The organism is Sphaerisporangium sp. NPDC049457 (assembly GCF_055586705.1).
Window position 1 is genome coordinate 191,158 of record NZ_JBVJHR010000012.1, and the last position, 110,462, is coordinate 301,619.

102 protein-coding genes and 2 pseudogenes are annotated in these 110,462 nt (G+C 71.7%); 56 read left to right on the top strand and 48 right to left on the bottom strand.

The genetic code is table 11. The features are described from left to right. The coding region (locus ACZ6QO_RS20300) for a carbohydrate-binding protein (protein WP_465852727.1) at nt 1-333 on the bottom strand (333 nt) is incomplete at its 3' end. Nucleotides 334-652: 319 nt separating this feature from the next. Here ACZ6QO_RS20300 and ACZ6QO_RS20305 point away from each other — a divergent pair. Continuing rightward, nucleotides 653-1,435, top strand: a complete 783-nt coding sequence (locus tag ACZ6QO_RS20305; protein WP_465852729.1) for a maleylpyruvate isomerase family mycothiol-dependent enzyme — start codon at nt 653-655, stop codon at nt 1,433-1,435. A gap of 112 nt (nt 1,436-1,547) precedes the next feature. On the opposite strand, the gene ACZ6QO_RS20310 is transcribed toward ACZ6QO_RS20305, so the two are convergent. The 5 genes and pseudogenes from ACZ6QO_RS20310 to ACZ6QO_RS20330 all read right to left on the bottom strand — a co-directional run bounded on the left by ACZ6QO_RS20310 (nt 1,548) and on the right by ACZ6QO_RS20330 (nt 4,742). Next, entirely contained in the window at nt 1,548-2,570 is a 1,023-nt protein-coding gene (locus ACZ6QO_RS20310; RefSeq protein ID WP_465852731.1) for a hypothetical protein, read from the bottom strand. Nucleotides 2,571-2,672: 102 nt separating this feature from the next. Next, on the bottom strand, nt 2,673-3,101 hold the full coding sequence (locus ACZ6QO_RS20315) for a NucA/NucB deoxyribonuclease domain-containing protein (protein WP_465852732.1): 429 nt from the start codon (nt 3,099-3,101) through the stop codon (nt 2,673-2,675). Then, nucleotides 3,081-3,281, bottom strand: a pseudogene (locus tag ACZ6QO_RS20320) (hypothetical protein); the annotation flags it as partial. The pseudogene ACZ6QO_RS20320 and the gene ACZ6QO_RS20315, both read right to left, overlap by 21 nt. Nucleotides 3,282-3,364: 83 nt before the next feature. Beyond that, nucleotides 3,365-3,835 carry an Rv0361 family membrane protein gene (locus tag ACZ6QO_RS20325; RefSeq protein WP_465852734.1) on the bottom strand — a complete coding sequence of 157 codons (471 nt, stop codon included), beginning with the start codon at nt 3,833-3,835 and terminating at the stop codon, nt 3,365-3,367. A gap of 4 nt (nt 3,836-3,839) precedes the next feature. Next, nucleotides 3,840-4,742 (bottom strand): hypothetical protein, encoded by a 903-nt coding sequence (locus ACZ6QO_RS20330; protein ID WP_465852736.1) that lies wholly within the window; start codon nt 4,740-4,742, stop codon nt 3,840-3,842. Between the two features lie 244 nt (nt 4,743-4,986). Here ACZ6QO_RS20330 and ACZ6QO_RS20335 point away from each other — a divergent pair, with 244 nt between their 5' ends. Next, nucleotides 4,987-5,859: an alpha/beta fold hydrolase gene (locus tag ACZ6QO_RS20335; RefSeq protein ID WP_465852738.1), complete on the top strand. Its 873-nt coding sequence runs from the start codon at nt 4,987-4,989 to the stop codon at nt 5,857-5,859. Here the strand turns inward: ACZ6QO_RS20335 and rbsD are convergent. The 14 genes from rbsD to ACZ6QO_RS20405 all read right to left on the bottom strand — a co-directional run bounded on the left by rbsD (nt 5,820) and on the right by ACZ6QO_RS20405 (nt 19,660). Then, the gene (rbsD, locus tag ACZ6QO_RS20340; RefSeq protein WP_465852740.1) at nt 5,820-6,209 is read right to left on the bottom strand and encodes a D-ribose pyranase; all 390 of its coding nucleotides are present in this window, start codon (nt 6,207-6,209) and stop codon (nt 5,820-5,822) included. The two genes, ACZ6QO_RS20335 and rbsD, sit on opposite strands and share 40 nt — an antisense overlap. Continuing rightward, a complete protein-coding gene (locus ACZ6QO_RS20345) occupies nt 6,206-7,294 on the bottom strand; it encodes a ribokinase (RefSeq protein WP_465852742.1) in 1,089 nt (362 codons plus the stop codon). Before ACZ6QO_RS20345 ends, rbsD begins: the two co-directional genes overlap by 4 nt. 5 nt (nt 7,295-7,299) lie before the next feature. After that, nucleotides 7,300-8,253, bottom strand: a complete 954-nt coding sequence (locus ACZ6QO_RS20350; RefSeq protein WP_465852744.1) for a D-ribose ABC transporter substrate-binding protein — start codon at nt 8,251-8,253, stop codon at nt 7,300-7,302. 74 nt (nt 8,254-8,327) lie between these two features. Further along, on the bottom strand, nt 8,328-9,296 hold the full coding sequence (locus ACZ6QO_RS20355) for an ABC transporter permease (protein WP_465852747.1): 969 nt from the start codon (nt 9,294-9,296) through the stop codon (nt 8,328-8,330). Then, the gene (locus ACZ6QO_RS20360; protein WP_465852749.1) at nt 9,280-10,830 is read right to left on the bottom strand and encodes a sugar ABC transporter ATP-binding protein; all 1,551 of its coding nucleotides are present in this window, start codon (nt 10,828-10,830) and stop codon (nt 9,280-9,282) included. The genes ACZ6QO_RS20355 and ACZ6QO_RS20360 overlap by 17 nt, the downstream gene beginning before the upstream one ends. Further along, entirely contained in the window at nt 10,827-11,867 is a 1,041-nt protein-coding gene (locus tag ACZ6QO_RS20365) for a LacI family DNA-binding transcriptional regulator (protein WP_465852751.1), read from the bottom strand. Before ACZ6QO_RS20365 ends, ACZ6QO_RS20360 begins: the two co-directional genes overlap by 4 nt. A 188-nt stretch (nt 11,868-12,055) precedes the next feature. Beyond that, nucleotides 12,056-12,955 (bottom strand): hypothetical protein, encoded by a 900-nt coding sequence (locus ACZ6QO_RS20370; protein ID WP_465852753.1) that lies wholly within the window; start codon nt 12,953-12,955, stop codon nt 12,056-12,058. Between the two features lie 69 nt (nt 12,956-13,024). Beyond that, complete coding sequence (locus tag ACZ6QO_RS20375) at nt 13,025-13,645, bottom strand: hypothetical protein (RefSeq protein WP_465852754.1); 621 nt, start codon at nt 13,643-13,645, stop codon at nt 13,025-13,027. A 95-nt stretch (nt 13,646-13,740) separates the two neighbouring features. Then, nucleotides 13,741-15,033 (bottom strand): hypothetical protein, encoded by a 1,293-nt coding sequence (locus ACZ6QO_RS20380; RefSeq protein WP_465852755.1) that lies wholly within the window; start codon nt 15,031-15,033, stop codon nt 13,741-13,743. Beyond that, nucleotides 15,023-15,445, bottom strand: a complete 423-nt coding sequence (locus ACZ6QO_RS20385) for a hypothetical protein (protein WP_465852756.1) — start codon at nt 15,443-15,445, stop codon at nt 15,023-15,025. The genes ACZ6QO_RS20380 and ACZ6QO_RS20385 overlap by 11 nt, the downstream gene beginning before the upstream one ends. Before the next feature lie 456 nt (nt 15,446-15,901). Then, nucleotides 15,902-16,546 carry a restriction endonuclease gene (locus tag ACZ6QO_RS20390; RefSeq protein ID WP_465852758.1) on the bottom strand — a complete coding sequence of 215 codons (645 nt, stop codon included), beginning with the start codon at nt 16,544-16,546 and terminating at the stop codon, nt 15,902-15,904. A gap of 374 nt (nt 16,547-16,920) precedes the next feature. After that, nucleotides 16,921-17,673: a maleylpyruvate isomerase N-terminal domain-containing protein gene (locus tag ACZ6QO_RS20395; RefSeq protein WP_465852759.1), complete on the bottom strand. Its 753-nt coding sequence runs from the start codon at nt 17,671-17,673 to the stop codon at nt 16,921-16,923. Between the two features lie 82 nt (nt 17,674-17,755). Beyond that, nucleotides 17,756-18,130: an MmcQ/YjbR family DNA-binding protein gene (locus ACZ6QO_RS20400; RefSeq protein WP_465852761.1), complete on the bottom strand. Its 375-nt coding sequence runs from the start codon at nt 18,128-18,130 to the stop codon at nt 17,756-17,758. A gap of 162 nt (nt 18,131-18,292) precedes the next feature. Further along, nucleotides 18,293-19,660 carry a lectin gene (locus ACZ6QO_RS20405; protein ID WP_465852763.1) on the bottom strand — a complete coding sequence of 456 codons (1,368 nt, stop codon included), beginning with the start codon at nt 19,658-19,660 and terminating at the stop codon, nt 18,293-18,295. A gap of 635 nt (nt 19,661-20,295) precedes the next feature. On the opposite strand from ACZ6QO_RS20405, the gene ACZ6QO_RS20410 reads away from it, so the two are divergent. The 3 genes from ACZ6QO_RS20410 to ACZ6QO_RS20420 are packed head-to-tail and all read left to right on the top strand — an operon-like array spanning nt 20,296 to nt 23,233. Next, nucleotides 20,296-21,696, top strand: a complete 1,401-nt coding sequence (locus ACZ6QO_RS20410; RefSeq protein WP_465852765.1) for an ATP-binding cassette domain-containing protein — start codon at nt 20,296-20,298, stop codon at nt 21,694-21,696. Next, complete coding sequence (locus tag ACZ6QO_RS20415) at nt 21,693-22,481, top strand: ABC transporter permease (protein ID WP_465852767.1); 789 nt, start codon at nt 21,693-21,695, stop codon at nt 22,479-22,481. The genes ACZ6QO_RS20410 and ACZ6QO_RS20415 overlap by 4 nt, the downstream gene beginning before the upstream one ends. Beyond that, entirely contained in the window at nt 22,478-23,233 is a 756-nt protein-coding gene (locus tag ACZ6QO_RS20420) for an ABC transporter (protein ID WP_465852769.1), read from the top strand. The genes ACZ6QO_RS20415 and ACZ6QO_RS20420 overlap by 4 nt, the downstream gene beginning before the upstream one ends. 159 nt (nt 23,234-23,392) lie before the next feature. Here ACZ6QO_RS20420 and ACZ6QO_RS20425 read toward each other — a convergent pair whose 3' ends face one another. From ACZ6QO_RS20425 to ACZ6QO_RS20435, 3 genes are all read right to left on the bottom strand, one after another. Next, nucleotides 23,393-23,581 carry a hypothetical protein gene (locus ACZ6QO_RS20425; RefSeq protein ID WP_465852771.1) on the bottom strand — a complete coding sequence of 63 codons (189 nt, stop codon included), beginning with the start codon at nt 23,579-23,581 and terminating at the stop codon, nt 23,393-23,395. 57 nt (nt 23,582-23,638) lie between these two features. Then, the gene (locus tag ACZ6QO_RS20430; protein ID WP_465852774.1) at nt 23,639-25,015 is read right to left on the bottom strand and encodes a helix-turn-helix domain-containing protein; all 1,377 of its coding nucleotides are present in this window, start codon (nt 25,013-25,015) and stop codon (nt 23,639-23,641) included. Nucleotides 25,016-25,164: 149 nt separating this feature from the next. Then, nucleotides 25,165-25,554: a hypothetical protein gene (locus tag ACZ6QO_RS20435; protein ID WP_465852777.1), complete on the bottom strand. Its 390-nt coding sequence runs from the start codon at nt 25,552-25,554 to the stop codon at nt 25,165-25,167. Between the two features lie 29 nt (nt 25,555-25,583). On the opposite strand from ACZ6QO_RS20435, the gene ACZ6QO_RS20440 reads away from it, so the two are divergent. Together ACZ6QO_RS20440 and ACZ6QO_RS20445 are read left to right on the top strand one after the other, a co-directional pair. After that, the gene (locus tag ACZ6QO_RS20440; RefSeq protein WP_465852779.1) at nt 25,584-25,823 is read left to right on the top strand and encodes a glycine-rich domain-containing protein; all 240 of its coding nucleotides are present in this window, start codon (nt 25,584-25,586) and stop codon (nt 25,821-25,823) included. Between the two features lie 34 nt (nt 25,824-25,857). Beyond that, nucleotides 25,858-26,685 carry a phosphotransferase gene (locus ACZ6QO_RS20445; protein WP_465852781.1) on the top strand — a complete coding sequence of 276 codons (828 nt, stop codon included), beginning with the start codon at nt 25,858-25,860 and terminating at the stop codon, nt 26,683-26,685. A 455-nt stretch (nt 26,686-27,140) separates the two neighbouring features. Here the strand turns inward: ACZ6QO_RS20445 and ACZ6QO_RS20450 are convergent, their stop codons facing one another. Further along, nucleotides 27,141-28,757 (bottom strand): PP2C family protein-serine/threonine phosphatase, encoded by a 1,617-nt coding sequence (locus ACZ6QO_RS20450; protein ID WP_465852782.1) that lies wholly within the window; start codon nt 28,755-28,757, stop codon nt 27,141-27,143. A 589-nt stretch (nt 28,758-29,346) separates the two neighbouring features. On the opposite strand from ACZ6QO_RS20450, the gene ACZ6QO_RS20455 reads away from it, so the two are divergent. From ACZ6QO_RS20455 to ACZ6QO_RS20465, 3 genes are all read left to right on the top strand, one after another. Then, nucleotides 29,347-30,342, top strand: a complete 996-nt coding sequence (locus ACZ6QO_RS20455; protein ID WP_465852783.1) for a methionine ABC transporter ATP-binding protein — start codon at nt 29,347-29,349, stop codon at nt 30,340-30,342. After that, a complete protein-coding gene (locus tag ACZ6QO_RS20460; RefSeq protein WP_465852784.1) occupies nt 30,339-30,995 on the top strand; it encodes a methionine ABC transporter permease in 657 nt (218 codons plus the stop codon). The genes ACZ6QO_RS20455 and ACZ6QO_RS20460 overlap by 4 nt, the downstream gene beginning before the upstream one ends. Before the next feature lie 118 nt (nt 30,996-31,113). After that, nucleotides 31,114-31,941, top strand: a complete 828-nt coding sequence (locus ACZ6QO_RS20465) for a MetQ/NlpA family ABC transporter substrate-binding protein (RefSeq protein ID WP_465852785.1) — start codon at nt 31,114-31,116, stop codon at nt 31,939-31,941. Between the two features lie 150 nt (nt 31,942-32,091). Here ACZ6QO_RS20465 and ACZ6QO_RS20470 read toward each other — a convergent pair whose 3' ends face one another. Together ACZ6QO_RS20470 and paaK are read right to left on the bottom strand one after the other, a co-directional pair. Beyond that, entirely contained in the window at nt 32,092-32,733 is a 642-nt protein-coding gene (locus ACZ6QO_RS20470) for a TetR/AcrR family transcriptional regulator (RefSeq protein WP_465852786.1), read from the bottom strand. Between the two features lie 165 nt (nt 32,734-32,898). Next, nucleotides 32,899-34,259, bottom strand: a pseudogene (paaK, locus tag ACZ6QO_RS20475) (phenylacetate--CoA ligase PaaK). Nucleotides 34,260-34,556: 297 nt separating this feature from the next. Between paaK and paaZ the strand changes: the two are divergent. The 8 genes from paaZ to ACZ6QO_RS20515 all read left to right on the top strand — a co-directional run bounded on the left by paaZ (nt 34,557) and on the right by ACZ6QO_RS20515 (nt 43,703). Then, nucleotides 34,557-36,590 carry a phenylacetic acid degradation bifunctional protein PaaZ gene (gene paaZ / locus ACZ6QO_RS20480; RefSeq protein WP_465852788.1) on the top strand — a complete coding sequence of 678 codons (2,034 nt, stop codon included), beginning with the start codon at nt 34,557-34,559 and terminating at the stop codon, nt 36,588-36,590. Nucleotides 36,591-36,709: 119 nt separating this feature from the next. After that, a complete protein-coding gene (gene paaA / locus ACZ6QO_RS20485; protein ID WP_465852789.1) occupies nt 36,710-37,729 on the top strand; it encodes a 1,2-phenylacetyl-CoA epoxidase subunit PaaA in 1,020 nt (339 codons plus the stop codon). Continuing rightward, nucleotides 37,726-38,007, top strand: a complete 282-nt coding sequence (gene paaB / locus ACZ6QO_RS20490) for a 1,2-phenylacetyl-CoA epoxidase subunit PaaB (RefSeq protein ID WP_380839911.1) — start codon at nt 37,726-37,728, stop codon at nt 38,005-38,007. Before paaA ends, paaB begins: the two co-directional genes overlap by 4 nt. A 313-nt stretch (nt 38,008-38,320) precedes the next feature. Beyond that, the gene (gene paaC / locus ACZ6QO_RS20495; RefSeq protein WP_465852904.1) at nt 38,321-39,178 is read left to right on the top strand and encodes a 1,2-phenylacetyl-CoA epoxidase subunit PaaC; all 858 of its coding nucleotides are present in this window, start codon (nt 38,321-38,323) and stop codon (nt 39,176-39,178) included. Continuing rightward, on the top strand, nt 39,172-39,753 hold the full coding sequence (gene paaD / locus ACZ6QO_RS20500) for a 1,2-phenylacetyl-CoA epoxidase subunit PaaD (protein ID WP_465852790.1): 582 nt from the start codon (nt 39,172-39,174) through the stop codon (nt 39,751-39,753). The genes paaC and paaD overlap by 7 nt, the downstream gene beginning before the upstream one ends. 1 nt (nt 39,754) lies before the next feature. After that, entirely contained in the window at nt 39,755-40,852 is a 1,098-nt protein-coding gene (paaE, locus tag ACZ6QO_RS20505) for a 1,2-phenylacetyl-CoA epoxidase subunit PaaE (protein ID WP_465852792.1), read from the top strand. Nucleotides 40,853-41,172: 320 nt separating this feature from the next. Further along, the gene (locus tag ACZ6QO_RS20510; protein ID WP_465852793.1) at nt 41,173-43,005 is read left to right on the top strand and encodes a glycoside hydrolase family 15 protein; all 1,833 of its coding nucleotides are present in this window, start codon (nt 41,173-41,175) and stop codon (nt 43,003-43,005) included. Nucleotides 43,006-43,067: 62 nt separating this feature from the next. Continuing rightward, a complete protein-coding gene (locus tag ACZ6QO_RS20515) occupies nt 43,068-43,703 on the top strand; it encodes a nucleotidyltransferase domain-containing protein (RefSeq protein WP_465852795.1) in 636 nt (211 codons plus the stop codon). Nucleotides 43,704-43,787: 84 nt separating this feature from the next. On the opposite strand, the gene ACZ6QO_RS20520 is transcribed toward ACZ6QO_RS20515, so the two are convergent. From ACZ6QO_RS20520 to ACZ6QO_RS20530, 3 genes are all read right to left on the bottom strand, one after another. Next, nucleotides 43,788-44,846, bottom strand: a complete 1,059-nt coding sequence (locus ACZ6QO_RS20520) for a cation diffusion facilitator family transporter (protein ID WP_465852796.1) — start codon at nt 44,844-44,846, stop codon at nt 43,788-43,790. Next, nucleotides 44,839-45,243 (bottom strand): ArsR/SmtB family transcription factor, encoded by a 405-nt coding sequence (locus ACZ6QO_RS20525; protein ID WP_465852797.1) that lies wholly within the window; start codon nt 45,241-45,243, stop codon nt 44,839-44,841. Before ACZ6QO_RS20525 ends, ACZ6QO_RS20520 begins: the two co-directional genes overlap by 8 nt. Nucleotides 45,244-45,454: 211 nt before the next feature. Further along, on the bottom strand, nt 45,455-46,039 hold the full coding sequence (locus ACZ6QO_RS20530) for a carbonic anhydrase (protein ID WP_465852799.1): 585 nt from the start codon (nt 46,037-46,039) through the stop codon (nt 45,455-45,457). Nucleotides 46,040-46,770: 731 nt separating this feature from the next. Between ACZ6QO_RS20530 and ACZ6QO_RS20535 the strand changes: the two genes are divergently transcribed. Then, on the top strand, nt 46,771-48,015 hold the full coding sequence (locus ACZ6QO_RS20535; protein ID WP_465852800.1) for an esterase-like activity of phytase family protein: 1,245 nt from the start codon (nt 46,771-46,773) through the stop codon (nt 48,013-48,015). A gap of 97 nt (nt 48,016-48,112) precedes the next feature. On the opposite strand, the gene ACZ6QO_RS20540 is transcribed toward ACZ6QO_RS20535, so the two are convergent. Continuing rightward, nucleotides 48,113-49,228: a lytic polysaccharide monooxygenase gene (locus ACZ6QO_RS20540; protein ID WP_465852802.1), complete on the bottom strand. Its 1,116-nt coding sequence runs from the start codon at nt 49,226-49,228 to the stop codon at nt 48,113-48,115. Nucleotides 49,229-49,630: 402 nt separating this feature from the next. Between ACZ6QO_RS20540 and ACZ6QO_RS20545 the strand changes: the two genes are divergently transcribed. Beyond that, complete coding sequence (locus ACZ6QO_RS20545) at nt 49,631-50,266, top strand: nucleoside/nucleotide kinase family protein (protein ID WP_465852804.1); 636 nt, start codon at nt 49,631-49,633, stop codon at nt 50,264-50,266. A 139-nt stretch (nt 50,267-50,405) separates the two neighbouring features. Beyond that, nucleotides 50,406-52,262 carry an asparagine synthase (glutamine-hydrolyzing) gene (asnB, locus tag ACZ6QO_RS20550; RefSeq protein ID WP_465852806.1) on the top strand — a complete coding sequence of 619 codons (1,857 nt, stop codon included), beginning with the start codon at nt 50,406-50,408 and terminating at the stop codon, nt 52,260-52,262. 140 nt (nt 52,263-52,402) lie between these two features. Here asnB and ACZ6QO_RS20555 read toward each other — a convergent pair whose 3' ends face one another. Then, on the bottom strand, nt 52,403-52,864 hold the full coding sequence (locus tag ACZ6QO_RS20555) for a Fur family transcriptional regulator (RefSeq protein ID WP_465852807.1): 462 nt from the start codon (nt 52,862-52,864) through the stop codon (nt 52,403-52,405). 211 nt (nt 52,865-53,075) lie between these two features. Here ACZ6QO_RS20555 and ACZ6QO_RS20560 point away from each other — a divergent pair, with 211 nt between their 5' ends. Continuing rightward, the gene (locus ACZ6QO_RS20560; RefSeq protein WP_465852809.1) at nt 53,076-53,561 is read left to right on the top strand and encodes a hypothetical protein; all 486 of its coding nucleotides are present in this window, start codon (nt 53,076-53,078) and stop codon (nt 53,559-53,561) included. Between the two features lie 99 nt (nt 53,562-53,660). Here the strand turns inward: ACZ6QO_RS20560 and ACZ6QO_RS20565 are convergent, their stop codons facing one another. Continuing rightward, entirely contained in the window at nt 53,661-54,245 is a 585-nt protein-coding gene (locus ACZ6QO_RS20565) for a DUF6461 domain-containing protein (protein ID WP_465852811.1), read from the bottom strand. Between the two features lie 147 nt (nt 54,246-54,392). Here ACZ6QO_RS20565 and lysS point away from each other — a divergent pair, with 147 nt between their 5' ends. The 10 genes from lysS to ACZ6QO_RS20615 all read left to right on the top strand — a co-directional run bounded on the left by lysS (nt 54,393) and on the right by ACZ6QO_RS20615 (nt 65,824). Continuing rightward, a complete protein-coding gene (lysS, locus tag ACZ6QO_RS20570) occupies nt 54,393-56,126 on the top strand; it encodes a lysine--tRNA ligase (protein ID WP_465852813.1) in 1,734 nt (577 codons plus the stop codon). 160 nt (nt 56,127-56,286) lie between these two features. Then, nucleotides 56,287-57,093 carry an SAM-dependent methyltransferase gene (locus tag ACZ6QO_RS20575; RefSeq protein ID WP_465852814.1) on the top strand — a complete coding sequence of 269 codons (807 nt, stop codon included), beginning with the start codon at nt 56,287-56,289 and terminating at the stop codon, nt 57,091-57,093. A gap of 227 nt (nt 57,094-57,320) precedes the next feature. Beyond that, nucleotides 57,321-59,114 (top strand): ABC transporter substrate-binding protein, encoded by a 1,794-nt coding sequence (locus tag ACZ6QO_RS20580; protein WP_465852815.1) that lies wholly within the window; start codon nt 57,321-57,323, stop codon nt 59,112-59,114. 42 nt (nt 59,115-59,156) lie between these two features. Beyond that, complete coding sequence (locus tag ACZ6QO_RS20585) at nt 59,157-60,152, top strand: ABC transporter permease (protein ID WP_465852816.1); 996 nt, start codon at nt 59,157-59,159, stop codon at nt 60,150-60,152. After that, the gene (locus tag ACZ6QO_RS20590; RefSeq protein ID WP_465852818.1) at nt 60,149-61,057 is read left to right on the top strand and encodes an ABC transporter permease; all 909 of its coding nucleotides are present in this window, start codon (nt 60,149-60,151) and stop codon (nt 61,055-61,057) included. The genes ACZ6QO_RS20585 and ACZ6QO_RS20590 overlap by 4 nt, the downstream gene beginning before the upstream one ends. Before the next feature lie 3 nt (nt 61,058-61,060). Then, nucleotides 61,061-62,146, top strand: a complete 1,086-nt coding sequence (locus tag ACZ6QO_RS20595) for an ABC transporter ATP-binding protein (RefSeq protein ID WP_465852819.1) — start codon at nt 61,061-61,063, stop codon at nt 62,144-62,146. Then, nucleotides 62,143-63,150 (top strand): ABC transporter ATP-binding protein, encoded by a 1,008-nt coding sequence (locus tag ACZ6QO_RS20600; RefSeq protein WP_465852820.1) that lies wholly within the window; start codon nt 62,143-62,145, stop codon nt 63,148-63,150. Before ACZ6QO_RS20595 ends, ACZ6QO_RS20600 begins: the two co-directional genes overlap by 4 nt. After that, entirely contained in the window at nt 63,147-64,124 is a 978-nt protein-coding gene (locus ACZ6QO_RS20605) for a GNAT family N-acetyltransferase (RefSeq protein ID WP_465852821.1), read from the top strand. The genes ACZ6QO_RS20600 and ACZ6QO_RS20605 overlap by 4 nt, the downstream gene beginning before the upstream one ends. A 72-nt stretch (nt 64,125-64,196) precedes the next feature. Then, nucleotides 64,197-65,102, top strand: coding sequence for an N-acetylmuramic acid 6-phosphate etherase (gene murQ, locus ACZ6QO_RS20610; RefSeq protein WP_465852823.1), 906 nt, complete (start codon nt 64,197-64,199; stop codon nt 65,100-65,102). A gap of 47 nt (nt 65,103-65,149) precedes the next feature. Beyond that, nucleotides 65,150-65,824: a GNAT family N-acetyltransferase gene (locus tag ACZ6QO_RS20615; protein ID WP_465852825.1), complete on the top strand. Its 675-nt coding sequence runs from the start codon at nt 65,150-65,152 to the stop codon at nt 65,822-65,824. Between the two features lie 273 nt (nt 65,825-66,097). Here the strand turns inward: ACZ6QO_RS20615 and ACZ6QO_RS20620 are convergent, their stop codons facing one another. Further along, nucleotides 66,098-66,547 carry a DUF4383 domain-containing protein gene (locus ACZ6QO_RS20620; protein WP_465852827.1) on the bottom strand — a complete coding sequence of 150 codons (450 nt, stop codon included), beginning with the start codon at nt 66,545-66,547 and terminating at the stop codon, nt 66,098-66,100. A 93-nt stretch (nt 66,548-66,640) separates the two neighbouring features. Here ACZ6QO_RS20620 and ACZ6QO_RS20625 point away from each other — a divergent pair, with 93 nt between their 5' ends. From ACZ6QO_RS20625 to ACZ6QO_RS20640, 4 genes are all read left to right on the top strand, one after another. Continuing rightward, nucleotides 66,641-66,790 carry a hypothetical protein gene (locus ACZ6QO_RS20625; protein ID WP_465852829.1) on the top strand — a complete coding sequence of 50 codons (150 nt, stop codon included), beginning with the start codon at nt 66,641-66,643 and terminating at the stop codon, nt 66,788-66,790. A 71-nt stretch (nt 66,791-66,861) separates the two neighbouring features. Next, complete coding sequence (locus tag ACZ6QO_RS20630) at nt 66,862-67,308, top strand: DUF2795 domain-containing protein (protein WP_465852831.1); 447 nt, start codon at nt 66,862-66,864, stop codon at nt 67,306-67,308. 192 nt (nt 67,309-67,500) lie between these two features. Continuing rightward, the gene (locus ACZ6QO_RS20635) at nt 67,501-68,070 is read left to right on the top strand and encodes a hemerythrin domain-containing protein (RefSeq protein WP_465852833.1); all 570 of its coding nucleotides are present in this window, start codon (nt 67,501-67,503) and stop codon (nt 68,068-68,070) included. 88 nt (nt 68,071-68,158) lie between these two features. Next, a complete protein-coding gene (locus ACZ6QO_RS20640; protein ID WP_465852835.1) occupies nt 68,159-69,229 on the top strand; it encodes an NAD-dependent epimerase/dehydratase family protein in 1,071 nt (356 codons plus the stop codon). Nucleotides 69,230-69,304: 75 nt separating this feature from the next. On the opposite strand, the gene ACZ6QO_RS20645 is transcribed toward ACZ6QO_RS20640, so the two are convergent. The 3 genes from ACZ6QO_RS20645 to ACZ6QO_RS20655 all read right to left on the bottom strand — a co-directional run bounded on the left by ACZ6QO_RS20645 (nt 69,305) and on the right by ACZ6QO_RS20655 (nt 71,745). Next, nucleotides 69,305-70,297 carry a YbgA family protein gene (locus ACZ6QO_RS20645; protein WP_465852837.1) on the bottom strand — a complete coding sequence of 331 codons (993 nt, stop codon included), beginning with the start codon at nt 70,295-70,297 and terminating at the stop codon, nt 69,305-69,307. 153 nt (nt 70,298-70,450) lie between these two features. Next, nucleotides 70,451-71,317 carry an alpha/beta fold hydrolase gene (locus ACZ6QO_RS20650; protein ID WP_465852839.1) on the bottom strand — a complete coding sequence of 289 codons (867 nt, stop codon included), beginning with the start codon at nt 71,315-71,317 and terminating at the stop codon, nt 70,451-70,453. Continuing rightward, nucleotides 71,314-71,745 carry a helix-turn-helix domain-containing protein gene (locus ACZ6QO_RS20655; RefSeq protein ID WP_465852841.1) on the bottom strand — a complete coding sequence of 144 codons (432 nt, stop codon included), beginning with the start codon at nt 71,743-71,745 and terminating at the stop codon, nt 71,314-71,316. Before ACZ6QO_RS20655 ends, ACZ6QO_RS20650 begins: the two co-directional genes overlap by 4 nt. A gap of 344 nt (nt 71,746-72,089) precedes the next feature. Here ACZ6QO_RS20655 and ACZ6QO_RS20660 point away from each other — a divergent pair, with 344 nt between their 5' ends. The 3 genes from ACZ6QO_RS20660 to ACZ6QO_RS20670 all read left to right on the top strand — a co-directional run bounded on the left by ACZ6QO_RS20660 (nt 72,090) and on the right by ACZ6QO_RS20670 (nt 79,000). Next, on the top strand, nt 72,090-73,523 hold the full coding sequence (locus tag ACZ6QO_RS20660) for an RICIN domain-containing protein (RefSeq protein WP_465852843.1): 1,434 nt from the start codon (nt 72,090-72,092) through the stop codon (nt 73,521-73,523). A 256-nt stretch (nt 73,524-73,779) separates the two neighbouring features. Beyond that, nucleotides 73,780-78,027 (top strand): caspase, EACC1-associated type, encoded by a 4,248-nt coding sequence (locus ACZ6QO_RS20665; protein ID WP_465852844.1) that lies wholly within the window; start codon nt 73,780-73,782, stop codon nt 78,025-78,027. Between the two features lie 25 nt (nt 78,028-78,052). Then, nucleotides 78,053-79,000 (top strand): hypothetical protein, encoded by a 948-nt coding sequence (locus ACZ6QO_RS20670; RefSeq protein ID WP_465852846.1) that lies wholly within the window; start codon nt 78,053-78,055, stop codon nt 78,998-79,000. A gap of 106 nt (nt 79,001-79,106) precedes the next feature. Here the strand turns inward: ACZ6QO_RS20670 and ACZ6QO_RS20675 are convergent, their stop codons facing one another. Then, entirely contained in the window at nt 79,107-80,381 is a 1,275-nt protein-coding gene (locus ACZ6QO_RS20675; RefSeq protein WP_465852848.1) for a glycosyltransferase, read from the bottom strand. After that, a complete protein-coding gene (locus ACZ6QO_RS20680) occupies nt 80,378-82,618 on the bottom strand; it encodes a glycoside hydrolase domain-containing protein (protein WP_465852906.1) in 2,241 nt (746 codons plus the stop codon). The genes ACZ6QO_RS20675 and ACZ6QO_RS20680 overlap by 4 nt, the downstream gene beginning before the upstream one ends. Nucleotides 82,619-82,992: 374 nt before the next feature. On the opposite strand from ACZ6QO_RS20680, the gene ACZ6QO_RS20685 reads away from it, so the two are divergent. The 4 genes from ACZ6QO_RS20685 to ACZ6QO_RS20700 all read left to right on the top strand — a co-directional run bounded on the left by ACZ6QO_RS20685 (nt 82,993) and on the right by ACZ6QO_RS20700 (nt 86,294). Further along, on the top strand, nt 82,993-83,934 hold the full coding sequence (locus tag ACZ6QO_RS20685) for a copper resistance CopC family protein (RefSeq protein WP_465852850.1): 942 nt from the start codon (nt 82,993-82,995) through the stop codon (nt 83,932-83,934). A gap of 53 nt (nt 83,935-83,987) precedes the next feature. Continuing rightward, a complete protein-coding gene (locus tag ACZ6QO_RS20690) occupies nt 83,988-84,365 on the top strand; it encodes a cupredoxin domain-containing protein (RefSeq protein ID WP_465852852.1) in 378 nt (125 codons plus the stop codon). A 10-nt stretch (nt 84,366-84,375) separates the two neighbouring features. Then, nucleotides 84,376-85,695, top strand: a complete 1,320-nt coding sequence (locus ACZ6QO_RS20695) for a hypothetical protein (RefSeq protein WP_465852854.1) — start codon at nt 84,376-84,378, stop codon at nt 85,693-85,695. A gap of 158 nt (nt 85,696-85,853) precedes the next feature. Next, entirely contained in the window at nt 85,854-86,294 is a 441-nt protein-coding gene (locus ACZ6QO_RS20700; protein WP_465852856.1) for a cupin domain-containing protein, read from the top strand. A 94-nt stretch (nt 86,295-86,388) separates the two neighbouring features. Here ACZ6QO_RS20700 and ACZ6QO_RS20705 read toward each other — a convergent pair whose 3' ends face one another. Continuing rightward, a complete protein-coding gene (locus ACZ6QO_RS20705; protein WP_465852858.1) occupies nt 86,389-87,144 on the bottom strand; it encodes an SDR family oxidoreductase in 756 nt (251 codons plus the stop codon). Nucleotides 87,145-87,261: 117 nt separating this feature from the next. Then, nucleotides 87,262-88,017, bottom strand: a complete 756-nt coding sequence (locus ACZ6QO_RS20710; protein ID WP_465852861.1) for an SDR family oxidoreductase — start codon at nt 88,015-88,017, stop codon at nt 87,262-87,264. A 274-nt stretch (nt 88,018-88,291) separates the two neighbouring features. On the opposite strand from ACZ6QO_RS20710, the gene ACZ6QO_RS20715 reads away from it, so the two are divergent. Next, nucleotides 88,292-88,813, top strand: a complete 522-nt coding sequence (locus tag ACZ6QO_RS20715) for a TrmH family RNA methyltransferase (RefSeq protein ID WP_465852863.1) — start codon at nt 88,292-88,294, stop codon at nt 88,811-88,813. Between the two features lie 20 nt (nt 88,814-88,833). On the opposite strand, the gene ACZ6QO_RS20720 is transcribed toward ACZ6QO_RS20715, so the two are convergent. Together ACZ6QO_RS20720 and ACZ6QO_RS20725 are read right to left on the bottom strand one after the other, a co-directional pair. Then, the gene (locus tag ACZ6QO_RS20720) at nt 88,834-89,370 is read right to left on the bottom strand and encodes an RICIN domain-containing protein (protein WP_465852864.1); all 537 of its coding nucleotides are present in this window, start codon (nt 89,368-89,370) and stop codon (nt 88,834-88,836) included. A gap of 22 nt (nt 89,371-89,392) precedes the next feature. After that, on the bottom strand, nt 89,393-90,490 hold the full coding sequence (locus tag ACZ6QO_RS20725; RefSeq protein ID WP_465852866.1) for a phosphotransferase family protein: 1,098 nt from the start codon (nt 90,488-90,490) through the stop codon (nt 89,393-89,395). 65 nt (nt 90,491-90,555) lie between these two features. Here ACZ6QO_RS20725 and ACZ6QO_RS20730 point away from each other — a divergent pair, with 65 nt between their 5' ends. The 4 genes from ACZ6QO_RS20730 (at nt 90,556) to ACZ6QO_RS20745 (ending at nt 98,416) form a co-directional block, all read left to right on the top strand. Then, nucleotides 90,556-93,090 carry a LuxR C-terminal-related transcriptional regulator gene (locus ACZ6QO_RS20730; protein WP_465852868.1) on the top strand — a complete coding sequence of 845 codons (2,535 nt, stop codon included), beginning with the start codon at nt 90,556-90,558 and terminating at the stop codon, nt 93,088-93,090. Between the two features lie 227 nt (nt 93,091-93,317). Then, a complete protein-coding gene (locus ACZ6QO_RS20735; RefSeq protein WP_465852869.1) occupies nt 93,318-94,646 on the top strand; it encodes an SWIM zinc finger family protein in 1,329 nt (442 codons plus the stop codon). Next, nucleotides 94,643-97,837, top strand: a complete 3,195-nt coding sequence (locus ACZ6QO_RS20740; protein WP_465852871.1) for a DUF7824 domain-containing protein — start codon at nt 94,643-94,645, stop codon at nt 97,835-97,837. The genes ACZ6QO_RS20735 and ACZ6QO_RS20740 overlap by 4 nt, the downstream gene beginning before the upstream one ends. 135 nt (nt 97,838-97,972) lie before the next feature. After that, nucleotides 97,973-98,416, top strand: coding sequence for a hypothetical protein (locus ACZ6QO_RS20745; RefSeq protein ID WP_465852872.1), 444 nt, complete (start codon nt 97,973-97,975; stop codon nt 98,414-98,416). Between the two features lie 341 nt (nt 98,417-98,757). Here the strand turns inward: ACZ6QO_RS20745 and ACZ6QO_RS20750 are convergent, their stop codons facing one another. From ACZ6QO_RS20750 to ACZ6QO_RS20770, 5 genes are all read right to left on the bottom strand, one after another. Continuing rightward, the gene (locus tag ACZ6QO_RS20750) at nt 98,758-99,282 is read right to left on the bottom strand and encodes a methyltransferase family protein (protein WP_465852874.1); all 525 of its coding nucleotides are present in this window, start codon (nt 99,280-99,282) and stop codon (nt 98,758-98,760) included. Between the two features lie 286 nt (nt 99,283-99,568). Next, entirely contained in the window at nt 99,569-99,769 is a 201-nt protein-coding gene (locus tag ACZ6QO_RS20755) for a hypothetical protein (protein ID WP_465852875.1), read from the bottom strand. A gap of 139 nt (nt 99,770-99,908) precedes the next feature. Then, nucleotides 99,909-100,214, bottom strand: a complete 306-nt coding sequence (locus tag ACZ6QO_RS20760; RefSeq protein WP_465852876.1) for a hypothetical protein — start codon at nt 100,212-100,214, stop codon at nt 99,909-99,911. A gap of 114 nt (nt 100,215-100,328) precedes the next feature. After that, entirely contained in the window at nt 100,329-101,276 is a 948-nt protein-coding gene (locus tag ACZ6QO_RS20765; RefSeq protein ID WP_465852878.1) for a sigma-70 family RNA polymerase sigma factor, read from the bottom strand. Next, entirely contained in the window at nt 101,273-102,694 is a 1,422-nt protein-coding gene (locus ACZ6QO_RS20770; protein WP_465852879.1) for a DHA2 family efflux MFS transporter permease subunit, read from the bottom strand. The genes ACZ6QO_RS20765 and ACZ6QO_RS20770 overlap by 4 nt, the downstream gene beginning before the upstream one ends. A gap of 128 nt (nt 102,695-102,822) precedes the next feature. Here ACZ6QO_RS20770 and ACZ6QO_RS20775 point away from each other — a divergent pair, with 128 nt between their 5' ends. The 7 genes from ACZ6QO_RS20775 to ACZ6QO_RS20805 all read left to right on the top strand — a co-directional run bounded on the left by ACZ6QO_RS20775 (nt 102,823) and on the right by ACZ6QO_RS20805 (nt 108,412). Then, nucleotides 102,823-103,125, top strand: coding sequence for a hypothetical protein (locus ACZ6QO_RS20775; protein WP_465852881.1), 303 nt, complete (start codon nt 102,823-102,825; stop codon nt 103,123-103,125). 283 nt (nt 103,126-103,408) lie between these two features. Continuing rightward, a complete protein-coding gene (locus tag ACZ6QO_RS20780; RefSeq protein WP_465852883.1) occupies nt 103,409-103,915 on the top strand; it encodes a toxin-antitoxin system HicB family antitoxin in 507 nt (168 codons plus the stop codon). After that, nucleotides 103,915-104,817: a DUF4097 family beta strand repeat-containing protein gene (locus ACZ6QO_RS20785; RefSeq protein ID WP_465852884.1), complete on the top strand. Its 903-nt coding sequence runs from the start codon at nt 103,915-103,917 to the stop codon at nt 104,815-104,817. The genes ACZ6QO_RS20780 and ACZ6QO_RS20785 overlap by 1 nt, the downstream gene beginning before the upstream one ends. An 11-nt stretch (nt 104,818-104,828) precedes the next feature. Continuing rightward, the gene (locus ACZ6QO_RS20790; protein ID WP_465852886.1) at nt 104,829-105,794 is read left to right on the top strand and encodes an ATP-binding cassette domain-containing protein; all 966 of its coding nucleotides are present in this window, start codon (nt 104,829-104,831) and stop codon (nt 105,792-105,794) included. Further along, nucleotides 105,791-106,594 (top strand): ABC transporter permease, encoded by an 804-nt coding sequence (locus ACZ6QO_RS20795; protein ID WP_465852888.1) that lies wholly within the window; start codon nt 105,791-105,793, stop codon nt 106,592-106,594. The genes ACZ6QO_RS20790 and ACZ6QO_RS20795 overlap by 4 nt, the downstream gene beginning before the upstream one ends. Continuing rightward, nucleotides 106,591-107,103: a DUF1707 SHOCT-like domain-containing protein gene (locus ACZ6QO_RS20800; RefSeq protein ID WP_465852890.1), complete on the top strand. Its 513-nt coding sequence runs from the start codon at nt 106,591-106,593 to the stop codon at nt 107,101-107,103. The genes ACZ6QO_RS20795 and ACZ6QO_RS20800 overlap by 4 nt, the downstream gene beginning before the upstream one ends. 79 nt (nt 107,104-107,182) lie before the next feature. After that, nucleotides 107,183-108,412, top strand: a complete 1,230-nt coding sequence (locus ACZ6QO_RS20805; RefSeq protein ID WP_465852891.1) for a low temperature requirement protein A — start codon at nt 107,183-107,185, stop codon at nt 108,410-108,412. 365 nt (nt 108,413-108,777) lie between these two features. Here ACZ6QO_RS20805 and ACZ6QO_RS20810 read toward each other — a convergent pair whose 3' ends face one another. Beyond that, nucleotides 108,778-109,368 (bottom strand): NADPH-dependent F420 reductase, encoded by a 591-nt coding sequence (locus ACZ6QO_RS20810; protein WP_465852893.1) that lies wholly within the window; start codon nt 109,366-109,368, stop codon nt 108,778-108,780. Here ACZ6QO_RS20810 and ACZ6QO_RS20815 point away from each other — a divergent pair. Beyond that, nucleotides 109,367-109,813 (top strand): hypothetical protein, encoded by a 447-nt coding sequence (locus ACZ6QO_RS20815; protein ID WP_465852894.1) that lies wholly within the window; start codon nt 109,367-109,369, stop codon nt 109,811-109,813. The genes ACZ6QO_RS20810 and ACZ6QO_RS20815 overlap by 2 nt on opposite strands. The last annotated feature ends 649 nt before the right edge of the window (nt 109,814-110,462 follow it).

A 110,462-nucleotide genomic window follows, 5' to 3' on the forward strand; every position in this document is an offset into this window, starting at 1 on the left:
GGAGGTGGTCGCCGTGGACCGCAGGCTCCCGGGGGCGCTCGGCGCGGTGGTGTCGCCGCCGCCTCCCGTGACCGGCGTCCACAGGGCGGGGACGATCGGCGGCTCCCAGCCGACCAGCGAGGTGTGGCTCTGGACGCAGCGGTAGTCGACGCCGTTGTAGGTCACCACGGTGCCGGCGGTGTAGGCCGTGTTGGGCGCCCACGCGGCGGCCATGGCGGCGCGGCTCGCGACGGTGACCGTGGCCGACGCGCCCGGCCCGAACGCGACCGCCGTTCCGAGTGGCAGGAGCATCGCCCCCGTCGCTAGCAGGATCTTGGCGAACTTGTGTCTCATATGTGCTCCACGTCCATCGGCGGATGCGAATGGGGGGTCGATCAGGACGTACGTACGGCGGCGGCGCGCGGCCGGTGAACCCGGCCGACGATCGCGCCTGCCGCTCGCCTGGCGTTCCAGGGCGGCGGGGCGGTACGGAGCGGCGAGAGGGACGGCGGGGACCGCGGCATGGCGGCGACCTTCCTGCCTCGGCATTACAACGGAAACTCTTAAGAAGCTTTCCTTATAATTAGCAGCGAACCTACCCCGCCGTTGACTCTCCCGTCAATGTCCTGTCACGCTCGCTTCGACACGCCGCGCCGGTCTACGCTCACAGGTCATGAACGGGCTTCACCAGGGACCCTGGACGCACGAGGACCACTGTTCGGCGCTTGAGGCGGAGGTGGCGCGGTTCGCGAAGGTGGCGGAGGGCGCCGCCCCCGGGGCGGAGGTGCCGACCTGCCCGGGCTGGACGATCGCCAGGCTGCTCAAACACGTCGGCATCACGCACCGCTGGGCCGAGCACATCGTCCGCCGCCGGGTGCAGCAGCCCCTCAGATCCCGGGAGGTGCCCGTCACGCTGCCGGAGGACGACGCGGGCTATCCCGGCTGGCTGGCCGAAGGCGCGGCCGTCCTGCTCGCCACGCTGCGCGCCGCGGGGGGCGAGGAGCCCGTGTGGTCGTGGGGGGCCGAGCGGACGTCGGGGTTCTGGGCGCGGCGGATGCTGCACGAGTCCACGGTGCACCGGGCGGACGCCGAGATCGCGCTCGGGCGCGAGCCGCGCATCGAGGTTCCGGTCGCGGTGGACGGGGCCGAGGAGTTCCTGGACAACCTGCGGGCCGCCGCCTGGCTCGCCGAGGGCCTCGCGGAACTGCCCGGCGGCGGCGAGCGGCTGCACTTCCACGCCACCGACGCCGGAGAGGCGGGCGAGTGGACGGTCACGCTGGCCCCCGGCGGCTTCACCTGGGAGCGAGGCCACGGCAAGGGCGACGTGGCCGTCCGCGCCACCGCCGCCGACCTCCTACTCCTCCTCTACGGCCGCCGCAAACCGGCAGACCACCACTACGACCTCTTCGGAAACCAGCCACTCCTCGACCAATGGCTGACCAAAACCGCCTTCTGAAACCCCGGGCGACCAACCGGAAACGGTGATCCGGCCAACGGCCCATCTCTCACATCGTGCGTCTGCGGTCAGGAGACGGCGCGGGCCAATGGTGGCCACTAAGGTGGCTGGATCACGTGGTGGGAATGGTCAGGATATCCTCCCGCAGGTTTTCCCACGCATCGTAGAGGGCGTTGCGGGCGGTCAGCAGTGATTCGAGGTTCTGCGCGCCCGCGTCGAGAGACCGTAACGCATGCCGGATGGCGATCGCCGCCTGCCGGCGCAGCCATTCGGGGGCGGCGTCCGCGGGGTTGCCGAACCACTCGTCTTGTGCCAGATACATCGTTTCGATGGCAAGGTCGTACCACTCGCTGGGCGTGGGATGGTTTCCGCCGCGAACTTGGTCGAGGATGGATGTCACCTCAGGAATGTGCAGGTTGTAGCGTTCGGCGAGCAGCTCGGCCAGGTGGATGAGGAACAGACGCCGGTCAGCGGGAGACGCGTTGCGAAGATGTGCGGCGAGTTCCGGTTCGGCTGATGCGAATGCGCTCGGAGGAGCCGCGCCGGACGGTATCGGTCGATCGACGGCGATTATCGTTTGCAGCGAGTCCAGCCATTCCAGGTCAAGCCGAAATCCACCATGCAACTCCATGATCGCCAATGCGGCGGCATTCCTGTCCGCCCGGGTGTACTGACGCATTACATCCAGCTCGTGTCGTGCTGCGGCGACGTCGGCGCCGTAGGGCCTGTCTGTGTCGAAGAAGTCACCCAGCCCAAAGATAATTTCGCCGTTCTCGGCGCATACCAGCCGCTCTCCTCCCGTGGTATGCCAGGAAGCAGACCAGATTCGACGTCCCGCGCTCATCCACCTGTAGAAATCCGGGTCATTAGTGTGTATCAACCCCGGTTCGATGAGGTTGACGCGGGATCCCGACCTCACCGGGACGACGATATTTATGTCGCGAAGGTGATCGCAGGCCATTCTCGGAGTCTCCTCCCACATCTCAGGAGGAGCGCCACCCGACAGAGCGGTCGCGATGTCGTAGAACTCGACGGCTTCGCCGCCGCCGATCACGACGGTCCAAGCGATGCCTTCCCCCATCCACGTCTGGCCGAGCAGATCGCGGTAATGCCCGACCGCCGCGTCAACACGCATCGACGAAGCCCCTCTCAGATCTTCGCGTTGAACGGTTCCAGGTGGGGGTGCGGCTTTAGTGCGGCAGCCCCCACGTGGAAGGTTGGTGGCATTCTACTCCTGTTAGTTATGTCCAGGAATAGTTGCCATGCATTCCTCTGGATTGTCTAACGCGGTTTCGAACTTGATGAAATAGGGGTCACCGATTAGAAGCCGCTCTTTCCCGTAGAAGCTGCCGAGGAGATTCCCGGTCCGGCCGTTTTCTCCTCCGGGTATGGGACATAGCGAGAATCCCGCATTGGTGACAATGGCTCCTGCATACTTGGGGTTCCATCTCTCCCAGGTTTTAGCGAACGGGAATTCGTCGCACTGATTGCCGCTGCTGCCATCGGTAGAAGTCCCCCAGAGCCACGTGCAATAGGGTTCGGTCAAGCTCTTCCGGTTGCTATCACCTATTGTCGGCTGGATTCGGTGTAGATAGTTGTTTTTCATCTGCTTGTCTGGATCAAGGCAGCCGGGAATTGATTTCCCGGTGCGCAGCAGTCTCTGCATCGCCTCCGGCCCGCGATGCCCGGCCTGCTCGGCCAGGTTCCAGCAGTTCTTACGCTCGACGCCCGACAGCAGACCGCTGACATAAGCACGGACCGTCCTGCGGGGCTCGACCCGGCCGAACCGGGACGCTTCATGAGGATCTCTTCTGTCGGTTTCAGCCTGTTCGGCTCGTCGACGCAGCTCGGTTCTGGTCTCCTGTGGCGCCTCGTGGTCCGCACGCGGTTGGTCGGTGGGGTGAGCGCATCTATCGGTGGCGTCGACGGTCAGCGTCTGTAGCGCTCGGGGTCGCAGAGCTTCCAGGTGCCGTGCTCCTTGCGGAGGAACAGTGTCGCGGGTTGCTGTCGCGGCCGGGTGACCCGTACTTCCGCGATGTCCCCGTTGATCCGGACGTCGTCGACGGTGATCGGGATCAGCTCGGCCTGCGGGTCGCCGTGGTCGTCCGGGGAATCGATGTCGTACATGACCCCCGCGGCCTCCTGCGGGCAGAGCATCGACAGGACGGTGGCGTTGTCGTTGCGGTCGACCGCGGCGGCGAAGTCCACGACCGTCTTGCGGATCACGTCCTGCTCCCCGCCGCCACCGCCTGCGCCGCCACCGCCCGCGCCGGAGCGGGACGTGGCGAGGTATCCGGCGATCACGGCGGCGATCAGGACGACGGGCAGCGCGATGACCCAGACGAGGTTCCGCCGGAACGCGGAGGGGCGCGGCGGCGGTCGCTGGGGGAAGGGGTCCATCGGTTCAGCCCTTCTGGGTCTTGAGGAGTGCGTCGATGAGGGCCTGGACCTCCCGCATCGCCTTCTCCCTGAGCCGCGCCTGTTCCTGGCGCCATTTGGGGTCGGCGCCGGAGATGAAGTACGAGCTGCCCGACAACTTCGAGCCGTTGGCCGTCCTGGACAGCCATTGGGTGTTCGTCGGGGAGTTGGCGACCAGCCACATGTTCTCCGGCGTCAGCTTGATGAAGTTCCGCATGGTCACCAGGCGCCGCAGAGGGATGATGTGGTCGTAGGCCACGCCCGTGACCTTCCGTCCGTCGGTGTACGCGGGATCGAGCGCGCCGCGTCTGAGGGGTAGCTTGCCCTGCAGGATCAAGGTCAGGGGGGCCTGCGTCTTCCGGTCCGGCCGGGTGAGGTCGAGTGCCTCGTAGACGGCCCTGACCCGCGGCGGGAGCTCCACCTGCGGGATTCTGTCTACTCGGACGGTCATCCCCTTCTTGCCTCGCCCGTAGTTGAGGAAGTCGTATTGCTCAGGGTTCCAGCGGGTGACCGCCCGCTTCTCCGCCTCGGTCAGGTGCCTGACCGCGTCCGAGACCTTGCGGATCTGTTCGGGCTTCGGCTTGGGGAACTTCGACAGCGGGTGGCTTCGCAGCACCTTGGAGAACGCGCTGACGCACTGCCGCACCCGGGAGATGGCCCGGCTCATCTGGGCGTTGAGCGACCGCGCCTCGGCGTTGTAGGCGGTGACGTAGGCGCGGTCCGTACTTATCCTCGGCTTGGCGTTGTGGACCTTGATCAGCCTCTGGACGTGTTTCGCGTCGGCGATCGGCCCGGCGCACAGGTCGTCGATGTCGCCGGCGGCCGCAGAGGACGCAGGGGCCGCAGGGGCGGTAAGGAGTGTGAGGGAAGTGACCAGGGCAACAGACATCACTGCGATTTTTACAGTGGGAGTCACGATCACATTGTGAAACGCCGAGCGCGCATTCCGCCAGAGCCCCGGCGTCGGTTCGCCTCGTACGCGCCGATGGGACGGCCGCCGTCCGTTCGGCGCGGCGACGGGGTCGCGTGCGCTGCACTTGTATGAGAGCGGTGCTCTTGACGGTGTCGAGGGATCTCGTGTTCACTGGTCTCACACGAGAGCGATGCTCTCGATCGGCGAGAGGGGATCAGCGATGGCGACCAGGTACCTGGAGAAGGCCGGCGGGCGCGTCGCCTACGACTTGGCGGGACCCGAGGACGGGCGGCCGATGATCCTCCTGCACGGGATGGGGGACACGCGGGCGACCTTCCGCTTCCTGGCGCCGCGCCTGGCGGAGGCCGGGTACCGGGTGGCGGCGATGGACGTGCGCGGGTACGGGGAGTCGAGCACCGGCTGGCCGGGTTACGACGTCGCGTCGATCGGGGAGGACGTGCTGGCGCTCGCCCGCGCACTCGGCGGCGGCCCGGCCATCGTGGTCGGGCACTCCATCGGCTGCGCCTCTGCGGTGTGGGCGGCGGTCAGGGCGCCCAGGGAGATCGGCGAGTTGGTGCTGATCGGCTCCTTCTCCGGAGACACGCCGGTCAAGTCGTGGATGAAGCTCGCCTCGCGGGCGGTGGCACGCAGCCCGTACCTGTGGGGGATGTTCCTGCGCTCGTCCTATCCGACCGCACGGCCCGCCGATTTCGACGACTACCTGCGCGCGATCAAGGCCAACCTGCGCGAGCCGGGACGGTCGGCCGCGCTGTGCGCCCAGATCGAGGTGTCCCTGGCGGGTGTGGCGACCCGCTATCGGGAGGTGCGCTGTCCGGCGCTGGTGGTCATGGGCACCATGGATCGCGACTTCGCCGACCCGGCGGCCGAGGCGCGGCTGATCGCCGGCAAGCTGGGCGGCCAGGCCGAGGTGCTGCTCGTCGGGGGCGCCGGGCACTACCCGCACGCCGAGATGCCGGAGGAGACCGCGAAGGCCGTCCTCGCCGCCCTTCGCCTCAGCGGCGGGGACGCCGCCGGTCGTGAGGGCTCGACCGGTCAGAAGGGGACGCCGCAGCGGAGGATGACGTTGGCGTAGGGGTGGGCCTCGCCGGTGCGGATGATGAGCTTGCAGGCGCCGGTCAGGTGTTTGAGCCGCTCGTGCGGCACGTACGACAGGCGGGGGAGCCGCTCCTTGAGCAGGGCGGCGCACTCGGGGTTGGCCGTCCGGACCTCCTGGGCGGCGATGGCGCCCTCGATGACGATCTCGGCGAGCACGCCGTCCAGCACGTCGGCGAACGCGGGAATCCCCGGCAGGAACGCCAGGTCGACGACCTGCGCGCCGGACGGCAGGGGCATCCCGCTGTCGCAGATCAGCACCTCGTCGGTGTGCCCGAGCCGGGCGATGGCCCCGGCCAGGGCCGCGTTGAGAATGCCGGTGCGCTTCATGGTCCCTCGACCTCCTCCAGGGTCGGAAACGAGCTCTGTGCGCCGGCCTTGCGCACCGTCGCGGCGCCGACCCGCACCGCGAACGCCGCCGCGGCGGCCAGGCCGTCCCCGCGTGCCAGCCGCCAGGCCAGCGCGCCGGTGAACGCGTCGCCGGCTCCGGTCGTGTCCACCACCTCGACCCGGGGGCTCGGGACGGCGACCACTCCCGACGCGTCGGCGACGACGGCGCCGTCCGCGCCGAGGGTGATCACCACCGAGCGCGGGCCGAGTTCGAGCAGCGCCCTGGCCTGGACGGACGGCGGGGCCGTCAGGCCGAGGACCATCCTGGCCTCATGCTCGTTCACGACGAGCGGATCGCACAGGGCGAGCAGTTCGTCGGGCACGGGGGCCGGCGGCGAGAGGTTGAACACGACCCGCCGGGCCGCGCGCGCGGCGGCGAGCACGATGGGCAGCGGCGTCTCCAGTTGCAGCGAGACGATCGGGGCCGAGGCGAGCAGGTCGGCGGCGTCGGCCACGTCCTGCTCGGCGATCCGCGCGTTGGCGCCGGGGGAGACGATGATGCTGTTGTCGCCCCCCGGGCCGACCGAGATCATCGCGACGCCGGTCGGCGCGGCGGTGTCGTGCAGATGGGTGAGGTCCACCTGGGCGTGTCCGAGGGACTCGCGCATCATGCGGCCGTGGTCGTCGTCGCCGACCCGGCCGAGCATCGACACGCGCGCTCCCAGGCGGGCGGCGGCCACGGCCTGGTTGGCGCCCTTGCCGCCGGGATAGGTGGCGAGGTCGGAGCCGAGGACGGTCTCGCCGGGGCCGGGACGCCGGTCGACGCGGACCACCAGGTCCACGTTGACCGACCCCACGACCACCACCTCCGGCGGCAGCCCTGGGCCGGAGCGCGGCGTCACGTGGCCGGGGGCCGTGCCCGGCGGTTCGATCGACGTGGTCGTGTCCGTGCCGGGCGCCTTGGTGGTCGCGCGGGCCGTGGTGGTGTCCGTGCCGGCGACCTCGGTGGATGCCGTGTGCGTGGCCGTGTCCGGGTCGCCCGTGGGGGCCGTGCCGGCCGGGTCGGTGGAGTCGGTGGTGTTCATGCTGGTCAGGAGGCGGAGAAGTCGGAGATGTTCTCCTTGGTGGCGACCTTCACCGGCACGTCCAGCGTGGCCGGGAGCTTGTCGCCCTTCGCGGCCTTGACGGCGTTCTGGACGGCCTGCTGACCGAGCAGCGCCGGCTGCTGGGCGACGCTGGCGGCCAGCGTGCCGTCCTGGATCGCCTTGAGTCCGTCAGGAGTGCCGTCGAAACCGACGACCTTGACGGCCTTGCCCGCCTTGGCGCCGAGCGCCTTGACCGCGCCGAGGGCCATCTCGTCGTTCTCGGCGAAGACGCCGGTGATGTCCGGGTGCGACTGGAGGAGGTTCGTCATGACGTCCAGCCCCTTGGTCCGGTCGAAGTCGGCCGGCTGCTGCGCGACGACCTGGATGCCGGCATAGGCCTTGATGCCGTCGGCGAAACCCTGCCCGCGGTCACGGGAGGCGGAGGTGCCGGCGACGCCCTGCAGGACGACGACCTTGCCCTTCTCGCCGAGCTGCTTCGCGAGCTCCTGGGCCGCGAGCTTGCCGCCCGCCACGTTGTCGGACGCGACCGTCTGCGCCACCTGGGCGTTGTTGACCCCGCGGTCGACGGCGAGGACCGGGATGCTGGAGCGTTCCGCGAGCTTCACGGCGGGCGCGGCGGCGTCGGAGTCCACCGGGTTGAGGATGATCGCCTTCAGGCCCTGGCTGGTGAAGTTCTGCACCTGGTTGACCTGCTGGGACGCGTCGTTCTGCGCGTCGGTGACGGTCAGCGTCGCGCCGAGCTTCTTCGCCTCCGCCTCGGCCCCGTCGCGCAGTTGGACGAAGTAGGGGTTGTTCAGCGTGGAGATCGACATCCCGATCTTCACGCCCGAGCCTCCGGAACCGCCGGAGGCGGCGCCTTCGGTGGACGAACCGGAGCCGCAGGCGGTCAGGCCCAGGGTGAGCGCGGCGCCGGCCAGGACAAGAGCGGGGATTCGCATGGTGGGGCTACCTCGTTGGTCTAGCGGTGGTGGTCGAGCGGTGTTCGATGTTCTTCAGGCGGGTTCAGGCGGGTTCAGGCGGAGCCACGGCGGCGGAGCGTGTCGACCAGGACCGCGAGCGCGATCACCACGCCGATCACGACCTGCTGCCAGAAGGCCGAGACGGACAGCAGGTTCAGGCCGTTGCGCAGCACGGCGAGGATCAGCGCGCCGACGAGGGTGCCGAGCGCGCGTCCCTTGCCGCCGGACAGGCTCGCCCCGCCGATGACGACGGCGGCGATGGCGTCCAGCTCGTACCCGGAGGCGGCCTGCGGCTGCGCCGAGGCCAGGCGGCTGGCCAGGACGACGCCGGCGATCGCGGCGAACGCCCCGGAGAGGGCGTAGGTCACCAGCTTCTGCCGGTCGACCTTGATGCCCGACAGCCTGGCGGCCTCCTCGTTGCCGCCGATGGCGTACATGGCGCGCCCGGCGTAGGTGCGGTTCAGGATGACCGCCGTGACCACCCCCATCAGCGCCATGACCAGCACCGGTACGGGCAGGTACCCGCCGAGCGTGTCGCCGAGGTGGGAGACCGCGTCCGGCATCGCGATCGGGCTGCCCTGCGAGACGACCAGCGCCAGCCCGCGGGCCACGCCGAGCATGGCCAGCGTGGCGATGAACGGCGGCAGCCTGCCGTAGGCGATCAGCGCGGCGTTGACCAGGCCGCAGGCCAGGCCCACGACCAGCGCGATCACCGTGGCCAACGGCCATGGCAGGCCGGCGGACGTGGCGGTCCAGGCCAGCACGATCGCCGACAGTGCGGCCACCGCGCCGACGGACAGGTCGATGCCGGCGGTGATGATGACGAACGTCGAGCCGAACGCGAGGATCGCGGTGACGGCCGCCTGCACGCCCACGTTGAGCAGGTTGGTCACGGTGAGGAAGTCACCGGACATCAGCGACAGCGCGACCGCGAGCACGACCAGCGCGGCCAGTGGGCCGTTCTCGGCGAGCAGGCCGCGCACCGCCGGCCGCCTGGTGAGCACGTCAGTGGACACGAGCATCCTCCACCTCGGTGACGGCCAGGGCCATCACCGAGTCCTGTGTAGCCTCGGCCGCGTCGAGCTCGCCGACGAGCCTGCCTCTGGCCATGACGAGCACGCGATCGCTCATTCCGAGGATCTCCGGCAGATCGCTGGAGATCATGAGCACCGCGTGTCCCGAGGCGGTGAGCGAGTTGATCAACTGGTAGATCTCGACCTTGGCGCCGACGTCGATGCCGCGCGTGGGCTCGTCGAGGATGAGCACGCGGGCGTCGGCGAGCAGCCACTTGCCGATCACGATCTTCTGCTGGTTGCCGCCCGACAGCGTGCGGACCTCCTGGCCGAGATGGCTCATCCGCACACCGAGCCGGGCCGCGACGCGCTCGGCGGCGGTCCGCTGACCGGCGCGGTCGACGAAACCGCCGCGGGTGGCGCGCCGGAGCGTGACCAGGCCGAGGTTCTCCGCGATGTCCGCGCCGAGGACCAGGCCCTGGCCCTTGCGGTCCTCGGGTACCAGGCCGAGGCCGGCCTCCATCGCGGTGTGCACGTCGCCGCCGGGGAGCCGGCGGCCGTCCATCCGCACCTCGCCGGAGTCGTAGCGGTCGGCTCCGAACACCGCCCGCGCCACCTCCGTGCGTCCGGCGCCGACCAGCCCGGCGAGGCCCACGACCTCGCCGGCGCGCACCTCGAACGAGACGTCCGTGAACGCCCCGGCCCTGGTCAGGCCCTGGACCCGCAGAAGCGGCGGGCCGGGCGCGGCCGGCTCGCGCGGGTACTGCTGGTCGATGGGCCGGCCCACCATCAGGCGGACCAGCTCCTCCTGCGGCGTCGTCGCCGGCGCCTCGGCCACGGAACGGCCGTCCCGCAGCACCGTCACCCGGTCGCCGACCTGCGCGATCTCCTCCAGGTGGTGGGTGATGAAGACCACCGCCACCCCCTGGTCGCGAAGCTGGCGGACGATGCCGAACAGCCGCTGGACCTCGGTGGTGGTCAGCACGGCGGTCGGCTCGTCCATGATCAGCACGCGGGCGTTCAGCGCCAGCGCCTTGGCGATCTCGACCATCTGCATGCGGGCGATGCCCAGGTCGGCGACCTTGGCGCGCGGGTCCACGTCGATGCCGACCCGCGCCAGCAGCCCGCGGGCCTGTTCGTGCATCCGCCGGGTGTCGACCAGGCCGAACCTGCGCGGCGGCCGCCCGAGGGCGAGGTTCTCGCCGACGGTGAGCTGCGGTACGAGGTTGAACTCCTGGTAGATGGTGGCGATGCCGAGCCGCTGCGCGTCGGCGGCCGTGCGGATCTCGACCGGCGCGCCGTCCACCAGGATGCGGCCGGAGTCGGGGTGGTAGGCCCCGGAGAGCATCTTGATCAGCGTGCTCTTGCCGGCGCCGTTCTCGCCGAGCAGGACGTGGACCTCGCCCGCGCGCAGCGCGAGGTCCACGCCGTCCAGCGCCACCACGCCCGGAAACCGCTTCCCCAGGCCCTCGACCCGCAGGACCTCCCGCCCCGCGGGGCCGCCGGCCGGTGCGTCCGGCCGGCCCGCCGGATTCTCGCTCATGCCGTGACCCTTTCCGCCTCGCCCGCCGGCGTCGCCGCGTGCCGCTGTGCCTCGCCGCAGGACTCGCGCACGACCAGGTGGGCCGGAAGCACAACCGAGTCGGCACGCCTTCCATGAAGGATGTCCAGCAGCACGCGCACCGCGCGCCGGCCCAGCTCGGCCGTCGGCTGGCCGATCGCGGTGACCGGCGGGTTGATGTGGCGGAACCACGCCACATCGTCGAAGGAGGTGAGCGCGATGTCGGCCGGGATCCGAAGCCCCCGCTTCCGGATCTCGTCCAGCGCGCCCAGCGCCATGAGGTTGTCGCCGAGGAAGATGACCTCGGGCGGCTCGGGAAGGTCCAGCAGCGCGGCGGTCTGCGCCTGGCCGCTGCCGGCCCGGAAGTCGCCGACGCGCACGTACTCCGGCGGCACCGCAAGGCCGGTCTCCGCCGCCGCCGCGAGGAACGCCTTTGTCCGCTCGCGCCCGGTGGAGAGCGTCCCCGGCCCGGAGATGAACGCCACCCGCCGGTGGCCGAGGTCGCGCAGGTGGCCGGCCAGTTCTCTGATGGCCTCCGTGCCGTCCACCCGCACCGACGGGACGTCCAGGCCGGGAAGGGTCCGGTCCAGGAAGACCAGCGGCCTGCCGCCCCGCGCCACCTCCTCGATGAGCGGCGTGACCTCGGCCGTCGGGCAGATGAGCAGCCCGTCGACCCGCTGCTCCAGCAGGGTGCGCACGTAGTGGTCCTGCTGGTCGGCCCGTTCGTCGGCGTTGCCGATGACGACGGTGTATCCGGCCTCCCGCGCCTCGTCCTCGACGGCCCTCGCCAGCTCGGTGAAGAACGGGTTGAGGATGTCGCCGATGATCAGCCCGAGCGTCCTGGTCGCCTCGGTGCGCAGCGAGCGCGCCACGGCGTTCGGGACGTAGTTCAGGGCCGCCATCGCGGCGTACACCCGGCTCCTGGTCTCCTCGGTAACCGACGGGTTGTCGTTGAGCACGCGGGAGACCGTGGCGACGGAGACGCCCGCGTGCGCGGCGACATCCTTGATACGGGCCATCGGTCCTCCATGTAATCGATTTCACGAGGGTATGTAATCGATTACATGGATGTAAACCGACATCTTCGTGACGTGTGTCACATTCGTGGTTGTCTATGGCTGTATGGGATGTCAGAGGTGTTCTGTCTGTTTCGTGGTGGCGCGCACATCGCGGGGCGCCGGGGAAGGCGCCGAGACCGGGTTCGGCTTCAGCTTCCGCTTCCGCGTGGGTGGATGACCCGCTTCCAGTCGGGGCCGAGGGCGTCGGCGTACGCCGCGCGTTCGTGGCCGAGCCCCGACCAGCTCTCGGGCCGCTCGGCCACCGCGAGGCAGTCGCTGCCGTGCAGACCCCACACCTCGGCCTCCAGCCAGCACAGCCGCCGGTACTTGCCCGGCGCCGTCACCTGGGAGCCGAAGTCCCACCCCACCGCCGACACCGGCCTGCCCGCGAACTGCCGCGCCGCCCGCTCGACGTACGCGCGCCGGGTGACCGTCTCAGGATGCAGGAAGGACAGGTCGAAGCCGTTGAGGCCGAGCCCGAATGCCGCCAGGCCGAACAGGAACGTGGTCCGCACGCCCCTGCTCGCGCAGTACGCGGCGATCCGCCGCGCCCCGCGCAGGGCCCCGGCGTACGACAGGACGTACAGCCGCTTCAGCGAGTGCGTCTCCAGGTAGCGGCCGACGGCGGCGACGACCGTGGCCCCGGAGGCGACGGTGTCGGCGACCAGCAGCGTGTCCGCCGGCGCCTCGATCTGTGCGTAGGGCACCTCGACGTGCGCGGACGCCCCCGACACGGCCACGCGCGAGGTGGCGACCAGGTTGAGCGGCAGGTTGTGGCCGCTCTGCTCAAGGACGGCGTCGCCGAGCTGGTAGACCAGCCCCTTGCTCAGGATCACCAGTTCGGCCGTACGCGCGGGGTCGTACTCGTCGGCCAGGTGACCGACGAAGTGCCGGCTGGACGCCAGGCAGACGCGGCGGAAGCCGGCCCCGATGAGGTTGCGGTCGAACAGCATCCGTTCGAGAGAGTCGTTGCGCACCACGTACAGCCGGGAGGCGTCGCTCCCGGTCTCGATGAGCTCCGCGGTGCTGCCTTCGGTGTCGAGGACCACGCGGCCTCCTTCGGTCGTCCGGAGCACCGGACGGCTCCGGTTCCGCGCCGGTCGGCCGCCGGTTCCCGGTCATCCAGGGATTCGGTCGAGCAGCCGCAGCGCCTCCAGCATCGGGACGTCGGCGTGGAGGACGTTGTGGCGGTATTCGCTGATCGCTGCGGCGAGCCAGCCGGGCACATCGGCCGCAGAGGGCGCGCCACCGTCCTCCGCCGGCCCCGCCAGGGCCTCGCCGCCGGCCTCCACCAGCTCTGACAGGGCCTCGCCGGCGCGCAGGAAGTCGTCGACGACGGCCGCGGAGAGGGCGGCGACGTGCGGGTGGACGTAGTCCCGGACGGTGACCCCGCGATATTCGAGCAGGTCGGCCCGGTATTTGGAGTTCGGCGGCGCGACGACCACGACGGGCGTGCCGAAGGTCGCCGCGGCGGCCATCTCGACGCCGATGCCCAGGCCCCGCCTCTCGCGCGCGTCCACCACGACCGCGGTCGCGATCATCACCTGATACATGTCACGGCCGAACTGCCCGAGGGTGTTACCCGGGTCGGTGATCGGGTCGTCGGGGTTGAGGAACACGACCTCGTGCGGCGCGGCTCCTTTGGCGACCTCCATCCTCTCCGGGTCGGACCAGGTGAGCTTCCCGCGGTCGGAAGCGCCCTTGGTGATCGAACCGGAGCAGTACACCGAGACCTTCACTGGTGCTTTCCCTCGCCCTGATCGCCCCGCCCGCGACGGTCACCCGCCCGGGAAGCCCGGCCCGCGGCCGGTCCGGCGCGGGATACGGGGAGCGGTCAGCCGAGCGTGCGCGCCATCCGGTCCGCCACGGCCGCCACGTTGGACAGCGCGTCCCCACAGGTGACGGCGGGACCGAAATGTCGTGACCTACTGGCGCCGATGATCGCGAGCCTGAAGGCGTTCGCCGAGCCGCTCCCAAACAGCATCGACGTAATAATGCCGAACTCGGGGCTGGATCTCAGAAGAATGAGCTCCTTCCAGGTCGCCGTCCGGTGGACGAAATGATCGACGCGCAGCCACTGAAGCGCGAGTTCGAGGCGGCGGGACGACAGCACCCGCCCTTTCATCTCCTTCCCGGAATCGCCGGGCAGGCAGGAAAGCGGCCCTATCGGCAGGTCCAGCAGAATCGCGGTGTCGAGATCGCGGACATAACAGCGCACATACGCCGCCGACAGAAAGAGCGCCAGCAGGCTTTCCGCGTCCCCGGGCACCGGCGCCGGCAGCGTCCTGACCACGAAACGGGTGACGAACGCCTGGCCCTCCAGCCGGTCCGGCGACCTGGCCAGGATGCTCTCGACCCGGCCGCACGGGCGGTGCCACGCCCGCGCCACCGCGTGGACGACGCCCGACAGCTCACCCCCCGGCGCCAGCCCCCGCAGCCACAGCTCGGCGATGCCGGCGGCCGTCGGCCTGCCGAAACGGGGGTACCACGTCAGCTCGGGCCCGAAGCGCAGCCGGGGCGGCGGCGCCGAGTACGGGTTGCGCTCGTCGCGGCGGTACTCGCGGACCTTGAGGTCGCGGTAGGCGGTCAGCTCCGGCGTGGGCGAGGTGTGGCGCACCAGGCCCGCGCGGACGAGCGGCGCGATCCGCTCCAGGAACACGCCGAACCAGGGCAGCTCGAACATGTAGGAGGACGGGAAGATCAGGTAGGCGTCGGTGGTCAGCACGGCGAGCCGGGTGGCCCGCAGCGCCCGCGCCAGGACGTCCGCGCCGCGGACCCCGGCGGCGTCCCGGCCGTGGCAGGCCAGGACCTCCGGGTTGACGTAGTGCATGAACACGGACCGCTCGCGCCGGTAGGCGTCCGCGCCCTGGTCGTCGTGCGCCGCGGGCCGCGCGTTCCCGGCGTCACCGTAGGTCGCGGCGTCGCCGGAGGTCGCGGGCCATCCGGAAGTGACGTCCGCCGGACGTCCCCGCTGCTCGCGCCGTTCGCTGCGCCGTTCGGGCCGTTCGGGCCGTTCGGGCCGTTCGGGCCGTTCGCGTCCTTCGCGCACGACGGTCACGTGCAGGTCGCGCCCCGCGGTGAACGCGTCCCGCCGCGCCGCCACCCGCTGGTCACGGTCAGCGTTCATCGTCGCAGGAGCCCGGGAGCACGCGCTGGTCGCGACCGGCGGTGTAGGCGTCCCGCCCCGCGGTGATGCTCTGCACCACCGTGAACGAGTCCCGCGCGGCCAGGTGGCGCACGTCGCGCAGGAGGTCCTGGAACTCGGGGGCGGCGTCGCCGTGCTCGGCCAGGAAGTCGCCGAGCAGGCCCGCCCAGCGGCGTCCCTCCTCGTCGGCGATCGGCGTCAGGTCGCCGGACGGCTTCCGCAGCCGCCGTTCGCTGTTCTCCAGCTCGCGGACCAGATCGGGTGCGCGGGCGGCCCCATGGCGGTTGAAGATCTTCTTCAGGCGCGTCTTGGTGGCTTCCCAGGTGTCTCGGGTCATGGCCTGGACCAAAGCCGCTCCCGCGGCGGCGGCGAGGCCGGCCAGGGCGGGATCCATCGCGACTCCTTCGTGTGCGACGCGTTTCCCCACTGGACGGCTAATGCCAGGCCAGTATGCAGCGCGGCGCGGAGTTTTTCCAGGAATCGCGGCATCGCGCATGAATGTTTACTGGGTAAGGACACGACAATCGGCCGGACGGCCGGTTAAGGACCGCCGTTAAGCGTGATCTCCGTTCGCAGCTCAGGCGGAGAGTGGAATGTCGTGACCGGCGGTCGCCGATCGCCGAGGTGGACGCGAGTGGCCCACTCGGCGGCCGGATCGGGCGTGAGCCGGCGCCGATTCTCCGGCACGGAAATCGCGGTGCCGGGCCGAATTGCGATATTCCCCTGAGCGCGCATCCGGCCAGCGGCAGCCGGTGCTCATGTCCAGGCACGGAGCGGCCGGGAGGCGCTCATGAGCGAAAGGCCGGTCCGGGCCCGGCCGGCCGGCGCCGCGGCGCCGTTCAGGGACGCGTCAGACGCTGAGGCGGTGGTGGGTCAGGAGGGTGGTGAGAGGGGTGCCGAGGGCCCATTCGGCGAGTTGGCCCCGGTCGACCATGGCGAGGGCCGCCGCCTGGCCCTCTCTGGCGGCGGGCGGGGTGAATCCGCTGGAAGTGACCAGGACACCGGTGTGTCCGGCGTAGGTGTGCGCGAGGGCGCCCAGGAGCTCGCGGACGTGCGGTGCTCCGAGGTTGCCGGTCCAGCGTTTGCACTGCACGGCGAACAGGCGGCCGTCCGGGGCGGTGGCCAGGACGTCGACCCCGCCATCGCCCGCCTTGCCCACCACGCGCACCTTGCGGAAGCCGTCGCGCCGCAGCAACTCGGCGACCAGATGCTCGAACCGCTCACCGCTCATGCGGTCGATGGCCTCAAGGTGGGAGTTGGCCTGGAGATAGTGGTCGCGATGGCGGCGCGCCCGCCGCGCGGCCAGCAAGCCCACGCCGAGCAGGGCCACCCCCGCCGTCAGGGTGGCGACCAGCAGCCACGGCCATGACGCCTGCACGAACTTCACCATCGCGTTGACCAGCGGCACCGCCGCGACCAGCCCCGCGACCGCCCACATGATGCCGTCACCACCGAAGCCGCGCCCTCCGCGCCGGGCGAGCCGTCGTCGCGCCATCGGAACCTCCTCGGAAGTCAGGTGGTCACACCGACGAGTGTGAACCCCGCCACCGACAATTCCGCTCCGGCCGAAGTCGGTGCGCGGTCCACCAATGTCCGCCGGGTCGGGCACCGTACGGCGGCGCCGGCATCGCCGTACCCCCGACTCGCCGACCCGGCGCCGGTCACTTCCCAGCGCATACCGGGTGGGGAACCGCACGGGAACGGCACGCGGTGAGGCTGGGGGTGACCGTACGGGTGGCTGTTTGCGGCGGTTGCCGGGTCGGGTGTCGTATGGCGGTGGTGGGATGGCCGCCGTAGCCCGGGTCGCCGGCCCGGGCCGGTCAGATGTAATTCACATTCGGATGGAGAACGGCACGGCGGGGGTGGTGGTCACTGGGTGGCGGCCGTGCGGAGGGCCTGGAACTGGTCCAGTAGTGCCTTGTCGCCGGAGAGACGGACGCCGTCGTCTCCGCCGCGGTTCCACAGCCAGAGCAGCAGCGGCTCGGCCTCGCCACTCACCAGCGCGTCGCCGTCGAAGCCGGTCGCGGCGTCCTTCACCTCCACCCCGGCCGGGGTGGCCCGCAGGGTCCAGGCGTGGTGGCCGGCGGAGACCGACAGGGGACGGGGATCCGGGCTTTCCAGCAGGGAGCCGAAGTCGTCCTTCCAGTGGGCGCTGCCATAGCCCACGAAGAGCCGCAAAACCTCGTCCACACCGTCGAAGGCGAGATCATCGGCGATGGGGGAGACGCCGCCTCCGGCGGCGAGCTCGGCGTCGACACGGTGGATGACGGTCTCCTGGGCCATCCGGCGGATCCAGAAGCCGACCGTCTGATCGGGCTCGTGCCAGGTGGCCGCGCGGTCGCCGGGGGAGTGTGCCGCGAAGGCGTCGGTCAACCTGGCGTAGTACCTGTCGAGCGCGGTCAGCGGGTCGGCCGGGATGGCCTCCGGCCAGTCGTCGGGGAAGGCGCCAAGCCGGATGCACTCGACCTTGTGCAAATAGACCTTGGCGACGTGCTCGGCGAGGTCCGCCACGGTCCACTCGGGACAAGAGGGCACGCGCGCCGAAGCGTCGGTCGCGACAACGGCGGCACGGAGTAGCGAGAAGTTCTCAGCGAGATGCTCAATAAGGCGAGATGATTCCATGCCCCCTATCGAACCAGGTCACACCGACACCTCGCTCATCCGTTTCCTCCCACCGCCCACGAGGGCCGGCCTCTTCGGCGGGTCAGGGGCGGGACAGGCTCTCGTCGTGGGCGCGGGCGAGGAATTTGGGGACGACCATGCGCCAGGCGTCGGTGACCAGCTCGCGCATCTCGTCATGGCCGAGGGCCGCCAGCCGCGCGCGGACCCACTGGTAGCGCTCGTCGGACGGCAGGGGCATGAGGAACTTCTCCGGCTCGGCGGCGACCAGAGCGGCGCGTTCCTCCTTGGGGAAGCCGAAGCCCATCAGCGTCTCGTCGGGGGAGATGGAGGCGTAGACGATGCCCCGCACACGGAACTTCACGTGGTCGCGGACCAGCGCCTCCTCGGTGCGGGCGAGCGACATCGCCACCCGCCGCACGTCGTCAACGGTGATCGCTCGCTCAACTTCTGCGGTCATGGTCCGCAGAGTAGCCATCCCCACCGACATTCCATCGAGACCTCGAAGGAGACCCTCGCCGGGCCGGTCGGTCCGCCGGCCCGGCGAGGGGGGTGTCCGAGAATCGTCGAGGTGGGATCGGCCGAGATCAGATCCGTCGAGATCAGCTCGGTCGAGGTCGGATCAGGTGCGGGTCCAGCGCTGGTTGGCTCCGCCGTTGCAGGACCAGATGGCGAGCTTGGTGCCGTTGGCGGTGGCGTTGTTCGGCACGTCCAGGCACTTGTTGGCGCCGACGGCGGTGATGCTGCCGTCGGAGTTGAACCGCCACTTCTGGTTGTTCTGGCCGTTGCAGTCCCAGATGATGACGGTGGCGCCGTTGGCGGTGCTCGCGCCGTTCACGTCCAGGCACTTGTTGCCGTAGACCCGCAGCTCACTGGAGCTGGTGGAGGTCCACTGCTGGCCGGCCTGCCCGTTGCAGTCGTAGATCTGCGCCTGGGCGCCGTTGGACTGCGAGCCGCCGGTCACGTCCACGCACCGGCCCGATCCGACGCCGCGGATCGCGCCCGCGCCACCCGCGGTGGGCGTCGGGGTCGGGGTCGGGGTGACCGTGGGCGTGGGAGTGGGCGACGGGTCGCCGGACTGGAACTGCGTGAAGAACTTCCACACCTCCGCCGGGGTCCAGCTCCTCCAGCCGCCGCAGTTGCACCCGTCGATCGGGCCGGGGTCGTGACCTCCGTCGAACGCCGCCCAGACGACCGGGTACCCCGCCCGGCAGCCGGAGTAGGTGGTGACGATGTGCGACAGGCTGCCGTTCGCCGGCTCGGGCGGGTTCTGCGCGGCGCAGCCGTTGGCCCTGACGAACGTGTCACGCAGCGATCGTCCCGCCGAGATGTTCAGCGTGCCGTCCCGGAGCCCGTGGATCCCCATGTACGCGACGGGCTGTGTGCCGCCGCTGCATCCGCTGAGGTTCCCCCCGCTGTAGACGGCGACCGCGCGGAAGACCGTCGGCCGGGCACAGGCGAGCGCGTACGTCATCGAGCCGCCGTAGCTGAACCCCGTGGAGAAGATCTGCGAGGTGTCGACGCACAGACCCGCCTCGATCTGCCGGAGCATGTCGTCGACGAAGGTCACGTCCCGGCCGCCGGAGTTGGCCCAGCCGTTGCTGATGCCCTGGGGGGCGACGAAGATCGTGCCGTTGTTCGCGGCGTCCGCCAGCCGCCTCAGGCCGTAGTACGACCAGTTGTACCCGTCGGACCCGCCCGAGTCGACGTCGTTGGCCGTGCCGCCCACCCAGTGGAACCCGAAGATCACCCGGTAGGGACGGTTGTTGTCGTAGGAGGCCGGGACCCGCAGGATGTAGCTGCGGTTCTGGCCGCCGCTGCTGATCGTGTGATTGCCGCTCGCCAGCGTGGGGGCACTGCCGCATCCGGCGGTCGGCGCGGCGGCGGCCGACGCGCTCTCGCGGATGCTGCTCAGCGCCGCCTGACCCGTCGCCAGGACGAGAAGTGCCGCGACGGCGACCGCTCCGAAGAGAGATCTGGGGTTCACCATCGCACTACTCCCTCTGCGGGGGCCTGGGCAGAGAAAACCATCGTTTCTCCTTAATGAGGGGTGAGACCTCGGCAGGCAGGTATGTTCCGCGTCAGGCGTGGCCACTTCCGGGGAATGCGGGGTGTCCGCTTCCGCGGCGGATGGTGGCCGGCCCAGCGGCGCTCACGGCCGGCCGTCGGCCGGATTTCGAGCAGCATCAATGTGTGGGATCTGTCGAACCGTGTCGCATGCTTCTCTTCCAGCTGCTGTGAAGTGACGCACAGCGGAGCACATCTGAATGTGACAGGGCCTGTCAAGGCGGCCCTTTCGCCCCGCGAAGCACCTGTACGCGCCCTTCACTTGTGACCAGGCAAGCCATTCGGACGGCATCGACCCCCATGATGAAAATTTCAACCAGAGCGCCTCGCGCACCCGGCGGCCCGGCACCGGTCCATGCCGGAGACCAACAGTGCTCGGGGGATGACGAGCGCCGATCAGCATGTCGAATCGATTCCTGAACGTGGACGTTCGCCTCCGCTCGGCCGCGCTCGCTCACCGCCTGCTGGCTAGTCTGTCCGGGAAGGTACGCGTTACCGGACGGGAGCACGAGAGTGGTGGGGCGCGCTTCCGCCGCGGCGCGTCTACGGTCGCTTTCCGTGGACGCGGCGGCGGCGTTCGTGACCGTCGCGGTGTTCTGGCTTCCGCCGATCACCGATGCGGCCGGCACGTGGCGCTCGGCCGCCGGACTGGTGCTGGCCGCGGTCACGGCGGCGGCGGTGCTGCTGCGGTGGCGGATACCGATGGTCGCGGCGCCGGCGGCCGGCGCCGCGACCCTGGCGGCGAGCCTGCTGGGAGTGTGCCAGGATCCGATGCTCGCCACCGCCTGGTGCTCGTACGCGCTGGCGCTGACGCACGCGTCGCGGGTTCGGCGGTTCGTGTTCGTCGTCGCCGGCGCCGGCGCCGTCCTGGCAGCCGTGACGGGCGTCCCGCGAGGAAGCCTGGGCGGCCTCGGGCAGCGCGTGGTGATCGCGGCCGCCGCGTTGAGCGTGTCGTGGTTGCTGGGGGTCACCGTCGGGAGGCGGATCGAGTCCGCAGCGGAGGCCGAACGTGCCCGGGCGGCCGAGCACGCCGCCCGCGTGCAGCTCGATGTCGCCCGGGACGTGCACGACGTGGTCGGGCACGCGCTCGCGCTGATCAGCGCCGAGGCCGGGGTGACGCGGGGCCTGGCGGACGCCCGCGAGCAGGAGCTGCGTGACGCTCTCGCCGGCATCGAGGGGCACGCGGCCCGGCGCCTCGGCACCGCACGCTGGGAGAAATCTTCAGCGCGACGGACAGGGTGCCTGGTGATCGAGATCAGAGGGCTAAGCAAGCACTATCGGAACCACAAAGCGGTCGACGACATCACTTTCACCGCGGAGCCGGGACGCGTCACGGGGTTCCTCGGCCCGAACGGGGCCGGCAAGTCGACCACGCTGCGCGTCCTGCTCGGCCTGGACGCGGCCACCGCCGGGCAGGCGCTGATCGGCGGCAGGCGCTACCGGGACCTGCGGCACCCGCTGCGCACGGTCGGCGCCCTGCTCGACGGGGCGGGGCCGGTGCCCGAGCGCCGCGCGATCGATCACCTGTGGTGGATCGCCCAGTCGAACCGCATCCCGCGCGGGCGGGTGCGGGAGGTGCTCGACCTCGTCGGCCTGGGAGACGCGGCGAGAAGGCGGGTGAAGAAGTACTCGCTCGGCATGAAGCAGCGGCTGGGGATCGCGGCCGCGCTGCTCGGCGAGCCGGAGATCCTCGTCCTCGACGAACCCGTGAACGGGCTGGACCCGGACGGCATCCGCTGGGTCCGTACCTTGCTCCGGGAGTACGCGGCCGCCGGCCGTACCGTGCTGTTGTCGAGTCATCTCATGACCGAGACGGCCGGCACGGCCGACGCCGTAGTGATCATCGACCGCGGTCGTATCGTCGGCCAGGGCTCGCTGGCCGAGGTCACGGCCGGCCATGCCTCCCTGGAGACGGCGTTCTTCGCCCTCACCGGCGACCGGATCGGACCGCGACGGTGAACGAGACCCGGGCGGAACTGACCAAGATCCGCACACTGCCCGGGGCGTTGATCGTCACCGGCGTCATCCTCGCCCTGCACGTGCTGGTGCAGTACCAGTCCATCGGCCTCCTCGCCGACGCGGTGGCGAAGATCACCCCGGACGGCGTCATCGAGGTCTTCACCGGACAGCCCCAGCCGGCGGGTGAGGCGATCCTCGGCCTGCTGGCCGGGGGATCTCTGCAGATGGGCCTGTTCCTGCCCGTGCTCGCCGCCGTGATCGCGGGTCAGGAGTTCCGCTCGCGGCAGCTCGGCGTGACCGTGCTCGCCATGCCGCGCACCGTCCGCCTGCTGGCCGCGAAGCTGCTCGGCACGGCACTGTACGTGCTCGTCGTCGCGATCCTCATCGCGGGGATCACCACCGCGTTCATGTACGTCGCCGTCAAAGGCTGGAACCCCGGGCTGCTCGTCAGCGGCGAGGCCCTCCTCGTGCACATCAGGTTCATCGTCTTCGCGGTCCTGTTCTGCCTCACCGGGTTCGCCGTCACCACGGCCGCGCGCAACACGCTGGCCGGCATCGTCGTCACCGTGGCACTGATCACCGTCACCATGACCCAGGTCCTGGCCGGGTCCGCGCCGGATCTCGACGCGCTGTTCCCGCTCAGCGCGGCCCGGAATCTCATCCTCGATCCCGGCGTCAACGACCTCACGGCCGGCCGGGCGCACGGCCTGCTCGTTCTCATCGGCTGGGCCGCCGCGACCGCCGCCGCCGCGGGGATCACGCTCAGCAAGAGGGACGCGCGATGAGCGCCCCGGCCGCCGTATCTCCGCCGGGGGCCATCCGGTTCCGCGACCTGCTGGCGGCCGAGCGCACCAAGATCATCACCCTCCCTGCCGCCTGGATCGCCCTGGCCGTCGCGTCCGGCGCCAACGCCCTGCTCGGCGTCGTCGCGGCCACGGACGCCGTCCGGGTCGCCGGGTCAGGCGGTGCGATCCCGGTGTCCCAGCTCGGCACCCTCATGCTGGCACCGGTCTACGCGTTCATCGCGATCGCGGTCTTCGCGGCCGGAAGCGAGTACCGCGGCGGTCAACTGCGCGTCAGCCTCGCCGCCGTACCCGACCGCAACCGGCTGTTCGCCGCCAAGCTCACCGCCGGCGTGACGCTCAGCCTGTTCGCGTCGGTACCGGCGGTCCTGCCGGGCTACGTCCTGCAGTCTCATGCGGCGGCTCGCGACGGCGAGCGGGCAGCCTTTGTGAGCCTCATAACGGCATATGTCGTGCTCAGCCTCATCGGCCATGGTCTCGCCGTCATCACGAAGGCGGTCATCACCCCCCTGGCCGTGCTCTTCGTCACGCCGGTCCTCATCTCACCGGCGTTCCGGGGCGCCCTGCCGCAGCTCGTGCGCTTCCTGCCGCACGAAGCCGCCCTGAGCCTGCTCAAAATGCCGGCCCACCACGCCACGGCCCTCGACCCCCGCACCGGTCTCCTCGTACTGACCACCTGGGCGGCCTTATCAGTCACCGCCGCCTGGCGAACCTTCATCCACACGGCAAGCTAGCCGCCCCGTCGCGCCGCCCCAGCCCCGACGAAGGGGGCACGGTCAGATCGTGGCCATGGTGACTGACCAGTCATCGCGTACATGCCGGCCGCGAGGCTCAAATCTCCTTCAGAAGAGCGAGGACCCCCTCGGCCGTGGGGTGATCGTCGCCGTAGCGGCTTACGAGGTCGTCATGTGCTCAGGCGATGGCGGGGGCAGCACGCGGCTCACCACGCCGGCGTACATCCGTACGGGGCTGGGCCCGGTGTCCAGGAAGTCCCCTGAACCGCCGAGGTCGGCGGCGAACGGCAGCAGGTCGTCGTATACCTCTTCGGCCGAGGCCGGACGGTTTTCGGGGTCGTATCTCATCGCGGTCGGGATGTGATCGAGGATCTCACCAAGGCTCTGACGTGGCGTTCTTCCAGGTCAGGCGGCGAGTTCGGCGTTCAAGTGGTCGCGGAACTCTCGGACCATGACGGTGTCCGCGTGCGGTTCCAGGCGCTCGGCGAACTGGCGGATGAGGTCGGTCGACCGGTTGGACGTCAGGGTCTTCGTCATGGGAATGGCGGCGCGGGCACAGGTCAGCGCCTGCTCCAACTCGCCCATGCCGAGGTACGCCTCAGCGGCGTGGATCTGATTGAACTGGGCCGTCCGCGGCACTCGGTCCTTGAACTCGCGCACGGCTGCTTCCGCGCGTTCCGCCGCCCTCTGGTGCTCGCCGAGCAGGCTCCAGCAACGGCCGGCCTGGGCGTCCAACTCGGTTACCTCGTACAGCGCGGTCCAGGCCGGGTCGCGGTCGGAGGTGCCTCGCCCGTGAGCGCGCTCGGCTTCGGTGAGCAACCGTTCGACCTGCTTCGCGTTGTGCCGGTCGGCGGTCTCGACAGGCTTGGTCTGCAACGACGTCGCCCACGCCTCCCTGACCAGCATCAGCGACATGGCGCGTGGAGGTGCGTCCGCCCGGCGGGCGGTGTCCACGGCCGCCCTCGCCAACCAGACAGCCCAGGTCGGTTGCTCCAGGTGGATGGCCTGCCGGGTCAATGTGGCCAGGACCCAGGCGCCGGTCAGGGGGTCGTTCGCGGCTTTGGCGAGGCGGAGGGCGTGGCCGAAGTGTTGCTGGGCCTGGCCGTGCTGGTTGACGTCGAAGGCGGTCCAGCCGGCCATCCAGCTCATCCCGGCCGCCGCGCTCATCAGCTCGGCCCCCACCCGGTCGTCGTACCGGCCGCGCAGCAGCGGCGTCACGTTCTCGTTCAGGTAGCGCAGCACCACCGGTCGCACGAGCCCGGCCCCGAACCGCTGGTCCATCTGGCTGAACGCCGTGCGGGCCTCGTTGACGCGCTCGACGTCCGCCAGGCCCACGGCCCGCCCGGAGCCCTCGTGCGCGGCCGACGCCGCCGGGCTGCCGTAGTTCCACGAGACCAGCCACTCGGCCAGGGCCGAGGGCACGAACGGCAGCGTGGCCAGCAGGTGACGACGGGACGGGTCCATCTCCAACCTCCACAGATGCGCGGCGGCCTTCACGGTAGCCACCAGCGCGCCGCCCGCGCCGTCAGCGGCCGGCCACGATGGTGTCGCCCCGAAGGCCCACCCTTCTATCCACTCCTCGACCTGCACCAGCTCCACCCCGAACGCGGTGGCGATGCGCGCCCGGTAGCAGGCCCGGACGCCCTGCTCGCCGCGCTCCCAGCGAGCCCAGGTCGTGGCGGCGACCCCGACCGCTTCGGCCGCCTCCTCCTGGCTCATGCCGGGCCGCCTGCGCGCCCGCGCCAACTCCGGCCGTCCCGCCTGCCGCCGCGTCTCACCCACGGTTGCCCCCTTGTGATCGGATGACTACACATTGTGAGTATCGCGGCATGGCCGCCGCCGCCATCCCCGGAAAACGCCCAGCAAGCGACCAGCCGGGCGACGATCGACCACCTCGCCCGACTCGCCGGTGTCCGCTGGCCGCGGCGAGGTCAGACCCGGCGAACGGCGGCGGCAAGCTCCCGGACTCCGGTGACCCTCGGATGCGATACGGCCAGTTCATCGGCGATCTCGCGGATGGCCGGCCTGTCCCGGACCTCACTGGGGGCGTGTTCGTACGCGACGAGGAGATGGTGCGTCGTCTGCTCCGGTTTTCCCCAGCGCCACCACGCCCGCGCCAGATCGGTGTGGAGCCGTCCCTTCCGCTCAGGTGTCGGGAAGTGCTCCGCCCTCAGATCGCGGCCCGCGTGGAGCGCCGTCCCCGCATCGCCGAGCGCCCAGTGGACGCCCACCCGGTAGAGGGTGACCTGGGCAGGTGTCGCACCGGGCGGAGTTCCCCCGGAACGCGGCCGCCTGGCCGCGCGTTCGGCCTCGCCGATCATCTCCAGCGCCCGGTCGCGGTCGCCGGCCTGTGCTCCACACCCGTGACTACGCCGACTTCTGCCGGCGCGTCGCGGGCCGCTTCATCCACCACACCCCCGACGACACGGCGGGCGAGTCCTCCGGGAGTGGGTGCGCCACAGCCGTTACCGTCGAGGCGATGAGGGCGGCCGGGCTCCCGGTCGACATCGACCTGTGGACGGTGCCCGGTGAGTGCCAGACCGACAAGTGCCACCAGTGCCATGCGGGGTGCGCCGACAGCCCTTCGTAGGCGAGAGTGGTCCGAGCTGCCCAAACGGGTCCGCGTGGCCGTCGAGGAGCAGGTCGGGACGGTCATCGCGGCCCGGTCGGCCGAGGTCGGCCTGACAGCCGGGGTGGCCGCCACGATCACCACCATGGGGGCCGTCTTCTTCGTGAAGGCGGCCCCCATCCGCGCGCCCGCCGCGGCTCACTACGTCCGGGAACGCGCCGTGAACCAAGCGCTGCCCGCGACCGTTCCCGCGCCACGGATGATCTGGGCCGATGACGTCGCCGGATGGCATGTCCTGGTGTTCGCGCATGCCCCCGGCCGCTCCTCCGACCTCGCTCCCGGCTCACCGGATCTCGCGGCCACGTTGGACGCGGTCGAAGCACTCGGCATCCCGTGCCCATGGCGGGAGGCCCCCTCGGCGTCCGGCAAAGGTCACGCTCTGCTCCTGGGAGCCGGCCGTCTCATCGACGCTCCACCGGCCGAGTTCGCCCGCTGCGCGGTTCTCGCGAAGAACCTCGACCCCGCGGATCTGATGGGACCGGTTCTGACGCATGCCGATCTGCACTCTGGCAACATCCGCGTCGACCACGCCGGCGTGAGCTTCGTCGACTGGTCGCTCGCCTGTGCGGGGGCCTCGTGGCTCGACATCGCGTTGCTCCTGCCACGGCTCATCGACGCCGGGCACAGTCCCGCCCAAGCGGAGCAGGTTGCCTCTCGTGTACCGGCATGGACGTCCGCGCCCCCGGACACGGTGACCGCCTTGGCCGCCGTCCGGGCGCTGTTCGCCGCGCACATGGCCGTGACCGGTCCCGCTCACCTGGCGGACACGCGCCGCGGAACCGCCGCCGCATGCCGGGCGTGGGTGGAGTACCGCGCGAGCTGAAGGCCGCCGGCTCGCGGCTCGTCGGATGTCGTCGGGCGGTCACCCGGCGACCACGCGCGGCGTCTGATCATTCCATGTGGCCTGTACGGACAGTCATCGGTGTTCAGCTCGCCGCCCTTGGCGCGTTTCCTGCTGTCACGGCAATCGACAGTGAATGGAGCGCGCCAATGCGGCCGGTCGACGGCATCCCCTCGGGCAGCCCCCACGCCATCCCCCCAGGCGTCCCCGAGCGATCTTCGCCGGAACCGTCCTCGCCATCCGAATGGCCGGGACCGGGTGGACGCCGGCCCGCGCGGACGGCGGGGCTGCCTGCCCGCCATCGGCCGCCGCTGGGATGGGCTAATAGGGCGGGCGCGGCATTGGTCATCTTTCAGCCGCCCCGGTATCTGGCTGGTGACCTTGTGCCTGGGACGGGCACGGGCGGCCGAGGTGAGGCGCCTTTGGCGGCGGGGAGGTCAGGGGAGGGTGCGGGTGAGGAGGAGGGCGACGTCGTCGTATTGGCGGGGGAGGGCGGCGATGATGGCCTCGCAGGTGGAGTCGAGGGTGTGGCGGGGGGAGGCGAGGGCGCGGCCGAGGGAGGCGATGCCGGTGTCGATGTCCTGCTCGCGGCTCTCGACGATGCCGTCGGTGTAGAGGCCCAGGATGCTGCCGGGCGGCATCGGCACCTCGGTGGTGGTGAAGGCCCTCGCGAAGTCGGGGTCGCCGAGGCCGAGCGCCAGCCCCGGCGGCAGGTCGATCACCGACGCGTCGCCGCCGGGGTGGACGAGGATCGGGGGAGGGTGCCCGGCGCAGGACAGCGCGCAGGTGTGGGTGGCGAGGTCGACGATGGCGTACAGGCAGGTGGCGCACTGGATGGAGTCCATGTCCTCTGCCATGTGGTCGAGCCGGCGCAGCACGTGGTCGGGCGGCTGGTCGGTGCCCGCCAGGGCCCGGACGGCCGCGCGGAGCTGGCCCATCGCGCCGGCCGCCACGGCGCCGTGCCCCATGGCGTCTCCGATGACCAGGGCGATGCGCGTGTCCGACAGCGGGATGACGTCGTACCAGTCGCCGCCCACCCGCATGGCGCTGGCCGGGAGGTAACGGTGGGCGACCTCCAGGCCCGGCGGGACGGCGAGCGTGCGGGGCGCGAGGTTGTGCTGCAGGGCCTGCGCGGTGTCGCGTTCGCGGGTGTAGAGGCGGGCGTTGTCGATGGAGATGGCGGCCCGGACGGCGAGGTCTTCGGCGAGCGCCTTGTCGTGCTCGTCGAAGCGGCGACGGTCGGGGGAGCGTGAGAAGGAGATGAACCCGAGCACCATGCCACGCGCGGTCAGCGGCACGGTGAGGAACGAGGAACGCTCCAGGTAACGCAGCGCCGGCTCGCCGAGCACCCCGATGATGCGGTCGAGGTCGTCGAGCTTGAGTTCGGCCGACGAGGAGCAGACCGGCGCGTTGGACGCCATGCAGCGGCAGGCGGGATGCCGGGCCCCGTAGGTGACGACCTCGTCGGCGGGGAAGGCGGCGTGCCACTGGCCCTCGTCGGTCTCGCGGGTGCCCAGCCTGAAGGCGAGCCGGCGGACGCGTGCGGACCCGTCGGGCGCGTGGTAGGGGCGCTCCTCGTCTCTGAGCAGACCTTCGAGGACGTAGAGGGCGGCGGTGTCGGCCAGGCGCGGCACGGCGATCTCTGTGAAGTCCGCGGCGGCCTGCCGGGGGTCGAGGGTGGCGCCGACGTGCGCGCTGAGCACGTTCAGCAACGCGAGGCGCTCGCGCGTCGTGGCGTCCGCGCCGTCGTGATGGGGAAGGGCGGTGTCCACGGCGGTGACCAGGACGGCTCCCCAGGCGCCGGGACGGGCCAGCGGCTCGAAGGTGAACGCGACGTCGTGGACGCGGCCGTCGGCGCATTGGGCGGAGAGCACGTCGCTCCACCGCGCGCCCGCGGCGACCTCTTCGAGCAGGCGGCGCACCATGTCGCGGCGGGTGCCGCGCAGCAGCAGGTTGCAGATGTCGCGGCCCATGGCCTTGTCGGCCGCGGGCCCGAACAGGCGCATCGCGCCGCCGCTCCATTGGGTGACGCGCCCGGCGGTGTCGAGCACCATGGCGGCATGGCCGGCCAGGTGCCGCACGCCCGGGCGTGGGCGGCGGGTGTCGCCCGTCGCTGAGCCTGCCCTCGCCGCACGCGCCACCAGACCCCCTGACAACGGATGGAACATCGTGTCCGGCGCCGCGTGGAGGTGTCTGGACACTCCTACCTATGCGGATCTGCGGCTACCGTCAGTAAATTAGCATCTACGCTGCGCTTCCTTTTGCGAAACCTCTTCAAGTGGAAGCCCGCGACCGCTTCGGGGCCACGGTTCGCTCGTGGTCGTGAGTGGGTGTGGAATCGCCCTGTGGGGCCCGGATCGCGGCTGTGCATCGATGCTGAGCAGCGGCGATCCGGCGCGGCTCGGTCGCCGGGCGTGTCGATCCACTCGGGAGAGTGGCTGGTATCACACTGCTCTACCGGAATTGTGTGACCGCGTAGGACGGTTGGCCCCAGCGTGACCCCTGCCCCGCTCTTGACCTGGCCCATTCCCGCGGCCGACGGTCCGCCGTGCATGTGTCGCTGTCATAGCTGACGCGGAAGCCCCGCTCACAGCCCCTTCTCGCCCGGACGTGACCGTCCTCTATTTCGGATATAACCTACCTGTGATACATGTTTCTGGCCTTCGCAAGGTCTACGGCAACGGCGTCGTCGCGATCGACGGCGTCGACCTCGACGTCCGCGAGGGCGAGATCTTCGGTGTGCTCGGGCAGAGCGGCGCCGGCAAGAGCACGCTGCTGCGATGTGTCAACCTGCTCGAACGTCCCACTGCGGGCACCGTCAGGGTCGCCGGCCAGGAGCTGACCGCGCTCGGCCAGGCCGACCTGCGCCGCGCCAGGCAGGGCATCGGCATGATCCACCAGCACTTCGCCCTGCTGTCGTCCCGCACGGTGGCGGGGAACGTCGCCTTCCCGCTGGAAGTGGCCGGGCTGCCCCGGGCCCGGCGCGCGGCGCGCGTGCGCGAGCTGCTTGAGCTCGTCGGGCTCGAAGGAAAGGCCGCGGCCTACCCCGCACAGCTCTCCGGCGGCCAGAAACAGCGCGTCGGCATCGCCCGCGCCCTCGCCGCCGGACCGAAGGTCCTGCTGTCGGACGAGGCGACCAGCGCGCTGGACCCCGGGACCACGCAGTCCATCCTCGCCCTGCTCAAACGCCTCAACGCGGAGCTGGGCCTGACGATCCTGCTGATCACCCACGAGATGCACGTCATCAAGGGCGTCTGCGACTCGGTGGCGATCATGCGGGACGGCCGCGTCGCCGAGGCCGGCACCCTGGCCGAGCTCGTCGCCCGTCCCGGATCGCTGCTCACCCGCGAGATCTTCCCGCTCCCGGAGCCCGCGCCGCCCGGCACCGTGACCCTCACCTTCGCGGGACGGGCCGACGAGCCGGTGATGTCCACGCTGGTGCGCGGGTTCGACGTGGACGTCAACGTCCTGGGCGGCTCGCTGGAGAACCTCGGCGGGCGGCCGGTGGGACGGCTCCGCGTACGGCTCGAAGGCGGCGACCACGCCGGCGCCCTCGGTCACCTGCGTGAACGCGGTGTGATCGTCGAGGAGGCCCCGCCGTACCAGGCCGCCGCGCCGATCACGGAGGAGGCCCGGTGAACGCCGACGAACTGCTGCCCGCGCTGACGCAGGCGACCGGCGAGACGGTCCAGATGGTGTTCTGGTCGGCGCTGCTGACGCTGGTTCTCGGCCTTCCGCTGGGCGTGTTCCTGGTCACCACCGACCGTGGCGGCCTCACGTCCGCCCCGGCGGTCAAGGCGGTGCTCGGCGGGGTCGTCAACATCGGGCGGTCGCTGCCGTTCATCGTGCTGATGGTCGCGATCCTGCCCTTCACCCGCCTGGTCACCGGCACCACCATCGGGACGGTCGCCGCGATCGTCCCGCTGACGCTCGGAGCCGTGCCGTTCTACGCCCGGCTGGTCGAGACCGCGCTGCGCGGGGTCGAGCGCGAGGTGGTCGAGGCCGCCCAGGCGATGGGCGCCGGCCGCGTGCGGGTGGTCGGCCGCGTCATGCTGCCCGAGGCGCTGCCCGGACTCGTCGCCGGGCTGACCGTGACCATCGTGGCGCTGATCGGCTACTCGGCGATGGCCGGCGCGATCGGCGGCGGAGGGCTCGGCGACCTCGCCATCAGGTACGGCTACCAGCGCTTCGACACGACCGTGATGATCATCACCGTCGTGTTGCTCGTGGTGGTCGTACAGCTGATCCAGAGCCTCGGCGACCTCCTGGCCCGCCGGCTGTCCCGTAGATGAGACCCGCGGACGACAGATGAGACGCGCGGACGACGAACTGCGAACGAAGACCCGCGGACGACGACCGCGGACGAAGACCGGCGGATGAGACCCGCAGATGAGCACAAGGAGATATCGGATGCGTAAGTTGATCGGCCCCCTGGCGGCCGCGGTGCTCGCGTTGACCCTGGCGGCGTGCGGCGCGTCCGGCGGGGCGGAGCCGGCCGCGGCGAAGGACGGCGTGCTGAAGATCGGCGTGAGCCCGGTGCCGCACGCGGAGATCCTGAAATTCGTCAAGGACAAGCTGGCCCCCGCCGCCGGGCTCAAGCTGGACATCGTCGAGTTCACCGACTACGTGCAGCCGAACGTGCAGTTGCAGGAGGGCCGGCTGGACGGCAACTACTTCCAGCACCGTCCCTACCTGGCAGACTTCCTCAAGTCCAAGGGCGGCAACGAGCTGACCTTCGTCCAGGCGGTCCACCTGGAGCCGCTCGGCCTGTACTCGCGGAAGGTCAAGAGCGCCGGCGAGCTGGCCTCAGGGGCGACCATCGCCGTGCCGAACGACGCCACCAACCTCGGACGCGGGCTGAAGCTGCTGGAGGACAACGGCCTGATCACCCTCAAGCCGGGCGCGGGGACGGCGGCCACCGAGCGGGACGTGGCGCAGAACCCCAAGAACCTGCGATTCAAGCCGCTGGAGGCCGCCCAGCTGCCGCGCTCGCTGGAGGACGTCGACGCGGCCGTGATCAACGGCAACTACGCCCTGGAGGCCGAGCTCAAGCCGGCCTCCGACGCCCTGGTACTGGAGAAGGCCGAGAACAACCCTTACGCCAACGGCCTGGTCGTCCTCAAGGGCCACGAGAACGACCCGCGGATCAAGAAGCTGGCGCAGCTCCTGGCCGGCCCGGAGGTCAAGAAGTTCATCGAGGACACCTACCAGGGCTCGGTCACCTCCTCCACGACCTGACCCTTTCGCGCAAGGCCGCCCGCCCGCCGTACAGCGGCGCCGAATTCGCCGCACCACTTCCCACCGCCGCGGCGCCATCACGCACAGCCTGTGGGGGCGAGCGAGCAGGGCGACCAGGCGGACGGTCGGGGGCCCGGTCGTCGCGGTGGGTCAGGGGGGCGGGGGCGCCGGGGGGCCGGGGGTGGCAGGGGGGTGGCGGAGGCCTTCGAAGGCTGTTTTGCAGACCATTTCGGCTAGCGCGTCGGCGTCCAGGCCGCCGCGGGGTCTGTACCACTCTGTCAGTGAGTTGACCAGCCCGAACAGCAGGCGGCTCGCGACGGCGGGGTCCACGTCGGGACGGACGTCGCCCTCGGCCTCCGCCTGCCGCACCAGCTCGCCCACCATGTGGTCGAACTCGCGGCGGCGGGCCAGGGCCCGTCGCTCCACCTTGGTGTTGCCGCGCACCCGCAGCAGCAGCGTGACGAACGGGAGGCGCTCGACCAGCACGTGCACGCTGCGGCGCACCAGATGTTCGAGCCGGTCGATGGCCCGGCCCTCCATGGCGGCGGTCTCGCGCGCCGCGTCGGACAGGCCGTCGAGCGCGCGGTCGACCGCCAGGCGGAGCAGTTCGTCCTTGCCGGAGACGTGATGATAGATCGCCGACTTGGTGATGCCGAGCCTGCGGGAGAGGTCCTCCATGCTGGTGGCCTCGTACCCTCGCTCGTTGAACGCCTTGACCGCGACGGCCAGCAGTGACTCCAGGTCGTAGCCGGGACGGCCCCGGCGGGGCGGCGTGACCGGCGCGGCGGTCATCGACGGTCCCGGTCGGCCCGGTGGGCTCGGTGGGATGGCGTGACGCCGGGGATGGTCATCGACGCTCCTCGTAGGGCGGCGTGATGCCGGTGGTGGTCATCGCAAGAAGTATTTCAGAAGGGCCCCGTCGAGCCATGCCGGTAAGGCCGCCTCGACTCCCGCGGTTCAGGGGGTTCGGTCGCTGGGGGTGGTGGGTTCGGGGGGTGTGGGCGGGTGGCGGTGGTCGATGACGCGGCGGAGTTTGCCGACCGAGCGTTCGAGGGTCTCGGGGTCGACGACCGCGCACTCCACGCCGACGCCGACGGTGTCCCGTACGGCCGCCACCACCTCGCCGGCCGCGAGGGCGCGGCGCTCGGCAGGGCAGTCCGGACGCGCCTCGACCCGCACGGTCATGTGGTCCAGGCGGCCCCGGCGGGTGAGCAGGAGCTGGAAGTGCGGGGACAGCCCAGGAGTGCGCAGGACGACCTCCTCGATCTGGGTCGGGAAGACGTTCACCCCCCGCAGGATGATCATGTCGTCGCTGCGCCCGGTGACCTTCTCCATCCGCCGGAACGGTCGTGCGGTGCCCGGGAGCAGCCGGGTCAGGTCGCGGGTGCGGTAGCGGATGATCGGCAGGGCCTCCTTGGTGAGCGAGGTGAACAGCAGCTCGCCCTTCTCGCCGTCCGGCAGCGCCTCGTCGGTGAAGGGGTCCACGACCTCGGGGTAGAAGTGGTCCTCCCAGATGTGCAGGCCGTCCTTGGTCTCCACGCACTCCTGCGAGACGCCCGGGCCCATGACCTCCGACAGCCCGTAGATGTCCAGCGCGTCGATGTCCAGGCGGTCCTCGATCTCCTGGCGCATCCGCTCGGTCCACGGCTCGGCGCCGAACAGCCCGAGGCGCAGCGAGGTGGAGCGCGGGTCGACGCCCTGCCGTTCGAACTCGTCGACCAGGGCCAGCATGTAGCTGGGCGTGACCATGATGACGTCCGGTTCGAAGTCCATGATCAGCTGCACCTGGCGGGCCGTCATGCCGCCCGACACCGGCACCACCGTGCAGCCGAGGCGCTCGGCCCCGTAGTGCGCGCCGAGGCCGCCGGTGAACAGCCCGTACCCGTAGGCCACGTGGACGATGTCGCCGGGCCGGCCGCCGGCGGCGCGTATCGAGCGGGCGACCAGGTCGGCCCAGGTGGACAGGTCGCGCTCGGTGTAGCCGACCACCGTCGGACGGCCGGTCGTGCCGCTGGAGGCGTGGATGCGCCGCACCTGCTCACGGGGGACGGCGAACATGCCGAAGGGGTAGTTCTCCCGCAGGTCGTGCTTGGTGGTCATCGGGAACCGGGCGAGGTCGCGAGCGTGCGGCAGTCCTCCGGGCGCACACCCGCGCGGTCGAACGAGCGGCGGTAGAACGCCACGTTGTCGTAGGCGTGCCGGAGCGTCCACTGGAGGCGTTCCAGCTGGAGGGCGCGCAGCTCGTCCTGGCCGATGCGCTCGACCGGCTCAAGACGTCCTGGATCTCTGAGGCCCGCCGCGTGTCGAAGGCTGCTCACCGAGCCCGCTCCGTTCGTCCGTTCGCCGCCGTTTCGAAGGTCCCCGGCCGCCCGGGGCGTCCTTCTGCGGACGCCGCGAGCCGTCCCGCCCAACGTACTGACCGAATGGCCGGTTGATGCGGATTTGTCGTCAGTTAAGGGTCGCCGATCACCCGCTGTCAAGGGGTGTCGTGAGCCGCTGAGAGTGGGTAGGAGCCAATGGGCCGCCGTGCCGTCACGGCTCCCCGCGCCCGCGCGGCGCGGGGATACCATCCTGGCGAACGGCCCGCATGGTGTTCCTCGATGGGGAGGTCGGCTATGGCCCCGCTCAGCAGCTACGTCACCGGTTCCTGGCACGTCCCGCGCGACGAGGGGGCCCCGCTGCACGACGCGGTCACCGGGGAGGAGATCGCCAGGCTCTCCTCGGCCGGCGTCGACTTCCGCGCCGCGCTGGAGTACGGGCGCCGCACGGGCGGCCCCGCGCTGCGCGAGCTGACCTTCCACCAGCGTGCCGCGCTGCTGAAGTCGCTGGCCTCGCACCTCCGCGAGCACCGCCAGGAGCTGTACGAGCTGTCGCTGCGCACCGGCGCCACCCTCAACGACTCGCGGTTCGACGTGGACGGCGGCATCGGGGTGCTGTTCTCCTACTCCAGCAAGGGCCGGCGCGAGCTGCCCAACGACACCGTGCACCTCGACGGCGGCGTCGAGCCGCTGAGCAAGGGCGGCTCGTTCGCCGGACAGCACCTCTACACGCCCATGCGCGGCGTCGCCGTGCAGATCAACGCGTTCAACTTCCCCGTCTGGGGGCCGCTGGAGAAGCTCGCGCCGGCCTTCGTCGCCGGCATGCCGTCGCTGGTGAAGCCGGCCGGGCAGACCGCCTACGTCACCGCCCGGCTGGTCGAGCTGATCGTCGCCTCCGGCATCCTGCCCGAGGGCGCGCTGCAACTGGTGTGCGGCAGCGCGGGCGATCTGTTCGAGCACCTCACCGAGCAGGACGTGGTGGCGTTCACCGGCTCGGCGTCCACCGCCCAGAAGCTGCGCACCCACCCGGTCGTCGCCGCCCGCTCGGTGCGCTTCAACGCCGAGGCCGACTCGCTGAACTGCTCGATCCTCGGCCCGGACGCCGCCCCCGGCGACGCCGCGTTCGACCTGTTCGTCGAGCAGCTCGTGACCGAGATGACCGTCAAGGCGGGGCAGAAGTGCACGGCGATCCGGCGGGCGTTCGTCCCGGCCGGGCTGATGGACGCGGTGGCCGAGGCCGCCGCCGCCCGGCTCGCGCGGGTCACGGTCGGCCACCCGGCCGACCCGTCGGTGCACATGGGCGCGCTCGCCGGCGTCGGCCAGCGCGAGGAGGTCCGCCGCGCGCTCAAGGCGCTCATCCCCGCCGGGTCGGTGGTGTACGGCGACCCCGAGCGGGTGGAGGTCGTCGGCGCGGACGCCGAGCGCGGGGCGTTCGTCTCGCCGCTGCTGCTGCGCGTGGACGAGGCCGACCGCCCCGAGCCGCACGAGGTGGAGGCGTTCGGCCCGGTCAGCACGCTCATGCCCTACACCTCGGCCGAGCGGGTGGTCGAGCTGGCCGCGCGCGGCCAGGGCAGCCTGGTCGGGTCGGTGGTCACCGGCGACCGCGGCTTCGCCCGCGAGGTGGTGCTCGGCGTCGCCCCCTGGCACGGCCGCCTGCTCGTCCTTTCCGCCGAGGCGGCCAAGGAGTCCACCGGGCACGGGTCCCCGCTGCCCGTGCTCGTGCACGGCGGCCCCGGGCGGGCCGGCGGCGGCGAAGAGATGGGCGGCGTCCGCGGCGTGCTGCACCACATGAACCGCACCGCCGTCCAGGCGAGCCCGTCCATGCTGGGGGCGATCACCGGGCGCTGGGTGCCCGGCGGCGAGCGCGAGGTGACCGCGGTGCACCCGTTCCGCAAGCACCTGGAGGAGCTCAGGCCGGGCGACACGGTGGTCGCGGGCCCGCGCCGCGTGGAGCTGGCCGACATCGAGCACTTCGCGGAGTTCACCGGCGACACCTTCTACGCCCACATGGACGAGGAGGCCGCCAGGGCCAACCCGTTCTTCGACGGCAGGGTCGCCCACGGGTACCTGATCGTCTCGCTGGCCGCGGGCCTGTTCGTCGACCCCGACCCCGGGCCGGTGCTGGCCAACTACGGCCTGGAGAACCTGCGTTTCCTCACCCCGGTCTACCCCGGGGACGAGCTGACGGTCACGCTCACCGCCAAGCAGATCGACCCGCGAGAGGGCGCCGCGTACGGCGAGGTGCGCTGGGACGCCGACGTGACCAAGCAGGACGGCTCGTCGGTGGCCAAGTACGACGTGCTGACCCTCGTGGCCAGGCGCGACGGCTGAGCCCGTGGCCTTCCCCACCTCGGTGGCCCGCCCGTGCGCGAGGCCCGCCGCCTTGCGCGCGACCGGCCGCTGAGCGAGACTGATAACTGACCGAATGTTCGGTAAAGGGGTGGCGCTGGATGGCTGAACTCCAAAGGCATTTCGACCGGACGATCGAGCAGGACCGCCGCGTCGAGCCGCGCGACTGGATGCCCGACGGCTACCGCGCGACGATGATCCGCCAGATCGCCCAGCACGCCCACTCGGAGATCATCGGCATGCAGCCCGAGGGCGAGTGGATCACCCGTGCGCCCACCCTGCGGCGCAAGGCCATCCTGCTCGCCAAGGTCCAGGACGAGGCCGGCCACGGACTCTACCTGTACTCCGCCGCCGAGACGCTCGGCGCCGACCGCTCAGAGCTGACCGCGATGCTCATCGAAGGGCGGCAGAAGTACTCCTCGATCTTCAACTACCCGACGCTGAGCTACGCCGACGTCGGGGTGATCGGCTGGCTGGTCGACGGCGCGGCCATCTGCAACCAGGTGCCGCTGTGCCGCAGCTCGTACGGGCCCTACGCGCGCGCCATGATCCGCATCTGCAAGGAGGAGTCGTTCCACCAGCGGCAGGGCTACGAGCTGCTGCTGACCATGATGAAGGGCACCCCCGCCCAGCGTGACATGGTGCAGGACGCGGTGGACCGCTGGTGGTGGCCGTCGCTGATGATGTTCGGCCCGCCCGACGACGCCTCGCCCCACACCGCGCGCTCCATGGCCTGGAAGATCAAGCGGCACACCAACGACGAGCTGCGGCAGCGCTTCGTCGACATGACCGTGCCCCAGGCCGAGGCGCTCGGCGTCACGCTGCCCGACCCCGAGCTGCGCTGGAACGCCGAACGCGGCCACCACGACTTCGGGCCGGTCGACTGGTCGGAGCTCAAGCGAGTGATCAGCGGCGACGGGCCCTGCAACGCGCGGCGCCTCGCCGTACGCCGCGCCGCGCACGAGAACGGCGCCTGGGTCCGCGAGGCCGCCGCCGCGCACGCCCGCAAGGCCGCGCGGCCCGCGCCCGGTGAGCGGGGGCACGGGGCCGGACCCGGCGATGCCGGACGCCGCGAGACCGGACGCGAGGAGACCGCCGAGGCGGCGGAGGTGAGGGCATGAGCGACTGGCCGCTGTACGAGGTGTTCGTGCGCAGCAAGCGAGGGCTCAACCACGTCCACGTCGGCTCGCTGCACGCCGCCGACGACGAGACCGCGCTGCGTCACGCCCGCGACCTGTACACCCGTCGCAACGAGGGCGTGAGCATCTGGGTGGTCCGGTCCGACCACATCGCCGCCACCAGCCCCGACGAGAAGGACCCCTTCTTCGCGCCCAGCGGCGACAAGGTCTACCGGCACCCGACCTTCTACGCCATTCCCGACGACGTCCCGCACATGTGAGGCCGCGATGTCCTCCGACGCCTCCAACTCGTCCGCATCGTCCGGCGTGCCCGACGTGTCCTTCGGGTCTTCCGTGTCCTCTGGGTCTACTTCGTCCGCGCGGCCGCCGCTGCGCCCGCCCGCCTCGGAGCCACGGCCGCCGGTCACGGCCGCGGGCCCGGACGCCGGCCCGGCCGCCGGCGAGACGCACGACGACGACCGGGCGTACGAGTTCTCCCTGGCCGACGCCTATGAGGCGATCAACGAGGCCGACGATCCCCGCTGGGCGTACGGCACCGGGTTCGCCGACCCGCTGGCGGGCGTCGACACCCGGATGCCCGACGGCGTGGACGGCGCCGACCTCGCGGCGTACTGCCTGATGCTCGGCGACGACGCGCTGGTCATGTCGCACCGGCTCCAGGAGTGGTGCACGCGCGCCCCCGAGCTTGAGGAGGAGGTGGCGCTGGCCAACATCGCCCTCGACCTGCTCGGGCAGGCCCGGCTGCTGCTGTCGCGCGCGGGCGCCGCCGAGGGGGCCGGTCGCGACGAGGACGCGCTGGCGTTCCTCCGCGAGCCGGGGGAGTTCCGCAACGTCCGCCTCGCCGAGGCGGAGAACGGCGACTTCGGGCGAGAGACGGCCCGCCTGCTGGTCTTCTCGACCTGGCGGCTCGCGCTGCTCGACCGCCTCGCGGGCTCGCGCGACCCGGTGCTCGCGGCCGTCGCCGTCAAGGGGGTCAAGGAGGTCGCCTACCACCGCGACTACGCCGCCGGCTGGGTCGTCCGGCTGGGCGACGGCACGGCGTACTCGCGTCGGCGCGTGAGCGAGGGCCTGGCGGCCGTGTGGCCGGACGTGGCCGAGCTTTTCGTCCCGCACGAGGTGGAGTCGAGGCTGGCGGCGGCGGGTGTGGGCGTGGACCCGGCCACGCTGCGCGAGGAGTTCGACGCCGTCATCGGCCAGGTCCTCACCGCCGCCACCCTCCCCGTCCCGGCGACCGTCCCACCGGTCGGAGGCCCGCCGGTCGGTGACCCGTTCGTCGAGAACCCGCCCGTCGAAGGCGCGCCCGACTCCGGTGACCGCTCCGGCGGGGACGGGCGAGGGCGCGGGCGGGACGGCGCGCACACCGCCGCCCTGACCCGGCTGCTGGCCGAGATGCAGAGCGTCGCACGGGGGAACGAGGGGGCGACATGGTGAGCGCGAGAGAGGCCGCGCGGGCCCGCCGGAACCGGCGCGGCGAGATCGCCGGGGCCGGAGGCGGGTCCCGCGCGCGAGGCGGGGCGAGCGCGCGGGAGGTCGCCGGGGCCGTGCCCGACCCGGAGCTGCCCATGCTGTCGCTCGCCGACCTCGGCATCCTGCGCGACGTCGAGGAGACCGGCGGCGGAGGCGTCGTCGTCACCGTCACCCCCACCTACAGCGGCTGCCCTGCCATGGGCGCCATCAGGGCCGACCTGTCGGCCGCCCTGCGCGCGGCCGGGTACGCCGATGTGGAGGTGCGCACGTCGCTCGCCCCCGCCTGGACCACCGACTGGATCACCGAGGAGGGCAGGCGCAAGCTCGCCGGCGCGGGCATCGCCCCGCCCGGTCCCGCCCCGGCGCGCCGGGCGGGCCCGGTGCCGCTGACCCTGGGCCCGGTCCGGCGGCGGGTCGGCTGCCCGCGCTGCGGGTCGGGCGACACCGAGGAGGTCTCCAGGTTCGGGGCCACGGCGTGCAAGGACCTGTGGCGCTGCCGCGCGTGTCAGGAGCCCTTCGAGCACGTCAAGGAGCTGTGAGATGACCCGCGCCCGAACGGCTCCGGCCGCGGCGCGGCGCGGCAGGCCCGGGTTCGCCGCGTTGCGGGTGTCACGGGTGGACCGGCTGTGCGAGGACGCCGCCGCGATCACCTTCGACGTCCCCGGCGGGCGGGCGCGGGAGTTCGCGTTCCAGCCCGGCCAGTCGCTCACGCTGCGCAGGTTCGTGGACGGCCGCGAGGAGCGGCGCTCGTACTCCATCTGCGCCCCCGCGGGCGGGCCGTTGCGCATCGGCGTCAGGGAGATCCCCGATGGGTTGTTCTCGACCTGGCTGGTGCGCGGCGTCAGGCCGGGGGACCTGGTGGAGGCGCTGCCGCCCTCCGGCGGCTTCACCGCCGACCTCTCGCGCCCGGCGCAGCACGTGTTCGTCGCGGCGGGTTCGGGGATCACGCCGGTGCTGTCGATCGCCTCCTCCGTGCTGGCGGTGCCCGGCTCCACGGTGACGCTGTTCTACGGCAACCGCACCACGCGCACGGTGATGTTCGGCGAGGAGCTGGCCGATCTGAAGGACTCCGCGCCGGCCCGTGTCGAGCTCGTGCACGTGCTGTCCAGAGAGCCCAGGGAGCCGGAGCTGTTCACCGGCCGCCTCGACCGGCCGAAGCTCCGCGTGCTGCTCCCCGCCCTGACCGACGTGGCCGGCGTCGGCCACTGGTGGCTGTGCGGGCCGTACGGCATGGTGAAGGACGCCCAGGTCGTGCTCGCCGAACTGGGGGTGGCGCGCGAGCGCGTCCACCACGAGCTGTTCTACGTGGACGAGCCGCCGCCACCGCCGGCCCGTCGCGCCGACGGGACGCGCGAGGAGGCGGCGGCCAAGGTGACGGTCATCCTGGACGGCCGCGCCACCTCCGTGCCGCTTCCCGCGGGCGTCACCGTGCTGGAGGGCGCGCAGCGCGTCCGTCCCGACCTGCCGTTCGCGTGCAAGGGCGGCGTGTGCGGCACCTGCCGCGCCAAGGTCACCGACGGGGCGGTGGAGATGCGCCGCAACTTCGCACTGGAACCCGCCGAGGTGGCGGCCGGGTACGTGCTGACCTGCCAGTCCGTGCCCCTGACACCCGACGTCACCGTCGACTTCGACACCTGAGGGCCGGCGGCGCGACGCCGGCCGACGCCGGGGCGGCGCCCCTCCGCCGGGTGGTCTTCCACTGTCTGAAGGTGGCTGGCGACGTCGAGGGGGGGGCGCCGGCGACGCTTGATCGCTCGTACGGCTCCGAACTGGGTATGGGGCTAATGCGGTGACCACCCCTTTTGCCGGGTGGTCTCCCTTTCCGCCGGGTATGGCGTTGTGACGGGGACCGGGGAGGGGCCGCGGCCGCCCGGCCGTCGGCCCACGGGCCGGGTGGGCCTCCCGTCAGCGGGGCAGGGCGGTGCGCGGCCATCGGGGGAGGGCGGTGTGAGGCGACCATGACCACGACACCCATCGCCGGATACGCGCTGCTGTCGGACCGGCACTCGGCCGCGCTGGTCGGCACGGGCGGGTCGGTCGACTGGCTGTGCCTGCCCCGGTTCGACAGCCCGTCGGTGTTCGCGGCGATCCTCGACGACGACGCGGGATCGTGGTCGATCAACCCGGCCGGCGAGTGCGCCGTGACGCGGCGCTACGTGCCGGAGACCATGGTGCTGGAGACGACGTTCGAGACCAGGACCGGCGTTCTCGTGCTCACCGACGCGCTGCTCGTGGGCGAGGACCCCGACGTGCACCGGCTCGGCGTGGACGCCCCGCACGTGCTGGCCCGCCGCGCCAGGTGCACGAGCGGCTCGGTGGAGATGAAGGTCCGCTTCGTGCCGAGGCCGGAGTACGGGCTGGTCATGCCGCTGCTGGCCGCCGTGCCGGGCGGGGTCCGCGCCAGGGGCGGCCCTGACCAGCTCGCGCTGTCGTCGCCGGTCCCGCTGGAGATCGCCGCCGAGGAGGCCACGGGTGGGGCGACGATCGGAGAGGGCGACACGCTGCTTTTCGGCCTGCACTGGAGCATGGCGGGCGAGCCGCCGCCCACCATGTGGGACGGCGAGCGCGTCGCAGCCGGCCTGGAGAGCACGGTGGCCCGCTGGCGGGCCTGGTCGCGGGTCCACCAGGCCTACGAAGGGCCTTACAGCGACATGGTCTCCCACTCCGGCCGGGTGCTGTACGCGCTGTCGTACCAGCCCACCGGCGCGATCGTGGCGGCGCCGACCACCTCGCTGCCCGAGACGCCGGGCGGGGGGCGCAACTGGGACTACCGCTACACCTGGGTGCGGGACGCGAGTTTCACGATGAACGCGCTGTGGGTGGCGGCCTGCCCCGACGAGGCCGACCAGTTCCTCGGCTGCATGACGACGGCCGCCGCGACCTACGAGCCCGAGCGGGCGCTGCAGATCGTCTTCGGCATCGGATGCGAGCACGACCTCACCGAGCGGGAGCTGCCGCACCTGGGCGGGTGGCGCGGCAGCCGCCCTGTCCGGGTCGGGAACGACGCGTGGCGGCAGCAGCAGGTCGACGTCTACGGGGAGCTGCTGGACGCCGTGCACTGCGTGTCCAGCCAGCTCGGGGACTTCGACGCGGCGGTCCGCGCCTTCCTCATCGCGCTCGCCGACGCGGCCGTCGCGCAGTGGCGCGAGCCCGACCACGGCATCTGGGAGATCCGCGGCGAACGCCGCCACTATCTCCACTCCAAGGCGATGTGCTGGGTCGCCGTCGACCGGGCCGTGCGGCTGGCCCGGCGCCTCGGCGCGGAGCACCGCGTCGCCGGCTGGCGGGCGGCGGCCGGCGAGATCAGGGACGCCATCCTGCGCGAGGGATGGAGCGAGAAGGCCGGCGCCTACGCGCAGGCGTTCGGCTCGGCCGATCTGGACGCCTCGGTGCTGATGATGCCCATCATCGGGCTGCTGCCGGCGGACGACCCGCGGATGCTCGCCACCATCGACGCCATCGCCGAGCGGCTGGTCGACGAGCACGGGCTGGTGTACCGCTATCGCATCGATGACGGGCTGCCGGGGGAGGAGGGGACGTTCCTGCTGTGCACGTTCTGGCTGGCCCAGGCACAGGCGCTGGCCGGGCGGCACGAGGAGGCGCGGGCCGTCTTCGAACGGGCGGGGCAGTTCGCCAACGACGTCGGGCTGATGGCCGAGGAGGTCTGCCCGCGCACCGGCGCGTTCCTCGGCAACTTCCCTCAGGCGTTCAGCCACATCGGGTTGATCAACGCCGCGTGGGCGGTGTCCCAGACCGAGCACGGCGGCCATTTCGAACCGGCCTGCCGATAGGGGCCCCCGGATGTTGGCGAAGATCCTCACGGTGACGCTCCGCGCACGCGAGGATGACGGGCATGATGCGCCTGGAGACGCCGTGGGGCACCTGGGACCACGCGCCTTTGCCCGAGGTCGTGAACCTCTTCTCCGCCGCCGGCGACCGCTGGTGGATCGCCGGAGGGTACGCCATAGAGCTCGCCGTGGGACGCGGGTTCCGTGAGCACGCGGACATCGACGTCCTGCTGCTCCGAGACGACCAGCTCGCCGCCCAGCGGATCCTGTCCGGCTGGGAGTGGTGGTGCGCCGACCCCCCGGGCGTCCTGCGTCCCTGGAATCGGGATGAGATCCTTCCCCCCACCGTGCACGACATCTGGTGCCGTCCAGGGCCGGACGAGCCCTGGCGCGTCCAGGTCATGCTGGACGAGTCCGAGGACGCCGAGTGGGTCTCGCGCCGCGACGGCCGGGTGCGCCGCCCGATCGACGGCCTGGGGCTGGTGTCGGAGCGGGGCGTCCCGTACCTGTGCCCGGAGGTGCAGCTCTTCTACAAGGCCAAGCGCCCCCGCGCCAAGGACGAGCAGGACTTCAGCGAGACCCTGCCGATATTGAGCGGCGAGCAGCGGCGCTGGCTGGCCCGCACGATCAGCCTCGTCTACGGCGACCACCCCTGGTCCGACCGCCTGCGCGACGGCCCGGACGGACGCGGCGGCGGCTGACCGGGGCGGAGGCGGCTGATCTGGTCAGAAGGCGGCGGACCGGGTCAGGTAGCGGCGGACCGGGTCAGGAGACGGCGGACCGGGTCAGGAGGCGGCGGACCGGTCGGAGGCGGCCGACTCGTTCCTGTGCGCGGGACCGTGCGGGTCGGCGCAGTGCCACTGGGCGCGGCCGATGGTCAGCAGTTCGGGCGTCGCGTGGTCGACCTGCAGGGTGGTGTGGCCGATGCCGTACTCGTCGCGGACCAGGCGCTCGGCGGCGATCCGCACGGCGTGGCAGTCGGCGCCCGGGGCCACCAGGATGTGCGCCGACAGCGCGGCGTAACCGGAGGTGACCTCCCAGATGTGCAGGTCGTGCACCTCCACGACGTGCTCCAGCGCGGCGGCCTTCTTGCCGATCTCCGCCGGGTTCATCCCGGCGGGGGCGGCCTCCATGAAGACCCTGCCCGAGTCGCGGACCAGGCCCCAGCCGGCCCTGAGCATCAGGGCGGCCACCACGAGCGCGGCGAGCGCGTCGGCGCGGTGCCAGCCGGTCAGCCAGATCACCAGGCCGGCGACCGTGGTGGCCACGAACGCGTAGAGGTCGCTGAGGATGTGCTGGAAGGCGCCCTCGACGTTCAGGCTCGTCCGGTTGGCCCGGCTGAGCAGCCAGGTGGCGGCGAGGTTGACCGCGATGCCGGCCACGCCGGTCGCGACGACGTAGACGCCCTGCACGACCGGCGGCGTGACCAGCCGGTCGACGCCCTCGTAGATGAAGTAGGCGCTCAGCAACAGCAGCGTGATGCCGTTGATCTGCGCGGAGATGATCTCGGCGCGCTTGAGCCCGTAGGTGAACCCGCCCTGCGGAGGGCGCTGGGCGATGCGCATGGCGACCAGGGCGAACACGATGGCGATGGCGTCGGTCAGCATGTGACCGGCGTCCGACACCAGCGCCAGCGACCTCGCGACGAGACCGACGACCACCTCGACGGCCATGAACCCGACGATCAGCGCGAGCGCTCCGGTCAGGTAGCGGCGGTCGGCCTCGGCGGTGACCCCGCCGGCCCCATGGCCATGGCCGTGCCCGTGCCCGTGTTCCTTGCCGTCTTGCCGGCCATGTTGCTTTCCGAGTCCCTGGCCATGGCCGTGCCCGGGTTTGTCAGCCATCGCCGATCCCTCCCTCGGTGTGCCGGGCGTGGGTGATCGCCAGGTCGAACAGCATGCGCACGTGGGAGTCGGCGAGCTGGTAGTAGGCCATGCGCCCCGACCTGCGCACCTTGACGACCCGCCGCATCCGCAGCAGCCGCAGGGCGTGGGAGGCCCCCGACATGCTCTGGCCGGTCGCCGCGGCGAGGTCGCACACGCACATCTCGCCGCCCTCCAGCAGCGCCGCCATCATGCGCAGCCGGCCGGGGTCGGCGAGCAGGCCGAACACCTGGGCCAGATCCTGCACGGTGTCCTCCGACGGCAGCGCCTGACGCACCGAGGCCACTCGTTCGGCGTCGACCATGGGCGCCGAGCAGGCGTGCGGGTCCATCACGGTGACACTTGAACGATCATTCATACATGCAAGTGTAGGAAGCCACCTCCTCCGCTGTCGACCCTGTCGATCCTGTCGGCCTTTTCGGCCTTCGAGGACGGACCGCTTTCGCGGGGATCGGACGGACCGGTGGGACGTTCGGCGGAGGCCGTGATCGGCCGGCCTCCCGTCCACCGGCCCGTCCGTCCAGGACGTACGGGGCGTACCACTGAGGGGGTGCCAGAGGGGCGGGAGGCTACAGAGGGGTGAAGGCTCCGGTGTCGGGGCGGTAGTTGGACACGACGCCGGTCTCGACCTCATAGAACCAGCCGTGCAGGCGCAGGCGGCCGGCGGCCAGGCGCCGGGCGACCCGGGGATAGCGGCGCAGCTTGTCGAGCTGCGCGACCAGGTGGGCCCGCGCGGCGTCCTCGTCGGCGACCGCGGGGGCCTCCCGCCAGCGGTGCGTCTGGAGCAGCCACCACCGCGTGGTCGGCGCCGAACGGAGCGTCCACGAGCGCACCCGGCCCTGGACGGCGCCGCAGCGGGTGTGGCCGCACACGACGACGTCCCGCACGCCGAGGATGTTCACCGCGTACTCGATGGTGGCGGCCTCGGCCGTGAGCCGGCCCAGGCGGTAGGGCGGGATGACGTTGCCCGCCGTGCGCAGCTCGAACAGCTCGCCGGGACGGGCGCCGGTGATCAGGGACGGGATGACCTGGGCGTCGGAACAGGTGATGAACATCGCCTGCGGCGAGACGCCGTCGCGGGGGGAGGCCGCCTGTTCTCGGCCGCCGCTGACCTTCTGGTGGAACGTCCTGGCATGGTCGATCAACGATTGCATGGTGTGGACTCCTTCGTGCTGATGACGGGCATGGAGCGTCGGCCGGGCGCGGCGCGCGCCCGGTCCCCGCGACGGGCGCGGGAGCCCTGCCGATCAGCAGCGAAAGATGGGCAGTCGCGGCCTCGCGGGCCGCGGCCATCGCAGGGCGGAGACGCCCGCACGGGGGTCGTCCGCCCGAACGGCCGCCTCGGTGACGGCTTTCGGTCTCTGCGACGGGTGCCCGCCGTGACGGGACGGCGGAGGTGAAGGCTTGACCCAGCCGGCGGCGGTGGGGCTCTCCCATGGCTTGGGGCAGCCGTCGTGGTCGACGTCCTCAGGGCCCGGCAGAGAGGAGGTGCCCGGCGGCGCCTCGGCGACCGGCGCGGCGGCCATGGCCGGAGCAAGGCCGGACAGGCCCTCGGGGGAGCCGGTGCCATGGAGGAGCAGGACGACGGCGGCCGCGGCAAGGAAGAGATGGAGAGCCGCCCGCAACGCCGATCGCCGCACCGTCAACGCATCGCCCCACTACCTGTAGCATGCAGTCGATTACCGATAGTAGTCGAGGTGTCGCCTCCCGTACATGGGGAGTTTGGCAAAAGTGCTGGTCACGCTATTGGGAAGGGAGATCGGTGATGCGAAACCCCGATGGCGCCGAGGTTTTCGTGACGGCGCCGCCCCCGCTCACGACATGGGCACCCGCGAGTCATCCGGTGTTGTGCCGCGCTTCATCGGGCATCCCTAACGTGACGGCCATGAGAAAAACCATGATCGGGTTGGGCGCCGTCGCCGTGGCGCTGAGCCTTTCCGCCCCGGCGCTCGCCGACGGCCACGACGGCCGCGACGGCCAGGCCGCCGCCCACCGGACGCACGGTGGCGACGGCGGGTTCGGCCGCGCCACGCTCACCGGCTGGGCCTCCCTTCCCGCGCAGACCTACGTGCCGGGCAGCGAGCCGTCGGGCGCCCTGCTCGGCACGTCCCCGATCAACGGCATCACCCCGCCGTTCCCCGGCCAGCCCGTGCAGGGGTTCAGCGGCGTGGCCCGCCGCCGCGACGGCACCTTCGACGTGCTGTCCGACAACGGCTACGGCAACAAGGCCAACAGCGCCGACTTCCTGCTGCGCGTCCAGCGGGTCAAGCCCGACCTCGCCTCGGGCGCGGTCAAGGTCGTGGGCGGGTTCGACCTCAGCGACCCCGGCAAGCGCGTCCCCTTCCCGCTGACCCGCGCCGACCGCAAGCTCACCGGCGCCGACTTCGACGTCGAGTCGATCGTCCGGCAGCCCGACGGCACCTACTGGATCGGCGACGAGTTCGGCCCCTGGCTGCTGCACTTCTCCCCCTCGGGCGCGCTGCTGGAGAAGCCCATCGCCCTGCCCGGCGTCCAGGCCCCCGAGAACCCATATCTCAACGGCGGCACGCCGAACCTCGGCAGCAGCAAGGGCTTCGAGGGCATGGCGCGCGGGCTCGACGGCCGCCACCTGTACCCGCTGCTGGAGGGCACCGTCTCCGGCGACCCGGCGGGCACGCTGCGCCTCAACGAGTTCGACCTGCGCGACCGCGCCTACACCGGCCGCCGCTGGACCTACAAGATGGAGGCGCCGGGCAACTCCATCGGTGACATGATCTCGGTCGACGGCGACCGGTTCCTGGTCATCGAGCGCGACAACGAGCAGGGCGCCGCCGCGCGCACCAAGCGGGTCTACCTGGTCGACCTGCGCGACCGCGACCACGACGGCGCCGTGGACAAGACCCAGGTCGCCGACCTGCTCGACCTCGCCGACCCCAAGGGCATCGGCGGCTTCGGCGCCACGTTCACCTTCCCGTTCCAGACCATCGAGGACGTTGTGATGCTGGACGACTCCACGATCGCCCTGCTGAACGACAACAACTACCCGAGCTCCGCCGGCCGCACGCCGGGCAAGGCGGATGACGACGAGTTCATCACCGTCCGGCTGTCCCGTCCCCTGGGCGCCGACCCCCGCGCCTACCGCCGCTACTGACAAGCGGAACGGGCGGCGCCGCGCCCGGCCGTCCGGCCGGGGCGACGCCGCCCAACGGGCAGTCGCTCGTGTCCCTCGATCGCCTAACGGCGCACGGTCACGGGCTGGTACAGGTCAGCGACGGGCTTCCCGGGCTGCCTTGCGCCACGTACCCGAAGGTCGTGGAGCCGTTGGCTCCGACATTGCCGTTGTAGTTGGCGTTCTTCACCGTGATGTTCGACCCGCTCAAGGTGTAGGAGCCGCTCCACAGGCTGTTGACCGTCGTGCCGCTCTGCAGCGCCCACTTGACCGTCCAGCCGTTGATCGCGCTGGAGCCGGAGTTGCGCACCGTCACCTCGGCCTGGTAGCCGCCGTTCCAGGTGCTGGTGGTGGAGAAGCTGGCGGAGCAGCCGCCGTTGCCACCGGACGGGCTCGGGGTCGGCGTCGGGGTCGGGGTCGGCGTCGGGTTGCCGCCGGTCGGGGTCGGCGTCGGGGTCGGAGTCGGGTCCGGGTCGCCGTTGCCCTCGCCGACGCCGGTCACCTGGCCGTTGCCGCCGTCGAAGACGACGTCGGAGCAGTTGTAGAACGTCTCCTGGCTGTCGGACCGCTGCCACACCGAGTAGATGATGTGACGGCCGCTCTTGCCGGACGGCAGGGTGGCGTTCCAGTAGTAGTAGCCGCTCTCAGTGCCGACGCTGCCGACGCTCGGCGGGTCCTGGGCGGTGTAGAACGGCTGGCTCTCCAGGTCGCTCCAGGCCAGCGGGCGAGTGGGGCTCCAGCTGTCCTTGGTGATGTAGGTGCGGAACGAACCCGGGTGCGCGGCCCACTTGTTGTACCGGAACTGGATGTTCGCCCCGGAGGTCAGGTGGGTGACCGGCCAGTCGGTGCGGGCCAGGTCATAGCCGCTGAAGTTGTACACGACGGCGGCGCCGCTGCACAGCTTGCCGTCGGGGATGAAGCCGCTGGTGCGGCCGGCGCCGTCCGAGCGCAGCACGGCGAACCAGTTGTAGATGGAGTTGGTGCCGCTCTGGGCGACCGCGGCGGCGCAGGCCGGGTTGTGCGGCGTGGCGGCTCCGTTGGAGCCGACGCTGTCCTTCCAGCACAGGTAGGTGCGGCTGCCGGGAACCATCATCGCGCCGTGGGCCGATGCCGACCCTGGCAGCAATGCGACCAGTAGGAGGGTCGCGATCGCGGCGGCGGCGCCGGCGATCGAGATCTTACGTCGCTTTCTCATGGAACACCTTTCGAGGGGTTACGACGTAGGTCCCCGGCGCAGCCGGGACGTCCATCGCGGCACCGCGTCCGGCACGCTCGAGCACGGCACGGACGCTAGGCACGTCAAGGAATCACCGAGGACCTGGTGAAGTAACCGGTCGTCGCCGTGGGGCGAACAGCCGTCGACTGCCGACCAGCATGCGAAAGCGCTTACGCGTCAAGAACTGTAGGTCGCAAAATGCCGCGCTGGGAAACGCCCGAAAGTATCGGCCGCACCCGTACCCGTAGATCACCCGTCCCATCGCAGGTGAAGGCCGTGACCGCTGGGGCGGGCGGCCGGTCGCCCGATGAAACGCCATGAAACTTTCGTGTGCCGGTGAACAATTCGTGGTCTCCAGGCGGCATCGGCGAGGATGTGAGAGTGGACGTACGCCCCATTTCGCCCTCGGCTCTGGTGGAGGAACTGGCCGACCGCATCGCCGGCACCTCAAGGTCGTCCTGGGTGCGCGTGGCGCTCGACGGCGCCCCCGCCGCGCGGCCGGGCGAGCTGGCCGACTCGCTGATCGGCCCGCTGCGGCTGCGCGGACGCGAGGCCCTGTGGGTCCCGGCGGCGGGCTTCCTGCGCCCGGCCTCGCTCCGCTACGAGTACGGCCGCACCGATCCCGACGCCTTCTACGACGGCTGGCTCGACTACGGAGGGCTGGCCCGCGAGGTGCTCAACCCGCTTGAGCCGGGCGGATCGGGCAAGGTCCTGCCGTCCCTGTGGGACCCCGCCGCCGACCGGGCCACGCGCGCGCCGTACGTCACCCTGCCCCCGGGCGCGGTGCTGCTCGTGGACGGCGGCCTGCTGCTCGGCCGCTGGCTGCCGTTCGAGCTCGCCGTCCACCTGTGGCTGTCGCCCGGCGCGCTGGCCCGCCGCACCCCCGAGGAGTGGCGGTGGACGCTGCCCGCCTACGCCCGGTACGAGGAGGAGGCCGCGCCGCGCGAGAGCGCCGACGTGGTCGTCCGGGTGGACGACCCCCGCCACCCGGCGGTCGTGGCCGGCCTGGACGCCTGAGGTACACGGGGGCGGTGCGACCGCAGGGCATACAAGCCGTCCGCAGGCCGTTGACCTGGATGAAGACGCGGCCCGTTCCGGGGGGAGGCGCGGTGCCGCAGGCACGAACCGTCCTCCGACGAGACGTGGGGTCGTCGAGATGTGTGGAATCTGTGGGTGGGTGGACTTCGAGGGCGACCTCAGGGAGTCCCGCGACACGCTCCTGGACATGACCGAGACCATGAACTGCCGCGGACCCGACGACGAGGGGATGTGGATCTCCGAGCACGGGGCGCTCGGACACCGGCGCCTGGCGATCATCGACCTCGTCGGCGGCCGCCAGCCCATGATCGCGGAGCAGGACGGCGAGGTGCTCGCCGTCCTCACCTACAGCGGCGAGGTGTACAACTTCCAGGAGCTGCGCGCCGAGCTCGTCTCACGGGGCCACGAGTTCCGCACGCGCAGCGACACCGAAGTCGTCCTGCGGGCCTACCTCGAATGGGGGGAGCACCTCGCCGAGCGCCTGAACGGCATGTACGCCTTCGGCATCTGGGACGCCCGCCGCGAGGAGCTCGTCCTCGTGCGCGACCGGCTCGGCATCAAGCCGCTGTACTACTACCCGACGCCGACCGGCGTGCTGTTCGGCTCCGAACCCAAGGCGATGCTCGCCAACCCCCTCCTGGACGACCGGGTCGTCGACGGTGAAGGGCTGCGCGAGCTCCTGGTGTTCGTCAAGACCCCAGAAAGCGGGATCTTCAGCGGCATGCACGAGGTGCGGCCCGGCGGCATCGTCCGCGTCAGCAGGCAGGGCGTCGTCAAGCGCCGCTATTGGCGCCTTGAGTCCCGCGAGCATCCCGACGACCTGCCTACCACCATCCGGACCATCCGCGGCCTGCTGGACGACATCGTCGAACGTCAGCTGATCTCGGACGTGCCGCTGTGCACGCTGTTGTCCGGCGGACTCGACTCCAGCGTGGTCACCGCCCTCGCCGGGGAGGCCCTGCACCGGCACGGCCAGGGCAAGCTCCGCTCGTTCGCCGTCGACTTCACCGGCTACACCGAGAACTTCAGCCCGGACGCGATGCGCGACACCCCCGACGCCCCCTTCGTCCACGACCTCGTGCGGCATCTGGAGCACCTGGGCGCCGAGCACAACGACATCGTCCTGGACTCGGCCGACCTGATGGACGCCGGGGTGCGGGCGGCCGTGCTGCGGGCGCGCGACCTGCCCACCGGCGTCGGCGACATGGACACCTCGCTCTACCTGCTGTTCCGCGCGGTGCGGGCGCACTCGACCGTCGCGCTGTCGGGGGAGTCGGCCGACGAGGTCTTCGGCGGCTACCGCTGGTTCCACGACCCCGCCGCCGTCAACGCCGGCACCTTCCCCTGGCTGGCCGCCGGCACCCGCCTGGTCGCCCTCGACCAGGTGCTCGCCCCGGACCTGCTGCGCGAGCTGGACCTGCCCGGCTTCTGCGCGGAGCGTTACCGGCAGGCCCTTGCGGAGGTGCCGCGCCTGCCCGGCGAGAGCGGGATGGAGGCGCGCATGCGGGAGGTCTCCTACCTGCACCTCACCCGGTTCGTGCAGATGCTGCTCGACCGCAAGGACCGCATGAGCATGGCCGTGGGCCTCGAGGTGCGGGTGCCGTTCTGCGACCACCGGCTGGTGGAGTACGTGTTCAACACGCCGTGGGCGATGAAGACCTTCGACGGGCGCGAGAAGAGCCTGCTGCGCGCCGCCGCGGCCGACGTGCTCCCCGAGTCGGTGCTGGCCCGCAGGAAGAGCCCCTACCCCTCGACGCAGGATCCGGCGTACGAGAAGGCGCTCAGGGACGAGACCGCCCGGCTGCTCGACGGCGGGGACATGCCCGCCGCCCCGATGATCGACGTGCCCAAAGTGCGGGCGATGATCGACCAGCCGCTGGACGCCGTCAGCCGCCACGACCTGCGCGCCGCGCTGGAGGGCCTGCTCCAGTTCAACGCGTGGCTGGAGCGCTACAAGGTGCGCGTCAGCCTGTAGGCGTCCGACCGTGCGTCAGCCTGTAGGCGTCCGCCCGCCCGCCGGCCGGTAGGTGCTCGACCGTCCGGCGGCGTGGGACCCGCCCCGCGGGCGCCGGACGCCCTGGCGGGCCCCGAGGACCCGCCGGCCGAGCGGGGGGATCAGGGAGCGATCGCCCTGGCGGCGGCGCAGCGCGGGCAGACGCCGAAGATCTCGACGGTGTGGTCGGCGTCGACGAAACCGGCCTCGGCCGCGACGCGCTCGGCCCACCGCTCGACGTCCTTGCCTTCCACCTCGACGCTGCACCCGCAGACGCGGCAGGTCACGTGGTGGTGGTGGCCACCGGTGGCGCAGCGGCGGTAGAGGGTCTCGCCGCTCTCGTCGCGGATGGCGTCGACCGCCTCGTCCTCGCTGAGCACCTGCAGGTGGCGGTAGACGGTGGTCAGGCCGACGCGCTCGCCCCTGCGGCGCAGCTCGGCGTGGATCTCTTGGGCGCTCTGGAACCCCGGCAGCGTGCTGAGCACCGCCATCAGCGCCTCGGCCTGCCGGGTGCCCCGGACGCGGGTGCCCCGGGAAGGGGGCTGGTCGAGTCGCGGGGACGACTGGGTCGATCGCGATGTCATGCTGGAACCCTCCCCGTCTCGGCGTTCCCCCCGCGAACGGCCGCCTGCCCGTCACCACGAACACTAGCAACCGGCGCGGCCACCGCCCCTGTCATGCGGCATGCCCGTCCGGCGCGCATAATTGCCTGGCCCGCCGATCGTCCGCCCGCATGGCCGCGAGGCTTCTCCGCAGAAGCCCGCGCCCGCCCGCGGGTTCTCGCAGAAGGAGCCGATGAGCGTGTCCTGGCGTCACCTGCCCAAGCCCGCGCGGGCCGTCGCCGAGGCGACGGAGGGCGCGGTGGCCGCCGCCCGCGCCCGCGACCTGCCCGCCTTCGAAGGGGCCGCCGGCGCGCTCGCCGCGCTGGAGTCCGCGCACGTGGCCCTGGTGCTCGGCACGGTGACGCGGACGCTGCTGGAGGACCTGCACCCGGGCGGGCTCACGGTGGACGACGTGCGGGCGGTGGTCGGGCGCTGCGCGCGGGCGGCGGCAGAGTGGTTCCCCGTCGTCGACGCCGACGTCCTGGTGATGCTGGTGGCGGGCGCGCTCGGGGCGTACCAGCCGGAGGCCGAGGCGTTCCCGCTGGACGCCGGCGGCGTGGCGCGGCACGCGGTCCTGCTGGTCGCGGACCTGCTCGACGTCTCGGGCCATCCGCTCGCCCCCTGCCTGTCGGCAGCGTTCGCCGACATCGCCGTGGTCCAGGCGGCGGACACCCCCTGACGCGCGCGGGGCCGGCGGGCCGGAGGTCGGTACGGGCGCGGTGATCAGCAGCAGGCGCCGTGATCAGTTCAGGTGCCGTGACCAGTTCAGGCGCGGTGATCAGTACAGGTGAGCGGCCGAACCGGCGAGCGCCGGCCCGCGAAGGTGGGCGAGGGTCACCCGGACGCCGGTGGCGCGTTCGGCGAGGGCCATCACGGTGCGGACGGGGTCGTAGTCGTCGTCTTCGAGCGCGGCCTCGGTCTCCTCATCCTTGGTGGGCATGCCGAGGTCCAGCATCTGCGGCAGGAGGACGTCGGGGTCGGCGCCCCAGCGGTCGTCGGAGCCGTCGGGCGCGAACCCGGTGACCAGGCGCCCGTCGACGCCGAAGACGAACTGCTGGTCGGCGTTGACGTTGAGGAACACGGCCGCCATGACGGTGCCGGCCGACAGCCGGCGGACGACCTCCGCCAGCGTCCCGGCGAAGCCGTTGTACTCGAACAGGGCGGTGCCGCCGATGGCGGCGTGGGCGGCGATCGGTTGGTCGATGGACGACCAGTCGACCTCGGCCGCGGAGTGGAAGGTGACGCCGAGGCGGCGTAACGCCTCCTCCGGGTCGACGTCCTTGACGAAGGTCAGGCAGAAGGGCCATCCCTCGTACTCTTCGTCGAACCAGGCGTAGTCGTCCGCCGTCGCACCGCTGCTCATCGAGGCCCTCCCGCCAACGCGTCCCGAGGCACATGATCTTGCCAGCGGCGACCGACATAATCGGCGGTTTCCTTACAGTCCGGGCGGCTGGCGCAGGGCACTGCGGCGGTCCGGGACAATGGAGGCGTCAGGTTTTCACGGAAGGAAGTGCCGATCGTGGCTATGAGCGCCGAGGCCGACTGGGTCTCACGGTTCGCGGACGAGGTAATCGCCGAGGCTGAGCGCCGAGCCCCCGGCAAACCGATCGTCTGCGCGTCGGGCCTCAGCCCCTCCGGCCCCATCCACCTGGGCAACCTGCGCGAGGTCATGACGCCCCACCTGGTCGCCGACGAGATCCGCCGTCGCGGCCACGAGGTGGTGCACATCATCTCCTTCGACGACTACGACCGCTTCCGCAAGGTCCCCGCCGGGGTCGACTCCTCCTGGTCGGAGCACATCGGCAAGCCGCTGACCTCCGTCCCCGCACCGCCCGGCAGCAGTCACCCCAACTGGGCCGAGCACTTCAAGGCGCCGATGATCGCCGCGCTGGCCGAGCTCGGCGTGGAGTTCCACGGCATCAGCCAGACCGCGCAGTACACCTCGGGCGCCTACCGCGAGCAGATCCTGCTGGCGATGCGCGAGCGGGCGCACATCGACGCGATCCTCGACCGCTACCGCACCAAGGGCAAGGCCGCCAAGGCGCCCCGGCAGCAGGCCGGGCTGGACGAGGCGGACGCCGCGGCGGCGGCGGAGGCCGCCGAGGGGTCGGGCGCCGCCGCCGAGGACGACGGCACGGCCGCGGGCGGCTACTTCCCCTACAAGCCCTACTGCTCGTTCTGCGAGCGCGACACGACCACGGTCACCGCCTACGACGACGACACCACCGAGCTGTCCTACACCTGCGCGTGCGGGCACGGCGAGACCGTCCGGCTGTCGGAGCACAACCGCGGCAAGCTCGTGTGGAAGGTCGACTGGCCGATGCGCTGGGCCTACGAAGGGGTGATGTTCGAGCCGTCGGGCGTCGACCACCAGTCGCCCGGGTCGTCGTGGACGGTCGGGGCCCCCATCGTCAAGGAGGTCTTCGGCGCCGAGCGGCCGATCGGGCCGATGTACGCCTTCGTCGGCATCAGCGGCATGGCCAAGATGAGCAGCTCCAAGGGCGCCGTGCCGACCCCGGCGGACGCCCTGGAGATCATGGAGGCGCCGCTGCTGCGCTGGCTGTACGCGCGGCGCAGGCCGAACCAGTCGTTCAAGGTCGCCTTCGACCAGGAGATCCAGCGGCTCTACGACGAGTGGGACGCCCTCGACCGCAAGATCGCCGACGGCACGGCGCTGCCCGGGGACGTGGCCGCATACACCCGGGCGGTCGGCACCGCCTCCGGCCCGCTGCCGGTCACGCCGAGGCCGCTGCCCTACCGGACGCTGGCCTCGATCGTCGACGTCACCACCGGCCACGACGAGCAGACCCTGCGCATCCTGCGCGACCTGGACCCCGAGCACCCGATCACCTCCCTGGACGAGGCCCGGCCGCGGCTCGACCGCGCGGCGCGGTGGGTCACCACACAGGTCCCGGCCGAGCAGCGCACCCGCGTGCGCGACGAGCCTGACACCGCGCTGCTGGCCTCGCTGGGCGAGCGTGACCGCGAGTCGCTGCGGCTGCTGGTCGAGGGCCTGGACGGGCAGTGGTCGCTCGACGGTCTCACCGCGCTGGTCTACGGCGTGCCGAAGGTCCTGGCCGGGCTCGCGCCGGACGCCAAGCCGACGCCCGAGCTGAAGGTCGCCCAGCGCGAGTTCTTCGCTCTGCTGTACACGCTGCTGGTCGGGCGCGACACCGGCCCGCGCCTGCCGACGCTGCTGCTCGCCGTGGGCGCCGACCGCGTCCGCAAGCTGCTGGGCGCCTGACCCGGCGGCGTGCCGTGCTCAGGGCCGCCGCGCTCAGGGCCGCCGGCTGAGGAGCGGCCGCGCTCCAGATCGCCGTTACAGGGCCGTCGTTCCGCCGTTGCGGACGGCGGCCCGGAGATCGCTTACCATCCTGGCAGGACGAGTAAGTGCAAGGAGCGGTGTGAGCGATAACAAGGCGCCTGCGGGAGTGGATCCGTCCATACCCAGCGTCGCTCGGATCTACGACTACTACTTAGGTGGCAAGGACAACTTCGCCGCCGACCGCGAGGCCGCCGAGAAGATCATCGAGATACTGCCGAACGTGCGCGACGTCGCGCGGGAGAACCGCGAGTTCCTGGTGCGCACGGTGACCTATCTCACCAACCAGGGCGTGCGCCAGTTCCTCGACATCGGGGCGGGCCTGCCGACACAGCGCAACGTGCACCAGGTCGCCCAGGAGCTCGCGCCCGAGTCCCGGGTGGTCTACGTCGACAACGACCCCATCGTGCTCACCCACGCCCGCGCGCTGCTCGCCGAGAACGACCGCGTGGTCGCCCTCGGCGCCGACCTGCGCGACACCGAGGCCCTGCTCGACAACCCGCAGGTCCGGTCGCATCTCGACTTCTCCGAGCCGGTGGCGATCCTGATGCTCGGCGTCCTGCACTTCATCCCGGACGACGGCGAGGCAGCCAAGATCGTCACCGTGCTGAAGTCGGCGCTGGGGCCGGGAGGCCACCTGGTCATCTCGCACGGCTCCGTCGGAGAGATCGACGAGGGCAGGGCGCGTGAGGGCCAGCGCGTGTTCAGCCGCACCGCCGCCCCCGGCGTCACCTCCCGTTCGCCCGAGCAGGTGCGCGCCTTCTTCGAGGGCCTCGACCTGGTCGAGCCCGGGGTGGTGGCGTTGCGCGACTGGCGCCCCGAGATCGAGCCGCTGATCGTCCAGGAGGGCGAGGCCGGAGCGGTCGGCGGGGTCGGCCTGGTGCGCTGATCCCGGCCGCACGGCACCGGACGACAGCCGACAGACACGGCACAGCAAGAGGGTCCTGGCGTAACGCCGGGGCCCTTTTGCGTGCCCGGGGGTGCTCCTGGCGATGTATTCGCAGGTAGATGGGCAGGTAAAAAGAAACTTCATGCTAACCTGCATGAAGGAAAAAATTGACCACCCTGCCCTCGCGCCCGTATGGTCCTGGCAATCGGGGACCTGGAGAGCACTTCATGAAGCGACTCGCAGCGATCGCCGCCCTTGCGGCCCTCGCCGCCGCCACCGCCTGCGGAACCACGCCGGCGGACGGCACGTCCGGCACGGCCGGAGTGGGCGGTGTCTACACCACGATCGACGGTGCCAAGCAGATCGACGCCACCGCGCCGATCAACCCCTTCAACCCGCAGGGGAGCACGTTCGTCGGCTACGACGCCATGTCGCTGGCCTGGCCGAAGAACAGCCTGACCGATCCCAACCAGTTCTACCCGGGCATCGCCCGCAGCTGGACCGCCACGCCCGACCAGGGCGAGGTCGTGGTGCACCTGCAGCCCGCCGCCCGCTGGTCCGACGGCGAACCCGTCACCAGCGAGGACATCCGCACCTCGATCGCCCTCGCCTACACCCAGGGCGGCAGCGCCTACACCGTCAACGCCGGCGCGGCCGGCGCGGCGGCCGACATCCAGATCGTGGACGCCAAGACCATCAAGGTCGTCCAGGGGGCGAACCGCAGCAACGTGTTCCTGCGCAACGTCCTGTCCACGGTGGTCGTCCCCGCGCACGTCTACGGCAAGCTGCTCCCCCGCGACTTCTGGGCCACGCTCAAGGCCGCCAGGGGCACCGGCCCGGCCGCCGACAAGGCCAAGGCCGTGATCACCGGGCTGTCGCAGAAGGTCATCACCTTCGCCCCGCCCGAGGACGTCTCGGCCGGCCCGTTCGTCCTGGAGCGGATCAACCCCGGGGCCGCGCTGCTGAAGAGGAACCCGTACTTCTACGACGCGGCGAAGATCGTGCCCGACAAGGTCAAGGTCCTCAACTACACCGGCAACGAGCAGATCTGGAACTACCTGGTCTCCGGCAAGCTGGACAACGCGCCGTTCACCGCCGTGCCCGCCGCGGTCATGCGGAAGATCAAGGAGACGCCGGGCAACGCCATCCGCAAGGGCTACTCCCCGGTGGCGGCGTCCATGGCGTTCAACCAGGCGCACAAGCCGTACGACAACGTGCACGTGCGCCGGGCGCTCGCCTACCTGATCGACCGGGCCCAGGTCACCAAGATCGCCTCACCGGAGGCGGGGACGCCGTCGCTCACCACGACCGGCATCCACGGCGACTCCGCCAAGGCGTGGCTGGGCGACCGGCTCGCCGCGCTGGACACCTACAAGGTGGACCCGGCCATGGCCGACCGCGAGCTGAAGGCCGCCGGCATGGTCAAGAAGGGCGGCGTGTGGGCGATGCCGGACGGCAAGCCGTGGAAGGTCGAGATCCACGTGCCCGCGTCGTTCTCCGACTGGGTCGCCGCCGCCAAGTCGATCACCAGCCAGCTCAGCGACCACGGCATCGACGCCAGCGTCATCACCTCGGCCGACTACATCCTCTACCTGGACGAGCTGGCCGCCGGCAAGTTCGACGTCGGCTTCTGGCTGATGGCGCTCGGGCCCTCGCCGTACAACATCTTCCAGCGCCTGTACGGCTCGGCCAATGGGTGGTCGCTGCTCGCCGGGCGGCTCACCCACTCGCCGCCGGGCAAGGACGGCAACTGGATGGGCGGGCCCCAGACGATCGGCGGGGTGGACCCCGGCGAGCTCACCAACCGGCTCAACCTGGCCTCGGGGGACGAGCAGAAGCGCATCGTCACCACGCTGGCCACGCTGACCAACGAGCAGCTCCCGGTCATCCAGATCTACGACTACGTCAACACCCAGTTCATCAACACCGACCGCTACACCGGCTGGCCGCCGGACGGAAGCGAGGCCCTGCGCCTCCCCGCGGGCGTGTGGATGCAACTTGGCATGATCAGGAAAAAGTAGCCTATGACGCTTCTCGCAACCCGGGCTCCCCGGGTGAACGCAGTGACACGAAGGCTCGGCGGCCATGTCGTCCGGGGCCTGGTCATGATCTGGGTGGTCACCACCATCAGCTTCGTGATCATCCGTAACATCCCGGGCAACCCGGTGCTCGGCCAGTACGAGAAGCTGATCGAGAAGGGCATGTCCCCGGACGAGGCCCAGCGGGCCACCGCCGCCCTCTACGGGTTCCTGCCGACCGGCAGCCTGTGGGAGCAGTACACCGGCTACATGAAGGCGCTGCTCCACCTCGACCTCGGGCAGTCGCTCAGCACGCCGGGCACCGAGGTGGTCACCCTCCTCGGCTCGGCCGCCAAGTGGACCGTCCTGCCGGTGCTCGGCGGCACGCTGCTGAGCTTCCTGCTGGGCGTCACGCTCGGGGTGTACGCGGGCATCAAGCGGTCGGGCAAGCTCGGCGACCTGCTGTCGATCTCCGGCTCGCTGCTGCACGGTGTCCCGCAGTACGTCATCGGCCTGCTCATGCTGGCGATCTTCACGACGCTGTGGCCGATCCTGCCCGCGGGCGGCCCGGTGGACGTCGAGTTCGTCCCCGGGTTCAACGCCGGCTACCTGGCCTCGCTGATCCAGCACGCCACGCTGCCCGTGCTCACGTACGCGCTGGCCAGCTACGGCGGCTGGGTGCTGGCGATGAAGTCCAGCGTGGCCACCGTGCTCGGGGACGACTTCATCCTCGCCGCCGAGCTGCGCGGGCTGACCAGGGGCGTGCTGTTCCGCTACATCGCCCGCAACGCCATCCTGCCGCTGTTCACGATCCTCGCGCTGTCGCTCGGCATGCTCTTCGGCGGCGCCATCTTCATCGAGCGGATCTTCAACTACCCCGGGCTCGGGCTGCTGCTCGTCAACAGCATCGGCGCCCGCGACTACGCGCTCATGGGAGGAACCTTCCTGGTGACCACGGTGGCCATCATCGTCGCCAACATCGCGGCCGACCTGCTGTACACGGTGATCGACCCCCGGGTGCGCACGGGAGGCACGGCATGAGCGTGACCATTCCGCAGACGGCGCTCGGCGACACGCGGGCGACCCTGCGGCGCAACTTCTGGCGGGGCGTGGGCCGCGTCCTGCGCCGCAAGCCCAGCCGCATCGCCGGCGTGGCGATCGTCGCGCTGTTCCTGCTCATGGCCGCGTTCGGGCCGATGCTCTACCCGGCGCACCTGCCGCGGGACAACAACGCGCTCTACGCCCCGCCGAGCCTGGCCCACCCGTTCGGCACCGACTTCGAGGGCACCGACGTGCTCGCCCTGGTGGTCACCGGGGCCCGGTACGTCATCCTCACCGGCCTCGCCACCGCGGTCATCACGGTGGCGGTCGGCACGGTGCTCGGGCTGCTCGCCGGGTTCCACCGGGGCCGCTGGGACACCGTCCTCATGCGGCTCACCGACCTGCAGCTCACCATCCCCGGCCTGCCGCTGCTGCTGGTGCTGTCCACCGTGTGGAAGTTCCAGGGGCCGCTGGAGATGGGCCTGGTGCTCGGCCTGCTCGGCTGGGGCGGCATCGCCCGCGCCGTGCGGTCGCAGACGCTGTCGCTGCGCGAGCGGGGGTTCATCGAGGCGGCCAGGGGCCTCGGCCTGTCGACCGCGCACATCATCGGCCGCGAGCTGCTGCCGAGCATGGCGCCCTACATCGCGATGAACATGCTCATCGCCGTCACCGGCGCGATCTACGCCCAGGTGGGGCTGTTCTTCCTCGGCGTGCTGCCGTTCGACTCCAACAACTGGGGCGTGATGCTCAACCTCGCCGTCTTCGGCGGCGGCGCGCTGACCAGCGCGGCCGCGCTGCCGTACCTGCTGGCGCCGCTGCTCGCGATCCTGCTGCTCACGCTCGGCATCGTGCTCATCGTCGACGCGATGGACGAGATCTTCAACCCACGGCTGCGTGAGGAGTAACCGGTGACCGTCCTCTCCCACGGGGCCGGGGAATCCCCCCGCCCCGGCTCGACCACCGCCCCCGGCCTCATCGCCGGCCCCGGGGCGGCCACGGCGCCCGGCGTGCGCGTCCGCGACCTCACCGTCGTCTACCGAACCCCGCTCGGCGAACTGCCCGCCCTCGGCGGCGTCAGCCTCACGATCGACCCCGGCACCATCACCGGCATCGTGGGGGAGTCCGGCTCCGGCAAGTCCACGCTGGCGCTCTCCCTGCTGAACGCCGTCCAGCCGCCCGGCCGCATCGCCGGCGGCAGCGTGGAGATCGACGGGCTGGGCGACGTCGTCGGCCTCGGCGGCGACCGGCTGCGCCGGGCGCGCGGCCGGCACCTCGGGTACGTCTTCCAGGCCGCGCAGAACTCGCTGAACCCGCTCAAGACGATCGGCAAGCAGCTGCTCGACCTCGGCCGCTCGCACGGGGTGGACGACCTGCCCGCGCTCGTGCGGCACGCCAGGGAACTGCTGGAACGCATGGGCCTGGACGGCGGCCGGGTGCTGGACTCCCACCAGCACGAGCTGTCGGGCGGCATGCGCCAGCGCGTGGGCATCATGCTCGCGCTCGTGCTCAACGCCCGCCTGGTCATCCTCGACGAGCCCACCACCGCGCTCGACATGATCACCCAGGCGACCATCCTGCGCATCATCCGTGAGATCCACAAGGAGCGCGGGCTCACCACGCTGATGGTCACCCACGACATGGGCGTGGCGGCCGAGGTCACCGACCGGCTCGCCGTCATGTACGGCGGCCGCGTGGTCGAGCACGGCCCCACCATGGAGGTGCTCGGCTCGCCCCGCCACCCCTACACGCGGGGGCTGATCGCGGCGATCCCGCGCCTGTCCGGCGACACCGCGCAGTCGCGGGCGCTGCCCGGCCGCCCGCCCACGCTCGGCACCCTGCCGGCGCGGGGGTGCGTCTTCCAGGAGCGGTGTCCGCTGCGCATGGACGTCTGCGCCACCGTGGAGCCGCCCTCGGTCACCGAGAACGGCAGGACCGTCGCCTGCCACGCCGTCGAGGCCTCCACGCCCCCAGAACGCAGGAAGGAGCACGCGTGATCACCGGGACCGGCATCACCAAGACGTTCAAGCAGCGCGGCGACGTCCTCGGCGCGCGCGAGGTGCGGGCGCTGCGCGGCATCGACTTCACCGTCCCCAAGGGCGGCGCCGTGTCGTTCATCGGCGAGTCCGGGTGCGGCAAGACCACGCTCGGCCGCATCATCGCCGGGCTGGAGACCTATGACGCGGGCGACATCGTCATCGACGGCACGCCGATGACGCCGCTCAGCCCGCGCCGGCGCCGGCCGTACTTCCGCCGCATCCAGCTCATCCACCAGGACCCCTACTCCGCGCTCAACCCGACGCGCACGATCCACCAGACCCTGAGCGCGCCGCTGTCGCTGCGGGCGTCCCAGACGGGGCGCTCGTCGTCCTGGGTCGACGCGCGCGCCGAGGAACTGCTGGCGCTGGTGGGCATCGACCCCGGCTACGTGCTCGGCCGCTACCCGCACCAGCTGTCGGGTGGCATGCGCCAGCGCGTGGTCATCGCCCGCGCGCTCACCGTGGACCCCGAGATGCTGGTCGCCGACGAGTCGGTGTCCATGATCGACGTGTCGATGCGGCTGAGCATCCTCGCCCTGCTGAAAGACCTGCGCGAGCGGCTCGGGGTGAGCGTGCTGTTCATCACCCACGACATCGCCACCGCCCGGTACATCGGCGACGAGGGCGAGCTGTACGTGCTCTACCGGGGGCAGGTCGTGGAACGGGGGCTGACGGAGACCGTCATCTCCGGGCCCGTCCACCCCTACACCCAGGCGCTGCTGTCGGCCATCCCCGTCCTGCACGGGCTGGAACGGCCCGGACGCGACCGGGTCGTGCCGACCGAGGCGCTGGACGAACGGCACGCGGACGACGGCTGCCTGTTCGCCCGCAGATGCCCCTTCCGGACCGAGCGGTGCGAGAAGGAGCGGCCGGTCCTGGCGGGCTGCGCCGACAGCACGCACGAGCACGCGTGCTTCCACCCGCAGCGGAGAGACGTCATCCCCGTGGAGGCGGTGGCGTGAGCGGCGGCGTCCGCGCCGTGCTGCCGGCCGAGCTGTCCGCCATCGGAGAGCTGGCCCGTGACGCGCTGACCTTCGACGCGGACGACGCGGCGCTGCTCGTGTCCCGGCTCGCCGCCCCGCCCGAGGACCGCCAGTGGACGGCGCTGACCCTGCCGTGCCTCGACGGCGTCGTGTTCGCCTCGCTGTCCTCCGCCACCGAAGGGGTCGGACACGTCGACCTGCTCGCCGTGCGCCCCACGGCGCGGGGACGGGGGCTCGGCACGGCCCTGCTGGGCGCGGCCGAACAGTGGCTGCGCGAGCGGGGGGCGCGCGAGGTCCGGCTGGCCGGCAACCCGCCCTGCTACGCCTGGCCGGGCATCGACGTGCGCTACACCCCGGCCGTCTGCCTGGCGGAGAGCCGAGGCTACGAGCGCTACCGCACCGCCTGGAACATGACCGCCGACCTGGCGCCCCACGCCCCCGGCGCCGGCCACGGCGAGGACGCCTCCGCCGGCGAGGACCCCTCCGCCGCCGGGGCGACCGCGGACGCCTCAGCAGCCGAGGACGCCTCTGCCGCCGAGACCGCCGAGCGCCGCGAGAACGAGCGCCTGGCCGCGGCCGGGGTCGACGTGCGGGCGGCGGCCGCCGGTGAGCGGGGCGAGGTGGCCGCGTTCGTGCGGCGGCACTGGAACGACGCCTGGGCCTGGGAGGTCGAGCAGGCGGCCGGCTGCCACTACGCCGTCCGGGACGGCGAGATCCTCGGCTTCGCGGCGTGGGGCGCCCGGCCGCGGTGGTTCGGCCCGATGGGCACGGCCGAGGCCGCCCGCGGGCTCGGCGTCGGCCGGGTCCTGCTGCGGCGCTGCCTCGGCGAACAGGCCGCGGCGGGCCAGAGCAGCGCGCAGATCGGCTGGGTCGGCCCGATCCACTTCTACGCGCGCGCCGTCGGCGCCCGCGTCGAGCGGGTGTTCTGGCTCTACCGCCGCCAATTCGACTGACCGTCCACCGGGCGCCCACGGCCCGGCCGACCACCGCACGATCCCCGGAAGATCCCCGGAAGATGAGGAGTCATGATGCGCCCATTCGCCACGCCGGCCACGACGGAGCAGAACGATCCGCGTTATCGCGAGATCGACCGCCTGCCGACCGGTGAGATCGCGCGGCTGATGAACGCCGCCGACTCCACGGTGCCGGCGGCGGTCGCGAGGGCGGTGCCGGAGATCTCGGCCGCGATCGACGACATCGTCGCCCGCATGCGCGACGGCGGGCGGCTGCTGTACGTGGGCGCCGGCACCTCCGGGCGGCTGGCCGTGCTTGACGCCTCCGAGTGCCCGCCGACGTTCGGCACAGACCCCGAGACGGTGGTCGGCGTCATCGCGGGCGGCCCGGCCGCGCTGACCAGGTCGGTCGAGGGGGCCGAGGACGACGCCGAGGCCGGCGCCGCCGCCATGCGCGAGCGGCGCGTCGGCCCGCGCGACTCGGTGGTGGGCCTGTCCGCCAGCGGACGCGCGCCGTTCGTGGTCGGCGCGGTGGCGCAGGCCCGCCGGCTGGACGCGCTGACGGTGGGCCTGTCGTGCAACACCGGCGTGCCGCTGTCCGAGGCGGCCCACCACGCCATCGAGGTGATCGTCGGGCCCGAGGTGGTGGCCGGGTCGACGCGGCTGAAGGCCGGCACGGCGCAGAAGCTCGTGCTCAACATGATCTCCACCATCTCCATGATCAAGTGCGGCCGGACCTTCGGGAACTACATGGTCGAGGTCTCCGCGAGCAACACCAAGCTCGTCGCGCGGGCGGCGCGCATCGTCGCCGACATCACCGGCGCCGACATCACCGCCGCGCGCGGCGCCCTGGAGGACGCCGGGCACGAGGTCAAGACCGCTGTCGTCATGGTGGAACGGGACCTTTCCGCCGACGAGGCCCGGCTGCTGCTCGCCGCGTGCGACGACCGCCTCGACCTCGCCCTCGGCGTCCGCTGACCGCCCGCCCGAGGGCGGCTCGCGGCCGGTCGGCATAATGCAGGTACATGTCCTCCCGCACTGACCTGACCTGGCCGACCGTGGCCGACGACGCGCTGCGCGAGGAGGTCCACCGCGTGATCCACGCGGTCGTGACGGCCGGCGGCGCGGTCGGCTACGTCACCCCGCCCGGCCGACAGGACACCGATCCGTTCCTGGACGACGTGCTCGCCGACGTCCGGCACGGCCGCGCGGCCCTGGCCGTGGCCCGGGTGGACGGCACGGCCCAGGCGATGGGCCTGTGGAGGCGCGCCTCGGCGCAGGTCTTCGCGCATTCCGCCGAGATCGGCAAGGTGATGGCGCACCCGTCCGCGCGCGGCCTCGGCCTCGGCCGCCTGGTCGTGGCGGGCCTCGTCGACAGCGCCCGCGCCGCGGGCCTTGAGACGCTGACGCTCGGGGCGCGCGGCAACAACCACGGGGCCATCGAGCTGTACGAGAGCCTCGGCTTCCGCGAGTGGGGCCGGCTGCCCAACGTCATCGAGGTCGGCATGGAACGCTTCGACGACGTCCGCATGTACCTGGACCTGGGCACCAGGGACTCCCGGGTCGTGTTGAGGGGGTCGGGGCCCGGCGGCGCGGGCTCCTCGCCGCGCCGGCGGCCGCGCGGCGTGACCGGTGAGGCCGTGGACGTCGGCGAAGTGACCAGGGGGCCGCGGACGTCGGCGAATGGCTCAAGGACGTGACGCCGTCCGGCGAACCGCGCCGGGGGAGCCGCCGGGCGGGCGGTTGAGCGCCGCAGGCCGGGGGCGCACCCCCGGTGAGGGACGGGGCGGCTCATCGGTCGGGTACCCCCGTCCCTCACGGCGGCCGTGGCCGCCAGGGGTGAGCGGCGAGGCCGTGGACCTCGCCGCTCGGGCGGCCACCGCGGCCGCTATGGGGTGGGCAGGCCACCGGCCGTGTCGCCTGCCTCTCCTGGAGGATCTTCGCGCGGTGCCGTCAAAGTCGGCGCGGTGTCGTCACAGCCGGGCGGAGGTGACCGACCGGCGGCCGAGCACGACGCCCAGAGCGATCATGCCGAGGCCGAGGATCAGGTGCAGCCAGTTGTCGGCGGCGTTCAGCGGGACGAAGTTCGCCGGGGTGTCGTGCCCGATCAGCATGCCGTACACCCACAGGAGCAGGTAGACCACGCCGCCGCCGACCAGGAAGCCGCGGGCGCCCTGCCAGGTGCGGGCCATGACGATGCCGGCGACGCCGAACAGCAGGTGGACGATGTTGTGCAGGATCGACACCTCGAAGACGCCGAGGAGCATCGCGTCGGACTGGTGGCCCGCGAACTGGAGCTGGTCGACGTTCGTCGTGACGCCGGGGATGAAGCCCAGCACCCCGACCAGGATGAACACCACTCCGACGACGAGCGATGCCATCTGCAGCGGTGTGCGGGCGGTGCTTCTGCGGATCGTGTCCATGACCCCTCCAGAGGGGAGAGACTGCTGTGGTCGGTCAGGCACCCGGCTACCCTGCTGCGCCGCGCATATACGGGGTCGTCCCATAACGAGCCGGTGAACGCCGCCGGTGCGCGCGCGAACATCCTGGAAAAGACGGTCTTCGTGCCGCGAATTCATTTCCCGGACGGCGCGAAATCGCTTTCTCCGGCCTGCGCGGCCCCGCCGAGCGCCCTGTCGCCCGAGGTCGGAGCGGGTCCGGCGTGATCTACCGTGCCCGGCGGTTCGCCTGCCCGCGACGGGGTACATGGTGCGTCCCCGTGGAAAGGACAACGCCGATGAACGCCGAACGCGGAAGCGCCAAGCACGGTCGCCGGCTCGATGAGGAGATCAAGCACGAGACGGGCGGCATCGTCCGGGGCGGCGGCGGCGCCCGCGCCGAAGAATGGAAGGAGCCCGAACCCGTGCGGGACGCCGAGAACGACCTGCGACCCCAGGAGTACGCGCCCGGCCACGAGCCGGGGGTCGCGCCCGGGATGACGCAGAACGACGTGGACCAGCGCAGCAGCCTGGCCAGATGGCTGGTGGACGTGCGCTATCCGGCCGGCCGCGACGAGATCCTCGCCCACGCGGAGAAGAACCCCGCGGTGCCGGACGCCGTGCTGGAGGCGCTGCGCGGCCTGCCCGAGGGCGCCTTCCGCAACATCGGGGAGATGGCCGAGGCGCTGGGGCTGGGCCGCGAGCGCCGCTTCAGCGACTCACCCGGACGCCGCTCCGGCGACTGACGGCGGCGCGGCGCCGGCGCGGACCCCGGGCACGTCGAGCGACGGCCCGGCGGGCTCCGGCGTCACAGGGCCGCCCGGACGCCTCCCTGCGACAGGTCCCGCTCCGGCATCCGGCGTGGCCAGGGCGTTTCCCGTTCCTCGCACCGGGTAACCGCTCGACCGCGTCTTTCGGCGAAGTGCGAGGAGGATTAAATGATCAAGCATGGCGGTGACGTCATCACCGTCCTCACGACCGACCACCGCGAAGTGGAGGAGATCTTCGCGGAGCTGGAGCGTCTGCGGGGCACCGGCGAACACGACCACCGCAGGGAGCTGACCGAGAAGGTGATCACCGAGCTGGTCAGGCACTCGGTGGCCGAGGAGGCTTACCTGTACCCGGCGGCCCGGAAGTTCATCCCCGACGGCGACCGGCTGGCCGACCGTGAGATCGCCGGCCACGCCCACGCCGAGCGGCTGATGAAGCGGCTGGAGGGCTCCGAGGTCACAGACCCCGCCTTCGAGGGCCTGCTGGACGACCTGATGGCCACCATCAGGGAGCACATGCGCGAGGAGGAGGCCGAGCTGTTCCCCGAACTGGTGCGGTACGCCGACGCGGAGGAGCTGCACGGCCTGGGGCAGAAGATCACGATGATGAAGAAGGTCGCGCCCACCCGGCCCCATCCCGCCGCTCCTGACAGGCCCCCGGTGAACAAGCTGCTGGCCCCCGGCGCCGGCCTGGTGGACCGCATCCACGACCTGCTCACCGGCCGGGGCAAGTCCTGACCCAACGCGGTCAAATGCCTGTCCCAACTCGGTCAAATGATCGCCTCTGCCCGCGTTTCGCCACGTACACGTGGGGCAACAGGGTCCTATGAGAGTCATCGTGGTGGGCGCGACCGGCAACGTCGGGACGAGTGTGGTCTCCGCTCTGGAGGCCGATCCCGACGTCATCTCGATCGTCGGCATCGCCCGGCGGATCCCCGCCCGCCGCGCCGACATAGGGGCCGAGGGGACGGGCAGGACCCGCTGGCACTCGGCCGACGTCACCAAGAGCGACCTCACCGCCGTCTTCTCCGGCGCGGACGCCGTCGTCAACCTCGCCTGGCTGTTCCAGCCGACCCGTGACCCGCTGACGACCTGGCGGGCGAACGTCCTGGGCGGCATGCGGGTCTTCCGCGCCGTGGCCGAGGCCGGGGTGCCCATCCTCGTGCACGCCTCCTCCGTCGGCGCCTACTCGCCGGGGCCCAAGGACGGCGCGGTGGGCGAGAGCTGGCCCACCCACGGCTGGCCCGGCGCGGCGTACTCGCGGGAGAAGGCCTACCTTGAGCGGGTTCTCGACGTCTTCGAGAACGACCACCCGAGCATCCGCGTCGTGCGGATGCGCCCGGGGTTCATCTTCAAGCGCGAGGCGGCCGCCGAGCAGCGCCGCCTGTTCGCCGGTCCCTTCCTGCCCGGACGGCTGCTGCGCGCCGGCCGCGTCCCCTTCGTGCCCGACATCCCGGGGCTGCGCGTCCAGGCCCTGCACTCGGCCGACGCGGGGGAGGCCTTCCGGCTGGCCGTGACCCGCTCGGTCGCCGGCGCGTTCAACATCGCGGCCGAGCCGGTGCTGGACGCCGCCGCCCTGGCGGGGCTGCTCGGCGCCCGCCTGGTGCCGGTCCCGCCCTTCGTGGCCAGGACCGCCGTCGCGGCGGCCTGGCACATGCGCCTGATCCCGGCCTCACCCGGGCTGATGGAGATGGCGCTGCAGATCCCGATCATGGACACCGCGCGGGCGCGCACCATCCTCGGCTGGCGGCCCCGGCACACCGCGCTTGAGGCGGTCGGGGAGCTGCTGGAAGGACTGCGCACCGGCGCCGGCATGGAGACCCCGTCGCTGCGCGCCGGGGCGGGCGGCCCGGCACGCGTCGGCGAACTCGCGACCGGCGTCGGCGGACGCCCCTGAGCCCCGGACGCCCCTGAGCCGGCGGGCGTCGCTGAGGCCGCGGGCGTTCCTGGGGCGGCGTTCTCGCGTTCGTCGTCAGCGGGGGACGTGGTTGCGCAGCCCGAGTTCGTCCGGGTAGAGCGAGAAGTACGTCTGGCCGGCCAGGTAGGACGCGCCCATCCCCCTGACGTGGTGGCGCAGCAGGGTCAGCGGCACGCTGAGGGCGACCCGGTGCGCGTGGTAGGCGTCGATCACCTCCACCAGGTCGGCGCGCCGGGCCCTGTCCAGGCCATCGCTCATCATGCCCAGGCAGTGCAGGAGCACGTTCACGTTGCGGCCGACGGTGGCCCGGGTGGCCAGCGCCGTGCGGAAGGCCCGGCCGTAGGTGGCGGCGAGCCGCCGCGGCGGGAGGGTGCCCGCCTCGGCGACCAGCCGGCCCATCTCCCGGTACGCCGCCGGATCGTGGGAGAGCAGCTGCATCTTGTGCCGGGCGTGGAAGGCGACCAGGTCGCGGGCCCGCCAGTCGGCCTCCAGCAGCGCCCGCAGGCGGGCATGGGCGAAGACCCGCTCCACGAACGCCTCGCGCAGGACGTCGTCGTGCAGCCGGCCCTCGTCCTCCACCGGCAGCAGCGGATGCGCCTCGATCATCGCGTTCGCGTACAGGCCGCGGCCCCGTCTGCCGGAGCCGAGCACCGGGACGCCGTGGAGGCCGCAGGTCGGGCTCTTGGCCTTGAACACGTAGCCGTCCACCCGCAACGCGGCCGCGCGCGCCGCGGCCAGCGCGGTCATCCGGCCGGTCAGGTCCCTGCGGGAGGTGCGGGTCACCAGGCGCGGCGCGCCGGGAGGCCCTTCCAGGTGGACCGTCTCGCGGGGGGCGCCCAGGCCGAGCTCCATCTCGGGGCAGATGGGCACCCAGTCGACCCACGGGGACAGGGCGCCGGACACGAAGCGGTCGCGGCTGTGGCCGCCGTTGAAGCGCACCGGCTCCCCGAGCAGGCAACTAGACACCGCGACCCGCGGCCTGATGCCCCGCTCGCCGTCCGTCAGCCGCTCGCCGTCCGTCCGCCGCCCCGTGTCCTGTGCCGGCATCGTCCCGTCAGCCTCCCCGGTATGCGCCCTGCCCATGGCCGTCCATCGCCGTCCTTTCCCTACCTTCGGAGGACCCGCCCCGTCCGGATGCATCCGGGGCCGTCCCTTCGGACTCCGGTGCGGGCGGCGGCCGAACGGCACGCCGGCCGCGGGTCAGTCGCCTTCCGGGCGGTCGCGGAGGAACGCCGAGATTCGCTCCGTGTGACCGACGAGCACGTGGCCGGCGTCCGGGAGGAGGTCGACCCGCGCGTGGGGCGCCGTCTCGCGCAGCCGCCGCCGGGTGTCGTAGGAGTCGAGCAGGCCGTCGCGCCCGCCGACGATCACCAGCATCGGCATGGTCAGCCGGCGCAGGGCGTCGTCGTCCAGCACGGGCAGCGGCTCGCTCCGGTACCTGACGTGCTTGCCGACCGTCATCATGTACTCGCCGAACGCGCGCGCCTCGGCGGTCGGCGCGGGGGCGATGGGCCCGAGGGCCAGCCGCATCGCCCTGCGCCGCCCCCGGTCGCCGAACGGCCGCAGCAGCAGCCACAGCAGCAGCGCGCCGGACTTCTGCCGGCCCACGCCGCCAGGGCACAGCAGCGCCATGCGCTCGACCCGCTCGGGCCGGTGGCTCGCGTACTGCAGCGCCAGCCACCCGCCGAGCGAGATGCCCACGATGGACGCGCGCTGGACGCCGAGCGCGTCCATCACCTCCGACAGCCACGTCACGTACGCGCCCGAGGCGAGCGGCGGGCGCGACGGCGCGCTCAGCCCCGGCTCGCCGATCATGTCGACGGCGTGGACGCGGAAGTGGCGCGACCAGGAGACGACGTCGCCCATCCACATCGCGGTGTTCGCCCCCGAGCCGTGCAGGAGCAGCAGCGGCGGAGCCTCCGGCGGGCCGCACACCACGACGAACGTCTCGCCCTGGCCGGTCGGCACGTGGAGCCGCTCGTGCGGCACCGGCCATCGCTCCAGCCACGCCAGGTACTCCCGCTCGACGACGCGGCCGCCCTCGGCGGAGGTGTAGACGGCGGTCATCGCCCCTCCTCGATCAGCACTTGAATGATCTTCAATACTCCGGAGACGTCGTCCAGGCCGCCGATGACGATGACCTGCAGGACGGCGCTCTCCTCGTCGTAGACGGTCTCGACGCGCAGGCGCCGGCGGTCCTCGCGCCCGCCGACCGCTCCGATGACCGTGTTGCTCACCCGGGTCACCGCCTCGGGGCTGATCGCGTCGACGCGCACGATGGCGGACACCTCGGCGTGGCGGGTGCGCCTGGCGGTCTCGGCGGCCGGGGGCGCGACGGGGTAGCCCGCGAACGCGTCGAGGTCCTCGCGCGCGATGCGGTACTGCTTGCCGACGCGCACGGCCTTGAGCCGCCCGTCGCGGACGTACCCGCGCACCGTCTTGGCGTGCAGACCCAGCAGGCTCGCCGCCTGATCGATCGTGTACGGCTGAGACACCGGAGTCCTTCCCTGTTCTTCCCTAACATTCCCTTAGATGAACCATAACAGGGAAGAATGGGGAAGCAAAGTGCAATACCCGTATGCCGCGCGGCGAAGGGGCAGGGCGGCGACGCGGGGACGTTCCGCGCGAAAGGTTCACGGAAGACGCCGCGCGGCGGCCGTCCGTCCCGCCGGGACGCGCCCCGGCGCGCGTGACGTATGCCCAGGCGGCGGACGGTACGCGGGCACGGCGCCGGCGCGCCCCGGAGGTCGTGGACCTGACCGGACCTTGACGGCCGGTCAGAGCCGATCTAGCGTCCGCCGCGAGTGAAGGCGACCCGCGAAGACCAAGGAGCGGACCGATGCCCCGGCGGATTCTCCTCGTGCTGAGCGCGATCATCGTGGCCTTCGGCCTGCAGCCGCACGGCGCCGCCCGCGCCGATGCCGTGTCGGTGCCCGTCGGGGCCGCCTTCACCGACACCGGCGGCGGCCTGGTGCACGCCCACGGCGGCGGTGTGATCAAGGTGGGCTCGTACTACTACTGGTTCGGCGAGAACCGCAACGCCGACAACACCTTCCGCTACGTGTCGGTCTGGCGCTCCACCGACCTGCGCACCTGGGAGTTCCGCCGGCACGTGCTCAGCCAGTCCAGCAGCTCCGAACTCCAGGTCGCCAACATCGAACGGCCGAAGGTCATCTACAACCCCTCCACCGGCCAGTACGTCATGTGGATGCACAAGGAGAACGGCAGGGACTACGGCGAGGCACGGGCGGCGGTCGCGGTGTCCTCCACCGTGGACGGCGACTACACCTACCTGCGCAGCTTCCGCCCGCTCAACTACATGTCCCGCGACCTGACCCTCTTCAGGGACGACAACGGCACCGCCTACATGATCTCGGCCGCGAACGAGAACGCCGACCTGCACGTCTACCGGCTCACCTCCGACTACACCTCGGTCGCCGCCCGCGTCCAGAACCTGTGGCCGGGCTCCTACCGCGAGGCGCCGGCCATGTTCAAGCGCGGCTCGGTCTACTTCCTGCTGACCTCCGGCGCGACGGGCTGGTCGCCGAACCAGCAGAAGTACGGGACGGCCTCCAGCGTCGAAGGCTCATGGAGCGGGCTGTCCAACGTGGGCGACTCGACGGCCTACGGGTCGCAGACCGCCTACGTCCTGCCCGTCCAGGGCAGCGCGACGACCTCGTACCTGTACATGGGGGACCGGTGGGCCGGCGCCTGGGGCGGCCCGGTCAACGACTCGCAGTACGTGTGGCTGCCCCTGCAGTTCCCGTCCAGCACGACGATGACCATGGCGAACGCCACCTCGGTGACCATCGACACCGCCACCGGTTCCGTCAGCGCGTCCGGTTCGGGGCCGAGGTACGACCGGTTCACCGTGCGGCACACGGGCAAGTGCGTCGACGTGCGCGACGGCTCGACCGCCAACAACGCGGCCATCATCCAGTGGACGTGCAACAACGGCGCCAACCAGCAGTGGAGCGTGAACGACGTCGGCGGCGGCTACGTCCAGATCGTCGCCCGGCACTCTGGCAAGTGCCTCGACGTCACCAGCGGGAGCACGGCCGACGGCGCGTCGATCATCCAGTACACCTGCGGCGGCGGCGCCAACCAGCAGTGGCGCCTGCAGGACGCGGGCGGCGGCTACGTCCGCCTCGTCGCCCGGCACTCCGGCAAGTGCATGGATATGCCGAGCTCCTCCACGGCCGACAACACCCAGTTCAAGCAGTACACCTGCGGCAGCGGCGCCAACCAGCAGTTCCAGCGCACCACCGTGTGACGGCCCGCCTCCCAAATCCCCGGTCATCCTTCGGGGCGCTTCCTGCGTCGAACACGCAGGCGGCGAACAAGGGAGCGGCGATGGAGACGATCGGGGAAGCGGAGGCCTGCGCCTCGCACGAGGCGCGAGACCTGTGGGCCTGACGCCGGAGCGGACCGGCGCCCGCACCGCAGAGATCGGGAACGCCCTGTCAGGTGGTGAACCGCCGAGCCCGGCGGTCCGGCCCGCCGGCAGTGATGGGCACGGATGAGCGTGGATGAGCATGGATGAGCCGGCGCTGCTCCTGTCGGCCCCCGGTACCCGCGTCCTCCTGGTCGGATCCGGCTCGCATCAGCCCGCCGCGAAGGTCGGCGACATCCCCGCCGTGGCGGAGACGATCGGCGACCTGTCCGCGGCCCTGGTCGAGCGAGCGGGCGTCTCCCCTGACGACCTCACCTGCCTGCTGGACCCCGCCGATCCCGGCACACTGGCCGACGCGGTCGACGCCGTCGCGCGGGAGGCGACGGGGGTGCTGCTGGTCCACTACATCGGGCACGGCCTGATCGGGCCGGACAACACCCTGCACCTGGCCACGAGACGCACGGCCGACCTCACGCGCGGCCCCGTCCGCAACCAGGCCCTGCCCTACGCGGAGCTGCGCGACCTGCTGTCCGCGAGCAGGGCCGAGCTGACGGTGGTCGTGCTCGACTGCTGCTACGCGGGACGCGCGGAGGGCTGGTGGGGGAGCTACCTGCTCGCCTCCACCAGCCGGGATCAGCCGGGCTGGGCGCCACCGGGGGAACGGCACACGGCCTTCACCGGCGAGCTCATCCGGCTGCTCGTCGAAGGGGACCGCGCGGCGCCACGCCTGCTCACCATCGACGACCTGTTCCGCTGCCTCTCCCGCACGATGCGTCACCGCGGCCTTCCCGTGCCGCAGCGGCAGGCGGCCGACCCGAGCGGCCGCCGTCCCCTGGTCGTCAACGCCGCCTACCACCCGCCGGCGGGACGCCCGCTCCCCGCCCTCGTCGACGACGGCGAGCACAGTCCGTACGCCGGTCTGCGGCCTTTCGGCGCCGACGACACCGCGTTCTTCTTCGGGCGGCGAGAGCTGACCCACATCCTCATCGGCCGGGTCGGCGCCCGTCCGACGATCCCGCTGCTGGTGACGGGGCCGTCCGGGTCGGGCAAGTCCTCGGTGCTGCAGGCGGGGCTCGTCCCGGCCTACGGCGCCAGGCGGTGCCTGGTGACGACCCCGGGCGCCGAGCCCGTCGGGCAACTCCTGCGGCGCGTCGCCGAGTACGCGGAGGTGGACCTCCGGCTCGCCCGCCTCGCGCTGGAACGGGGCGAGGAGCACCTCGCGGACCTTCTGCCGGCCGGGACGCTCGTCGTCGTGGACCAGTTCGAGGAGGTGTTCACGCTCTGCCAGGACGAGGCCGAGCGGCGGGAGTTCGTCGGCCTAATCGCCGCGCTGTGCGCGCGGGGGAGCAGGACGGTGGTGATCGGGCTGCGTGCCGACTTCTTCGGCCACTGCACGCCCTACGAACCGCTGATGCGGGCGTTGCGCCGTCCGGAGGTGGTCCCGGCCATGGACCGGGCGCAGCTGCGCAGCGTCATCCAGGGACCGGCCGAGGCCGTCGGACTGACTCTGGAGGAGGACCTGGTCGAGCTGGTCCTGGACGACCTCGGCGCCGGCCTCGGCGGCGCCGGCTCGATGCCCGGGATGACCCTGCCCCTGCTCTCCCACGCCCTTCTCGCCACCTGGCAGCGGCGCGAGGGCCGGGTCCTGACCCTGGCGGCCTACCGGGCCACCGGCGGCATCACCCGTGCGCTGGCCCGTACCGCCGACGAGATCGTGCTGTCGCTCTCTCCGCCGGCCCAGGAGGTCGCCCGCCGCATGCTGCCGCGGCTGGTCCGGCTGGGGGAGGGCACCGAGGACACCCGCCGGCGCGTCCCGCTCGCCGAAATCCTCGGGGCCGGTGACCAGACCCTGCGCCGCGAGGTCCTCGACACGCTGGCCCGCGGGCGCCTGGTCACCGTGGACGAGGAGAAGGCGCAGCTCGTCCACGAATCCCTGATCCGCGCGTGGCCGCGGCTGCACACCTGGATCGAGGCCGACCGGGCCGACCTGCTGGCACACCAGCAACTCTCCGAGGACGCCGGCAAATGGCTCCGGCAGGGGCGCAGTCCCGACTACCTCTACTCCGGCGGGCTTCTGGAGGCCATCGCCCCGGCCCGCGAGCGCTGGCGGGCCGACCCGGACCGCTACCCGTCCGGCGACGACGTCACGGCTGAGTTCCTCGCGGCCGGCGAGCGCGCGGTGCGGCGGGCCGCACGGCTGCGCAGGACGGTCGCCGTCCTGCTCGTCCTGCTCACCCTGGCCTCGCTGACGGGGGCCGGAGGCGCCGTCTTCTACGCCTACAACTCCTCGGCGCAGCGGAACTCGGCGGTGTCGCGGCAGTTCGCCGCCCAGAGCCTCGGCATCGGCGACACCGATCCGGCGCTCTCCCAGAAGCTCGCCGCCACCTCCTGGCATTTCGCCCATACCCCCGAGGCCTGGCACAGCATGCTGAGCGCGCTGGCGAACCCCGGACGCGAGGTCCTCAGCCCCCGACTCGGCGAGATGACCGCCGTCGCCTTCAGCCCGGCCGGTCACGTCCTGGCGACGGCGAGCGGGAACGGCGCGGTCCGGCTCTGGGACGGCTCCGCCCCCTCCGAGATCGCCAAGCCGCTCACCGGTCCCATCCACTCCATGGCCTTCAGCCCGGACGGCCGGATCCTGGCCACGGCGGGCCAGGACTCCGTCCCCCGCCTGTGGGACGCCGTCACCCGCCGCCAGCTCGGCGTCCCGCTGACCGGGCACGCCGGCCCGGTCTACTCGGTCGCGTTCAGCCCGGACGGCCGGTGGCTGGCCACCGCCGGCCGGGACGGGACCGTCCGGATGTGGGAGACCGCCACCCAACGCCCGATCGGCGCGCCCTTCGGCCGCGGGGCCGTCCCGCTGACCACCGTGGCCGCCGCCCCGGACGGGCGGGCCCTGGCCACCGCCGACCGGGACGGAGTGATCCGGCTGTGGAACCCGGCCACCGGGCGCGAGCTGGGACGACCCATCGCCGGCCACACCGGCGCGATCATCGGCGTGGCCTTCGGCGGATCAGGCGAGGTGCTGGTCAGCGGGGGCGTGGACAAGTCGCTCCGCGTGTGGGACACCGTCACCCACCGGCAGATCGGAGCGTCCCTCCGCCACCCGGCCCAGCTGACCGCGGTCGCCGTCAGCCCGGACGGCCGCACCGTGGCCACCGCGGAAGGAGCCGAGAACATGCGACAGACCATACGCGTCCGGGACATCATGACGCGTGACCTGCTCGGCAGGCCGATGACCATGACCACGGGGACCATGGCCGCCATGGCGTTCGGCTCCGACGGCCGGAGCCTCGCGACCGCCACCGGGGACACCGTCCGGCTCTGGGACCTCGCCGCGCACCGGCAGGCCGCCCGTCCGCTGACCGGCCACACCAAGATCGTCAATGAGGTCGCCTTCAGCCCGGACGGCCGCGTCGTGGCCACCGCGAGCCTCGACAACGACGTCCGCCTCTGGGACGCCACGACGCACACCCAGATCGGCCCGCCGCTCACCGGGCACACGGACTCCGTCGTGGCGGCGGCGTTCAGCCCGGACGGCCGCGTCCTGGCCACCGGAGGCGACGACAACACCGTCCGGATCTGGGACGTGGCCACCCGGCGGCAGCTCGGCGAACCGCTGACCGTGACGACCGGATCTGTCACCTCTGTCGCCTTCAGTCCGGACGGCGGCACGCTCGCCGCCGCGAGCGGGAGCACCGCCCAGCTCTGGCGCCTGGCCGACGGCCGCCGCGCGGGACCGAAACTGAAGAGCGACAGCGGTCCGGTGTACAAGGTCGCCTTCAGCCCGGACGGCGCCGTCCTGGCCCTCGCGAGCGGGAGGACGGCGCAACTGTGGGACGCGGCGACCGCGCACAGCATCGGCGGCCCGCTGGAAGGGCACACCACGGACGTCAGCGCCGTCGCCTTCAGCCCGGACGGCCGCACGCTCGCGACCGCGAGCCAGGACGGCGGGATCCGCCTCTGGAAGACCGCCACCCGCACGCAGGTCGGCGAGCCCCTCCTGGGACACACGGCGACGGTCAACTCGCTCGCCTTCCGTCCGGACGCCCGCGGCGGCACCGGCGGCGAGGACGCGCTCGTCCTCGCCAGCACGGGCAACGACGGCACGGTCCGGATCTGGGACACCGGGACCCACCACCAGATCGGCCCGCCGCTCACCGGTCACAGCGGGCCGGTCTACGGGCTGGCGTTCGGCCCGGACGGCCGCACGCTGGCCACCGCGGGCGCGGACCGCACCGCCAGGCTCTGGGACGTGGGCTTCCCGGGCGACCCGTTCGCGGCGCTCTGCGGAATCTCCGGCGCACTGACCCGTGAGCAGTGGGCGCAGTACCTGCCCGGCGAGGACTTCCAGCCGGTGTGCGACCTGAGATCCGGCACATGACCAGACCGAGGAACGGAGACGGCCCATGAGCGGGATGCCCGTCGCGCGGATGACGGCGATCGCCGGGCTCATCGTCGCGCTTGCAGCCGTCGCGGCCTGCGCGCCGCCGGCCGCGTCCCAGCGCCCGGCGCCCCGGCCCCCGGCCACGCGCCCACGGACGCCCGCCCCGCCGTCCCCGTCGACCGGCGGCTCCTCGGTGCCGCGTCTCTTCGGCGAGCTGGGGTCGGTCGGCAAGCTGCTTTCCAGGGACGGGCGCGGGCGGGTCGTCAGCGACTGCACGGCCACCGCGTTGGCGTCACCCGGGCACAATGTGATCGCGACCACCGCGCGGTGCGTCATCGACAGTACGACAGGCAAGCCGTTCCGCGACGTCGTCTTCATCCCCGGTTATGACAGGGAACGAGCGCCACACGGCCTGTACGTGGCGAAAGGCGTGTACGTGCACCACCGGTTCATGAAGGACATGAAGAATCCGACCTACGACTTCGCCTTCATAACGTTGTTCACCGGGACGTCCACCGACCCGTCAGGCAGGAAGCGGGACGTGGGCCGGCTCGGCACGAACGTCGGTGAACAGGGATTCGCCTGGAACCAGCGGGTAGGTCAGCCGGTCTACGCCTTCAGCTATGGCGAGACGGCGGCCGGTTCGCCGTCCCGGCAGCCCGGAGGGGTGCTGCAGGGGTGCTTCGGCCAGACCTTCGCCGTGGCCCGGTACCCCGTACTGGGCCTGCTCTGTGACCTTCCGGTGCTGACCATCGGCGGGCCGGTGATCGCCAAGTACGACACCCGTACCGGGCTCGGCTACGTGAGCGGAGTGATCAACGGGATGGTCGACGCCGACCGCGACCGGAAGAACGAAACGGTGTTGTTCTCCTACTTCGACACCGCCGCCCACAGCCTGTATGCGCAGGCCGCGAAAGACAAGGGCGGCCGGTTCAACCTTTCGGACACGACCGATTCGTCCGGCGACTGATCCGTACCCGGGAGACCTGGTCCAGCCGCCCACCCGTGCGGAGACGCCGTCATCCGACCATGCGGACCGCCGGCCCGCCCGGTGGGCGGGCCTGACGTTTCCCGGGTCAGGCGACCTCGATGGCGGGGGTCTGCCGGGGGAACAGGGCGTCGAAGACCGCGGCGCGGTCGAAGGACATCGCGCGGGTGCGGGCGCGCAGCTCCAGGTTCTGCCGCTCGGCGGCGGACATGTCCAGCACCACCCGGTCCATGGCCGCGGCCAGACCGGCGATGTCCCCGGGCTCGACGATGACGGCGGTGTCGCCGACCGCCTCCAGGGTGCCGCCCGTCATGGTGGTGATGATCGGCCCACCGCCGGCCAGCATCTTCTCGGCCAGGGCGATGCCGAACGTCTCGACGAAGTCGGGCTCGGGCCTGGTGGGCAGGGCGTAGGCCGCGCAGCCGCGCATCAGCAGCGACTTCTCGTGGTCGTCGACGTCGGCGAGCAGGACCACCCGCTCGTCCGCGCCGGCCAGCGTCCGCACGTGCTCCAGCTCCGGCCCGGTGCCCGCGACGACGAGTCTCACCCGCGACCGGCAGCGCGTCCGGCCGAAGGCCCGCAACAGGTCGTAGATGCCCTTGGCCCGGGTCACCCGGGACAGGAACAGGACGTATCCGTCACGCTCCAGGCCGCGTCGCGCGAGCGCGGCGTCCACCTCCGCCGGATCCGGGTCGAGGAAGGCGGCCGAGTCGATCGGCGGGTAGCTGACGGTCACGCGCCGCCGGCACTGTTCGGCGAAGCCGGTGCCGCAGTGGGCGTCCACCTGCTCGGCCGAGGCGATGATCTCATCGCGGGTGTACTCGGAGACCGCGACGACCTCGTCGTTGGCCAGGAACGTGGTGAACAGGACGGTCGCCGCGCCGAACCGGCCTTCCCGCAGGCACGACCGGATCACGTTGGTCACGTCCGAGCCGACCGCTTTCGCGACCGTGTGCACGTCCGGCGCGAACCCGGCCGCGCGCGCCGCCGCCACCGCGTCCACGACCACCGAGGTGTGCGGGACCAGGTACATCGACAGGCAGGTCGTGGGCACCGGCTCGGCGAGCAGTTCGACGAGGCGGCCGGTGAGGCCCGCCTGGTGGCGCCCGTCCGGCACCCGGTAGTCCCCGACCGGCTCGGGCCGCTCCACGGTGATCCCCGGGCTGTAGGGGAGCAGCCGGTCCAGCGGCTTGAGCGGCAGCCCGGCCGCCTGCAGCGCCGGGATCGGCCACGTCAGCAGCCGCACGTCGTCGAACCCGCGGGTCAGCGCCACCTCGGCGAGGTTGCGGGCCTCGCCGGAGTGGCCGCAGATGACCGGGTCGGCCCTGACCACGATGACGAGACGGCGAGAGGGGTGGGTCATCGCGCTCCCTTGGGTGTCGCGGGCGGATCGGAAAGAGACGGCGGGCGGATCCCCCGCCCCCACGCCGACGGCTCCGGGCCCAGCCGCAGGTGCAGATGGCCGCCGCGGTGCACGGTGGCGGCGCTCAGATGCGTCGCGCGCAGGGACTCGCCGTTGAGCGTGGCCGACTGGACGTACTGCGCCGGCGGGTCATGATCGAGGCCGTCGACGCCGATCGGCGTCTCGCGGTGCCCGCTGGTCTCGATGACGAACTCGCCGCCGCCGACCCGGAGCACGGCACGGGCGAACGCGGGCGCGTTGACCAGGAACAGGCTCTGCCCCGCGACCGGGAACAGCCCCAGCGACGCCCAGACGTACCACGAGCTCAGGCCGCCGGAGTCGTCGTTGCCGGGAAGCCCGCCGGGGCCGGTGCCGAACTGCCAGGTCAGCGCCGCCTGCACCACCTGCGCCGTGCGGTCGGGCCGGCCCGCGTAGTGGTACGCCCACGGCGCCTCCATGTCGGGCTCGTTGTTCAACCCCTCGAACCGGTTCAGGGCGTATCCGGCGGCCATCTCCGCCGCCCGCGGACGCCGGCCGGGCTGCGTCACCGGCGCGGCGCCGAACCCGAAGAACGCGTCCAGCCTGTCGGCGAAGGCCTCCTCGCCGCCGGCCAGGGCGATCCGCGCGGCCATGTCGTGCAGCAGCCGGAACGAGTAGTTCCACTTGCCGCCCTCGTAGAACTCCGAGTCGCGCAGCAGTCCCGTGCCCGGGTCGAAGGCGTTGACCCACTGGCGGCCGCGGTCCTCCAGGTCGTCGGCCAGGCGGCGGTCGTTCAGCGCCCGGGCGACCTGCGCCGTGCAGTGGTGGGCGTATGCCAGATCGAGGGTGTGGGTGATCGGGTGCACCACTCCGTGCTCGAAGAAGTCCTCGCCGTACAGGCGGCGCAGGTCGTCGACCATGTGCACGAGCGCCCAGTTCCAGTCGAGGCCGGACCGGCCCAGGGCGTGGGCGTCCGCCAGGGCGGTGTGCGCGAGCGCGCTGGCCTGCCGGAAGAACCGGTCGGCGCCGCGGGCCATGCGGTAACCGATCGGGAAGTTGCCCTCCTCCTCGCAGACCCGGATCAGCGACTCCAGCAGGTCCGCCGCGCGGTGCGGGACGATGGCCGCGAGCAGCGGCAACTGCGTCTTGTAGATGTCCCACATGGTGCACACGTCGAACGCGTACGGTCCCGGCGTCGGCCAGAACGGGCTCTCGTCGTCGGCGAAGCACGGCTTGATCAGCGAGTGGTAGAGCGCCGTGGCGAACACGGTGCGGCGGGCCGGCGTCCCGCCCTCGACCTGGACCCGGTCGAGGTGCTCGCCCCAGCGCGCCCGGGTGCGGGCGCGCACCGCGTCGAACGCCGGCCGCGCGTCCCCGCACTCGCGTTCCAGGTTCTGCCGCGCCTGGTCGCACCCGCGCAGCGAGAACCCTAGCCGCACCTCGATGGTCTGCCCGGCCGCGGCCGGGCCCATCAGGAGCATGCCGAAAGGCCGCAGCGTGGTGTGCCGGATGCTGTCGAAGTCCAGGCGGGTGCCGCCGTCGATGAGCCGCCGGTCGTACCAGAGCATCTGCCGCCAGCCCGGGCTGTCCACGTCCACGTACACCGACAGCGGGACGCCTTCCATCACGACCGTGCCCTGGGCCCGGCCGTGGCCCATGCTCTCCACCTGCGCCCGCAACGGCACGGTGCGGCCGAGCTCGATGGCCAGGCCCCCGCAGGACAGGTCGACGACCACGCGGGCGCTGCCGTGCTCGGGGAAGGTGTACCGGTGCACCGCGACCTTGGTGCCCACGGTCAGCTCGCAGCGGATGCCGGTGCCCAGGGTGGCCGCGTAGTAGCCCGCCTCCGCCACCTCGCCGTACAGCGGCCACGCCTCGCCGAGCACGTCCAGCGGCTGCACCATCGGGGTGACGCGCACATAGTTGTAGTACTTGCGGATCGCGCCGGTGCCGGACTGCTGGAAATGGGTGAACCCGGACGCCTGCAGCCGCTCGAACATCTCCTCGGGCACGCCCTCGGTGTTCTTGGCGTACCGCCCGTACCCGGTCGGGTACGCCCCGGAGTAGGCGCAGGCCGACACCATGCCAAGCGGCGAGGTGGCCCCGGGATGGGTGTTGCCGACCTGCGGTTTCGGCCACCACCAAGTGGCGGCCAGACCCCGCGCCCGAGGCAGGTCAGTCGCCGCCACGCCGATGAACGGATCAACATTCTCAAGGATGGCGGGACTCTATCCGGCGTGCCCTCACCTCAGGTTTCAGCAAGATGAACTTCACGAGACCGCCCGCCCCCCCCGCCGCCGAGGACGGCGGGCGGCGTCGACGGCGCTTCGCCCGGGGGAGGGTTGACGCTTACCCGCGATCATGACGACAATGTTGACGCGGTAACCGATCGGGCGTGGTAGGACGGCACCTGCGCACGCCTGATGTCTCTTATTGGCCATTGACGTGGTCGGCGGACGCGTTCTTCGAAGGATTCATGCGCTTGCCCACGCCTTTTCGTGCTCGTCCGGCCGCGTCGCCGGCCTCTCGCCGCCCAATTCGACGTACTGCCGCCGTGCGCCCTTTCCCGACGGGGAGCGGACGGTCCACGGCCGTGATCTGGTCGGTCCGGGTACTGCTGCTGATCGTCCTCGGCTCTCTGGTCGTGGCGGCCCCGGCGTCCCCCGCGCAGGCCCACGGGCAGCTCGCGCTCGCGGTGCCCGCCAACGAGAGCAAGGTCGGCGAACCGCTGGAGGCGGTCTCGCTGTACTTCACCGAGAAGCCGGTGTCCCACACGTACTTCACCGTCACCGCGCCGGACGGCGCCCGGGTCGACCGGCCGTGGTCGCACGGTGAGATCAAACGCCTGGACGACCCGGTCCGGGAGTACTTCCTCGTCAACGGCGTGTGGGAGCCGCGCCTGTACCACGAGGGCTTCGAGGTGCGCATCCCCGTGGCGCACTGGCCGGAGAAGGGCGTCTACGTCGCCCACTACCAGAGCGTCGCCTCCGACGGAGACGTGGTGCGGGGAGACGTCAGGTTCACCTACACCGGCCGGACCACGAAGCCTCCCAAGGGCTGGACGAGCCCCACCGATGCCCCCGAGCCCATCGAGTCCTCCCACCCGGGCGAGAGCCGTGACACCGGTGAGACGGCGCCCGTCGGGCCGCGGGCCGACGCCTCCCAGAGCGGCGCGCCGTCTCCGGCGTGCACGCCGAGGACCATGCCGGAGACCGGCTGCGGTGACGGCTCCGGGTCGCAGGCAGAGGGAAGCCCGGCAGCGGGGAGCCCGGCCGCCGCGCCGGAGGCCGCCGGAGGGTCGTCGGAGTCCTCGGGCGTGCTGGTGTGGCTGATCCCCGCGCTGCTCGTCGCCGGGACGGCCGTCATGGTCGCCCGCGCCGCCCGCCCGCGGCAGGCCGGCGGCCCCGAGGAGCGCGGGCGTTCCCGTCCGGACAAGGCCGGCGGCGCGACGCCGCGCGGAGCCTCCCGCCCGGGGCGGCGTCCTTCGCCTCCGTCCACCGCGTCGCGCAAGAAATCCGGCGGCGGACGCCGGTGAGCCGCAGTCCAGAACCCGTGACCAGCGCCCGTCCCCGTTCCAGGAGTACCACGGTGAGATTCCTCGCTGCCCGTTACCGTTTCCTTCTCATCGCGCTGCTCGGGGTGACGCTGTCCGCGCTCGCCGGCTGCGGCGGCACGGACGCCGGCGCGGGCGCCGCCCCGGCCGCGGTCAAGGAGATCACCGTGACGATCAGCGGCCGGACGGTGACGCCGCCTCCGTCGCGCATCGACGTCATTAAGGGACAGAAGGTGCGGATCACCGTGACCAGCGACGTGGCCGACAAGGCGCACGTGCACGGCTACGACAAGGCCGCGGACCTCCAGCCGGGCGCCGCGGGGACGATCGAGTTCGTGGCAGACCAGAGCGGCCTGTTCGAGGTGGAGACCCACGAGCAGGAACTGCAGCTCTTCCAGCTCCTGGTGCGCTAGGGACCCCGTGATGCTCTTGTTGGCGCACGGCGTCGGCGGCCGCCAGGACCTGCCGATCCCCTTCTCCGCCGCGATGACCGGCGCCGTCCTGGCCCTGCTCGTGTCGTTCGCCGGGCTCGGCGCCCTGTGGACCGAGCCGCGGCTCGCCGGCGCCCTCGGTTACGCCCGCCCCGTGGCGGCCCGCGTCCAGGGCCTGGTGAGCGCGCCGGCGTGGCGGTGGTCCTGGCGGCTGGCCGGGCTGGTCGCCACGGCCTACTTCTGCGTCGGGCTGCTCTTCGGCCCCGACCGGGCCGCCAATCCGACGGCGGGGGTGTTCTACGTCCTGTTCTGGGTGGGCCTGATCCCGCTGTCATTGCTGTTCGGCCCGGTATGGCGTGCGGTGAACCCCTTGCGCACGGTGCATCTGCTGGCCTGCGCCGCGCTCCGCCGCGACCCCCGGCACGGGGTGCGGCCGCTGCCGGAGGGCCTCGGGTACTGGCCTGCCGCCGCCGGCCTGTTCGCGTTCACCTGGCTGGAACTGGTCGCCCCCGGACGCGCCACGCTGCCCGTCATCGGCGCCTGGCTCGCGGCGTACGCCGTGGCCATGCTGGCGGGCGCGGCGGTCTTCGGCTCCGGCTGGTTCGACAGGGGCGACACGTTCGAGGCGTACAGCGGCGTCATGGGCAGGCTCGCCCCGGTGGGCCGGAACCCCGACGGCACCCTCACCTGGCGCAACCCGCTGCACGGCATGGCCGGGCAGGAGTCCGCCCCCGGCCTGGTGGCCCTGGTCATCGTGCTGCTGGGGTCCACCATGTACGACAGCGTCTCCAACGCGCCGTTCTGGGTGCGATACGTGCAGGAAAGTGGCATACCTGCCGTGGTGCTGGGCACGGCCGCCCTGGCCGCCGTCATCGCGGCGGTGCTCGCGGCGTACCTCGCGGCGACCGCGCTGGCCGGCCGCTGGGGCGGAGCCGCGCCCGGGACCACGGCGGGCGACCTGGCGCACTCGATCGTGCCGATCGCCGTGGGCTACCTGGTGGCCCACTACTTCACGCTGCTGCTGCTGGAAGGCCAGCGGACCATCGCCCTGCTGTCGGACCCGCTCGGCACCGGCGCCGACTGGCTCGGCACGGCCGGCTGGCAGGTCGGCGCCGCCGGCACCAGCCCCGCCGGCATCGCCATGCTCCAGGTGACGGTCATCGTCATCGGCCACATCATGGGCACCGTCCTGGCCCACGACCGTGCCCTGACCCTCTTCCCCCGCCGCACGGCCGTCCTGGGCCAGATCCCTCTGCTGGTCCTGATGGTCGTGTACACGGTCACCGGCCTGATGCTCCTGTTCGCCGCCTAGATCGCCGCCTAGACCAAGATGGCGCGACCGGACTCCACCGCCGGCCGAGGGTCCCGGCAGGGTACTGACCAGGGCATTTGTCACAATTGAGGGTGCTGTCCGGTCTGAGCTGGGTGAACGGCCGGATCGAGCCGGCCACCGTCTCGCGGAGGAAGCCGATGAGCACCGATCACGCCAATGCCCACCACATCGAGAACCCCGACAAGAGCGGCCCGCCGCCCCGGCTCGACGTGGTCGCCACCGTGCCGGGAGCGCCGTCCGCGCCGGAAGGCGCCGAGGCGATGACCATCCTGGTCACGCTGCCGCCGAGCAGCCCCGGCGCGCCGCCGCACCGCCACTCCGGGCCCGCGTACGGGTACGTGGTCAAGGGGGCGATCAACTTCGAGCTCGAAGGCGAGCCCGTGCGGGTCGTCCGGGCCGGTGAGGCGTTCTGGGAGCCCGGTGGCGACGTGATCCACTACCAGGACGGCAACCACCTGGCCGACGAGGAGTCGGCGTTCGTGGTGACGATGTTCTGCGCGCCCGGCCAGCCGATGCTCACCGTGGTGAGCCCGGAGGAGCTGGAAGCCCGGCGAGACCGCCGCGCGCCGCGGGAATGACGAAGATCACCTCGCACGGCAAGAAGGCGGGAACCGGATTCGGTTCCCGCCTTCGGCGTCGCGGCACATCCCGCGGACCCGCGCTCGCGCCCGGCTACTTCCCGGTCGCGTTCCGATCGAGCCAGTCGCGGTAGCGGATCTCGCCGAGTACGGCGCCCTCACCGGGAACCAGCGACCGCTCGGTCAGTTCGCTGCCGAAGTAGCGGGCGTGCGGGTCGGTGACCACCTCGCGCCCGTCGCCCCAGGCGGCCAGCGCCTGGCGGAAGAACTCGTCCATCCCGAACCGCTCGGGCCCGGCGATCTCGACCCTGCCGTGTAGCGGCGACCCCACCGCGGTCCGGGCGACCGCCTGGGCGACCTCGTCGCCGGCCATGGGCTGGAAGAGCACCGGAGCCATGTGCACCTTGCCGTCGACCGTGCCCTCGTCGGCGATGCCGCGCGCGAACTCGAAGAACTGGGTCGCGTGCACGAGGGAGAACGCGATCGGCGACTCCTCGATCAGCCGCTCCTGGACGATCTTGGCCGCGAAGTAGCCGTTGTCCGGCAGCCGCTCCGTCCCGACGATCGACAGCGCGACGTGGTGACCGACGCCGGCCGCCGCCTCGGCGGCGAGCAGGTTGCGCGTGGACGTCTCGAAGAACGACAGCACCGCGGCCCGCTCGAACGACGGGGAGTTCGACACGTCGACCACCACCTGCGCGCCGGCCAGCGCCTCGGCCAGCCCTTCACCCGTGAGGGTGTTGACACCGGTGTTCGGCGACGCGGCCACCGCCTCGTGACCATGCTCGGTCAGCCGGGCGACCACCTTCGACCCGATCAGTCCGGTTCCACCGATAACCACGATCTTCACGGATAACCTCTCTCCTGTCCGCCGGGCGACCCCTCGCCGACCGGTCCCCAGCTAAGACCGGACGACCACCGGACCCGTGACAGGACCGACGCTTCTTTGCCATCCACGCTCCGCGTGTCAGGCCGGACGGCCGCCCGGCCGGCGCGTGAGCCACTCCCGGAAGGTCGTCTTGGTGATGACGGCGCCGTCCTCGGCGAGAAGGGCGTCGCCCGAAGCGGCGGCGTACATGCCGGCGCCCGCGTCGGTGACGACGGCGCGGCGGTCGCCACGGGCGGCGAGCATGATCCTGCCCAGCTCGTCGAGCGCGAAGACCTCGGGGCCGGCGATGTTCCGGGTGCCGCGCAGCGGGACGCCCACGCTGACGTCCGCCACCACCTGGGCGACGTCGTCCGCGGCGATGGGCTGCATCAAGGTGGCGGGCAGCCGGACGGTCTGCTCGTCAGAAGTCCAGGACAGGACCGTGTCGAGGAACTCGAAGAACTGCGTGGCCCGCACGATCGAGTACGGCACGGGGCCGGCCTTGAGCAGGTCCTCCTCCAGCACCTTGGCCCGGTAGTAGACCAGGTCGGGCACCCGGTCGGCGCCCACGATCGACAGGATGACCGCATGGCCGACGCCGGCCGTCTCGGCGGCCGTCAGCAGGTTGTCCATGGTCGTGCGGAAGAAGCCGGGCGAGTTCTCGTCGAAGGCGCGTGGCTTGGTCAGGTTGACGACCACGTCGGCGCCGGTCAGCGCCTCGGGCAGTCCTTCGCCGCTGAGCAGGTCCACCCCGGTGGACGTCGCGTGCGGCACCGCCTCGTGCCCGCCCGCGTTCAGGATCTTGATCACCCGGGACCCGATGAGCCCGGTCCCGCCGACGACAGCGATCTTCATTTCCCGGCCTTCCCTTTATCTCGCGGACATGGCGTCCCGTGCCCGCCGCTCGAACGCGCAAGATCCGCCCACCCCCTCAGACCGGATGATCATGCGGCCCGTGACAGATCCCTTTCCCCTGATTCCGGCCCCGCGAATCCGATCGCGCGCCCTTGCCGCCCTCCGCTATTTTTGGAGAAACAGGCTGATTCTTCGATGGCCCGGGCGTGCCGCTGAAAGCGCCCATCGTCATGTGCCTTCATCCCCCTGGCGCCGGAGCGCTCCGCACCCTGCGGTGAGCGGGCGCGCCGTACGGGTCCGCACCCGTGAAGACCTGCGCACCGAGCGGCGCCGACGTCCGCCGCGCTGCCTGGGACACCTGACCGCCGCGCCGCTGTGGCCGCTGCACGGAGTCAATCTCGGCACCCTGCTCCGCACGTGTGACGCCGTCGGCGCCTGCCTGGCCGTACCGCGCCTGCCATGGGTGCCGGAGGCGATCCGCCGCGGGAACACGCTGCGCCACCCGGCCTGCGTGCACTGGGTCGCCGATCCGCTGACGTGGCTCGCCCGGCAGCGGTCGTCCGGAACGACGGTGCTCGGCGTCGAGCTGGCCGAGGACGCGATACGGCTGGCCGACCTGCCCATGGCACGTCAGCCGACCATCGCGCTCCTCGGCCACGAGAGCGACGGCATCCCGCCCGAGGCGCTCGACCTCCTCGACCAGGTGGTCGAGATCCCGATGATCGGCACCGGAGCCAGCCTCAACGTGGCGGTCGCCGCCTCCCTCGTGCTCTACAAACTGGCCGGTTTCGCCTGACAGCCCACATGTGGTGGCGCTTATGAAGCTCGGCGACGCCAGATCTGGTTGGAGCGTTCCTTGCAGATGGCCTGCAGGACGTGGGCGCCGTGGGCATAACTGGCGTCCTGGACGTCCAGGCACAGGCCGCTGTGCCGGGCGACCAGCTCGAAGGCGCCGGTGCCGCGCCATTTCGACCCGGTCATCGTCCGCATCCTCCACTGCTGGTTGTAACCCGGCGACCAGCAGGTCGCCTGCAGGACGTTGGCGCCGTGGAAGCGGCCGGCGTTCTGAACGTCCAGGCACTTGCCGCTGTGCCGGGCGACGAGCTTGAAGTAGCCGCTGTCGGTCGGCACGAACGACCACTGCTGGTTGTATCCGTTCACGCAGTACGCCTGCAGGACGTTGGCCCCGTGGGCACGGCTGGCGTCCTGAACGTCCAGGCATCTGCCGCTGTGCGCGGCGACGATCTCGTAGTAGGTGGTCTGGGCGTGCGCGGCCCCGGTTCCGGTGAGGGGGAGGCCGGCGATCGCGGTCGAGGCGATCACGAGGGCACGGCGGACTGCCGCGAAAGACATGATGATCTTCCTTTCGGGTGATTCAGGGGCGCGAAGACCGCCCCAGGTCGACGATGAATCGGGCGAGTGCGGCCCGTTTGCGGAACAGGTCGTCCAGCTCGGCGGTGGGTTCATGGTCAAGAAGCTCGAAGGGGATCGCGGTCCACGCGCTGCGCAGCACGAGCGCGGCGACGTAGCCCAGGGACACCTCGCACGGGTCCGCGATCCCGGCCGTCGCGGCGCCGTACGCGGCCTCGATCACCTCGTGTACGGCGGGCAGGTCCGCGGGGTCGAGCTCGCCGGTGTGCGCCCGGCCGACCAGGAGCTGACCGAGGTCGAAGCCCACCGCCGCCGGATGCGGCCAGCTCCAGTCGACGGCCACGAACTCCGCCGAGCCGTCCGAGGGCACCAGCAGGTTCATGGGGCCGGCGTCGCCGTGGACGAGGGTGTGCGGGAGGCCGTCCAGCGCCGCGAGCAGCGGGCCGATGCGGTCGGCCAGGGTCAGCAGGTCGGCCCGGAGCAGGGGGTCGGCGTTCCGGGCGACGAGAGGGTGACGCCACGTCGCCGGGTCCCGCAGGATCGGCAGGAACAGTTTGGCGACCGGACCCGCGCAGTACCAGTGGAGTCCCAGGTTGAGCGGCTCGCGCGGCCCCGGCGACCGATCCGCCGCCGGTCGCGCGGCGGCCAGGTCGCCGAGCAGGCGGGCGGCGGCGCGGTAACGGTCCAGGTCCCACGCGGTGGACGCGACCGGCACGTCCTCCAGCCACATCACGAGCCGGTCGTCCCCCAGGTCGTCCAGCCGGTACATGCGCGGCAGCCGCAGCCCGCGGGGAAGCGGGCCGCCGGCCAGGTAGGCGTCCGCGTCGGCCCTCCACGGGAACTGCGCCGGCGCCTCGGCCCGCATCTCCTCGGGCATCTTCGCGAACCAGGCCGAGTGCTTGATCGCCTGGATCGACTTGACGAAGAACGACCAGCTCGCTCCGCTGGTCGTCGTGCCCCGCACGCGGTGGAGCGAGGCCGTCGACAGCGCCCCGGAACCGTGGTGCAGGGGCTCGACATGCTTCTCGGCGATCTCGGCCAGCGGATCGCCGAGGCTTTCGCGGACGAGGTCCGTCAGATCGGTGGCCGATGTCGTGGTCATGGGCCAAGCCTGTCGCGCCGAATATGCCGTCGCATGAGCATGGCCTACTCAAATACGCTTTCGCCGTGGCAGCCTCCTGGCCGTTCGTCGGGCGTACAGCCCAGCTGGCGGCGATCAGGTCCGCCGGCCGAGGCGTGGTCGTCGCCGGAGCGCCGGGGACGGGCAAGAGCCGCCTGGTGGCGCTGGCCGTACACGATCTCGACGGGGTCGCCTGGGCGCGGGCCACCGCGTCCGCGGGGGAGATCCCGCTCGGCGCCTTCGCCCCGCTGCTGCCCGCCACACCGCCCACCGGCAACCCGCTGGGCTGGGCCGCCGCCGCGCTGCGCGCGCCGGTGCTGGTGGTGGACGACGCCCACCTGCTCGACCCGGTCTCGGCCGCGCTCGTCCACCACCTCGTGACGCGGGGCCGCACCCGCGTGATCGCGACGCTCCGCAGCGGGACACCGGCGCCGGACGCCGTGGTCGCACTGTGGAAGGACGACCTGGTGCCGCGCCTTGAGCTGGAGCCGTTCTCCCGGGAGGAGACCGCGGCCGTCCTTGCGGCCGCCATGGGCGGCCGAGTGGAGGCCGCGACCGTGGCCAGGCTGTGGCGCGCCAGCCAGGGCAACGCGCTCTACCTGCACGAACTCGTACTGTCCGGGATCCTCGCCGAGGACGGCGACGTGTGGCGCTGGCGCGGACCGCTGACGATCACGCCCACGCTGCGCGAGACCGTCGCCGCCCGCATCGGCGAGCTGACCGCGCGCGAGCGGGAGGCGCTGGAACTCCTGGCCCACGGTGAGCCGCTCGGCGCCGACCTGCTGGCCGTCCTCGGGTCCCTCGACGCCGTCCAGCACCTGGAGGACCGGCAGCTCGTCACCGTGGCGCGGGACGGCCGGCGGCTCCAGGTACGGCTCGCGCACCCCCTGTACGGCGAGGTCATCAGGGACGGCTGCGGCGTGCTGCGCGCCCGCACGATGACGCGCCGGCTGGCCGAGGCGGTCACCGAGGCCGGCCTGCGGCGGCGCGAGGACGTGCTCAGGGTGGCGGTCTGGCGGCTGGACGCCGGCCTGACCGGCGACCCCGGGCCGCTCCTGGCCGGGTGCGAGCGCGCCAGGGTCATCCGCGACCTGGACCTGGCCGAGCGGCTCGGCCGCGCGGCCGTGGCCGCGGGCGGCGGAACGCCCGCGCTGGCCGCGCTCGGCACCGTGCTGTTCTACACCGACCGGCACGCCGAGGCCGAAGAGACGTACGCCACCGCCTGGACCATGGAGATGAGCGAGAAGGCCCGCACCGACCTCGGCGTGCAGCGAGCGCTGAACCTGACCGTCGGGCTCGGAGACGTCCCGCGGGCCCGAGCCGTCCTGGAAGAGACCATCCGGCTGACCCACGGTGTCGACGGCCGGCAGGGCATCTGCATCATGCGGGCCGTCCTGGCCGCGGTCACCGGCGACATCGCCGCCGCCGAAGACCTGCTGACGCGGACGCGCGACATGGGCCCGCTCAGCCCGCAAAGCGAACGCATGATCGGCGGGGCCGAGGCGGCCGTCCTGCTCGCGCGAGGCCGGCCCGCGGAATGCCTGGCCCGCGTGAAGGAGGCAGACACCCGGCTCGCGAAGGAACCTGACGCCATGCGCAGCCTGTCCGCCGCGCTGACCGGGCACGCCGCCAACGCCGCGCTGCTCCTCGGCGACCTGGACACCGCCGAGCGGCTCGCCGACGAGGGGTACGGCCTCGGCGGCCGGTTCGGCAGCTGGACGCGGGCGATCCTGGAGTTCGGCGCGGCGAAGACCCGCGTACTGCGGCTGCGCGGCCGGCTCACCGACGCCCTCGACTGCGCCCGCGACACCGCCGCCCGGCTGCCCGCCCGCAGCGTGCTGGCCGGCGCCTGCCTGGGCGAGCTCGCGCACGCGTACGCTCTGCTCGGCGACGTCGCCGCGGCCGAGGAGGCCCTCGCGCGCGCGCAGGCCACGGGCATGCCGATCGGCCCGTACGTCGTCCTGCCCCTCCGCCTCGCCAGGGCATGGACCCTGGCCGGGCGCGGCGACGTCGCCGGAGCCGTCGAGATCTGCCTGGCGGCCGCCGACAGCGCGTTGCCGTGCGACGTGCCGTTCGCACTGCACGACGTCGTGCGGCTGGGCCGCCCCGACCTGGTGTCCGCACGGCTCGCCGCACTCGACGTGGACGGTCCGCTGGTCGCCCTTTTCGCCCGGCATGCCGCCGCCCGCGACGGCGCGGACCTCGACGCGGTCTCGGAAGGCTTCGAACGGCTCGGCCTGCTGCTGTACGCGGCGGAGGCGGCGGCGCAGGCGGCCGCCCGCCACCGCGAGTCCGGGCGGCAACGCGGCACCCGGGCGGCGGAGACACGGGCCTGGCGGCTCTCCCAGCGCTGCCCGGGCGCCCGTACGCCCGCGCTGATGGACCTCGAGGTCCCCGGCCTGACGCCGAGGCAGCGCGAGATCGCCGTCCTGGCCGCCCAGGGACTGACGAACCGCGAGATAGCCGAGCGACTCGTCGTATCCGTCCGCACCGTAGCCAACACCCTGTACGCCGTCTACGACAAAACCGGCATAAACGACCGCACCGCCCTCGCCGCCCTCCTGCACGGGCCAGGGAGCTAGCTTGACCTGGCGGATGTCGTAGCCGGTGTCAGGCGTGGAGGAACCAGCGGTACCCGCCCTTTCACGGCGTCACACAGACGCCGTCACGTTCGGCGCCGGAAACGGGGATGTGCCTCACTTCGCTCTCCCAGCCTGGGCCCCATCGGTGACGTGGACGTTCACGGGGACCTCCCTCTCCTCGGCATCTGCCGCGCTGATTTGTCGGTGGGCGGATCTATGGTCCCGCCATGACTTCAGCGACGCAGGCGTACACCTACGCCGCGCCCTCATCTCTTGTCGATGGCCGTCTGGGAATGGCGACCTCCGGCGGGCGGGCCCTGTCCGGGCCGGCCGTGGCGCCCCGGTTCTTCAGCGGCGTGGTGACCCAGGCGGCCCCCACCGCGGCGGCCCTGCTCGGCGTCGCCGATGTGGCGCTGGCCCGCTACCACCAGCCGCAGGCGCGGCCCGGCTGGGTGCGCGACCCGGTGGTGACGTGCGACGGAGACCGGCTGCGCTTCGAGTCGTTCTCGGCCTGCGGAGGGGTGTACGCCCGGCTCGACCTGCTGAGCGGCGCGCTCGACGGTGAGGTGTTCGACCGGGGCACCACCAACGTCGACGTGAACGCGCCACTCCGCGAGGCGCTTGCGCGCATCGGCGCGCGCGACCCGTTGCACCTGGGGGTGGGTCTCGACGAGCTGGTCGTGACCACGATGGACGGCGCGGTGGTGGAGAAGAAGGTGCCGCTGCCCGAACGCTGGCTCCGCGGATTCGCCGAGGTGCAGGTCATCGCCGCGGGCATGGACCAGCGCGGCGAGCTGACCGGCATGGCGGCCGTACGGTTCCTGCGCGGCCTGCCCAAGAAGGGCACGGTATGGGTGGCGCAGTCTGGACGTGACCTGAAGATCTCCGACAGCCGGCTTCCCGGCTCGGTCCAGCTCGCCGGCCCTAACCGGCTCGCCACCCTCCTGCCACTGCTCCGGTTCGCGAAGTCCCTTCGGGTGTACGGACCGGCCGACGCCGCCTCCAGTGCCTGGGAGCTGGAGCTTCCCGGCATGCGGTACACCCTCACCCTCTCGCCCGAGCGCTGGCGCGGTTTCTCCGGCGAGGGGGCGGTGCTGGACGAACTGGCCACCGACGAGGCCGAGGACGACGCCGACGTGGTGGGCATGCTGCTCAACTTCGAGCCCGAGGTCGAGATCGGCCTGCTGGCCGATCGGGCGGGCATCCCCGCCGCCCGGGTACGGGCCGCGCTCACCCGGCTCGGCGTCGCCGGCCGGGTCGGGTACGACCTGGCCGAGGCCGCGCACTTCCACCGCGAGTTGCCCTACGACAAGGACAACGTGATGGTGCTCAACCCGCGGCTGGCCAAGGCGCGCGAGCTCGTCGACGCGGGCGCCGTCCACCTCGAAGGCGAGTCGGCCACCGTCCACACCTCCGGCGGCGCGCGCCGGGTCTCACTGGCCGACGGCTCCTGCACCTGCGAATGGTGGTGGGACCATCGCGGCTCCCGCGGGCCGTGCAAACACGTGCTCGCAGCCCGCATCGTCGCCCGCGCCGCCGTGGAGGTCTCCCGATGACCCTCTGGACGGAGATCCGCGACCTGATCACGCGCAAGCAGCTCACCCGCCTTGCCGACCGGCTGGTCACGATCACCGAGGAGGAACGCGCCGAGCTGGGCGGGCGGTTGCCCGGCCTGGTCAAGGAGCTGCGCCGCGTCCGCACCGAGCAGGTACGCGCCGAGTATCCCGACGACTTCGAGGAGATGGCCTCCTGGGAGGTCGGCGACCTGCTCGACGAACTGGCCGGCGGGCTGCTGCTGACCGGCGTCGGCGTCATCACCGGCCCGGCGGCTGCGGTGACCTGGATGACCAGCCGCGACGTCAACCGCCGCTGGGCCGGGGACATCGATGTCGTCCAGGTGTGCCGGGTGGCGGCCACCCGCCCCCTGGAGTGGCGTCGTGACGTCGCGGTCCGGCTCGCCCAGCGGGTACGCCGTCCCGCCGACCGCATCGCGCCGCTGGCCGTGGCGCTGCTGCGCGCGTCCGGCGCGGTGCCACCCGACCACGACCCGCTGGTGGCCGCCTGGCTGGACGCGCCGAGCGTGGCCGAGGATCCGCTGAACCCCGTACTCCTGCCCCGGATCTTCACCGCCGACGGCGCGGGCCGCGCCCTCCGCGACGAGCGGCTGGACCCCCGGCCGACCCGCTGGCTGGCCGCCGCCGCCCTTGAGCTACCCAGAGATCAGGTGCTCGACGGGTGCGTGAGCCGCTTCCTGCGCGGCGGCGAGGCGCAGGACCTGCGGTTCTTCGTCCGGCTGCACACCCTCCTCGACCCCACGTCGGCGGAGTCCGCTTCCCGCCTGCGCGACTACCTGCGGCTGCTGCCGTCGGCTCCGGGCACGGTGGCCGAGCTGGCCGCCGGGCAGGTGCGCCGGGTGATGCCGCTCGACCACGCCGACCTGGTCGAGGCGGTCGATGCGCTGACCTTCCGGGACGAGGCCAAGTTCGCCGCCATCGGCCTGCGCTGGCTCGACCAGGCGATCAAGGCCACACCCGAGACGGCCGCCGACTTCGTGACCGCGCTCACCACGGCGTACGCGCACAAGTCCTTCGACGTGCGCAACCGGGCGGCCGAGCTGACCCTGAAATACGCCGACCTGCTCACCGGCCACGCCGAGGCGATCCTCGACGGCGTCCACCTCGTCCCCGCCCACCTGGCCGTGAAGCTGGCCGAGCGGCTCGGCGGGGCGACCCCGGTCGAAGATGCGTTGCCCCAGAAGGAGTTCCCGCCGCTGCCCGAGCTCCCGGAGGCGCGGCGGTTCCCCGAAGCGTCGATCACCCCCGACTACCAGGAGCGCTGGGTCGGTCAGGAGCGCTGGCTCGCAGCTTTCGTCGCCGGCATCGCCGACGACCGTGCCGGACTGCGCCGCAAGCTCAGATTCCATGTCGAGTACGACCAGGGCCACTGGCGGTCCAGGGAGGTCTGGGCCAACCCAGCCGACTGGCAGTCGGCGCTGGCCGCCGAGTTCGTCGCTCCCGGCAGTGTGCCGGAACTACCGCCGATCGAGCCGCAGAAGTTCTGGGACAACGCCAGCCGCTCCCTCCGAGTGCGCGCTCTCACCCGTGGCCAGGAGTCCGACCCGGAGCCGTCGCCCCGGCGGATCCTGACGGTCGGCGGCTACCGGGAAGGCCGCTACCTTGACGACGACGCCCCGTTGCGCGCCTTCTCCATCACGTGGACCAGCGACGACGGTCCCGGCGCGGCGGTGGCCCACGAGGGCGAACGCCAGATCCCCTTCGCGGGTGGCCGCATCCGCCTGAACGACGCCCCCACCGACACCGAGCAACCGCGGCACCACGACCCCGAGGGATGGATGCGCGGACTGCCGGATCGTCACCATCCGGTGCGGTCGAGTCCCGGCGTCCGGTACGACGACTCAATGGAGGCCATGCCGCCCTTCATTCTCGAACACGCCTACGAGCGCATGGCCGAACTCGGCGCCGACCCCGCGCGGATCGCGGCGATGCGCGCGGGAAAGCAGGTGTCCCCACCGAACCCGGACGAACCGCTCGTTGAGGTGACCGTCCTCTTCGTCCCGCCCCGGCTGCGTTCCTTCGTCCCCGAGGAACTGCCCGAGCACGACGAGTGGCGACGACGCAACCGTCTGCCGCGCCCCAACAGCGTGTCCCCGCTGCATGACTTCCTGCTGCACCGCTACGCCGAGCTCGCCGAGGCCCTCCGCAACGACACCCTGCCACCGGTGCTGCTGGCCACGCCGACCTGGATGAGCGGACATCTCGACCCCGACGTGCTGGTCGACCGGCTGGAGACCTGCGCCGCCGCCGGCGTGGAGCCGCTCCCGGCCGACCTGGCGCAGGCGCTGCTGCGGCTGCCCCGAGGCTCCCACCCGGCCGCGGCCGACCGGGCCGCCAAGGTCGACTCGGACGCGGCCCGCGCGGCCGCCCGCTGGCTCGCCGGTGACGGCATGCCCGACCCCGAGTGCGGCCACGTGTGGCGCCACATGGTCGACGCGTCCATGGTCGACTTCGGCGATGGTGAACCGGCATACTTCACCGAGGTCGGACTGGAGCCCGTGCTACGAGTGGCGGCCCCCACCGGCCATCGGCTGATCGACGAGGTGCTCCTGCGCCAGCCGTCCGACTCGACGGCCGACGAGTCCGGCGGCACGCTCAGTGCATGGCCCGCCATGCTGCCCTCGCACCGCGAGGTCGTGGCCGTCAACCTCCTCCCCTTCCTGCTGCGCGGCCACTGGGCCGACTGGACGACTCCGGCGGAGCTCAGCAGTCTGGAGATCGCCCAGGGCCCGCTGGGCGAGTCCACCGCGGTGATCCTCGCCTTCCTCCTGGCCGGAGGCGTCCCCGGGGTGATCCCGCGGATCCTCGCGATGGCCGCCAGAGGCGACCTCCCCGCCGAGGCGATCGGCCGCCAGTTCGCCCTGGTGCTACGCCGCACCTGGCGCGAGACCCGCCCCGCCATCAAGGCCCTCACCGAACTCGCCGAAGCCGGCGCCCACCACCAGGTATGGCGCATCCTCCGCGCTTTGCTCCCCGAGATGCTGCCGCGCAAGGGCCAGCGCATCACCGTCACCCACGCCGACCTCGTAGCCTTCGCCGCCGACGTAGCCCACTGGACGGGCGCCCGCGGCGAGATCCCAGTCATCGCCGAGTTCGCAAAAAGCCGCCGAACCATTCGCTTCACCCACGAATGCCAACGCCTCCACACCCACCTCACCGGCTCCACGCCATGACCTCTGATGACATCCGTACCAAGATCAGGAATCCCGTGCTCGACCACGATGTCAAGGGCGGGTGTCGCGACAACCGAAGCTCACCGACCCCAGGCGGGCTACCGTCATCACCGATTCGCCGACCAAGAGGCGGCCATGCATTCACGGGCCGACCTGCACGACCTACTGGTCTCGACCCTCTTCACCGAGAGGCTCGACAGCGACCCGAACCTGTGGTCACTAGGTTTCACCGCCATCTGGGTCAAGGGCGCGGACCTCGACACCCTGGCCGAAACCTTCGGCCTGGACCTCGCCACCCGTACTCCTTGCTATCTGAGCGAGATCCTCGACCACGCCATCGACGACGGATCTTGCTGGGTGGGCGAGGACAACGGCTGGATCGGCATCGTGCCGGCGGCGGTCGACTCCGAAATCGTGTGCTCCGTCGCTGCAGACGGCCGCGAAGCCCTCGGCTTCAGCATGGACATCAACTACAACGCCTTCTTCACCTATGCCCGCGACGGGCGCATGATCGTCCCCTTCGCCCCGTCTTCGCCCGCTGAGCGGTCCGCGACGACCCGAACGCGCTCGATCGCCTGATGGACGGACTGCGCTTTCAGATCATCATGGAATCCGACAACCCCGACGATTTCGTGGAGATAGACGAGAGCATCAGCTCGGCCTTGGCGCTGATCGGACGCTTCACGGAGACCGACATGGCCACTGACTGGTTCCAGGCGCAGACACACGCGTCAAACCGCCTCCTGATCCCTCGGCAATCCCGCAAGTGTTCCGAGCGCATGTACCGTCAACGGACCCGGAACTCGCGCCAGCCGTCGCGTTCCTCGAGCATCACTGACGTGTGCCCTCGTCCGTTCCGGAAGGCGGTACGACCGGGTCGCTTCTACCCGGATGAACAGCGTCCCGCCCTTGAGGGCCGGTCAGCCGCTGGGTGTCCTGGCCCATGGGCGTCGCCGGGGCCACCAGCCGGGTACGGCCGCGCGGTACTCCTCGTACTCGGCGCCAAAGCTCCTGCGCAGGGTCGGCTCCTCGTGCAGCCGCACGAAGCAGAAGACCGCGACGAACGTGATGGCGGCGTACCAGAGCAGCCCGGACCGCGCGAGCAGGAGCCCCTGGCCGACGATGGCCGCGAGCACTCCCACGTACATCGGGTTGCGGACATACCGGTACAGTCCGCCGACCACCAGGTGCTCGGGAGGCGCGACGGGCGCGGGCGTCCCGAAGCCTTCGGTCACGAAGCGGACGAAGGCGTCGACCAGCACGGCACCTCCCGCCAGGATGAGCACCACCCCGACCACCCGGAGCGGGACGGCGGCCCACGAGAGCCCGTCGGGCAGATCCGCCATCCGCCAGCGAGTGACCCACCACGGCCCGAACACAGCCACACCGCCGGGCGCCACGGCGAAGAACACCGCACTCCCGACGGCCGCAGGCGTCCTGCGCATGTCTCACCACGCCCCTTCGCAGATAACTCATCAGGTGATGAATAATCATCTCGAGCTTATCCCGCAGGCGATCAGCGGGCGAGGGGTGATCTCTTTTCAGAGGGACGGTGATAGCGAGATGGACATCACCGGTCCAGGGCGTCGGCCACTTCATCGGGTCGGCTGAGCGCGACGAGATGACCCCCGGGCAGGGTCACGGGAGTGACACTGAGACGCTGCTGGATAACGCAGGTCGAGCCTTTCGGCTTCGTCGTACACGGTTCACCTTCTCCGACTTCGGCAGGGATCACCCAGTCGACGTCACCTTGTCGAGCCATAGTCGTCGGCTGAAGCCGCCGCGTTCGGCTCCCTTGCGATCCGCCGCCTCCTGGATCTGCCTGTCGGAGAATCCCAGGGTTTCGGCAAGGGCGGCTACCACCTCGTAGATGTCGGCGAGTTCCCCCAGGCGGTCACCGGGTTCGGCCTGGGCCCGCCACCACACCCTCAAGCGCGCCTACCAATGGGCGACAGAACTACTGCCGATCGTCTGGACGCCACCTCGGGGTGCCCATATCCCATGAAGCCACAGCCCGTGCTTCGAGCCTGATCGCGATTATGGGCAGCCGTCCGCCGCGTGGACCGTACGGTTACGCGGCGAGCTTGTGGTCGTACAGTTCGGCGAACTCCGAGGAGTCGCCGGCCGCGTCGCGGAGCGGAGCCAGTTCCTCCAGCGTCCTGCGCGAACCGCTCACCCTCGCCAGCAGGTCCATCCCCTCCGCCAGGGCGTCGGCGGTCTCGCCCGAGGCGAGCAGCGCGTTCGCCAGGCATGACCGGTAGTAGAGACGGTTCCGTTCCCCGAGCGCCGGATCGGCGAGCAGGCGTTGGAAGCGGTCGACGGCGATCAGCGGTCTGCCGAGGACCATCGTGGTCAACCCCTCGAAGTAGGTGAGCACGTTGGGCGTCAGGAACCCGGTCCATTCCGGGTCGTCGTCGTGGCCGCCCCATCACGGACGTCCATCACCGGACGTCCATCACGGACGTCCCCGTGAGCCGTCCACGTCGCGGCGCTAGGCAGGGCGGTCGATTGGTAGGCCGAAGGAGGGGAACAGGTCGGGGCGGTGGAAGGCGAGGACTGAGTGCACTCCGTCCTTGGTCAGTGTCAGCACCTGCAAGTAGCGCGCGTGGAAGCCGCCGTCGCGGCCGCGGCCGTACACGCCGAACGCGGGCTGGCCGTTCGCCGACGTCTGCACCATGATCCGCAACCCCTGGCCAGGAGCCATTTTCGCCGCGATCAGGCGCATGACGTCCTCGCGGCCGTTGAACCAGGTCGGGATCGGGGGCATCTCCCACCGGACGTCCTGCGTCAGGAGGCCTTCCAGGGTGACCAGGTCCGCCTGCTCGAAGGCTTTGGCGTACTGGTCGAGCAGAGCACGGCGTCCGGGCTCTTCCGGTTCGCTGAACTGCTCTTCGACGGGTGCGGCCTTGGCGAGCTCGGCACGCGCGCGCTGGAGCGAACTGTTGACCGCCGCCGTCGTCATGTCCAGCAGGTCGGCGACCTCGGACGCCGGCCAGGCAAGGACGTCCCGGAAGATCAGTACCGCGCGCTGCCGCGGCGGGAGGTGCTGCAGCGCGGCGACCATCGCCAGCCGCAGGCTCTGCCGGGTCCCGACGACCAGAGCCGGGTCGGTGCTCAGCAGGTGATCGGGGAACGGCTCGAGCCAGCTCGCCTCCAGCATCGGCGCGTCCAGACCTTCGGGATCGGTGCCGGGAGCACCCAGGGCCGAGGGCACCAGGCGGCGACTGCTGTGCCGCAAGGCGTTCAGGCAGAGCCGGGTGGCGATCCGGTAGAGCCATGTCTTGACCGACGAGCGCTGCTCGAACTTGGCGAATCCCTTCCAAGCGCGCAAGTAGGTGTCCTGGAGCACGTCCTCCGCGTCGTGCAGCGAACCGAGCATCCGGTAGCAGTGCGCGATCAGCTCGCCTCGGTACCGCGCGAACTCCTCCTCCAGGTTCACACGGGCTCCTCGACCGGCTCCGGCCGAGCGCTCGGAGCACCGGGTACCACGCTACGTCGTGCGCTGATGAGGAGTCCGGCGACCGCTCCGAGCGACGACAGTACGCCGCAGACGGCCAGGGCCCGGGTGAATCCGGTGGCGAAGGACGCGTAGCCGCCGGCGGCGGCGAAGACCGCGGCCAGGACGGCCACTCCGACGGCTCCGCCGAGTTGCCTCATCATGCTGTAGATGCCGGAGGCGATTCCGACGGCCTCGCGGGGCAGCGCTCCGATACTCGCGCTCTGCGCCGCCGGCAGCGCCATGGAGACGCCGCACCCGGCCACGATCAGCGGTGCCAGCAGTTCGCCGTACTGGACCGTGCCGCTGCTCACCTGGCTGATCCAGAACATGCCGACGGCTTTCAACCCTAGACCGGCGACGACCAGTGGGCGTTCACCGACCCTGTCCACGAGCCGGCCGGCAACGGGCGCCACGAGGAAGAGCGTGGCGGTCCACGGCAGCAGCCGCAGCCCCGCCTCCAGCGGACCGGCGTCGAAGGCCACGTGCATGTACTGGGCCATGAAGAATACTGCGCCGAACAGTGCGGCGGTGAGGAAGAAGCCCGCCGCGTTACCGGCCGAGAACGCTCTGGACCGGAAGTAGGTCAGCGGCACCATCGGCTGCGGTGCGCGGCTCTCCCAAGCCAGGAATGCGACCAACAGCACGCCTCCGGCCAGCAGAGAGCCGAGCACCTCGGCACTGGCCCAGCCGGCCGTCCCGCCGCGGGCGATGCCCCAGACGATGCCGAGGACCGCCAAGGTGATCAGGGCGGCGCCGCCCAGGTCCAGACGGCGAACCGCTCCGCTGCTCTCGCTGATCCGCAGGAGTACGAGCACGATCGCTATCGCGCCGACGGGCACGTTGATCCAGAAGATCCACTGCCAGGCGAGGCCCTCGGTCACGGCTCCGCCGACGACCGGGCCGCCCAGCACGCCGAGGCCGGTCAGTCCGCTGAAGATACCGATCGCCCAACCTCGGCGTTCGGGCGGGAAAGCCGCGCCGAGCAGGCTCATCGCCAATGGCATCACGACGGCCGCGCCGGCCCCCTGCACGGCGCGGGCGACGATCAGCCACTCGACGGAAGAGGCCACCGCACAGGCGGCCGAGGCGACCGAGAACAGGCCCAGGCCGACGGCGAACGTCCGCCGCCGGCCCCACCGGTCGCCGAGCGCCGCCGCGATCATCAACAGCATCGCGAAGCTGAGGGTGTAGGCGTTCACCGTCCACTCCAGCTGCTCGATCGAGGCGCCGAGATCCTGCTTGATGGTGCTGAGCGCGGGCGCCACCACCAGCGCGTCGAGCGCCACCATCACCGCGCCGATCGAGGCCAGGGCCAGCACCCAGCGCTGCTCGACGGTCGTCCGATCCTTGCCACTCACGTGAGGTCCTCCAGAAATTCGCTGTCACAGGTACTGACAACGGCGAAGCCCTCGACTCATCGCGGCGATGAATTTTCCGCGTTCGCGTTGTCGGTACCGGTGACAGCGAACTGATCGAGGAGAACGTGATGAGCGCAGCAGTGATCCGCTACCGGACCAAGCCGGAATCCGCCGACGAGAACCAGCGACTGATCGCCGAGGTGTTCGCGGAGCTGGCGACCGCGGCGCCGGCCGGGCTGCGGTACAGCAGCTTCCGGCTGGCCGACGGCGTCACCTTCGTCCATGTCGTGGACGGCGAGGGCCTGACCGAGCTGGCCGCCTTCCAGGAGTTCCAGCGCGAGCTCGGCCAACGGCTGGCCGGTGACCTCACCCGGGAGGAAGCCACCCTGATCGGCTCGTACGCCGGTGCGGTGGAGACCGTCCGAACCTAGGGTCCGGTACCGAGCGCCGCAGCGGCGGGCCGGTCCAGCATCATCGCCGCCTGGCTCTCTCGCCGTCGACGCCTCTGGCCGGCGGGGAGTAGGCGACCCGCGACTCACCTCATGCCGCCCTGCTCCTGCCACAGGAGTAGGGCGGCATCGGCATGCGCCCAGGGACCGCGGGCGCTCAAGGCAAGGGGCTCTACTAGGGAAAATGGCCATGGCGCCTGAGTGGCGTCACCATACTGGCTCGATCCCGCTTGTGGTGACGCCATGATGGTGTCATAGTGGCGTCATGGACCTTGCGCCGTATGTCGATCACCTTCGTCGGGAGCTCGCGATCGCCGCGGGCGCCGGCGGCGAGGAGGCGCGCGCGCTGGCGGAGCGGCTTGCCGCGACGCTTGAGTCGGCCGCCCGGCTCGCGCTGCTCGAAGCCCTGTCGGCCGCCGCCGACGAGATCACCCAGGAACTCGCGCCGGGGTCGGTCGAGGTGCGCCTGCGTGGCCGCGACCCCGCGTTCGTCGTGACGTCACCGCCCACCACCCCCGCGTACGAGGACGAACGGCCGTCCGCGCCGCCGCCCCCGGAGGCCGACGACGGCGGCACGTCCCGCATCTCCCTGCGCGTCCCCGAGCAACTCAAGCCGCGCATCGACGAGGCGGCTGCGCGTGACGGGCTGTCGGTCAACGCCTGGCTGGTGCGCGCCATCTCCGCCGCGCTCGACTCCGGTGACGCCGGCCGCCGTTCCACAAGGCGCCCGCCGCAGCAGTCCGGCAACCGTTACAGCGGCTGGGTGCGCTGATGTCCAGGCCGACCCACGACCAGGGAAGCGGAATGCCGACCTTCGACACCCCTGAACCCATCTCCGCGATCTTCGAGATACCGCACGCCACCATCCGGGTCGAGGCGAGCGCCCGTAATGACACCGTCGTCGAGATCCGACCGGCCGATGAGCACAACGACGCCGACGTACGGACCGCCGAGCGCGCCGAGGTCGAGTACGCCGACGGCAGGCTCGTGGTGCGCGGCGAGAGCGAGCAGGGCGCCGGCTCGGGGCTCGCGTCCTGGGCGCGTTCGCTGCTGCTCGGCCCGGGATCGGTGGAGGTGACGGTCAGCCTGCCGGCGGGTTCCCGGGTCGACGCCACGGCGGTGGGGAGCCTGCGCTGCCGGGGCCCGCTCGGCGAGGTGGCGTGTACCACGGCCTACGGCGCCATCCGCGTCGAGCAGGCCGGCCCGCTGCGGCTGAAGTCCACGCACGGCGACATCTCGGTCACCCGCGCGTCCGGCCACGCCGAGGTGACGACGGCGCACGGCGGCATCCTCATCGGCCGCGTCGACGGCACCGCCGCCGTCAGGACCGCCCACGGCAGCGTCCGCATCCGCGAGGTGACCGGCGAGCTGCGGCTGAACAGCGCGCACGGCGACCTCACCGTGGACCGCGCCCTGGCCGGCGTCACCGCCAAGACCGCGTACGCCGGCCTGCAGATCGGCGAGGTGAGCCGCGGCTCGGTCGTGCTGGAGACCAACGGTGGTGGGCTGGACCTCGGTGTCGCCGAAGGCACGGCCGCCTGGCTGGACGTGAGCTCCAAGTACGGCACCGTCGACGTCTCCCTCGACCCCAGCGACGCCCCCGGCGGTGCCGACCGGACCGTCGAGGTGCGGGCCCACACCATCTACGGCGACGTCCTCGTCCACCGTTCCTAAGGAGATCTCCGATGACAGACGCGATCGTGGCCGAGGGCCTGGTCAAGAAGTACGGCGCCGTGACCGCCCTCGACGGCATGGACCTGCGCGTCCCCGAGGGGACGGTGCTGGGGCTGCTCGGCCCGAACGGCGCAGGTAAGACCACCACTGTGCGCATCCTCACCACGCTGCTCGTCCCGGACGCCGGGCACGCCAGCGTCGCCGGGTTCGACGTCGTCCGTGACGCCGGACGGCTGCGCGCGCGCATCGGCGCGTCCGGCCAGTACGCCGCCGTGGACGACCACCTCACCGGCGCCGAGAACCTGGAGATGGTCGGCCGCCTCTACCACCTCGGCGCCAAGCGCAGCCGGGATCGCGCCCGCGAGCTGCTGGAGCGCTTCGACCTCGCGGGCGCGGCCGACCGTCCCGTGCAGGGCTACTCCGGCGGCATGCGGCGCCGGCTCGACCTGGCCGGCGCGCTGGTCGCCCATCCGCCCGTGCTGTTCCTGGACGAGCCCACCACCGGCCTGGACCCGCGGGCCCGCATCGGCCTGTGGGAGGTCATCGGCGAGCTCGTCGCGGCGGGTACGACCGTGCTGCTCACCACCCAGTACCTGGAGGAGGCCGACCGGCTCGCCGACCGCATCGCCGTGGTCGACGGCGGCCGGGTGATCGCGCTCGGCACCGCCGACGAGCTGAAGAGCCAGGTCGGCGGCGACCGCATCGAGCTGTCGGTCGCCACCGCGGCGGGCCTCGCGACCGCCGCGCGGACGCTGGCGCCGCTGGCCGCCGGTGACCTGCGGGTCGACGACGCCGCGCTGCGGGTCACCATCCCGGTGGACGACGGCCCGGCCACGCTGACCAGCGCCCTCGGCCGGCTGGCCGCCGAGCGGGTCACCGTACGCGACGTCGGCCTGCGCCGGCCGACCCTGGACGACGTGTTCCTCACCCTCACCGGACACCAGGCCGGCCACAAGACCAAGGAGCTCAGCCGATGAACGCCATGCAGCTGGCCGTCGCCGACGGCCTGACGATCGCCAAGCGCAACGCCCTGAAGATCCGCAGAGCGCCCGACCTGCTGGGCGGCGTGGTCATGCTCCCGATCGTGTTCGTCCTGCTGTTCACCTACGTCTTCGGCAGCATGATCAGCCTGCCGGGCATGTCGTACGGCGAGTACATGCTGCCGGGCATCTTCGTGCTGACCATCGTCACCAGCGCGCAGATCACCGGCTACACCCTCACCCAGGACCTGCAGAAGGGCATCTTCGACCGGTTCCGCACGCTGCCGATGTCCCCCTCGGCGGTGCTGACCGGCCAGACCATCAGCGACGTCATCATGAACCTCGCCAGCGTCATCACGATGTCGCTGGTCGGGCTGCTCGTCGGCTGGCGCATCCGCACCTCGCCGCTGGAGGCGCTGCTCGGGTTCGTGATGCTGCTGCTGTTCGCCTACGCCTTCTCCTGGGTGACGGCGACCGTGGCGCTGGCGCTGCGCACGCCCGAGGTGTTCAACAACATCGTCACCCTTGTGTCGTTCCCGCTGGTCTTCCTGTCCAACGCGTTCGCCGACAGCAGCCGCCTGCCCGGCCCGCTCGGGGCGATCGCCGAATGGAACCCGGTGTCCACGCTGGTCCAGGCCGCGCGCGAGCTGTTCGGCAACACCAGCCCGGCCATGCCCGCGCCGAGCGCCTGGCCGCTGCGGCACGCGGTGCCGGTGTCGCTGCTGTGGTCGGTCGTGCTCCTGGTCGTGTTCGTGCCGCTGGCCACCCGGCTGTACAAGAAGGCGGTGAGCCGGTGAACGAGGCCGATCGGGACAGGGCGGTGGAACTGGTCCAGCAGGCCTACGCGGAGGGCCGGTTCGGCTGCACCGAGCTGGAGTCGCGGCTCGAACGGGCGCTCACCGCCACCTGCGCGGACGAACTGCGGCCGGTCGTCGCCGACCTGCCGGACGAGACCGTGCGGCTGTGGTCCGTCGGCGGGCGCCTCACCCGGACGGGCGTCTGGCAGGTCCCGCGACGGCTGCGGGTCGAGTCCGAGTACGGCAGGGTGCGCCTCGACCTGTCCCGCGCCCACGTCCCGCACCGGCGTGTCGACATCGAACTCCGCCTCACCTACGGCCACGCCACGATCATCGTGCCCGCGGGCGCCGGCGCGAACACCGACGCCGTACGCGCCGCCTGGGGCCGCGTCACTCACAAGTCCCCGGCCCGGCCCCGTCCGGGCGGCCTGCACGTCCACGTCACCGGCGACCTGCCCTACGGCCACCTGACCATCCGCGCCGCCCGCGCGCTGCCGGTCGGAAGATGATGCCGCTGGGCTGTCACAGGGCGGGCCGCTGCGCTGTCTCACAGACAGGACGGCGTTACGAAGCGACAGGAGCGAGAGCTTGCCACCAATCGTGATCAGGATCCGGATGCGGGCGCGTCCCAGCGACGAGCCGAACCGCGTCTCCAGCCAGCTCGAACTCCTGTTCGACCTCACCTTCGTGGTCGCGGTCGCGGCCGTCACCGCCCAGCTCGCGCATGAGATCGCCGAGGGGCACGCGCTGAGCGGCATCGTCCCGTTCTTGCAGGTCTTCTTCGCCATCTGGTGGGCGTGGATGAACTTCACCTGGTTCGCCTCGTCCTACGACACCGATGACGTCGCCTACCGGCTGCTGACGATGGTGCAGATGGCCGGCGTGCTGGTCCTGGCCGCCGCGGTGCCGGCCGCGGCCGAGCACGGCGACTACAGGTTCATCACCTTCGGCTATGTCATCATGCGGATCGGCCTGGTCATCCTGTGGGTGCGGGCCGGGCTGTCCGATCCGGCGCGCCGGCGTACCGCCCTGCGTTATGCCGGCGGCATCAGCGTCCTGACGGTGGGCTGGCTGTACCACTCGATGCTCGCGCCCGTGGCGGCCGAGCTGCCGCTGTTCGTCGTCCTTGCGGTGCTGGAGCTGACGGTGCCCCGCTGGGCGGAGCGGGGCGAGCCGACCACGTGGCACCCGCATCACATCGCCGAACGTTACGGCCTGTTCACCATCATCCTGCTCGGCGAGAGCGTGCTCGCCGCGTCCAGAGGGGTGGAGGCGGCGCTCGCGACGACCGGGATCAGCAGCCCGTTCGTCGTGATCGCCGTGTCGGGCCTGGTGGTGCTGTTCGCCCTCTGGTGGCTGTACTTCCTGGTGGACGCCGGCGAGGGGCTCAGCGACCGCCGTGATCGCTCCTATATGTGGGGGTACGGCCACTACGGCATCTTCGCGGCGCTGGCCGCGCTCGGCGCCGGTCTCGAGGTCGCGGTCGAGCAGAGCGGGCACGGCATCCCGGCCGGCCCCCTCGTCGTCGGCTACGCGGTCGCGATCCCGGTCGGGGTGTTCCTCCTGCTGCTGTGGATGGTGCACGCGCTGGTCGTGGCGGAGTCGGTGATCCGTTCCGGCCTGCTGTCGTTCTGCGCGGTCGTCGTCCTGGCGCTGCCGCTCGCGGCGCCCTGGATCGGCGTGCACGGCGTGGTGGCGGCGATCGCGACGAGCTGCGTGGTGCTGGTCGCCGTCACCATCGCCCTGAACAACCTGGGCGCATCGGCCCCCGGCGGTGCCCGGCAAAGGGTCACGGCCGCTCAGCGGACGCTCCCGTGACCCGGCGACTCCTGCCAGGCCCTTCGCCGTTGCTCCGTGGATACTCGCCGGCGTCGCCCACGCCGAGTGGGGGTTTCGGTGACGGTTGCGAGCGCGTCGAGTGGGGGCCGACCCGGCGGGTGAGTTGGGCCGCGCGTTCGTCGCGTGCAGCGGCCCCCGCCTCGCCGCGAGCAGGTGGCGAATGCGGGGCCGGATGCTTAATCCGATGGTCAGCTCCTCAAAGGGGGACCTTCAGGTCAATGATTCGCTCTGGGGCCGTGATCCGATCGGGGACGGTGCGCAGCGGGGCTGCTTGGTTCAGATGATGGGAAGTGTGAAACCGAGCTTCATTGGCGGGTCCTTTCGGTGATCCGTCGACCGTTTGCTCAGACGGGAAGTTCGGTGATGCTGAGGGCGAAGTCCAAATCCCCCACCCCGTGGTTGGCGAGGCCCACCGTGACCACGCCGGCTCCTTCCAGCCAGTGCGCCATTTTCAGGCCGCCGACGTCCAACGGGCGCAGCCCTAGGCTCTCGATGAACGCCTCCACACTTGCCTTGGCCTGCGCATTGTCGCCGGCGATGAAGACGTCGGGCCGACCCTTCTCCAGGACATGACGGAAGATGGTGTTGAACGCCTTCACCACGCTGGCGCCGGCCGGGGCCGCGTTGGCGACTTCCTGCGCGATCGAGGTCTCCTCACGGTGGGCCAGCCCGTCGAACGTGGAATTGAAGGGATTGCTGATGTCGACGATGACCTTGCCCGCGAGAGCGTCTCCGTACTGGGCGACGACCGGCACGACACCGTCGTACAACAGGGCCACGATGACGATGTCCCCGGCCGGGGCGGTGCCCCATTCGCCCGTCGTGGCGCCGCCGCCGAGAGCCTTGGCCAGGTCAGCGGCCTTGGACTGATCGCGGCCCATGATCTCGACGGTGTTGCCGCCCGCTAGCGCCCGCGCGCCGATGGTGCGGGCCATGTTCCCGGTGCCGATGATGCTGATGTTGCTCATGAGATCTGCGTCCTGGCCGCCCGTTCTGTCCAGCGTGTTCGACCGCACCGACCTCACGCCCCGCGAACGGCTCCTCGCCGCCTTCGACATCCCCCCCACCACCCCCCTGTGCCCCTACATCGCCGCCGCCGTCGAACTCCACGACCCCCAGCACCCCGCGTCCCAATACGCACGCGACTACAAGAAAGCCGTCGCCGCGCGGCTCGCCGACACCGCCCGCGAAGCCGGCGCCGCCGACCCTGAACAGCTCGGCGAGCAGCTCGCGCTGCTCATCGACGGCGCCGCGGCCCGCACCCGGGTCCTCAACGCCGGCGCCTTCCCCACCGCCGCCGCCATCGCCACCGTCCTCATTGAAAAGGCCATCCCCGCCCCAGCGGGCGATGACCGGCGACGGGAGGATGCGTCAAGTTGACGTGGCACACCGCGGCCGGGCTGGACGCGCCGCCGGTCGCGCGGCTGCACCCGCTGGGTTGCGGCTGCAGCCGAATACGGCGAGGTCTTCACCGCCCGGCAGCGGATCCTCGGCCCCGACCACTCCGACACGCGCAGAACCGCCAGGTAGATCGACCTTCTTGCGGAAGGCGCGCTTGATCGTCTTTCACCGATCAAGCGCGTTCTGGACATGCGAACTCACCGGGTCGCCTGTTTCGTGGGGCCCGCCGTCACGGACGACGCCATGCTCGCCGTCGCGCTGCACCTCCGCGACCAGGAACTGATCCTGCGGGAGATCGCCGAGCGGCTCGTCATCTCCACCGGGAAGAAGAAGGCCGGCACCCGTCAGCAGCCACCGTCATGCGGATGCTCCGCGACCACAATGACAAGGCGCTGGAAGCTTCTGATTACGAAAGGCTACTTCGCCCCTGGCCGTGGCTTCAGGAGTTCGAGGCCGACACGCACAGTTCGTGAGCGATGAGGTCCGGGATCGGGTGTCAGTGCTTGTGTTCCAGTGCGGCCAGCCGTTCGGCTACTTTGTCGCCGATGGTGACGAGCGTCGCCATCTCTGTCTCAGTGAGATGATCGATGAGCACGTCGCGGACGTCGGCCACGTGCTGCGGAGCCGC

Excerpts from the sequence above, each read along its gene's own strand:
- ACZ6QO_RS20405 (WP_465852763.1), bottom strand. The coding sequence starts at position 19,660 with ATGGTGAACCCCAGATCTCTCTTCGGAGCGGTCGCCGTCGCGGCACTT.
- ACZ6QO_RS20525 (WP_465852797.1), bottom strand. The coding sequence starts at position 45,243 with ATGAATGATCGTTCAAGTGTCACCGTGATGGACCCGCACGCCTGCTCG.
- ACZ6QO_RS20700 (WP_465852856.1), top strand. The coding sequence starts at position 85,854 with ATGAGCACCGATCACGCCAATGCCCACCACATCGAGAACCCCGACAAG.
- ACZ6QO_RS20670 (WP_465852846.1), top strand. The coding sequence starts at position 78,053 with ATGAGCGGGATGCCCGTCGCGCGGATGACGGCGATCGCCGGGCTCATC.
- ACZ6QO_RS20775 (WP_465852881.1), top strand. The coding sequence starts at position 102,823 with ATGAGCGCAGCAGTGATCCGCTACCGGACCAAGCCGGAATCCGCCGAC.
- ACZ6QO_RS20400 (WP_465852761.1), bottom strand. The coding sequence starts at position 18,130 with ATGACCGCAGAAGTTGAGCGAGCGATCACCGTTGACGACGTGCGGCGG.
- paaZ (WP_465852788.1), top strand. The coding sequence starts at position 34,557 with ATGGCCCCGCTCAGCAGCTACGTCACCGGTTCCTGGCACGTCCCGCGC.
- ACZ6QO_RS20815 (WP_465852894.1), top strand. The coding sequence starts at position 109,367 with ATGTTCCCGGTGCCGATGATGCTGATGTTGCTCATGAGATCTGCGTCC.
- ACZ6QO_RS20615 (WP_465852825.1), top strand. The coding sequence starts at position 65,150 with ATGTCCTCCCGCACTGACCTGACCTGGCCGACCGTGGCCGACGACGCG.
- ACZ6QO_RS20710 (WP_465852861.1), bottom strand. The coding sequence starts at position 88,017 with ATGAAGATCGCTGTCGTCGGCGGGACCGGGCTCATCGGGTCCCGGGTG.
- ACZ6QO_RS20315 (WP_465852732.1), bottom strand. The coding sequence starts at position 3,101 with ATGCAGAGACTGCTGCGCACCGGGAAATCAATTCCCGGCTGCCTTGAT.
- ACZ6QO_RS20335 (WP_465852738.1), top strand. The coding sequence starts at position 4,987 with ATGGCGACCAGGTACCTGGAGAAGGCCGGCGGGCGCGTCGCCTACGAC.
- ACZ6QO_RS20390 (WP_465852758.1), bottom strand. The coding sequence starts at position 16,546 with ATGGCGCGACGACGGCTCGCCCGGCGCGGAGGGCGCGGCTTCGGTGGT.
- ACZ6QO_RS20785 (WP_465852884.1), top strand. The coding sequence starts at position 103,915 with ATGTCCAGGCCGACCCACGACCAGGGAAGCGGAATGCCGACCTTCGAC.
- ACZ6QO_RS20645 (WP_465852837.1), bottom strand. The coding sequence starts at position 70,297 with ATGCCGGCACAGGACACGGGGCGGCGGACGGACGGCGAGCGGCTGACG.
- ACZ6QO_RS20540 (WP_465852802.1), bottom strand. The coding sequence starts at position 49,228 with ATGAGAAAGCGACGTAAGATCTCGATCGCCGGCGCCGCCGCCGCGATC.
- ACZ6QO_RS20750 (WP_465852874.1), bottom strand. The coding sequence starts at position 99,282 with ATGCGCAGGACGCCTGCGGCCGTCGGGAGTGCGGTGTTCTTCGCCGTG.
- ACZ6QO_RS20590 (WP_465852818.1), top strand. The coding sequence starts at position 60,149 with ATGAGCGTGACCATTCCGCAGACGGCGCTCGGCGACACGCGGGCGACC.
- ACZ6QO_RS20360 (WP_465852749.1), bottom strand. The coding sequence starts at position 10,830 with ATGAGCGAGAATCCGGCGGGCCGGCCGGACGCACCGGCCGGCGGCCCC.
- ACZ6QO_RS20515 (WP_465852795.1), top strand. The coding sequence starts at position 43,068 with ATGATGCGCCTGGAGACGCCGTGGGGCACCTGGGACCACGCGCCTTTG.
- ACZ6QO_RS20530 (WP_465852799.1), bottom strand. The coding sequence starts at position 46,039 with ATGCAATCGTTGATCGACCATGCCAGGACGTTCCACCAGAAGGTCAGC.
- ACZ6QO_RS20725 (WP_465852866.1), bottom strand. The coding sequence starts at position 90,490 with ATGACCACGACATCGGCCACCGATCTGACGGACCTCGTCCGCGAAAGC.
- paaB (WP_380839911.1), top strand. The coding sequence starts at position 37,726 with ATGAGCGACTGGCCGCTGTACGAGGTGTTCGTGCGCAGCAAGCGAGGG.
- ACZ6QO_RS20355 (WP_465852747.1), bottom strand. The coding sequence starts at position 9,296 with ATGCTCGTGTCCACTGACGTGCTCACCAGGCGGCCGGCGGTGCGCGGC.
- ACZ6QO_RS20795 (WP_465852888.1), top strand. The coding sequence starts at position 105,791 with ATGAACGCCATGCAGCTGGCCGTCGCCGACGGCCTGACGATCGCCAAG.
- ACZ6QO_RS20425 (WP_465852771.1), bottom strand. The coding sequence starts at position 23,581 with ATGAGATACGACCCCGAAAACCGTCCGGCCTCGGCCGAAGAGGTATAC.
- ACZ6QO_RS20350 (WP_465852744.1), bottom strand. The coding sequence starts at position 8,253 with ATGCGAATCCCCGCTCTTGTCCTGGCCGGCGCCGCGCTCACCCTGGGC.
- ACZ6QO_RS20345 (WP_465852742.1), bottom strand. The coding sequence starts at position 7,294 with ATGAACACCACCGACTCCACCGACCCGGCCGGCACGGCCCCCACGGGC.
- ACZ6QO_RS20580 (WP_465852815.1), top strand. The coding sequence starts at position 57,321 with ATGAAGCGACTCGCAGCGATCGCCGCCCTTGCGGCCCTCGCCGCCGCC.
- ACZ6QO_RS20675 (WP_465852848.1), bottom strand. The coding sequence starts at position 80,381 with ATGACCCACCCCTCTCGCCGTCTCGTCATCGTGGTCAGGGCCGACCCG.
- ACZ6QO_RS20810 (WP_465852893.1), bottom strand. The coding sequence starts at position 109,368 with ATGGCCCGCACCATCGGCGCGCGGGCGCTAGCGGGCGGCAACACCGTC.
- murQ (WP_465852823.1), top strand. The coding sequence starts at position 64,197 with ATGATGCGCCCATTCGCCACGCCGGCCACGACGGAGCAGAACGATCCG.
- paaA (WP_465852789.1), top strand. The coding sequence starts at position 36,710 with ATGGCTGAACTCCAAAGGCATTTCGACCGGACGATCGAGCAGGACCGC.
- ACZ6QO_RS20510 (WP_465852793.1), top strand. The coding sequence starts at position 41,173 with ATGACCACGACACCCATCGCCGGATACGCGCTGCTGTCGGACCGGCAC.
- ACZ6QO_RS20780 (WP_465852883.1), top strand. The coding sequence starts at position 103,409 with ATGGACCTTGCGCCGTATGTCGATCACCTTCGTCGGGAGCTCGCGATC.
- ACZ6QO_RS20310 (WP_465852731.1), bottom strand. The coding sequence starts at position 2,570 with ATGCGTGTTGACGCGGCGGTCGGGCATTACCGCGATCTGCTCGGCCAG.
- ACZ6QO_RS20560 (WP_465852809.1), top strand. The coding sequence starts at position 53,076 with ATGAGCGTGTCCTGGCGTCACCTGCCCAAGCCCGCGCGGGCCGTCGCC.
- ACZ6QO_RS20720 (WP_465852864.1), bottom strand. The coding sequence starts at position 89,370 with ATGTCTTTCGCGGCAGTCCGCCGTGCCCTCGTGATCGCCTCGACCGCG.
- ACZ6QO_RS20365 (WP_465852751.1), bottom strand. The coding sequence starts at position 11,867 with ATGGCCCGTATCAAGGATGTCGCCGCGCACGCGGGCGTCTCCGTCGCC.
- ACZ6QO_RS20695 (WP_465852854.1), top strand. The coding sequence starts at position 84,376 with ATGCTCTTGTTGGCGCACGGCGTCGGCGGCCGCCAGGACCTGCCGATC.
- ACZ6QO_RS20535 (WP_465852800.1), top strand. The coding sequence starts at position 46,771 with ATGAGAAAAACCATGATCGGGTTGGGCGCCGTCGCCGTGGCGCTGAGC.
- ACZ6QO_RS20745 (WP_465852872.1), top strand. The coding sequence starts at position 97,973 with ATGCATTCACGGGCCGACCTGCACGACCTACTGGTCTCGACCCTCTTC.
- ACZ6QO_RS20555 (WP_465852807.1), bottom strand. The coding sequence starts at position 52,864 with ATGACATCGCGATCGACCCAGTCGTCCCCGCGACTCGACCAGCCCCCT.
- ACZ6QO_RS20790 (WP_465852886.1), top strand. The coding sequence starts at position 104,829 with ATGACAGACGCGATCGTGGCCGAGGGCCTGGTCAAGAAGTACGGCGCC.
- ACZ6QO_RS20380 (WP_465852755.1), bottom strand. The coding sequence starts at position 15,033 with ATGAACGCTGACCGTGACCAGCGGGTGGCGGCGCGGCGGGACGCGTTC.
- ACZ6QO_RS20435 (WP_465852777.1), bottom strand. The coding sequence starts at position 25,554 with ATGATCGGCGAGGCCGAACGCGCGGCCAGGCGGCCGCGTTCCGGGGGA.
- ACZ6QO_RS20385 (WP_465852756.1), bottom strand. The coding sequence starts at position 15,445 with ATGGATCCCGCCCTGGCCGGCCTCGCCGCCGCCGCGGGAGCGGCTTTG.
- ACZ6QO_RS20665 (WP_465852844.1), top strand. The coding sequence starts at position 73,780 with ATGAGCATGGATGAGCCGGCGCTGCTCCTGTCGGCCCCCGGTACCCGC.
- asnB (WP_465852806.1), top strand. The coding sequence starts at position 50,406 with ATGTGTGGAATCTGTGGGTGGGTGGACTTCGAGGGCGACCTCAGGGAG.
- ACZ6QO_RS20650 (WP_465852839.1), bottom strand. The coding sequence starts at position 71,317 with ATGACCGCCGTCTACACCTCCGCCGAGGGCGGCCGCGTCGTCGAGCGG.
- ACZ6QO_RS20735 (WP_465852869.1), top strand. The coding sequence starts at position 93,318 with ATGACTTCAGCGACGCAGGCGTACACCTACGCCGCGCCCTCATCTCTT.
- rbsD (WP_465852740.1), bottom strand. The coding sequence starts at position 6,209 with ATGAAGCGCACCGGCATTCTCAACGCGGCCCTGGCCGGGGCCATCGCC.
- ACZ6QO_RS20330 (WP_465852736.1), bottom strand. The coding sequence starts at position 4,742 with ATGTCTGTTGCCCTGGTCACTTCCCTCACACTCCTTACCGCCCCTGCG.
- ACZ6QO_RS20325 (WP_465852734.1), bottom strand. The coding sequence starts at position 3,835 with ATGGACCCCTTCCCCCAGCGACCGCCGCCGCGCCCCTCCGCGTTCCGG.
- ACZ6QO_RS20420 (WP_465852769.1), top strand. The coding sequence starts at position 22,478 with ATGAGCGCCCCGGCCGCCGTATCTCCGCCGGGGGCCATCCGGTTCCGC.
- ACZ6QO_RS20620 (WP_465852827.1), bottom strand. The coding sequence starts at position 66,547 with ATGGACACGATCCGCAGAAGCACCGCCCGCACACCGCTGCAGATGGCA.
- ACZ6QO_RS20470 (WP_465852786.1), bottom strand. The coding sequence starts at position 32,733 with ATGACCGCCGCGCCGGTCACGCCGCCCCGCCGGGGCCGTCCCGGCTAC.
- paaE (WP_465852792.1), top strand. The coding sequence starts at position 39,755 with ATGACCCGCGCCCGAACGGCTCCGGCCGCGGCGCGGCGCGGCAGGCCC.
- ACZ6QO_RS20395 (WP_465852759.1), bottom strand. The coding sequence starts at position 17,673 with ATGGAATCATCTCGCCTTATTGAGCATCTCGCTGAGAACTTCTCGCTA.
- ACZ6QO_RS20630 (WP_465852831.1), top strand. The coding sequence starts at position 66,862 with ATGAACGCCGAACGCGGAAGCGCCAAGCACGGTCGCCGGCTCGATGAG.
- ACZ6QO_RS20660 (WP_465852843.1), top strand. The coding sequence starts at position 72,090 with ATGCCCCGGCGGATTCTCCTCGTGCTGAGCGCGATCATCGTGGCCTTC.
- paaC (WP_465852904.1), top strand. The coding sequence starts at position 38,321 with ATGCCCGACGGCGTGGACGGCGCCGACCTCGCGGCGTACTGCCTGATG.
- ACZ6QO_RS20640 (WP_465852835.1), top strand. The coding sequence starts at position 68,159 with ATGAGAGTCATCGTGGTGGGCGCGACCGGCAACGTCGGGACGAGTGTG.
- ACZ6QO_RS20635 (WP_465852833.1), top strand. The coding sequence starts at position 67,501 with ATGATCAAGCATGGCGGTGACGTCATCACCGTCCTCACGACCGACCAC.
- ACZ6QO_RS20450 (WP_465852782.1), bottom strand. The coding sequence starts at position 28,757 with ATGGTGCTCGACACCGCCGGGCGCGTCACCCAATGGAGCGGCGGCGCG.
- ACZ6QO_RS20740 (WP_465852871.1), top strand. The coding sequence starts at position 94,643 with ATGACCCTCTGGACGGAGATCCGCGACCTGATCACGCGCAAGCAGCTC.
- ACZ6QO_RS20465 (WP_465852785.1), top strand. The coding sequence starts at position 31,114 with ATGCGTAAGTTGATCGGCCCCCTGGCGGCCGCGGTGCTCGCGTTGACC.
- paaD (WP_465852790.1), top strand. The coding sequence starts at position 39,172 with ATGGTGAGCGCGAGAGAGGCCGCGCGGGCCCGCCGGAACCGGCGCGGC.
- ACZ6QO_RS20520 (WP_465852796.1), bottom strand. The coding sequence starts at position 44,846 with ATGGCTGACAAACCCGGGCACGGCCATGGCCAGGGACTCGGAAAGCAA.
- ACZ6QO_RS20565 (WP_465852811.1), bottom strand. The coding sequence starts at position 54,245 with ATGAGCAGCGGTGCGACGGCGGACGACTACGCCTGGTTCGACGAAGAG.
- ACZ6QO_RS20305 (WP_465852729.1), top strand. The coding sequence starts at position 653 with ATGAACGGGCTTCACCAGGGACCCTGGACGCACGAGGACCACTGTTCG.